The sequence below is a fragment of the Duganella sp. Root336D2 genome (assembly GCF_001425005.1).
In the GTDB taxonomy this organism is placed as follows: domain Bacteria; phylum Pseudomonadota; class Gammaproteobacteria; order Burkholderiales; family Burkholderiaceae_D; genus Rugamonas.
The window spans coordinates 565,160-679,412 of sequence record NZ_LMDB01000012.1 but is presented as its reverse complement, the minus strand read 5'-3'; the positions used below and the strand labels follow the sequence as shown (position 1 = coordinate 679,412).

Sequence of the window (114,253 nt, the reverse complement as noted above, 5' to 3'; positions counted from 1 at the left end):
TCTTCCAGGAGCAGTCGGAAACCCTGCTGGACATGCTGGTGCTGCACGAATTCAGCTTCCTGCGTTGCGGCGCGCTGGCCAGGGTAGTGCAGCAGCTGTACCAGGAGCACGGCTTCGTCGAACATTACCCATTCCCCAGCCCGAGCGGCATCCTGTTCTTCAAGGCTGACGGCTCGGCGCAGCTGATGGTGGTGGAGACGGCGCGCGGTTACGAATCCCAGGTGGAAATGGCTCGCGACAGCGGCGCCCCGCAATCGCTGGTGGAGGCACTGGAAGAAAAGCGCATGCTGCCCTTCTTTCCGCCCGATGGCATGTATTCGGACGAAGTGGGCCAGCATTGGCACCGCTACTGCAAGGCGCCGCAGGTGTGCAAGGGGCTGGAAACCTATTACTGGGCCCTGTTCGAAATCGAGCCTGCCCTGCTCGATATCCAGCCTACCCCTTACGCAGAATTCCTGCGCCAGCATACGCCGCCGCTGGCGGCGTAATCCCCATCAAGCCTCCCGCAGCGTCTGCAGCGGGGGGTGATTCAGCACATTGCGCAGGCCAAGCCAGCCGCCGACCGCGGCGCACACTGCACCTGCCAGCAAGCCTGCCAGCCAGACCCAGGGACTGAAAGTCCAGGCGAACTTGAACTGGTAAGTCGCCAGGCCCCATCCCATCATCCCTGCCCCGGTGGCGGCCAGCAGGCCGCCCAGGCCCCCGACCAGCATGAACTCGATCAGTTGCGCTTGCGACAGCTGGCGGCGGGTGGCGCCAAGGGCGCGCAGCAGGCCGGCCTCGCGGCGCCGTTCGTCCTGCGAGCCCATCAAGGCGGCATACAGTACCAGCACGCCGGACAACAGGGTGAAGGCAAACAGGAATTCCACCGCCTGGATCACCTGGTCCAGCACCGATTGCACCTGGCGCAGGATGCCGCCCACGTCAATAATGGTCAGGTTGGGGAATTCACGCGACAGCGCATTGCCGGCCACCAGGGCTTCCTTCGGCAAGTGGTAGGACGTAATCCAGGTTTGCGGCGTGTCGGCCATTACGGCGGGATTGATGATGACGAAGAAGTTCACCCGCATCGAGCCCCATTCCAGCTTGCGCAGGCTGGTAACCTTTGCCTCCACCGGCGAGCCGGCGATATCGAAACGCATCGTGTCGCCCAGCTTCAGGCCCAGCGTCCTGGCGATGCCTTCCTCGACCGAAGCTTCGCCCGCGCTGCCGCGCATTTCCCATTTACCGGAGGTGACCCGGTTCTGGGACGGGAGCTCGGTCATGGTCGACAGGTTGAACTCGCGTTCGGCCAGCCCTTTCGCGCGCTCGTCGGTGTAGCTCTCGCTGGTGATAGCCTTGCCATTCACCGCCACCAGGCGGCCGCGTATCATCGGGAACAGCGGCACGTCCTTCACCCCGGCTCCTTTCAGGCGCGCAGCGATGGCGTCCTTCTGCTCCGGCTGGATGTTGATGATGAAGCGGTTCGGCGCATCCGGCGGCATGGTATTGCGCCAGGCCGACATCAAATCGCCGCGCACCACGGTCAGCAGCAGCAACGCCATCAGGCCGAGCGACAGCGACACCACCTGCACCACGGTGGCGCCGGGACGGCGGCGCAGCGAGGTGACAGCGAAGCGCCACGAGTGGTGCGAAAACGCGTTGCGCAGCGGACGCAAGGCCTGCAGTCCAAGCCAGCCCACCAGCGCGAACACGGCGCAGCCAAGCAGGAAGCCGCCGCCGGTCATGCCGGCCAGCTTGACGTCATTCGATTGCCACAGCAGCAGCGCGCCGAAAGCTGCGATGCCAAGGCCATAAGTCGCCAGTGCAGCCGGCTTGGGGGCGGCCGCTTCGCGGCGGATGACGCGGTTGTGCGGCACGTTGCGCAATTGCAGGATCGGCGGCAGCGCGAAGCCGGCCAGCAGGATCATGCCGGTAGCCAGGCCTTGCAGCGCCGGCAGGAAGCTCGGCGCCGGAATATCGGCGGCCACCAGGCTGCCAAGCAGTTGCAGCAGCACGTAGTGGGCGCCAAAGCCGAGCAGTACGCCGAGCAGGCTGCCGGCCAGGCCGACCAGCAGGAATTCAACGAGGTAGATCACCGTCACCTGGTTTTGCGTCAGCCCCAGGCAGCGCAGCATGGCGCAGGAATCGAGATGGCGCTGCATGAAGCGGCGTGCCGCCATCGCCACCGCCACGGCAGCCAGCATGGCCGACAGCAGGCCGACCAGCGACAGGAAACGGTCCGCGCGGTCGAGCGTGGCGCTCATTTCAGGGCGCCCTTCTTCCAGCGATTCAAGGCGCACGCCGCGCACGTTATCCTTTTTGAGCAGGGCTTTGAGCCATTCGCCGTATTCCTGCGTCGGCTTGGAGCTGGCGCCGGGTCCTGCCACCAGCAGCCGGTAGCCGACGCGCGAACCTTCCTGCACCAGATTCGTGGCGGGCATATCGGACAGGGCAAGGAAAACGCGCGGCGCGAAGTTGATGAAGCCACCGCCCCGATCCGGTTCCGCGGCAATCAGCTGCGTCACGCGGAACTGCTGGTCGCCCAGCTGCACCGTGCCGCCCACGGCGACGTCCAGCGCAGCCGCCAGCGCCGGGTCGATCCAGATCGTGCCCGGTTGCGGCGCGGCAGGCGCCGGGCTGCCGATGCTTTCATTGGCCTGCGCAATATCGGTATTGACCTTGACGCGGCCGCGCAGCGGATAGCCCGGGCTGACGGCTTTCAGCGTTACCAGCACGGAGCGGGCGGTATCGCCCTGCCCGGCCTGTGCCATGCTGGGAAAGGCCAGCGTATCGGCCACCAGCAGGCCGCGCTTCCGTGCTTCGTCGCGCCAGGCCGCAGGCACCGGATTATCGGCCACCACCACCAGGTCGGCGCCCAGCAACTGGTGCGCATCGCGGTTCAGCCCGCTGCGCAGGCGATCGATGAAGAAGCCGGCGGCCGCGAGCGCCGCCACCGCCACCACCAGCGCAACCAGCAGGAAGCGCAATTGCCCGGCGCGCCAGTCGCGCACCGTCATCCTCAGGGCTTGTCGAAACATTGATTGTCAGGCCATGTTAAACCACGTTGAAGGCAGAGAAGTAGCTATCCACCTCATCCAGCAACTTCTGCTTTTCGTCCGCCGGCAGGAAAGCCGCTTCGAAACTGTTGCGCGCCAGCTGGTGCGCATGCGCCAGGCCGAGCGGCAGGGCGTCGAACAGGGCGACGAAGTTGTCGTTCATATAGCCGCCGAAGTAGGCCGGATCGTCTGAATTCACCATCGCCACCAGGCCCGCGTCAAGCAGGTCCAGCAGGTTATGGTCCTTCATCTGGTCGAACACGCGCAGCTTGGTGTTGGACAGCGGGCAGACGGTCAGCGGCATGCGCAGCGCGGCCAGGCGGCGCGTCAGCGCCGGATCTTCCAGGCAGCGCACGCCGTGGTCGATGCGTTCCACCTTGAGCAGGTCGAGCGCGGTTTCGATATAGGCTGGCGGGCCTTCTTCGCCGGCATGCGCCACCAGATGCAGCCCCAGGTCGCGGGCGCGCGCAAACACGCGCGCAAATTTTTCCGGCGGGTGGCCGACTTCCGAAGAATCGAGGCCGACGCCAATAAATTGATCGCGGTATGGCAGCGCAGCGTCCAGCGTGGCCAGCGCATCTTCCTCGCTCAGGTGGCGCAGGAAGCACAGGATCAGCTTGGCGCTGATCGGGCCTTCTTCGCAGGCGCGGTGGATACCATGAATTACATCGCCAATCGGCACCCCGCGCGCGGTGTGGGTCTGCGGGTCAAAAAAAATCTCCGCATGGCGCACATGGTCGGCTTTGGCGCGCTGCAGGTAGGCCATGGTCATGTCGTAGAAGTCCTGCTCTTTCAGCAGCACGCTGGCGCCGGCGTAGTAGATGTCGAGGAAGGATTGCAGGTTGGTGAAGGCATACGCGGCGCGCAGCGCCTCAACCGAGGGATAGGCCAATTTGACGCCATTGCGCTCGGCCAGCGCGAAGATCAGTTCCGGCTCCAGCGAGCCTTCGATGTGGATGTGCAGTTCGGCCTTCGGCATGTTTTGCACGATGGAGCGCATTTGGGTGGTCATGTCTGTTCTCTCTCGCTTTGGACGTGTTGTGCATCATACTTCACATGTGCTGCAGAGTCGGGCCAGCCGTGCTACTGTGGTGCCAACGCGCGAGGGGACGAGCACCGGCTTTACTTCTAGATCCATTAGAGCAATAATAAATTTCATCAACGTAAGATGCGTTTCGAGCCCGGCAACCATCCCTCCCGCCGGCTAATAATGATCCAGCTCTGAGCCTCGGGCAATCCCTGGCACCTCAAGCAAGCTGGCAAAGCATTGAGCAGGCCTGCAGCCCATAGCTTCGACTGCCGACCATGTGACTAGTAGATTTTTCATTAAAGGACATTCACATGACCATTTTTGACAACTACGCAGCACGCTACGAGCGCACCAAGGAAGAGGAAATGTCCCTCTCCGAATATCTCGCGCTTTGCAAAAAGGACCGCCTGACCTACGCTTCGGCGGCGGAACGCATGCTGGCTGCGATTGGCGAACCGACCCTGGTTGATACGCGCAACGATACGCGCCTGTCCCGCATCTTCGCCAACAAGGTCATCAAGATTTATCCCGCCTTCCGCGAGTTCTACGGCATGGAAGACGTCATCGAACAGGTGGTCGCCTACTTCCGCCATGCCGCGCAGGGGCTGGAAGAGCGCAAGCAGATCCTCTACCTGCTGGGCCCGGTCGGCGGCGGCAAGTCTTCGATTGCGGAAAAGCTCAAGCAATTGATGGAAGAAGTGCCGTTCTACTGCCTGAAAGGCTCGCCGGTGAACGAATCGCCGCTCGGCCTGTTCAGCGAGGGGGAAGACGGCACCATCCTGGAGGAAGACTACGGCATTCCGCGCCGCTACCTGCGCAACATCCCTTCGCCATGGGCGGTCAAGCGGCTGCATGAATTCAATGGCGATATCAACCAGTTCCGCGTGGTCAAGCGCTACCCTTCGGTGCTGAAACAGACCGCCATTTCCAAGACCGAGCCGGGCGACGAGAACAACCAGGACATTTCCTCCCTGGTCGGCAAGGTCGATATCCGCAAGCTGGAAGACTATGCCCAGGACGATCCGGACGCTTACAGCTATTCCGGCGGCCTGTGCCTGGCCAACCAGGGCCTGATGGAATTCGTCGAGATGTTCAAGGCGCCGATCAAGGTGCTGCACCCTTTGCTGACCGCCACCCAGGAAGGCAATTACAAGGGCACGGAAGGCTTTGGCGCGATTCCGTTCGAAGGCATCATCCTGGCGCACTCGAACGAGTCCGAATGGAAGAGCTTCAAGAACAACCGCAATAACGAGGCATTCCTCGACCGTATCTATATAGTGAAGGTGCCGTACTGCCTGCGCGTCACCGACGAAATCAAGATTTACGAGAAGCTGCTGCACAATTCTTCGCTCGACAAGGCGCCTTGCGCCCCGGGCACGCTGCGCATGATGTCGCAGTTCGCCATCCTGTCGCGCCTGAAAGAGCCGGAAAACTCGAGTATTTTCAGCAAAATGCTGGTGTACGACGGCGAAAACCTCAAGGATACCGACCCGAAAGCCAAGTCGATCCACGAGTACGTGGACTACGCCGGGGTGGACGAGGGCATGAACGGGCTGTCGACGCGCTTCGCCTTCAAGATCCTGTCCAAGGTCTTCAATTTCGACTCGACCGAGGTGGCGGCCAATCCGGTGCACCTGCTCTACGTGCTGGAACAGCAGGTCGAACGCGAGCAGTTCCCGCCGGAGACCGAACAAAAGTACTTCTCCTATATCAAAGAGCACCTGGCCCAGCGCTACGTCGAATTCATCGGCAAGGAAATCCAGACTGCCTACCTCGAGAGCTACTCCGAATACGGCCAGAATATCTTCGACCGCTATGTGACCTTTGCCGACTTCTGGATCCAGGACCAGGAATACCGCGACCCGGATACCGGCGAGAGCTTCGACCGCGAATCGCTGAACAACGAACTGGAGAAAATCGAGAAGCCGGCCGGCATTTCGAACCCGAAAGACTTCCGGAATGAGATCGTCAACTTCGGGCTGCGCGCGCGCGCCAATAACGGCGGCAAGAATCCGGCCTGGACCAGTTACGAGAAATTCCGCACCGTGATCGAAAAGAAAATGTTCTCCAACACCGAAGAACTGCTGCCGGTGATTTCCTTCAACGCCAAGGCCAGCGCCGAGGACGCCAACAAGCATGCCGACTTCGTGGCGCGCATGGTGGAAAAGGGTTACACGGCCAAGCAGGTGCGGCTGCTGTGCGAATGGTATCTGCGCGTGAGGAAGTCGTCCTGATAGAGAAGTGGGATAATCAGGACGCGCCAATCAAGCAGGCAGGAGGAACATGACTTACCTCATCGACCGTCGTTTGCAGGGCAAGAACAAGTCCGCGGTCAACCGCGAACGATTTTTGCGGCGTTACAAAGGCCAGATCAAGGATGCCGTCGGGCGCGCCATCAAGGGGCGCTCGATCACCGACATCGAGAATGGCGAAAAAGTATCCATTCCCGTCAAGGACGTGAACGAGCCCTCGTTCGGCCACGCCCATGGCGGCGTCTGGGAAGTAGTCAACCCCGGCAATGAGGAATACCAGAAAGGCGACTTGATCAACCGCCCCAAAGGCGGCGGGGGCAGCGGCCGCGGCCGCGCAGGCAACAGCGACCAGACCAGCGAAGATGATTTCATCTTCGAATTGTCGCGCGAAGAATTCATGAACTACTTCTTCGAAGACCTGGAACTGCCGCACATGATCAAGACCCAGCTCACGGCAACCACCGAGTTCAAGCCGCAGCGCGCCGGTTACACGGTGTCCGGCACGCCGTCCAATATCCACGTGCTGCGCTCGCTGCGCGGCGCCCTCGGCCGCCGCATCGCCGTGGGCGGCAATTCGCGCAAGCGCCTGATCGAGGCCGAACGCGAACTGGAGGAATTGCTGGTGGCCGGCGCCCCGCTCGACGATCCGCAAGTGATCGAGCTGAAAAAGCTGATCCACCACCTGCACACGCGGCTGCTGGCCATCCCCTTCATCGACCCCTTCGACCTGCGCTATTCCAACCGCATCAAGGTGCCGAAACCGATGACCCAGGCCGTGATGTTCTGCATCATGGACGTGTCGGGCTCGATGGACGAGCAGCGCAAGGATACCGCCAAGCGCTTCTTCATCCTGCTCTACCTCTTCCTCAAGCGCGTGTACGACAAGATCGAGGTGGTGTTCATCCGCCACCATACGGCAGCGTCGGAAGTGGACGAGAACGAGTTCTTCCATTCGCGCGAATCGGGCGGCACCGTGGTCTCCTCCGCCCTGCACCTGCTGAACAAGGTGATCGACGAGCGCTTTGGCGGCGGCAGCTGGAACGCCTATGTGGCGCAAGCGTCCGACGGCGACAACTGGGACAACGATTCCGTGCTGTGCCGGCAACTGCTGGTCAATACCATCATGCCCAAGGTGCAGTACTACACCTATGTCGAGATCACCGACGGCCCGCCGCAGAACCTGTGGGAGCAATACGCCCAGATTCCCGAATACCACCAGCACTTCGCCATGCAGAAGATAGTCACGCCGGCCGATATTTACCCGGTGTTCCGCGAACTGTTCAAGAAGCAGCCAAAATGAACCAGATGAGCAAGCGCCCCCCGCATCCACGGGCCCTGCCGGAGCAATCCGAATGGACGTTTGAATTGATCGAGCAGGCGCACGGGGAAATCCGCCGCGTGGCGCAAAACTTCGGGCTGGACACTTATCCGAACCAGCTGGAGATCATTACTGCCGAGCAAATGATGGATGCCTACACCTCGGTCGGCATGCCAGTTTCATATGCACATTGGTCTTTCGGCAAGCACTTTCTTGCCACGGAAAAAGGCTACAAGCGCGGGCAGATGGGGCTGGCCTATGAGATTGTGATCAACTCCAATCCCTGTATCGCCTATCTGATGGAGGAGAACAGCCTGACCATGCAGGCGCTGGTGATTGCCCATGCTGCCTACGGCCACAATTCTTTCTTCAAGGGCAACTACCTGTTCAAGACCTGGACCGACGCGGACGCGATTATCGATTACATGGTGTTTGCCAAGAATTACATTACCGAGTGCGAACAGCGGCATGGCATCGATGCCATTGAATTGCTGCTCGACTCTTGCCACGCGATCCAGAATTACGGCGTCGACCGCTACAAGCGGCCGGCCAAGCTCTCGCTGGCGCAGGAAGCGATGAAACAGAAGGAGCGCGAAGCCTACCTGCAATCGCAGATCAACGAGCTGTGGCGCACCGTGCCGCGCCGCGAAGAAGAAGCGGTCGACAAGCCGGCGCCGCGCTTCCCGCCCGAGCCGGAAGAAAACCTGCTGTACTTTATAGAGAAGTACGCCCCGCTGCTGGAGCCATGGCAGCGCGAGATCGTGCGCATCGTGCGCAAGATCAGCCAGTATTTCTACCCGCAGCGCCAGACCCAGGTCATGAATGAGGGCTGGGCCACGTTCTGGCATTACACCATCCTCAACCAGCTGTACGACGAGGGCGTGGTCAGCGATGGCTTCATGATGGAATTCCTGAAGAGCCATACCAATGTGGTGTACCAGCCGCCGGTGCATAGCCCCTATTACAACGGCATCAATCCGTATGCGCTGGGGTTCGCGATGATGTCTGACATCCGCCGCATCTGCGAGAACCCCAGCACGGAAGACCGCGAATGGTTCCCCGATATCGCCGGCAGCGACTGGAAGAAGACGCTTGACTTCGCGATGCGCAACTTCAAGGATGAAAGCTTCATTGCGCAATATCTTTCGCCGCGCCTGATCCGCGAGTTCCACTTCTTTGCTGTATTGGATGACGACAAGAACGACAAACTGGCTGTCTCGGCCATCCATGATGAACTGGGCTACCGCTACGTGCGGCAAATGCTGGCCGACCAGTACAACCTGGGCAACCGCGAGCCTAATATACAGGTGTGGTCGGTGAATACCCGCGACGACCGCGCCCTGACACTGCGCCACACGCAGTACAACCGCCGTCCCCTCAACCAGCAGGCCAACGAGGTACTGAAGCACGTGGCCCGCCTGTGGGGATTTGACGTTCACCTGGATACGGTCTCCCCGGATGGCCAGGTGATCAGCACCATCGAGTGCAAGCGCGAGAAGCGCAACCGGGTGATCTGACCGCCGCTTTTGACAGAGTTAAGTCGAAGCAACACACTTCGCCAAATTTCCTTAGCCTCGCCAGCATTGTTGGTGAGCTTTCTTTCGTCTTACGGAAAAAATGATGAAGATCAATCGCAAGGGCGAAAGATTGGTCAATTTTCTCTTGCTTTTTCTGCCAGACCGCTTTGCAATAGTCTGGTAACAGCCTGCCAATATGGGGCTAAGGGCATGAAATTTAAACGGTTTTCAAGACAAAATTCTATGCAAAAATCCAAAATTCGTATGTATAATTCGCCGACGTCCCGGATGCGGCTGTAGCTTTGTGTCGCCATTTTGGGGGTTTAAAAGGTAGCAACACAAGAGTTGGTATTGGAGAAAGCAGGCATGAATTTCAGTGATAACGAGAAAATTGCCGGGAAGAAGAACTATACGGGCATCGCGTTCGTCGTAGTCCTGCACCTGTTAGCTGGTTACGGCATCGTATCTGGCCTGGGCAAGAAAATGATTAGCAAGATGATCGAACCGGTGGAGACCAAGATCATCGAGGAGGTAGCCCCGCCTCCGCCAAAAGAACTGCCGCCACCGCCACCTCCACCAGAGATGAAGGCACCACCACCGCCATTCATTCCTCCGGTTGAAGTGAACGTGCAGCAACCGCCGCCAGCGCAGAACGTGATCGCCAACGCGACCAGCGTGAAGCCAACCACCACCGATATTCGCCCAGCCCCTCCAGCGGCACCGGCACCGACCGCCCCTCCGGCAACCGGTGTGCGTACCCCGGCTGTGGTCGACTTTGGTACCTGCGCCAAGCCAGAATGGCCGAAGTCGTCGCTGCGTAACGAAGAAACCGGTACCGTGACCCTGTCGTTCCTGATCAGTGCGGACGGCCGTGTCGGCGATTCGAAAGTAGTGAAATCTAGTGGTTTCCGTGATTTGGACAAGGCTGCCATCGTCGGCATCGCCAAGTGCAAGTTCAAGCCAGCCACCGTGGATGGCCATCCACAAGAAACCTGGCAACAGATGCAATACGTCTGGACGCTGGAATAAACCTGAGACAAAGCACCGTCTCGCAACTAAGTAAGTCCGTTGTCGTTTAAGCCAGCGAACTGATTATTTTTCAAATTTGGAGGAAGCATGTTTAAGAATACCCGTTTGTCCGCTGTACTGGCCGCTGTGCTGTTCTCGGTGACCGCAGCTACCGCCCTGGTAAGCGCCCCAGCGATGGCTGACGCGCCTGCCTCGGCAGCCGCTACGGCTCCAGCCGCTGACGCGCCTGCAGCTCCAGCAGCCGACGCGGCAGCAGCTCCAGCAGCAGAAGCAGCCGCTCCAGCTGCCGCCCCTGCTGCTCCAGCCGCTAAAGAAGAAGTCGAAAACCCATTCGGTATCGCCGCTGTGTGGGAAGCCGGCTTCGTTGCTCGTGCTACCCTGATCATCCTGTCGATCATGTCGGTCGGTTCCTGGTACATCATCGTGACCAAGATCATCGACCAGCAGAAGATCTTCAAACAGCAGAAAGAAACCGCTGCCAAGTTCTGGAAAGCATCGTCGATCGCTGCCGGTACCGCGACCCTGACCGAAGGTTCCCCATTCCGCTTCATCGCTGAATCCGGCACCAAGGCAACCGCTCACCACGACGGCGCCCTGCTGGAACAAATCGACCTGTCGACCTGGGTGACCATGTCGATCCAGCGCGCTGTTGACAAAGTGCAGTCCCGTCTGTCCGATGGCCTGTCCTTCCTGGCAACCGTTGGTTCGACCGCTCCGTTCATCGGCCTGTTCGGTACCGTGTGGGGTATTTACGGCGCGCTGACCAACATCGGTATGACCGGTAACGCATCGATCGACAAAGTTGCAGGCCCAGTGGGTGAAGCACTGATCATGACCGCTTTCGGTCTGCTGGTGGCAGTTCCTGCAGTTCTGGGTTACAACTGGCTGCTGCGTCGTAACAAGACCGCAATGGAAGATGTACGTTCCTTCTCCGCAGACGTGCACTCCGTGCTGATCTCCGGCGCAATGTCCACTTCGAACGCCGCTTCGTCGAAAAAAGTAGGTTAATACCATGTCGATGTCTGTAGGCTCCGATACCGGGGGAGAAGAGCAGCTTAACAGTGAGATCAACACGACTCCGCTCGTGGACATCATGCTGGTTCTGCTGATCATCTTCCTGATCACGAGCCCGGTCGTTCTCAAACTGCAGAAGATCAACCTGCCGGAAGAGATCAACCAGGCAATCCAGACCAAACCAGAGAACGTCAACATCGTTGTTAACAAAGATGGCGACATCTACTGGAACCAGAAGAAAATGCGCGACGCGAATGAGCTGTTCGATTTTCTGAAAGAGGAAGCTGTGAAGGTGCCTCAGCCTGAAGTTCATGTCCGCGGCGACAAAGACGCGAAATATGAATCGATTGGCCGTGTGATCTACACCACCCAGCGCGCTGGCATCCAGAAGGTCGGTTTCATCACCGAACCGCCTGATAAGATGTAAGAACAAGCCGCCCCCGGCCGTATCGGGGGCGGCCTTCTGAAAAGGAACACAATTCATGAGTATGAGCGTAGGCAGTTCCGGCGGTGAGTCGGAACCGATGATGGAAATGAACATGACGCCGATGATCGACGTCATGCTGGTTCTGATCATTCTGCTGATCATCACCATTCCAAAAGCGAACCACTCGGTTAACTTGAACATGCCGGTCGGCACCCCGCCACCGCCAACCAAGGAACCAGTGGTCGTGACCATCGACGTTGACTTCGACGGCACCATCCTGTGGGACAATGTGGTCGTACCCGACCGCCCTGCCCTGGAAAACAAGCTGATCGCCGTAGCGGCACAGGCTGACCAGCCTGAAGTGCACCTGCGTCCGAACAAGCTGGTTAACTACAGCGTGGTTGCAGGCGTAATGGCTTCGGCACAGCGTCTGGGCGTCACCAAGATTGGTCTGGTCGGCAACGAGCAGTTCCAGTAAATAATTGGGCCAAAACACCCTTTATTTTCCCAAATAGGCAGGTTATCCTGCCTATTTCGCATTTTGAAGAAAGAAAATCACCCCATGATTAAGTTTCGTCTCGCACATCTCGGCCTGGTAATGGCCGCTATCGGTTTCACCGCTGCCGTTCCAATGATGGGCGTATCGTCCATCGCTTATGCCGATACCGTGCGCGCTGAAGTGGGCAAGCCACTGCAGGAAGCGCAGAAGCTGGCCTCTTCCGGCAAATACAAGGAAGCCCTGGCGAAACTGAGGGAAGCTGATGCAGTCGGCGGCAAGTCCGAACTGGAAAAGTTCCAGATCGAATACACCCGTGGCTCGGCCGCGACCGCTGCAGGCGAGAATGAAACCGCTGCCCGCGCATTCGAGCAAGTCCTCGCTTCCCCTAAGCTGTCGTCGGCCCAGGCACCAAAGATCACCGAAGCGCTGGCCAGCATCTACCTGCGCGCCCGCGATTATCCAAAAGCCATCACCTACATCCAGAAGGTGCTGAAGGATAATCCGAACAACGCCCAGATGCGCGAGCAACTGATCCAGACCTACTACCAGAGCGGCAAGCTGAATGAAGCGGCCAAGGAACTGCAAGGCGCCAAGTCCGAAGGCAACCTGCAAATGCTGGCCAACATCCAGCTCAAGCAGAACGACAAGGCCGGCTATGTGCAGACCCTGGAAAAGCTGGCGGCTGCCTATCCCAAGGCATCCTACTGGGCCGACCTGCTGAACCGCGTGGTGGGCAAGCCTGGTTTCTCCTCGACCCTGAACCTGGACGTGATGCGCCTCAAGCTGGCCCTGAAGCAGATCACCAAACCATCGGAGTTCATGGAAATGGGCCAGTTGGCCCTGCAGGCAGGCAATGCTGCTGAAGCCTTGAAGATCGTCGACGAAGGCTACAAGAAGGGTGCCCTGGGCACCGGCGCCGACGCCGGCCGCCACCAGCGCCTGAAAGACCTGGCCGCCAAGACCCTGGCTGACCAGCAGAAGAACGCTGCCACCCAGGAAGCCAACTTCCGCAAGGAAAAGGATGCTGACGGCCTGGCCAACCTGGGCTATGCCATGGTTTCCGACGGCAAGGCCGATGGCCTGAAGCTGATGGAAGAAGCGATCAAGCTGGGCAGCGGCCGCAAGCCTGAAGAAATGAAGCTGCACTACGGCGTGGCGCAGTATGTTGCTGGCAAGAAGTCTGCTGCCATCAGCACCCTGAAGTCGGTCAAAGGCACCGCTGGCGAGCCTGAACTGGCCCGTTACTGGACCATGTACATTAACAACCCGGTCTGAAGCAAGCCGGGCTGAGCCAAGAAAAGCGCTGCCTGCACCCGCAGGCAGCGCTTTTTTACTTTCAACACGTATAATCAAGCATTTGAGCCTGACAGCAACTTAAATGAAGGTATTTCGCGGACTTCCCAATGCAGCGGCGCGTGCGCCCTGCGCCCTGACGATCGGCAACTTCGATGGTGTCCACCGCGGCCACCAGGCGTTGCTGGCGCGCGTGCGCGCGGCTGCCGATCAGCTCGGGCTGGAATCGGCCGTGATGACCTTTGAACCGCATCCGCGCGAATTCTTCGCCCGCAAGATGGGCGATATGTCGAAAGCGCCGCCGCGCATCGCCAACCTGCGCGACAAGCTGCAGGCGCTGGAAAACAATGGCGTCGACCGCGTCATCGTCGAGCATTTCTGCGACGCCTTTGCCGGCCAGTCGCCGCAGGCCTTCGTCGAGAAGGTGCTGGTGGAAGGCCTGCACGTGAAATGGCTGATGGTGGGCGACGATTTCTGCTACGGCGCCAAGCGCGCCGGCAATGTCGCCTTGCTGGCCGAAGCGGGCAGGCAGTACGGCTTTGAAGTCGCAGTGCTGGCGACCGTGCGCAACGGCGAGACCCGCATTTCCTCTTCGGCCGTGCGCACTGCGCTCGCCGAAGGCGATTTCCCGCATGCGCAGGCGCTGCTGGGCCATCCTTACTCGATTTCCGGCCATGTGATCCATGGCGCCAAGCTAGGACGCGATATCGGCTTCCCGACGCTGAACCTGCGCGTGCCGCACCGCCCTGCCCTGGCCGGCATCTTCATCGTGCAAGTGCACGGCCTGGGCGACAAGCCGCTGCCGGCAGTCGCCAGCCTCGGCGTGCGCCCGACGGTGGAAGACGCCGGCCGCGTGCTGCTGGAAGTCCATGTCTTCGACTTCGCCCGGAACTGCTACGGCAAGGTGGTGCGTGTCGAATTCCTGCAAAAGATACGCGACGAAGAAAAGTTCATTGACCTGCCTACCCTGGTCAAAGCCATTGAGCGCGATGCCGACCAAGCGCGCGCCTTCTTCGCCGCCAACTCCGTCACCGACCGAATTTAGACGCTGCCCGACTCCGCAAGCGCCTACCGAAATACAAACTTAAAGCATTCATCATGTCTGACAACAAAGCGAACAAGAGCAAGTACCCGGTCAATATGACCGAAACCCCATTCCCGATGCGCGGCGACCTGGCCAAGCGCGAGCCGGGCTGGGTCAAGCAATGGCAGGACAAGAAAATCTACGAACGCGTGCGCAAGGCATCGGCCGGCCGCCCGAAATTCGTGCTGCATGACGGTCCGCCATACGCCAACGGCGACATCCACATCGGCCACGCCGTCAACAAGATCCTGAAGGACATCGTGGTCAAGTCGCGCACCCTGTCCGGCTTCGACGCGCCTTACGTGCCGGGCTGGGACTGCCACGGCATGCCGATCGAAATCCAGATAGAAAAACTGCACGGCAAAAACCTGCCGACCGCCGACGTGCTGACCAAAGCCCGCGCCTACGCGCACGAGCAGGTCGAACGCCAGAAGAAGGATTTCATCCGCCTGGGCGTCCTGGGTGAATGGGACAACCCGTACCTGACCATGAATTACGGTAACGAGGCCGACGAACTGCGCGCCCTCGGCAAGCTGCTGGAAAAAGGCTATGTCTACCGCGGCCTGAAGCCTGTCAACTGGTGCTTCGATTGCGGCTCCGCGCTGGCGGAAGCGGAAGTGGAATACCAGAACAAGCGCGACCCGGCAATCGACGTCGGCTTCGCCTTCCACGAGCACGCCAAGCTGGCGAGCGCCTTCGGCCTGCCTGCCCTGCCTGCCGGCGACGGCTTCGTGGTGATCTGGACCACCACCCCATGGACCATCCCGTCCAACCAGGCCCTGAACATGCACCACGAGGTGACCTATGCGCTGGTGCAGACCGCGCGCGAAGGCAAGCCGCTGCTGCTGATCCTGGCCAAGGACCTGGTGGCATCCTGCCTCGAGCGCTACAAGCTGGAAGGCACGGTCATCGCCACCGCCACCGGCGACAAGCTGGCAGGCATCGCCTTCAAGCACCCGCTGCACGCCCGCGACGCCTTCTACGACCGCCTGTCGCCGGTATACATCGCCGACTACGTGACCACCGAAAGCGGTACCGGCGTGGTGCACTCGGCGCCAGCCTATGGCCAGGACGACTTTATCTCCTGCAAATCGCACGGCATGAAGGACGACGACATCCTGAAGCCGGTGATGGGCGACGGCAAATACATCCCTTCCCTGCCGCTGTTCGGCGGCATGGGTATCTGGGAAGCTTCCAAGCCGATCTGCGAAGCGCTGCGCGAAGCGGGCGCCCTGTTCGAACTGAAGATGTTCGACCACAGCTACATGCACTGCTGGCGCCACAAGACCCCGATCGTCTACCGCGCCACCTCGCAGTGGTTTGCCGGCATGGACATCCAGCCGCTGGACGGCGGCTCCACCCTGCGCGAAACCGCGCTGGAAGGCATCGAGGCGACCGAATTCTTCCCTGACTGGGGCAAGGCGCGCCTGCACGGCATGATCGCCAACCGCCCGGACTGGACCCTGTCGCGCCAGCGCCAGTGGGGCGTGCCGATGGCCGTGTTCGTGCACAAAGAGACGGGCGAACTGCACCCGCGCACCGCCGAGCTGCTGGAGCAGGTGGCCAAGCTGATCGAGCAGGGCGGCATCGACGCCTGGCAGGCGCTGGATCCGGCCACCCTGCTGGGCGCGGAAGCCGAGCACTATGTGAAAAACAAGGACACGCTGGACGTGTGGTTCGACTCCGGCTGTACGCACCAGACCGTGCTGCGCGGCTCGCACCCCGAACAGTCGCACTTCCCGGCCGACCTGTACCTGGAAGGCTCGGACCAGCACCGCGGCTGGTTCCACTCCTCGCTGCTGACTTCCTCGATGCTGAACGGCCGTCCGCCGTACAAGGCGCTGCTGACCCACGGCTTCGTGGTCGATGGCGAAGGCAAGAAGATGTCCAAGTCGATCGGCAACACCGTCGCGCCGCAGAAGGTGTCCGACACCCTGGGCGCCGACATCCTGCGCCTGTGGGTTGCAGCGACCGACTACACCTCCGAGCTGTCGATCTCCGACGAGATCCTGAAGCGCGTGACCGAATCGTACCGCCGCATCCGCAACACCCTGCGCTTCCTGCTGGCCAATACCTCGGACTTCGATCCGAAGGCGAACGCCGTGCCGGTGGCCGAGCTGCTGGAAATCGACCGTTATGCACTGGCCAATATGGCCGCGCTGCAGAAAGAACTGTCGGCTCACTATGAGCGCTACGAGTTCCACCCGGTCGTGTCCAAGCTGCAGAACTTCTGCTCCGAAGACCTGGGCGGCTTCTACCTCGACATCCTGAAGGACCGCCTGTACACCACCGCGGTGGATTCCCAGGCGCGCCGCTCGGCGCAGAGCGCACTGTGGCACATCACCCAGTCGTTGCTGCGCCTGATGGCCCCGATCCTGTGCTTCACCGCCGAAGAAGCATGGGCCTCGTTCGCCGGCGCAGAATGTTTCAAAGCCAGCGACGAGACCATCTACACCCAGACCTGGTGGCAGCTGCCGGAACTGGCTGATGGCGAAGCCCTGATGGCCAAATACGCGACCCTCATCGCCGTGCGCGCCGACGTCACCAAGCAGCTCGAAGAACTGCGCGGCTCCGGCGCAATCGGCTCGTCGCTGCAGGCGGAGCTGGAGATCAAGGCCGCCGGCGACAAGTTCAAGGTATTGTCCTCGCTGGACGACGACCTGAAGTTCATCTTCATCACCTCGCTGGCCAAGGCAGTCGAAGTGGCGGCAGAAGAGGATGAGGCGGTGAACGTCGCAGCATCGACCGCGCAAAAGTGCGAGCGCTGCTGGCACTACCGCGCCGACGTTGGTTCGCACGCCGACCACCCGGGCCTGTGCGGCCGTTGCCACTCCAACCTGTTCGGCGCCGGCGAATCCCGCAAGTTCGCTTAAACCGGTAGGGCGATGTCTGACCCGCAGGGTCAGACACCTGACACGCGACAGCCGCGCATCGGTGCCTGACCCAGCGGGTCGGGCACCGGGTTACCGGTTCTGGCACGCATAGAGAAAAAGCTACTTATGGCCACCAAAAAGACCAACACCTTCAGCAGCAAACCCGCTTCCGGCAGCCTTGCTCCCTGGCTGGGAATCGCCTTCATCATCATCCTGCTCGACCAGCTGTCCAAGATCACGATCAGCAAGCTGTTCGTGTATGGCGAAGAAAAGGTCATCACCGGCTTCTTCAACCTGGTGCTGGCCTATAACAAGGGCGCCGCATTCAGCTTCCTGGCCAACGAAGGCGGCTGGCAGCGCCACCTGTTCACCGCCATCGGCGTGTTCGCGGCGCTGTACATCATCTACCTGCTGATGCGCCACAGCGGCCAGCGCATGTTCTGCTGGGCCCTGTCGCTGATCCTGGGCGGCGCAGTGGGCAACGTGATCGACCGTATCTGGCATGGCCACGTGATCGACTTCCTCGATTTCCACTGGGCGTCCTTCGGCCACTTCCCGGCCTTCAACATCGCCGACACCGCTATCTGCATCGGCGCCGCACTGTTCGTACTGGACGAACTGCGCCGCGTGAACAAGTAGGAGCAGCATCATGGAACTGACTGGCAAAAAAATCGTCCTCGGCCTGTCCGGCGGCGTGGCTTGCTACAAAGCCGCTGAACTGTGCCGCGCGCTGGCCAGGGAAGGCGCCTCGGTGCAGGTTGTGATGACCGACGCCGCCACCCACTTCATCACCCCGGTGACGATGCAGGCGCTGTCCGGCAAGCCGGTGTTCAGCAGCCAGTGGGATCCACGCGTGAACAACAATATGGCGCACATCGACGTCACCCGCGACGCCGACGCCATCCTGATCGCGCCCTGCTCCGCTGACTTTATTTACAAGCTGTCGCATGGCGTGTGCGACGACCTGCTGTCGACCATGTGCCTGGCCCGCTCGCGCAATGTGCCGCTGCTGATCGCGCCTGCCATGAACGTGGAAATGTGGTCCAACCCGGCCACCCAGCGCAATGTGGACCAGGTGCGTGAAGACGGCATCACCGTTTTCGGTCCGGCCGCCGGCGACCAGGCCTGCGGCGAAACAGGCCTGGGCCGCATGCTGGAACCGGAACAGCTGCTGGCGGAAATGATCGCCGCCTTCCAGCCGAAAGTCCTGGCAGGCAAACGCATCCTGGTTACCGCCGGCCCGACCTTCGAAGCCATCGACCCGGTGCGCGGCATCACCAATCTCTCTTCCGGCAAGATGGGCTATGCCGTGGCGCGTGCCGCGCGTGAAGCCGGCGCCGAGGTGACCCTGGTGTCCGGCCCGACCGCGCTGGCAACGCCGTTCGGCGTGGAGCGCCACGACGTCAAGAGCGCACAGCAGATGTATGACGCCGTGATGGACCAGATCGGCGGCCAGCACGTATTCATCTCCGTGGCGGCGGTAGCCGACTGGAAGGTGGTGAATCCGAGCGCGCAGAAGGTCAAGAAAACCGGCGACGGCAGCGTGCCGGAACTGAAGTTCGAACAGAACCCGGACATCCTGGCCAGCGTGGCCACCCGCACCAGCCTGGCCGGCTGGCCTTACTGCGTAGGCTTCGCCGCCGAATCGGAAAACCTGATCGAATACGGCGCCAGCAAACGCGAACGCAAAGGAATCCCGCTCCTGGTCGGCAACATCGGCCACAACACCTTCGGCCAGGACGACAACACCATCATCCTGTTTGACGAACACGGACATACCATTTTGCCGCGCGCCGACAAGCTCACGCTGGCGCGCCAGCTGATTTCCGAAATCGCCAAACGCATCGACAAGAACTCGCTATTCCAATGAAAACTGTAGACGTCAAAATCCTCGACCCGCGCATGAAAGAACAGATGCCGGCCTATGCAACCCCTGGCAGCGCCGGCCTCGACCTGCGTGCCTGCATCGATGCGCCGCTGGTGATCGAGCCGGGCCAGACCGTGCTGGTGCCGACCGGCCTGGCAATCCACATCGCCGACCCGGGCTACGCTGCCATGATCCTGCCGCGTTCCGGCATGGGCCACAAGAACGGCATTGTTTTAGGGAATCTGGTAGGCTTGATTGACTCCGATTACCAGGGACAGTTGATGGTGTCTACCTGGAACCGGGGCTTAAACACGTTTACGCTGAATCCAATGGAGCGCCTGGCGCAATTGATCATCGTGCCCGTGCTGCAAGTTGGCTTCAATGTTGTCGAAGACTTCGAGGCCAGCGACCGCGGCGCCGGAGGTTTCGGCAGCACTGGCAAGCACTAAGGAAATATATATGGCAGTAGAGCAACGCAATCACATTTCTTCGCCGGCCCGCCGGCTGACCTGGCCCGCGATTGCGGCCACGCTTTTGCTCTCTGCCTGTTCCACCATCCAGCCCGGCAGCGAGCCTGCCGCACCGGCACAGCCGATCCCGCCGTCGGCGCCAGCCGCCCCGGTAGTCACGCCGCAAATGCAGGCCGCACGCGACAACCTGAAAGTCATCGCCGGCCAGCAGGAGCGCCTGTACCGCATCGCCGCCCCGCTGCTGATCAATAACGCCGACCTGTGCAAGGCGCAAGCGCGCAACATGCTCGGCTTCACGGCCAAGAACAAGTACTCCTATCCGGGCGAATACGCCGACGCCTCGAGCGCCGTGCTGGGTTACGACGACGTGCTGCAGGTGTCCGGCGTGCTGGCCGGCAGCGGTGCCGCCAAGGCCGGCCTGCGCAAGGGAGACGACCTGATCGCCGCCGGCGGCAAAGCGCTGCCGAAAGGCCACGATGCCGAAAGCAAGGCCGCTGCCGTCTTCGGTCCATTGACCGCCAGCAGTGCTACGCTGAGCATGACCATTGCCCGCAACGGCAGCAACCAGACGCTGAATGTACCGGTGACCCGCGCCTGCGCCTTCCGCGTCGACCTGGGCAACTCGGACAATGTGAACGCCTACAACGACGGCAGCCGCGTCATGCTCACGCGCGGCATGATCAACTTCGCGCAGAACGATGAAGCAGTAGCCTACGTGATGGCAAAAGAACTGGCGCATAACATCCTGGGCCACGCCGGCTCGATGCGCAGCACCGCCACCATGGCCAGCATCATCGACAACCTGGCGTCCGTGCGGCCTGACCTGACCATGCTGGTCGGGACAGCCGGCGTGCGCCCAATGCCAGCCGATTACGACGTGGCGGCCGACAACCTGGCGCTGTACATGCTGGCGCGCGCCGGCTATAACATCGGCAACGCGCATAGCTTCTGGCAACGCCTGTCCGGCCAGTATCCCGCCACGGCGCTGAATGGCTACACCGCGATCCATCCCAACGTCACCGCGCGCCTGGCCGCGATGGACCGCAGCGTGTCCGAAATCAAGGCCAAGCAGGCCGCCAAACGTCCGCTGCTGCCATGAAAACGGTGGTCCTGCTGCTCGCCATGGCGCCCTGCATCGCGCTGGCGAGCCCCTGGACCACCGTCTCCAGAGATAAGGACAGCACCCTGATGCTGGACAGTAAATCGGTGCGCAGCGCAGCCGAAGGCCGCAAGGCCTGGACCATGGAAACTTTCCGCAAGCCGCAGACTGCGCCCGACGGCAAGATGTACCTCTCGGTGCGCTCGCTGCACCTGTATGCCTGCGACGCCGGCACCCGGACCCTGCTCAGCCAGACCTTCCACGCCGATGTACTGGGCAAGGGCGAGCCGGTCGGCACCTTCAAATACGAAGCCTACGATCCCGAAACGGCCGCCCCCGACAGCCTGCCCGGCAAGGCCCTCGAGGCCGTCTGCAAAAAGCGCTGACCCTTGCTATAGTTCGGTGCATGGACAGCATCGACCTCGAAGTACTCAAGACTTGCTCCGCCTGGCTGGCAGCAGGACACCGCTGCCAACTGGTCACGGTCATCCGCACCTGGGGCTCCAGCCCGCGCCCGATCGGCGCCACCCTCGCCATCTGCGACGATGGCCGCGTGGTCGGCTCGGTCTCCGGCGGCTGTATCGAGGACGACCTGATCGAGCGCGTGCGCAAGGAGGGCATCGTACGCGAGTTGCCCGAGGTCGTCAGCTACGGCATCACCGCCGATGAAGCCCACCGCTTCGGCCTGCCCTGCGGCGGCACCATCGAACTGGCGCTGGAACCGCTTGGCCCGCACAGTCGCATCGACCAGCTGCTGCAGCGCCTGGCCGCACACGAACTGGTGGCGCGCACGCTCAATTTAAGCGACGGCTCAGTCATGCTCGAGCGCGCCCGTCCCGGCGCCGTGCTGGAGCGCAGCGGCGACCTGCTGGTCACCCAGCACGGCCCGCGCTGGCGGCTGCTGATCATCGGCGCCGGACAGCTCTCGCGCATGCTGGCGCAGATTGCCACTGCCATGGATTACCACGTCACCGTGTGCGACCCGCGCGAGGAATACCGCGCCGGCTGGGCCCTGCCCGAGGTGCCGCTGGTGCACGCCATGCCGGACGACCTGGTGCTGGAGATGCAGCTCGACTCGCGTAGCGCGGTAGTGGCGCTGACGCACGACCCCAAGCTGGACGACATGGCGCTGATGGAAGCGCTCAAGTCCAACGCCTTCTATATTGGCGCCATCGGCTCGCGCGCCAATAACAGCAAGCGGCGCGAACGGCTGCTGCAGTTCGACCTCACGGAAGAACAGATTGCCCGCCTGCACGGGCCGATCGGCCTGTACATCGGCAGCAAGACGCCGCCGGAGATCGCCATCTCCATCCTGGCCGAAATGACGGCGATAAAGAACGGCGTCCCCGAAGTGCTGCAGATCAACCACGCCGCCGCCCTCGCAACAGCCCCCGGCCCCGCCTGCCCGACATGAATTCAATCGCAAGAACCAGCTTGCTACAGCCCAGCCCGTGTTCCACCATGGGGTCACGCCCGAAATGGGACACGGGTGTGACCCCACGGTGTGACACGAACTGAACAGTATGAATACTTCGAACCTTCTCAAATTGATTTTGCTGGCTGCCATCTGGGGCGGCTCTTTCCTGTTCATGCGGATTGCGGCGCCGGTGCTGGGGCCGGGCGTGCTGATCGAGTATCGCGTGACATTTGCGGCAATCTTCCTGGCCTTAGTGGCGCTGGTGCTGCGCAAGCGGCTGGACCTGGGCAAGCATTGGAAACATTACCTGGTGCTGGGCTTCTTTAATTCTGCCCTGCCCTTCCTGTTGTTTGCCTTTGCGGCCAAGACGCTGACAGCTTCCGTGCTGTCGGTCTTGAATGCGACAGCGCCGATCTGGGGCGCCATCGTTGGCGCCGTGTGGCATCGCCATATGGTTTCCAGGCGCGTGATGCTTGGCCTGGCCTTGGGCACAACTGGCGTTGCGATGCTGGTCGGGTTCGATCATGCCAGCAGCAAGGAAGGCGCCGGGCTGGCCATCGCTGCCGCGACCCTGGCGGCCTTCAGCTATAGCATTGCGACCACCTACACCAAGGTGGCCAAATCGGCACAGGGCGTCGAGCCTTTCGCCAACGCCCACGGCAGCATGTGGGCGGCGGCCTTGCTGACCATTCCTTCCCTGGCGATCTTCCCGCAGCCCGGGGAGCCGACCGTCGGCATCATGGCCGCTGCATTGGCGCTGGGTGTACTGTGCAGCGGCATCGCTTACCTGCTGTACTTCGGCCTGGTGCGCGATGTGGGGCCGACTTCGGCACTGACCGTCACTTTCCTGAATCCCTTGTTCGGTATTTTGTGGGGTGCGCTTTTCCTGCATGAGGTGGTGGGCTGGTACACGATTGCCGGTGCGGCCATCGTCATCACCGGCACCATGCTGGTCACCGGCTACAAGGTCAAGCTGCCCTGGATGCGAAAGTCCGAGGCCGTATGAAGCATACGTTTTCACTGTCCCTGCCTGCCGCCTATCGCGTGCAGGATGTCCTGGCCTTTCACGGCCGCGATGCCGAAAGCGTCGCGGAACAAGTGAATGACGAGGCGATCCGCAAGGGCGTGCTGTTCGATGGCGTGCCGGTGCTGCTCGCGGTCGCGCTGCCGAAGGGGCGCGCGCGCTCCATCGCCTGTGAGGCCGACATTGACTTGCCGCGGGCGCGCAAGGTTCCGCCTGCGCTGGCGGCGCAAGTCGAGGCCGCGACCCGCAATATCCTCGGCCTGCACATTGATCCGGCGCCCTTCGTTGCGTTCGCCCGCGACGATGAGCTGCTGGGGCCTCTGGTCGCTCGCCAGCCGGGGCTGCGGATCGTGCAGTCGGCAACTGTATTCGAAGCCCTGACCTGGGCCATCATCGGCCAGCAAATCAACCTGTCCTTTGCCATCGCCTTGCGCCGCACCTTCATCCTGCAGGCGGGACGCCAGCATAAGAACGGTTTGTGGTGCTATCCGGAAGCGGTCGACGTGGCCAGGCTTACCGTCGAAGACCTGACCACCCGCAAATTCTCGCGTGCCAAAGCGGAAACCCTGATCCGCTTCGCGCAGCTTGTCGCCGACGGTGACCTCGATATCGAGGAGCGCGAGGACAACCCGATCCCGGCGATCTGCCGCAACCTGCTGGCGGTCAAGGGCATCGGTCCCTGGACGATCAACTATGCCCTGCTGCGCGGCTACGGCTACGCCGATTGCTCATTGCATGGCGACGTCGCCATCCGCGCAGCGCTGCAGCGCTTGCTGGGCGAGGAGAGCAAGCCGGACATGGTGCGCACCGAAGCCCTGCTGCAGCGCTATTCCCCGCACCGCACGATGGCGGCGGCCCACCTGTGGGCCAGCCTGGCATTCGAGCCCTGAACTCAATAGTAGTATTTGGTTTTTTTGGCCCAGTCGCTGCTCGGGTACAGCTTGTGCAGCATGGCGAAGGCTTGCTTCGAATACTTGTTGCGCAACTCCCATTGCGCTGGCGTTGGTCTCTCCGCAGTCGGCGCCCACGCGCACTCGTTGCGCATCGATGCTAGCAGGAGATGCAAGGCTTTCGGTGCTTCGACGTCATTCGGCTTGGCCGAAGCCCATGCCATCAGCGTCGGGGCCAGGAACATCGAGCGCAGTGACAGCTGGCGCAATCCTTGCTGCTCCCGCTCGCCTTCCGCGCGCTGCTCCTTGCCCAGGAAGCGCGGCGCCGGCGCCGGCCGCTCGCCGATATTGACAGGCCGGCAGGACCCATCGTTACCAAGGCCTGCCTGGGTGAATACGTGCGGCCTCAGTTCCGGAGTATTCACCAGTATCAGTGCAGCGGCCAGCTTGCGGTCCGCCCCGCTGGCAGCCTTGCGATAGCGCGCGTACAAATGTGCGGTCGTGTTGCGCCCCTCGGCAACGCTATCCAGCAATGAGAGCGCGCTCGCCTCATCATTCGCAACCAGCGCGCGCGTGAAGATGGCCTCCCGCAGCTCCACTTTCCAGGCTGGCAGCAAATCGGGGTTGGCGTACAGCGTCTTCAGGCTGGCCAATGGCAAGTGGCGGTACACCGCCACGCGAAAATCGTCGTCGGTTCCTTCCGGATCTTTTGCCCCATCATCGATCGGTGCGCCGCGCTCCACTGGGTCCTGTACGCGCCGTCCGGCCTTGACAAAGCCCTCCAGCGAGCCTGTCGTCAGCATCTTCAGCGCCAGGAAGCGGTTGGTGGTGGCGACCGACATGGCTTTGCCTTGGCTTGCCAGCAGGCGGTCGATGTCCTTGTCGGCCTGCGCCAATTGGTTTTCCGAAACGGCCAGCCGAACCAGGTTGTATTGCATGGTCTGGTAGAGCGGATGGCCGGCCGGCACTGCGGCAGCTGCTTTCTTTTCGGCTTCGCTAAGCTCGCCAGGCCTGGCGAATGTAAGCAGGGGCGCCAGCCATAGGGCGTCGCCATGCTTCTGCCAATGCTGGCGCGTCGCATCCAGTGCCAATTTGCGGCGTTCTATCACTTCGGGATTGTCGCTGCCGTCATACCAATCGAACGAATTGCCCTGCATGGTGCCGATCCATGCCGTCAGCGGCTCCTTGGCGCCGATCATTTCGTTGCGAGGCAGCTTATCAAGCAGCAGCAGGTAATCGCTCAGCATGCCTGGTGTATCGGCAGTGAAAGGTTCCTGCTCCAGGCGGCGTGCCAACTGCTTGACCTGCGCGGCGGGGTCGAGGCGTGCATCGACCAGCAACATCATCTGCCTCGCTGGGGCGTAGGATGGCGCCAGCGCCGCAAGTTCCTCGCGCGCCTGCTTGAATTTGGCGACGCGGCTGTCGCTCGCGCCTTCTCCTTGCAGCGTAGCGCTGCGGATCAGGCATCGCGCTGCCAGGTAGGCGCCCAGCGGCTGCCAGGGCGAATTCGTATCCTGCGCCACGGCGAGGAATTGGCGGCGCGCGGCGTCGAGATTGCCCGAATAGAAATTGGCCGCCGCTTCCTGGTAGGCGCGGTCTGCCTTCAGCCAGGCGGGGGCATCATCAGGTATTGCTGGCGGCAGCACCGCTTGCGACGGTGCCGATTGCGCGCCGCAATTGGCGAACACCGCGTCCTGCCCTTCCAGCCAGGCCTTGAACCACTGGTCAGGCTTGCCGCCGGGCCCAAGTTGCGCACGCGCCTTGGCGCTAACGGCGGCCCGCCGGAAGGCATCGGCGTGGCAGTTCACATAATTGCTCCAGTCCTCACTGCCCGTGATCACGACCTTGGCCTCAGCCGGCAACCCTGCTTGCACTGCGAGCGGCGCGCGCGCCTTGAACCAGTCTGCGCTGCCATTTCTCTCGGCATTGCCCACATAGTCCCAGGCCCTGTAGTGATCCCCCAAGTGCCAACCCGACACTTTGAGCGAGGCCGCTTGCGCCGGTGTGATGGCGCGCCCTTTGGCAGCCTGGTAAGCCAGGTAGAGGTAGACCCGCCAATAGCTGCTCGATAGCACGCCCAGGTTGCCGGCGGCATACTTGGGCAGCGCGCCTGGCGCCACCATGAGTTCATTGGCGTAGAGGTTGTAGGTGAAGCCATCGAAGCCGCTGGAAAACGCATATTGCGGCAGGGCGATGAGCGCGGCGACAGCTGCGAGCTTGCGCAGCTTGGGGAAGCATTTCATGGAGCGTGTACCTTGCTTGGGGAATGGAGGGCCTGCCATTGGGCCGCGGTCCAGGATCGGGGCGAAAAATAATAGCTGCGCGGGGCAAGCCGGCGCAGCCGCGGTTCGTCGGTTGCGTAGCCAACCGCCTGGCGGCAATAGGGCTGGCTGAAACCTTGCCAGCGCAGGCGCTGGCGCAGCGCATGCTGTTGCTGACCCATGCGGAAAGCCATGGGCACAACTTCATCGGCCATGCCCTCGGCCAGCCACGCATCGTCGAGGCACCAAGATGCGAGCGCCGTCACCGATAGCGCCACTTCGGGCGGCAAGGCGCGCCGAATGGCAGCGACAGTACGCGCCAGGAATGGGCGCTGCGAGCGCCTCACTTCGAAATCGAGTTGCACCACCTGCCGGTTGGCCCCCGGCGCAATGCGCAGCAGCTCCTGAACGATGGCCTGCATCTGCGCATCGTTGAATGCCGGCGGCTCGCGCCCCGATAAGTCGACGTGCAGCACCGGCACGCGCGCGGTAGCCGGGTCCACCAACAGGCGCGCGGTACGCGGACGCACCAGCGCTTGCTCGCCTTGCAGCATGATGCTGGAGGCGACGAATGCGACGCCGGCATCGCCAGGCAGCCAGCGCAGGTCTTCCGCACGCTCCCAGGCCCACGCCATCTGCAGCGGCAGCAACGCCAGCGCCGGATGCGCATTCGGCACACGACTGCTGTCCGCGCGGGCCAGCAGCAGGATGACTATAAGTAAAAGCAAACGTTGCATGCCCAACATCATAAGGGATGGATGCCGTACCATCACGTTTTTGCACGCAGCGCTTGACCCTCACCCAGCGTCAGGCTCCAGCATGCTGGTAACGTAACGAACAAAAGGAGCACTGCATGATGTTGAAAGTAGGTGAACTGGCGCGCCGTTCAGGCCTGACCGTCCGCGCCTTGCACCATTACGACAGCATTGGCTTGCTCAAGCCTTCGGGACGTTCCGATGCCGGCTACCGCCTGTATAACCGCGACGACGTGGCCCGCCTGCACCAGGTGCAGGCGCTGCGCCGCTTCGGTATGGCGCTGTCCGACATTGGTCAATTCCTGGCCAAGCCCGGCACTTCCCTGCCCGACCTGATTGCGCGCCAGATCGATTCGCTCGACCAGCAAATCGCCGAAGCCGCCAAGCTGCGCGAGCAGCTCGTGGCCCTGCGCGGGCAATTACTGGCAGGCGAAGAACCGGAATTGGCTACCTGGCTAACCACACTGGAGCAAATGACCGTGTACGACAAATACTTTAGCAAGGAAGAACTGGCACAACTGCCGATGTACAGCGATCCGGCCGCGCCCGAAGAATGGGCCAAGCTGATCGAAGCCGTGGGACAGAAAATGGCGGCAGGCGTGGCGCCGTCCGATCCAGCGGTGCAAGAATTGGCGCAGAAATGGATGGCAACATTCAGCCGCCAGGCTGGCCACAGTTTCGACATGATGCGGCGACTCGACCATATGTGGTCAAGTGAAGAGGAATACCGCAAATCAAGTGGCATCACGGTCGAGATGCGCGACTACGTCGCGGCAGCGGGCGGCCTGAGCAAACTGGCAATCTACGGCAAATACATGCTGCCCGAGGAAATCGAGACCATGCACAAGCATTTCAGCACCCGGGCGCAGGAATGGCCGGGGCTGATCAGCGAAATCCGCGACCAGATGGCCGCCAACCCCTCGCCCCTGGCGCCGGAAGCGCGTGCCCTGGCGCATCGCTGGTACGCACTGTTCACCGATATGGTCGGCAATGCACCGGGCGTTCGCGAGCGCTTCCGTAAAGCACTTGAAAACGAACCCGCGCTCAATGCCGGCCGCATGATGAGCGACGATTTGCTGGATTTCCTGCGCCAGGCCCACGCCGCGGAATAAAACGGCGAAAAAAAACCGTCATCGCAAGCTGCCGATGACGGTTTCTTCTGAATTCTGGTTGCGGGGACAGGATTTGAACCTGTGACCTTCGGGTTATGAGCCCGACGAGCTGCCAGACTGCTCCACCCCGCGTCTGATGCAAGTATTATAGGGCCTCCCGCCAATTTAGGCAATATTTATCCCACATCTTCTTACGATAGCTCGAATATATTTCGCTCAATTCCGGCAATCGGCAGTTCGGTGTAAAGTAGACAGTATGAAATTTTGTTCAGAATGCGCCCACCCTGTTGAGTTGATGGTGCCGGCCGGTGACAACCGGCCGCGCTATGTTTGCGTCAACTGCTCCGCAATCCATTATCAAAATCCCAAGATGGTGGTGGGAACGGTCCCGGTCTGGGAGTGCGGCGGGGAATTGCAGGTTTTGCTTTGCAAGCGAGCGATCGAGCCGCGCCGCGGTTTCTGGACCTTGCCGGCAGGTTTCATGGAAAACAATGAGACCACGGCCGAGGCAGCCCAGCGCGAAACCGAAGAAGAGGCCGGCGCCAATATCGACCTGGGCAAGCTGTACACCCTGCTCAACGTGCCGCGCGTGCACCAGGTGCATATGTTCTACCTGGCCACCCTGCGCGACCTCGACTTTGCACCGGGAGAAGAGAGCCTCGACGTCCAAATGTTCACGGAAGCGGAAATCCCCTGGGATGACCTGGCCTTCCCGACCATCCGCACCACGCTGGAGTTGTTCTTTGCCGACCGCGCCAATATGCGCGAGGGCGGCGGCTACGGTTTCCACACCCAGGACATCACCCAGCCAATGCGCCAGCCGTCCGACACATGATTCCCTGGCTCGACGCCAACACGCCCTTTCCCGACGTCTCCGAAGCCCTGAGCACGGACGCGCCGGGCCTGCTGGCGGCAGGCGCTGATTTATCGCCGCAACGGCTGCTGGCAGCATACCAGCGCGGCATCTTCCCGTGGTTTTCCGAGGGCCAGCCCATCCTCTGGTGGAGCACCGACCCGCGCATGGTGCTGCGCACCGCCGACTTCAAGATTTCCGACAGCCTGCGCAAGACGCTGAAGAAGATTGCGCGCGACGGCCAGCACTGGGAAGTGCGTTTCGACAGCGCTTTCGAACAGGTGATGCGCGCCTGCGCCGCACCACGGCGCGACGGTCCCGGCACCTGGATTTCAGAAGACATCATCGCCGGCTACAGCGGCCTGCACCAGCAGGGATTCGCCCACTCCTCCGAATTGTGGCTGGACGGCGAACTTGTCGGCGGCGCTTACGGCGTTTCCATCGGCACCATGTTTTACGGCGAGTCGATGTTCGCGCGCATCACCGATGGCTCCAAGGTCGCCCTGGCCTACCTCGTGCATTTTTTGCGACAGCACGGCGTCGAGCTGATCGATTGCCAGCAAGAGACCGGCCACCTGGCTTCGCTCGGCGCGCGCCCCATACCGCGCCAGGACTTCATTGCCCACTTGCAGAAAAATATTGTGATGCCACAGATACGCGATTGGTGCCCTATCGCACCGTTTTAAGCCGCGGACGCGTTATGATATGAATCATGACGCAGCTTAACGACCTTCCATTCGCAACGTTGCAGTTTTATACAACGGCGCCTTATCCGTGCAGCTATCTTGATGCACGACAGGCCCGCTCACAGGTAGCGACGCCGTCCCACCTGATCAACGCCGATGTGTATTCGGAGCTGGTGAAGAACGGCTTTCGCCGCAGCGGCATCTTTACTTATCGTCCATATTGCGATGGATGCCAGGCCTGCATCCCGGTGCGCGTGGTGGCCGCAGGGTTCTCGCCGACACGCGGCCAACGCCGGGCATGGGCGCGCCACGGCAATCTGGAAGCCGGCGTCGCCAGCCTGTCGTTCTCGGACGAACATTACGATCTTTACCTGCGCTACCAAAGTACGCGCCACGCGGGCGGCGGCATGGACCAGGATTCACGCGACCAGTACGCGCAGTTCCTGCTGCAAAGCCGGGTCAACACGCGCCTGGTGGAGTTCCGCGAACCGGACGGCACGCTGCGCATGGTCTCCATCATCGACGTGCTGTCGGACGGGCTGTCGTCGGTCTACACCTTCTTCGACCCGGACGTACCCGGCGCCTCCTTCGGCACTTATAACGTGATGTGGCAGATCGCGCAGGCGCATGAACTGGGGCTGGAATTCGTCTACCTGGGCTACTGGATCGAAGACAGCCCGAAGATGAACTACAAGATCAAATTCCAGCCGCTGCAGGCACGCATCAAAGGCGTGTGGGGCCCGCTTACTTCTTCATCAGGTCCAGCAGCGCAACCGTAGTGGCCAGCACCCCGGTCTGGATCGACTTCTCCGCATCGGCGCGGAACAGCGGGCTATGGTTGTACGCAATTGAGGCTTTGCCGGCGCGCGCCGCTTCCACCAGCGCCGGCGGGGTGCCGCCGATCATGAAATACACGCTCGGGATGCCCTGGCCATAAATGAAGTGGGCATAGTCTTCGCCGACCATGCTGCCACGCTGGTAGCCCTTGTCGAAGATTCCCTCACCCAGCTTGCTTGACCATACGCTGCGCAGGCGCTGCAGCATGGCCTTGTCGTTCAGCGTTGGCGGCACCGGACGGTCGGTATGGCGGATCTCCGGCAGCTTGTCTTCCGGTACGCCGGCAGCGCGTGCGGTGTGCTCGGCCACCCGCTTGATACCCTCCAGCAGCTTGGCGCGCGTCTCGTCGCTTTCCGAACGCACCGTCAACTCCAGGCGCGCGGTATCGCTGATCACATTACCCTTGGTGCCGGCATGGAAGGAGCCCACGGTAATCAAGGCGGCTTCGCGCGGTGCGATGTCGCGCGTGACGACCGTTTGCAGCGCCAGCACAATCTGCGAGGCGATAACGACCGGGTCCTTGCCGGTATGCGGGCTGGCGCCGTGGGTGCCGATGCCGTGCACCACGATTTCCATCAGGTCGGCTCCGGAGAACGGCGCTTCGCCGGCTTCAATCCTGCCGGCTTCGATATCGGCGCCAACGTGCAGCGACAGCGCGTAATCGGGTTTGCCGAAACGCTTGTAGATACCGTCGGCCATCATATCGAGCGCGCCGCCGGTACGTTCCTCGGCTGGCTGTCCAACCAGCATCAGGGTGCCCTTCCAGTCGCCCTGGCGGGCCGCCATCTGGTGCGCGGTGCCGACCAGACTGGTCATGTGGACGTCGTGGCCGCAGGCATGCATCACCGGCACCAAGTTGCCGCTCAAATCCTTCACCTTGACCCTGGAGGCGTGCGGCGCGTCCGACTTCTCTTCCACCGGCAGCGCGTCCATGTCGGCGCGCACCATCACAGTCGGGCCTTTGCCATTGCGCAGGATGGCCACCAGGCCGGTCTTGCCGACGCCTTCCGTCACCTCGAAACCGGCTGCACGCAATTCCCTGGCCATGCGCGCGGCCGTCTGCACCTCCATATAGGACAGCTCCGGATTGGCATGCAAGTGGTTGAACAAGGGCTCCAGGCTGGTTTTATAGTCGCGCGCAATGGCGGCGGAAAGCTGGTTTTCGGCGGCGACGGCAGGCAGGGAAAGGCAGGCCAGCAAGGCAAGTCCAGGCTTGATCACGGAAGGTCCTCCAGGGGGCGCAGTGTAAAATGCTACAAAAATACACCAAAGCTCCCCACAATGTCCGATAAATTCCTGTACTCCCTGGCCCGCCCCATCCTGTTCTCGATGGATGCCGAATCCGCCCACCATTTCACCCTGCCGGCACTGAAGCGCCTGTCTGCCCTGGGCCTGACGCGCGTCATGGTGCGCCGCCCGAAGGACGACCCGCGCACCGTCATGGGCCTGACATTCCGCAACCCGGTCGGCCTGGCTGCTGGCCTGGACAAGGATGGCGCCTTCATCGATGCGTTGGCCGACCTGGGCTTCGGCTCGATCGAAGTGGGCACGGTGACCCCGCGCGCACAAGCGGGCAACCCGAAGCCGCGCATGTTCCGCCTGCCTGCGGCGCACGGCATCATCAACCGTATGGGCTTCAATAACGGCGGCGTCGACGCCTTCGTGGCCAATGTGCAGTCGTCGCGCTTCTACCAGAACCGCGAGGGCGTGCTGGGCCTGAATATCGGCAAGAACGCCGATACGCCAATCGAGCGCGCCGTCGACGACTACCTGCACTGCCTGGACAAGGTCTACCCGTACGCCAGCTACGTGACCGTCAACATCTCCTCGCCCAACACCAAGAACCTGCGCCAGCTCCAGGGCGCATCGGAGGTGGATGGCCTGCTGTCGCAACTGAAGCAAGCGCAGCTGCGCTTGGCCGACCAGCACAAGCGCTACGTGCCGATGACCCTGAAGATCGCGCCGGACATGGATGGCGACCAGGTGAAGAACATTGCCGACGCCCTGCTGCGCCACAAAATCGACGGCGTGATCGCCACCAACACCACCCTGAGCCGCACCGCGGTGGAAGGCATGCAGCACGGCGCCGAAGCCGGCGGCCTGTCGGGTGCGCCCGTATTCGAACTGTCGAACAATGTGATTCGCCTGCTCAAAGCGGAACTGGGCGATGCGCTGCCGATCATCGGCGTCGGCGGCATCATGCAGGGCAAGGATGCCAAGGCCAAGATCGAAGCCGGCGCACAGCTGGTGCAGCTCTACTCCGGCCTGATTTACGCCGGCCCGGCGCTGGTGCGCGATTGCGCCGACGCGCTGCGGGGCTAAGCATGCAGAAGATCACCCTCGGCCGCAGCGACCTGAAGGTCAGCAAGATCTGCCTCGGCACGATGACTTTCGGCCAGCAGAACACCGAAGCCGATGCGCACGCCCAGCTCGATTATGCGCTGGAGCGCGGCATCAATTTCATCGACACCGCCGAGCTGTATCCGGTGATGCCGTCCGCTGCAACCCAGGGTGATACCGAACGCTTCATCGGCACGTGGCTGAAAAAGTCCGGCCGCCGCGCCGACGTGGTGCTGGCAACCAAGGTCGCCGGACCCAATCCGTATATGCACTGGATCCGCAAAGGCAAGAGCAACCACAATGCGGCCAATATCCGCGCTGCGGTGGAGACCAGCCTGCAACGATTGCAGACGGAATACATCGACCTGTACCAGTTGCATTGGCCGAGCCGCAATGTGCCGATCTTCGGCGCCAGCCAGTTCGATCCTGAGAAGGAACGCCACAGCATCGCCATCGAAGAATCGCTGGCCGTGCTGGGCGACTTGATCAGGGAAGGCAAGATCCGCCACATCGGCGTATCGAACGAAAGCAGCTGGGGCGTGGCCGAATTCGTCAAGCAGGCCGAAATGAAGGGCCTGCCGCGCATAGCCACCATCCAGAACCTGTACAACCTGACGGCGCGCCATTTCGAAACCAGCTTCCTGGACGAGACCTGCTTCCGCGAGCAAGTAAGCCTGATGGCATATAGCCCGCTGGCGTTCGGCCAGCTCACGGCCAAGTATCACGACGATCCCAAGGCGCACGGCCGCCTGACGATCTTCCCGCCAACCTGGAGCCCGCGCTACCTGCGTCCGGGCGTACTGGATGCGGTGGCGCAGTACGCCAAACTGGCGCGCGACAACGGGATGACGCCAACCCAGCTCGCACTGGCCTGGTGCTATTCTCGCTGGTTCATCGCCTCCACCATCATCGGCGCCACCACGCTGGCGCAGCTCAAACAGAACATCGATGCCTTCGATGTGCGCCTGTCGCCGGAGGTTGTGGCAGCAGTCGACGCAATTCACGCCAAACTGCCCAACCCCGGGCAGTAACCGATAAGGTCAGGTGCGCGCCTGACCATCTATCCAATTGCTGTATGGGAACGTTGTTGATACTATTCCCCACTCAGGTTGCCCGCTCTCACGGGCCATGTCTTTCCTGATTCTTCGCCGCCACCTCCCCGCGGCCTTGGCAATCTTCCTCGAAAAACCGACATGCTCAAAAACCTGACCATCAGGGCGCGGCTTATTGCCGTCCTGACCATGCTATCCGTGCTGCTGCTTGCAGTAGGCTGCGTTGGCCTGGCAAGCCTTGGCCAAACCCACAATACCTTGCGCACCGTCTACCAGGAGCGCCTGCTGGCACTCGGTCACCTCGACGGGATGATGCGCCTCATGCTACGCAACCAGCTCGTCATTGTTCGCGCCGCGAATGCCGATCTACCGGATTTGCCCGCAATGATCGATCAAGTCGAACAGGACCGGGACCATGCCAGCAAACTGTGGCAGGAATACAGCGAAACCTTCGTCACGGAGCAAGAAAGGGAAATGGCGGAACGCTTCGAGGCCGCCCGCAGGCACTTCATGCTCGACGCCCTGGCGCCTGCACTGGCCGCCGCCAAAGCAGGCGATATCGACGCCATGCGCATCCTGGTGGATGGTCCGGTAGAGCATATGTTCCCCAAGCTTCGCATCGAAATGGAAAAGCTGATCGCCTATCAGCTCGAACGCGGCAGAATGCAGTACTTCGCATCGGAAGACAAATACGCCAGCCAGCACCAGCTGGTCATTGGATTGCTGGCGGCCGGCCTCATTCTCGCCACCATCATCGGCTGGTGGCTGGTGCGCAGCATCACGCAGCCGCTCAATCGTGCGGTCGCCATTGCCCAGGCCGTCGCCCGAGGTGACCTGACGCAGCAGATTGAAATCACTGCGAACGATGAGACCGGCCAGTTGCTGGCGGCGCTGAAGGAAATGAACTCGAGCCTGGCCGGCATGGTCGGCAACGTTAGGCAGGCTACCGAAACCCTGCATGCCGCATCCGCGCACATTGCCGACGATGACCTTGACCTGTCGCACCGTATCGAGAAACAGGCCAGCGCACTGGAGGAAACCGCCTTGTCGATGGAGGAGCTGACCTGCACTGTGCGCCGGAATGCCGACAATGCCCGCCAGGTGAACCTGCTGGCGCAAGGTGCAGCGAACCTGGCGACACGCGGCGGCGCCGCAGTGTTCCAGGCGGTGGAAAAGATGGATGCCATCAACGCCTCCTCGCTCAGGATGGCCGACATCATCGGCGTGATCGACGGCATAGCCACCCAGACCGGTCGCCTGGCGATGGATGCCTCTGCCGAAGCCCAGCGCGCCGGCGGTGCAAGCCCTGAAGGTTGCGCCATGGTCGCGAGCGAGGTACGCGGCCTGGCGCAGCGCGCCGCGGCAGCCGCGCAGGAAATCAGGCAATTGATCGATCACTCGATGCAGCAGGTCAATGCTGGCAGCACCCTGGTGCACCAGGCCGGCACGACCATGAATGAGGTGGTGCAGGCGGTGCATCGCGTCAGCGGCATTATCAATGAGATCACTGCCGCCAGCCACGAACAAAGCATGGGCATCGGCCAGGTCAGCGAAGCAATGCTGCAAATGGATGCGGCCACGCAGCATAACGCCGCGCTGGTCGAGCAGGCCGCCGCCGCTGCCGCATCGATGCAGCAGCAGGCTTGTGCCCTTGCCAAGGCAGTGCGCGTATTCCGCCTGGCACCCCAATGCGGCGGAGCGGTGCAGGCGGCGAATAAACCACAATCTCACCAATTCTCACTTGCTTCGTTAAAACCTTATTGCTAGCATCGGGTTTCCAGGGTGTCCGCCTCGCCGGCCCCAGCCAGCCCTGTCCAAACGCCGCCCCACCCTCGCGGCCTCCTATCCCACCAAAGCCGTTTGCTTGCGCGTACGCGCGGGCTGGAGCCGTACATGCTGAACAACCTGACTATCAAAACCCGCCTGGTCACTGTCCTGGCCATCCTGTCCCTCATGATGACGGTGATTGGCATTGCCGGCATTACCAGCTTGTCGAATTCGAATGCCTCCCTGCAGACGGTATACGAGGACCGCCTGGTGGCGCTGGGGCAGTTGCAGGACATGATCCGCTCGATGAATCGCAACCAGCTGGCAATGGCCAATGCGGCACTCGGTGATGCCGCCGCCCTGCCGGATATGGTCAAGGGCGTGGAGCAGGATCACGCCCAGGCCAACACGATCTGGAAAGCCTACATCGCCACGCAGATGACCGTGGAAGAAAAGGCATTGGTGGAGCGCTTCAGCGCAGCCCACTCCGCCTATCTCGAACAGGGACTGGAACCTGCGCTGGCAGCCGCCCGCGCCGGTGACATGGAGAAGATGAAATCCATAATGCATGGACGAATGAGCGAACGCTTCGTGCCGGTACGCGACGTGATCAACCAGCTGGTCAATTTGCAGAAGGATATCGGCAAGCAGGTGTACGAAACATCCCAGGCCAGCTTCTCCAGCTTCCGCCTGATGGTGATCGGCATCCTGGCAGGAGGCTTGTCCCTCGCAGCAGGCATCGGCTGGTGGCTGGTGCGCAGCATTACCATCCCGCTCAATCGCGCGATACGGATCGCTGAGAGCGTGGCAGCCGGTGACCTGACGCAGCAGATCGAGGTGTATACGCAAGATGAAACCGGCAAGCTGCTGGCTGCCTTGCGCGAGATGAGCATCAGCCTGGTCGGCATCGTCGGCAATGTGCGTCAGGCTACCGACTCCATCAACACCGCTTCGTCCGAAATCGCCAGCGGCAATGTGGACTTGTCGGCACGCACCGAGCGGCAAGCAGGCTCGCTGGAAGAAACTGCATCCTCATTGGAAGAACTGACTTCCACCGTGCGCCAGAATGCCGACAATGCAAGGCAGGCCAACCAGTTGGCCGGCAATGCATCGCAAGTGGCGCGGCGCGGCGGTGCCGTGGTGTCGCAAGTGGTCGATAAGATGAGCGCGATCAACGAGTCGGCCTACAAGATCGTGGAAATCATTTCGGTCATCGACGGCATCGCATTCCAGACCAACATCCTGGCCTTGAACGCAGCGGTGGAAGCTGCACGCGCCGGAGAACAGGGGCGTGGCTTCGCAGTCGTCGCATCGGAAGTACGCAACCTGGCCCAGCGAGCAGGCGCCGCCGCCAAGGAGATCAAACAGTTGATCGACAACTCGGTGGCACAAGTGGAAGAAGGCAGCCGCCTGGTCGACCAGGCCGGCAGCACCATGACCGAGGTGGTGCTCAGCGTGCAGCAGGTGACGGACATTATCGGCGAGATTTCAGCTGCCAGCGGCGAGCAAAGCGCGGGCCTGCAACAGATCAACCAGGCTGTGGTACAGATGGACAGCGCAACCCAGCAAAATGCCGCACTGGTGGAACAAGCTGCCGCTGCTGCCGGCGCATTGCAAGAGCAGGCGGGCTCGCTATCGCAAGCAGTCAGCGTGTTCCGGCTGTCGGCAGCGGGCGCCGCTGAACCGGCTCGCCGCAGTGCCGTCGTCACCCGCCTGGCTGCGCGTGCCGCGATGCAGCCTGCTCCGGCAACCGCGGCCCGTCGCACCGCGCTGGCTGCCAACAGCACCCGCGACGGCTGGTAAGAATTCCAAGCCGCGCCGCTTCAGAACTCTTCCCACTCATTGTCCGCACGGGCCGTTTTTGCGGCCACTGCAGGCTTGCCGAGCCGCGGGGCGGCAGTTGCAGCCGGTCGCGTGGCCGCCTTCACCACTGCCCGCACGGCCAGCCGTTTCGCATCGGCCTGGTGGTCGGCCAGGCGGAACACACTGACCGCCTCGGCCAGCATTTCCGCCTGGTCACGCATCGATTGCGCAGCCGCCGCGGCTTCTTCGACCAGCGCCGCATTCTGCTGCGTCACATCGTCAATCGAGACGATGGCCTGATTGACCTGCGCGATGCCGCTGCTCTGCTCCTGGCTGGCGGCGCTGATCTGCTGCATGATGTCACTGACTTGCTGCACCGCCTTGACGATGCCATCCATCGTTTCCCCCGCCTGGTCGACGAGGCGCGCGCCTTCATCGACTGTGTCGACCGAGTGCCCGATCAGCTCCTTGATTTCTTTCGCCGCTGCGGCGGAGCGCTGCGCCAGGTTGCGCACTTCCGACGCCACCACGGCAAAGCCCCTTCCCTGCTCGCCCGCGCGTGCCGCTTCGACGGCGGCATTCAGCGCCAGGATATTGGTCTGGAACGCGATGCCATCGATCACGCCGATGATATCGACGATCTTGTTCGACGACTCCTTGATCGCCCCCATGGTGTTGACCACCTGCCCCACAACAGCGCCACCGCGCGTGGCAAAGTCGGAAGCAGTCACCACAAGCTGCGTGGCCTGGCGTGCATTCTCTGCGTTCTGCTGGACGGTGGAAGTCAGTTCCTCCATCGATGAAGCGGTTTCCTCCAGCGAGCTGGCTTGCTGCTCGGTGCGCGAGGACAGGTCCAGGTTGCCGGTGGCGATTTCGTTGGAAGCGGTGGTGATAGTGTCCGAGCCGGAGCGCACCTTGCCAACGGTGCGCGCCAGGCTGTCGTTCATATTCGCCAGCGCCTGCAAAAGCTGGCCGGTTTCATCGCGGCTGGTAACGTCGATGCGTTGCGTCAGGTCGCCGCCGGCCACGGCCTCCGCCACATCAACGGCGCGGTTCAGCGGCTGGGTGATGCTGCGCGTGACCCACCATGCAACCCATGCCGCCAGCGCGGCCGCCGCTGCGGTCAGTATGATCATCACGTCGCGGGAATTGCTGTAGGCCTTGCCTGCGACATCGCTGGCGGCGTTCACGGCGGCCGCCTGGTAGTTCACCAGTTCGCCCAGCGCGGCCAGGTAAGCGGTCTGCTCCTTGCGCACTGCGGTCAGCAGGTATTTGACGTTCGCTTCGCGCTGGCTGTCGTCGGCGGACTTTTGCAGGAAAGTCGACTGAACGACCAGGTAGCGATCGCGCGCCTCCTGCACCGCCTTGAGTTTGGCCTTGCTTTCTGCGTCCACATCATCTGAAATCAATTTGGCAAGCTTATCGAGATTGCCATCAATCTCGGCTTTCCTGTCCTCGACGCGTCTCAACTCCTTCTTTACCGTTTCCGGGTCAGTTGAGAGCATTGCATTGCGCATGGCGCGCGCGATGTCGTTGACGCCGCCGATCGCCTCGTAAGCCAGGATTACTTTCGGCACCTTGTCGCTGGCGATATCTTCGGTGCCGTCGTTCAGCTTACCCAGGTTGACGATGCCGGTAACGGCAATGCCAACCATGAAGGCCAATGCAAGACCCAATCCGGCGGCCAGGCGCACGCCGATCTTCCAGTTACCGATACCCATACAACCTCCTTCAAGGTTACAGGGGGTCGCCTCCCTGCAAGGCCTGCTCGATGTCGCTGCGCGTCAAATCCGGGGCGAACTGCGTGATGAATTCGTAGGCATACGAGCGCAAGTATGCTCCTTTGCGCAGGGCCAGTCTTGTTGTATTTGCAGCGAACAGGTGCGACGCCTCGATGGCGCGCAAGCCCTTGTCGCGGCCATGGTCGAAGGCCATGGAAGCCACCAGCCCAACGCCCAGGCCCAGCGTCACGTATTGCTTGATCACGTCCGAATCCATGGCAGTCAGCACGATGTCGGGGCGCACGCCAGCCTTGTCGAAGGCGGCGTCGATGTGGCCGCGGCCGGTGAAGCCGACGTCGTAGGTGATCAGCGGATATTCGGCCAGGTCTTCCAGGCGGATCGGGGAGCGCGTCAGCAGCGGGTGGCCATCCGGCACCACCACCAGGTGGCTCCAGCGGTAGCACGGGAAGGACACCAGGTCCGGGAATTGCGACAGGCCTTCGGTAGCGATGCCGATATCGGCCTTGCCCGACAAGACCCATTCCGCGATATGGTCGGGGGCGCTTTGCTGCAGCGCGATGCGCACGTCCGGGAACTCATTGCGGAAATGCGAAACCGCCTTCGGCAGCGCATAGCGCGCCTGGGTGTGGGTGGCCGCGATGGTCAGCGTGCCGCTTTTCTGGCCGGTGAACTCCAGGCTGGCCTGCTGCAGGTTTTCCGCTTCCACCAGCAAACGGTCGACGATTTTCAGGATGCCCTTGCCAGGCTCGGTCAGGCCGGTCAGGCGCTTGCCGTTACGTTCAAAAATGATGACGCCAAGTTCGTCTTCCAGCTCTCGAATCTGGCGGCTTACGCCCGGCTGGGAGGTGAACAGCGCGTTCGCCACTTCGGTCAGGTTGTAGTTGCGGCGCGCAGCTTCGCGCACGGAGCGTAATTGCTGGAAGTTCATGCGTGTGCCCCTTCATCGACGAAGACGCGCAGGCGCTTGGGACGCACCACCAGGGTTTCGCCGTCTTGCAGGTTAAGTTGGATATAGCGTTCGTTGGAAATGGTCGCCTCGATGATCTGGGCATTGTCAGCGCGCTCCAGGTCGAGATGTGCCAGCGGGCCGATCGCATGCGCGCGGCGCAGCTTGACCACGATGCCTTCCGCGCCCTGCACATAGCGCTCAACTTCCAGGTCATGCGGGCGGATGTAAGCCGTGCCCTTGCCGCTGCCCTGGCCTTCCACATCGAATTCGACGCCGTCGCTGGCCAGCACGCCTTCATGCACGCGGCCGTGGAACACGTTGACGTTGCCGAGGAAGCCGTACACGAAAGGCGAGGCAGGACGGTTGTACACCTCATCCGGCGAACCCAGTTGCTCGACATGGCCTTTGTTCATCAGCACCACGCGGTCGGCTACTTCCAGCGCTTCTTCCTGGTCGTGGGTCACGAAGATCGAAGTGACGTGCAGCTCGTCGTGCAGGCGGCGCAGCCAGCGGCGCAGTTCCTTGCGTACCTTGGCGTCCAGCGCACCGAACGGTTCGTCCAGCAGCAGCACGCGTGGTTCAACAGCCAGCGCGCGCGCCAGGGCGATACGCTGGCGTTGGCCGCCGGAGAGCTGCGGCGGATATCGGTCGGCCAGCCAGTCCAGCTGCACCAGTTCCAGCAGCTCTTTCACCTTGCGGCGGATCTGCTCCTCCGACGGTCGCTCCTTGCGCGGCTTGACACGCAGGCCGAAGGCCACGTTCTCGAACACGGTCATGTGCTTGAACAGCGCATAGTGCTGGAACACGAAGCCCACCTGGCGCTCGCGCACGTGGCGGTCGGAGGCATCCTGGCCCTCCAGCAGCACCTGGCCGGAATCGGGATGCTCCAGGCCGGCGATGCAGCGCAGCAGCGTGGTCTTGCCGCAGCCCGATGGGCCGAGCAGCGCGGTCAGCTCGCCCTGCGGGAAATCGAGCGATACATTGTCCAGTGCGACGAAGTCGCCGAAACGCTTGTTGATGTTCTTGACTGCGATCGTCATATCAATGCTCCTTGGCGTCGTCGCCGTAGTTTTCGTGCAGGCGCCATTCGATAAAGGTCTTCACTGCCAGGGTCACCAGCGCCAGCAGGGCCAGCAGCGAGGCCACGGCAAAGGCGGCGGCAAAGTTGTATTCGTTGTAGAGGATCTCGACCTGCAGCGGCATGGTGTTGGTCTCGCCGCGGATATGGCCCGACACCACCGACACCGCGCCGAACTCGCCCATGGCGCGCGCGTTGCACAGGATCACGCCGTACAGCAGGCCCCACTTGATGTTCGGCAGCGTCACGCGGAAAAAGGTCTGCCAGCCGTTTGCACCCAGCACCACGGCCGCCTCCTCTTCTTCGCTGCCCTGCGCCTGCATCAGCGGGATCAGTTCACGCGCCACGAACGGGAAGGTGATGAACACGGTGGCCAGAACGATGCCCGGAACGGCAAACAGGATCTTGATGTCGTGCTCCGCCAGCCATGGGCCGAACCAGCCCTGGGCGCCAAACAGCAGCACGTAGATCAGGCCCGAGATCACCGGCGACACGGAAAACGGCAGGTCGATCAGCGTGAGCAGCAGGCTCTTGCCGAGGAACTCGAACTTGGTGATGGCCCAGGACGCTGCCACGCCGAACACCAGGTTGAACGGCACTGCGATGGCGGCGGTCAGCAGGGTAAGCTTGATGGCGGCAATCGAATCGTCGTCCAGGATGGCGTTGGCATACACGTCCCAGCCCTTTTTCAGTGCCTCGGTGAACACGGCCACCAGCGGCACGAACAGGAACAGTGTCAGGAAAGTCAGAGCCACCGTGACCAGGGCGTAGCGCACCCAGCGCGGTTCCAGCGCATCATGGCGTTGCGGCAGTTCGCCGCGGCGTTTTTGCGTTGCAGATGCACTCATTTTGCATTCCTCCCGCGCGACCAGGCCTGCAGCAGGTTAATCGCCAGCAGCATCAGGAAAGAGGCCACCAGCATGACTACCGCGATGGCGGTAGCGCCGGCATAGTCGTACTGTTCCAGCTTGGTGATGATGAACAGCGGCGTAATCTCGGAAACCAGCGGCATATTGCCGGCGATGAAAATCACCGAGCCGAATTCGCCGGTGGCGCGGGCAAAGGCCAGCGCAAAACCGGTCAGCAGCGAAGGCAAGATGGTCGGAAAGACGACGCGGCGGAAGGTCTGGAAGGCCGAGGCGCCCAGGCTGGCAGCGGCTTCTTCCAGTTCGCGCTCGGCGTCTTCCAACACCGGCTGCACGGTACGCACCACAAAAGGCAGGCCGATGAAGGTCAGTGCCACCACCACGCCCAGCGGGGTGAAGGCGACCTTGATGCCCAGGGTGCCTTCAATAAAGCGGCCGAACCAGCCGTTGGAGGAATACAGGGCGGTCAGGGTGATGCCGGCGACTGCGGTCGGCAAGGCGAACGGCAGGTCGACCAGCGCGTCCACAATGCGCTTGCCGGGGAAATTGTAACGCACCAGCACCCACGCCACGATGCCGCCAAAGAAAACGTTCAATGCGGCGCCGATAAAGGAGGCGCCGAACGTCAGCTTGTAGGAGGCAACCACGCGCTCCGAGGTGACCGCGCTCCAGAAGCCTTCCCAGGTCATGGTGAAGGTCTTGAGGAAGATTGCCGACAGCGGGATCAGGACGATCAGCGTCAGGTACAGGATGGTGAAGCCAAGGGACAGGTTAAAGCCGGGCATCACGCGGTATGGCGCTTTGCGGGCTTTGACCTCTCCTCCCGGCGTTGCCGCCGGGGTGGGCACTGATGCAGCAACTGCAGACATGCTTGCTCCCTTATTACATTTTCGACTAACAGGAGCGCATGTTCGCATTCATGCGTTATAAACCAAACTACGCTTTTTTCATTTGCTTAGATGCCAAAACGGCAGTGGCGAGGTGTTCAGGCCACCAGTTTGGCCGCCACGGATACCAGGACGGTAGCCAGCACGCCGCGCAGGAAGCGCTCCGGCATGGAGCGTGCAAACCAGGAGCCAAGGGTAATGCCAGGCACTGAGCCCATCAGCAAGGTCAGGAGCAGCGTCCAGTCGATGGAGCCCAGCCACCAATGCCCGATAGCGGCAATCGCGGTCAGCGGCACGGCATAGGCGATGTCGGTGCCGGCTACTTCTGCCGGCGTGAGGCGGGGATACATCAGCACCAGCAGCGTAGCGCCCACGGCGCCGGCGCCGATGGAGGAAATGGTCACCAGCGTGCCGAGTACGGCACCGGCAACGATGGTGGACACTGCCAGCGCCCTGCCCTGCAGCTGCCGCTCAGGGTGGGCCAGCATCCAGGCCAGCATCTTGCCTCGGAACAGGATCGCCACCACGGTGAGCATGACGGAACCGGCGATGCAGAGGCGGATCATATGGCCAATCTGCTTGTCCAGCGCGCCGAAATACTTCAGGCCAACGGTCGCGACAACGGCCGCCGGCAAGGCGCCGAAGCAAAGCAGGCGTACGATGTCCCAGCGCACGGTGCCGCGCAAGCGATGCGCGAATGTGCCGGCGCTCTTGGTCACCGAGGCAAAGGCCAGGTCGGTGCCCACTGCCACCGAGGGTGAAACGCCGAACATCAGGGTCAGGATAGGCGTCATGAGCGAACCGCCCCCCACACCGGTCAAACCAACGAGCGCGCCTACGACAAAACCAGAAACGATGAACGACAGATCCATGCGAAATCCTTCCAAGACCCGCTAGGGTATCCAGATGCGCATGAGTTCTCAACAACGAATTCCTTATTTGCTTATAAAAAAAGCGCCCGGAGGCGCTTTCAAGAAGGAAGTAATCGTTCAGAAGGCGGTATCGAACTTCAGGTACATCGAACGGCCATTCACGCCAAACGGGCAGGTTTCCCAGCAGTACTTGAAGCCCAGTTTCGGGAAATCGCCGCCATTGGTCCACTCCGACGGGTAAGTGTCGAACAGGTTGTTGAAGCCCAAGGCCACGGTGGTTTTCTTGCTGAAGCTATAACGAATGCTCGCGTCGACGATCCACTTTGCATCCCAGGTCTGCAGCGGGCTGAAGCCCTCGCCCTGCACTTCGCCATAGTAGTTGGCGCGGGCATTCACGTTCCACTGGCCGATGGTGTAGTCAGCCGCCACAACGTGGTGCTTGCGTGGCTGGCCGCGTTCGATCAGGGTCACCTGCGCCTGGTTGAACAACTGGTCGCCGGTCAGCAGGCTGGATGGCGAATGGCGCTTGGTCACTTCGGTCTTGTTGAAGCCCAACTGGCCGGACAGCACCAGAGTCGACGAGGTGAACTTGGTGGTATGGTCGGCAACAATGTCCAGGCCCTTGGTCTTGGTATCGACCGCGTTGGTGAAGAACTGCGCCTGGCCTACGCCCAGCGGATTCAACACGTTGGCGATCGGGCCGCCACCGGCTTCCGGCGAAATCTCGCTCGAGAACACGATGCGGTCCTTGATCTTGATCTGGTACAGGTCGGCGGTCAGCGACATGTTCTTGGCTGGACGCAGCACCATGCCGATCGAGGCGTTGCGCGAAGTTTCTTCCTTCAGCGGCTTGATGCCAAGCGCGGTGGTCACGGCGCTGCCCTCGCGCGCGGTCAGGGTCTCGGTCAGCTGGCCAGCCTGGTTCAGGTTGGTCGATACCGAACTGTAGAACTTCTGCTGCACGCCCGGTGCGCGGAAGCCGGACGACACGCTGCCGCGCAGGCCGAATTCCTTGGTCGGGTCCCAGCGCGCGCTGAGCTTGCCGGTCGTCGTGTTGCCAAAGTCGGAGTACTTCTCGTAGCGCACTGCAGCAGCCAGCAGCAGGTCCTTGACCGGGTGGTATTCGGTATCCAGGAACAGGGCGATATTGTGGCGGCCCTCGTCCACCGCGGTGGCCGGGGTGTAGCCGGGGAAGCCCTGGGTGCCGGATGCAGCGACGCCGCCGGTCTGGTTGGTGATCGCGATCGCCGGGTTGTTGGTGCGGCCGTACTGGTAGGACACGGGATCGCCAGCGACGATCTGGTAGTTGTCGCGGCGGTACTCGAAGCCGGTGGCCACGAACACCTCTTCGCTGCCGAATTTGACCGGGCCCTTGATGTCGGCGTTGAAGGTGGTCTGGTTGAATTTCAGCTTGCCGGTATCGGCCTCGAACGGCGACTCGGCGTAGATGCCGCCGCCCGGTTTCGGCTCGTACCAGTAGGAGACGTTGATGGTCTGCTTCTCATGGAAATCGAGCTCGCTGCGGCCATGGTTGATGCTGATGTCGGCCTTCCAGTCGTTCGGCAGGTCGCGGCGGTAGCCGAAGGCGAACGAAGCGTCTTTCACGGTGGTGCGGATATTCGGCAGGAAGCCTTCCGGATACACGGCAGGCACGTTGCGGCCATCGCCCTTGGAGCGGAAGAAGCCCGACGAATCGCCCTTGCGCTTGGAAACGCCGCCGAAGGTGTAGAACTCACCGGCTTTGTCGACCGGCAGCGCCGCATTCCACCACAGGAAGGCATCCTTGGCATCGCTGTCGCCGATGCGCTGGGTCACGCGCGGCGGATCGACGCGCAGCGAGTCAGGGCCGGCACGGTTGGTCTCGTCGCGCTTGCGGCCTTCCAGCGACAGGTTGATGTAGCCGCCGTCTTCGCCCAGCGCCCAGCCGCGGTTCACGCTGCCGGAGATCATGTCGCCGTCGCCTTCCTTGGTGGTGCCAACCTGGCCGCTGATGGCGGTCTCGTTCACGTTCGACTTCAGCACGATGTTGATCACGCCGGCAATCGCGTCCGAGCCGTACTGGGCCGCCGCGCCATCGCGCAGCACTTCGATGTGATGGATGGCCGACAGCGGAATGGCATTGATGTCGGTACCGGCCGAACCGCGGCCGATGGTTTGCTGCACGTTAACCAGCGCCTGCTGGTGGCGGCGCTTGCCGTTCACCAGCACCAGCAGCTGGTCCGGGCCAAGCGAGCGCAGGGTCGCAGGGCGAATGATGTCGGTGCCGTCGCTGATGAAGGTGGTGGAGAAGTTGAACGACGGATCCAGCGTTTGCAGCAGCTTGCCCAGTTCCAGCGGGCCGGCCGTCTGCAGGTCCTTGGAATTGATCAGGCCGACCGGCGCGGCAGTATCGAGCGCGGTTTTGGCGGTTGCGCGCGAGCCCAGCACGACCACGGTCTGCTGTTCTTCAGCGCCGGGTTGGGCGGCGGTTTGTGCGTAAGCTTGCGAGGTGGCCAGCAAAACAGCACTGGCGATGAGGGTGCGTTTCATAGGTATTCCGATCTCTCTAACGATTTTTATTTGGTGCCGCGAAAAAATACTAACCTCGCACAATTGAACTCACAAAGAAATAATTCATTTCTGATAAGTGAATCACCTGCCAACGTTGCATGAATGGAACAGATCCAAGGCTATTGGCTTGTATTCAACCAAGTGCTACATTGTCTGCAAGCGATTCATGGGAGGAAGTGTGATGACTGATGCTCTGTTGCTGACCGACCGTTTGTGCGACCTGACCGAAATGGCCTTGCAGGCCTATACCAAGTTCGAAAAGGCCACTGTCTACTGCACCGCCAAGCACCTGGTGGCCGATTTCGAAGATGCCGGGCTGCCCCTGGCTGCATTCGATAAACTGTCGACGATCCAGGCGGCCATCCTGGCAGCCGTCGAATTCGCCCCGCCCGGCGGCAAGAACAATCCCCAATGCATCGTCGCAGCGCGCAACGAGATCGCGGCGCTGCGCGAAATGCTGAAAGAAAAAAAGCGCCCCGAGGGGCGCCTGCAAGAACATCTGCACTAGCCATTCCGGAGACCTGGTGATCTTCTCCCCTTCCTGACCGGCATAGGCGCATGCGCCGTTCCCAAAACAGTTACTTGTTCGGTTGCGGCGTAATGCGCAGGTAAGGACGCGGGGCTTTGAAGCCTGCCGGGTACTTCTGCTTGATCACTTCCGGATCCTGCACGGTGAGCGGGATGATCACGTCATCGCCATCCTTCCAATTGCCAGGGGTAGCGACGGTGTGCTTGTCCGTCAGCTGCAGGGCGTCGATTACGCGCAGCACTTCATCGAAGTTGCGGCCGGTGCTCAGCGGGTAGGTGATCTGCAGGCGCAGTTTTTTGGCCGGATCGATCACGAACAGGGAACGCACGGTAGCCGTGGCCGACTGGTTCGGGTGGATCATGTCGTACAGCTCGGCGACCTTGCGGTCGGCGTCTGCGATGATCGGGAAGCCCACCACGGTTTGCTGGGTTTCTTCGATATCCTTGATCCACTCCTTGTGCTTGTCGGCCGGGTCGACCGACAGCGCGATCGCCTTGACGTTGCGCTTGTCGAACTCCGGTTTCAGCTTGGCGGTCAGTCCAAGTTCCGTGGTGCAGACCGGCGTAAAGTCGGCCGGGTGCGAGAACAGCACGACCCAGGAATCACCTGCCCATTCATGAAACCTGATGCTGCCAATGCTGGAATCCTGCTCGAAGTCCGGCCCGGTATCGCCAAGGCGTAAACTCATTCTTTTTCTCCAATGTTAAATGTGATGCGCGCTGCGCCAGGACTTGCAGCAGGCGCTGGCCAAAACGCCAGTCGCCCAAGCCTGATTCGGCGTTGATATGTCCCAGCGCTCCGGCGTTGACGAAGTCGCTGCCCCAGCGCTGCGCCCAGGTTTCTGCGCTTTTTGCAGTCATCCATGGGTCGTTGGTACTGGCCACCATGATCGATGGGCAAGGCAGTTCCCCGTGCGGCAGCAGGGAGCTGACCTGGAACTTATCGGGATCGGCAGGCCCCACCAGCAATACCCCCGCCACGTGGGGGGAGGTTGAACGTGACAGGCTTAATGCCGTGGTGAGGCAGCCGAAACTGTGTGCAACGATGAGGGTCGGACGGCGCTCTTCATCCAGTACTTCATCCAGGCGGTCGGCCCAGCGCAGCAGGACCGGATCGCTCCAGCGCTTCTGCTCCACCCGCTCAAAGCGCGGGTACAGGCGCTGCCAGCGGGACTGCCAGTGATCGGGCCCGCTGTTATGCAGGCCTGGCGCGACCAGGACGCGGAATTGGTTCAGTTGTTGGATCGCCATGCGGCCCTCCGTTGCGTGTATTTCTCGAATTATTGGCCGGCGACTTTCGCGCCAGGCTGGTAGATCTGGTCGAACACGCCGCCGTCGGCAAAGTGCGTTTTCTGCGCGGTAGTCCAGTCGCCGGCGACGTCGGTGATCTTGAACAGCTTCACATTCGGGAATTGGGCGGCGTACTTCTTCGCTTCCTTCTCGATGCCTGGGCGGTAGTAGTTCTTGGCGATGATGGCCTGGGCCTGGTCGGTGTACAGGAAGTTCAGGTAAGCCTCGGCCACCTTGCGGGTGCCGCGCTTGTCGACCACCTTGTCGACCACGGCCACAGGCGGTTCGGCCAGGATCGAGACCGAAGGCGCTACGATTTCAACCTTGTCCGGGCCCAGCTCCTTGATCGCCAGCAGGGCTTCGTTTTCCCAGGCGACCAGCACGTCGCCGATGCCGCGCTCCACGAAGGTGGTGGTGGCGCCGCGCGCGCCGGAATCCAGCACTGGCACGTTCTTGTACAGCTTCTTCAGGAAATCGCGCGCGCTGGCATCGTTGCCGCCCGGCTGGCGCAGGGCATAGCCGTATGCGGCCAGGTGGTTCCAGCGGGCGCCGCCGGAGGTTTTGGGATTCGGGGTAATCACCGCCACGCCTGGCTTGACCAGGTCGCTCCAGTCCTTGATGCCTTTCGGGTTGCCCTTGCGGACCAGGAAGACGATGGTGGAACTGTAGGGGGTGGCGTTATGGGGCAGGCGTTTTTGCCAATCCTTGTTGACCAGGCCGCGCTCGGCGACTGCGTCGATATCGTAGGCCAGTCCCAGGGTCACCACGTCGGCTTCCAGGCCGTCGATCACGGCGCGCGCCTGCTTGCCCGAGCCGCCGTGCGACTGCTTGATCTTCACGTTGTCGCCGGTCTTGGCCTTCCATTCCTTGGCAAAGGCGGCGTTGACGTCCTGGTACAGCTCGCGGGTCGGGTCGTAGGAGACGTTGAGCAAGCTCACGTCGGCTGCTTGCGCCACTGCGGCAGTGGCGAACAAGGCAGCGGCAATCAGTTTCCTGGACAGCATCTGGTTTCCCCTTTTTTGTTTGGAGATGCCAGATTAACCGCCCCTTATATAAATACGAACGAATACTTTCGACGTTCGTTATACCGGAAAGTAATTAAAAGAAGCGATTGACCAGTACGACCAGCCAGGTCGCACCCGAAAGAAGGGAGGCGAGCAGCACGGCGGCGCTGCCAAAATCCTTGGCGTTCTTGGACAGCGGGTGGCGCTCCAGCGAGACACGGTCCACCACTGCTTCAATTGCAGAGTTGATCAGTTCGACGATCAGTACGATCACCATGCTGCCGATCAGCACCAGCTTCTGGAAAGCAGAAACCGGCAGCAGGAGGGCAGCGATGGTGCCAATGACGAATACGACCAGTTCCTGGCGGAAGGCATGCTCGGAACGGATGGCGGTCTGCAAGCCTGCGAGGGAGTAAAAAAAGGCCGAGTAAATACGCTTCAGGCCGCTCTTGCTTTTAAATTCACTAGTAGGTTCCATGGACACGGATTATAGCGACAGAATTCCCATTTTTTTCACATCATGGTATAAATAAGTCTGCCTATACTGCACTGCACCAACCACATCATGAAAAGCGAAACCCTGCCCCCGCAGGAGCCGAAAACGACGATCCAGGTCATCGACCGTATGACGGCCCTGCTTGACGCCCTGGCGAATTATCCGGATCCGGTCAGCCTGAAGGAACTGTCGAAAGTCTCGGGCCTGCATCCCTCCACTGCCCACCGCATCCTGAACGACTTGGTGGTGACGCGCTTTGTCGACCGCGTTGAGCCTGGCACCTACCGCCTCGGCATGCGCCTGCTGGAACTGGGCAATGTGGTGAAAAGCCGCCTGTCCGTGCGCGAAGCTGCGCTCGATTCGATGCGCGCCCTGCACAAGAAGACGCAGCAAACCATCAACCTGTCGGTGCGCCAGGGCGACGAGATCGTCTACATTGACCGCGCCTACTCCGAGCGTTCGGGCATGCAGGTGGTGCGCGCCATCGGCGCCCGCGGCCCTCTGCACCTGACATCGACCGGCAAACTGTTCCTGTCGGTGGACGAACCGAAGGCCATCCGCGCCTATGCCACCCGCACCGGCCTGGCCGGCCACAACAAGAATTCGATTACCGACCTGGCGCGCCTGGAACGCGAGCTGAGCCTGGTACGTGCACGCGGCTATGCGCGCGATAATGAGGAACTGGAACTGGGAGTGCGCTGCATGGCAGCCGGCATCCGTGACGATTCCGGCAAACTGGTGGCAGGCTTGTCGATTTCCGCGCCGGCGGACCGGCTGCAGGATGACTGGCTGGAAGACCTGGTCAATACCGCCAACCAGATCTCCGCAACCCTGGGTTACATACCCGAGTAAGACTGGGCGCTGGTGCTGGCGCCGCTGACATTTTCACCGAAGGTTGGCTTGAGCGCGGCCAGCCACTTCTTCATGCGGGTCGCGTCGGCAACGCGCGCCGCGGAACCCTTGGCATCCAGCAGCACCATGATCACAGCGCGCCCTTCCACCATTGCCTGCATGATCATGCAACGGCCAGCTTCATTGATGAAGCCGGTTTTCTGCAGGCCGATTTCCCAGCCCGAGTTCGGCGCCACCAGGCGGTTGGTGGTGCCAAAGGTGACAGGACGTCCGCTGTTTTCCACCACGGCTTTCGGGTCGGTCGAGAATTCGCGCAGGATCGGGTGTTCGTAGGCAGCCTGCACCAGCTTGGCCAGGTCGCGTGCGCTGGCCACATTCATCTTGGACAGGCCGCTCGAATCGACATAGTGCGTATCGTTCATGCCCAGCGATTGCGCTTTCTCGTTCATCGCCTGCACGAAAGCCGGCAAGCCGCCCGGATAGTTGCGGCCCAGGGCCGACGCGGCGCGGTTTTCCGAGCTCATGAGGGCAATGTGCAGCATATTGCGACGGGTCAGGTGGTCGCCCACCTTCAGGCGCGAGGAACTGAATTTCTCGCGGTCGACGTCTTCGTCGGTAACGGTCAGCACTTCATCGAGGTCCTGGTTGGCTTCCACCACCACCAGGCCGGTCATCATCTTGGTGATCGATGCGATCGGCAAAGCCACGCCAGCGTTCTTTTCGAACAGGATTTCAGAATTGGCCTGGTCGAGGACCAGGGCCACATTGGATTTCAGGTCGAGCGGATCACGCACCAGGTTCAGCCCGGCGAGGTCGCCCATGGTCGGACGGCTGACGTCAGGCACCTTGGTCACGCGCTGGTAAACGATCTTGTTGCGGCCACGCACACTGATCGTGCGCTTGACCATCTGGGATTTCGTTACCGGGGCGGCGTAACGGGTACCAGCTTTCTTGACGGCCGCTTGTGCAGATCCCATTGACGCCGATGCGCAAAGCAAGGACACAAGCACGCTGATAGCAAGTTTGTTCATTCGTCATTCCCCGGTGTGAAACAGCTGAATCGCTAGTTGCAGTGTAGCAAAACCAGATTCCTGCGCAAGCTAAATCAAACTTTTCTTCACCAATGTTTTCAGCCTCGCAATACACAATTCCCATAGTGACGCGACGCTGCAACGAAAGCTTGTTCACTCCATAAATTTAACAAATTTGGCAATCGGCTCGCGCTCGGTTACCAGCGTATTTTCAATTTTGCCACTATCGGCGAATCCAAGCGACATCCCGCATACAACAGTTTCGCTGGCCGGCAGGCCCAGCACCTCGCTGATGATGCGGTGATACTGGGTGAAGGCAGCCTGCGGGCAGGTATCGAGGCCGCGGCCACGCGCCGCGACCATGATATTTTGCAAAAACATCCCGTAATCGAGCCAGGAGCCCTGCTCCATGATGCGCTCGATGGTGAAGATCATGCCCACCGGCGCATCGAAGAATTCAAAATTGCGCCCATGCTGGGCGGCCATGCCGGCCTTGTTTTCACGAGTCAGGCCCAGCAGGGAGTACAGGTCCCAGCCCACTTTGCGGCGGCGGTCGATGTAAGGCGACACCCATTCGCGCGGGTAGTAAGCGTATTCCTCGCGATGCAGCTTGTTCTGCTCCGGATCGGCATAGGCGGCCAGGATTCTGGAGGACAAGGCTTCCTTCATGGCGCCGGTCAGCACATAGACATTCCAGGGCTGGGTGTTGGTGCCGGAAGGCGCGCGCGACGCCACTTCCAGGATGGCTTCGACATCCTCGCGCGGCACCGGGGTGGGCTGGAAAGCGCGGATCGAACGGCGCGAGGTAATGGCCGCGTCGACGGCCTGCTGTGCTGGGGAGCTGATCATGATTGTGGCCTATTTGGGTTGCTTAATCACAAATATTACTCCAATCACCGCCAGCGCCATACCGGCAATGCCCATCCCGTTCAGGACTTCGCCAAACATTGCCCAGGCCATCAGCGCGGTGGTTGGCGGCGTAAGATAGAGCAGGCTTGTGACCTGGGTCGCGTCGCTGCGACGAATCAGCGCAAACAGGAGGAAGATTGCACCGATGGACAAGGCGAGCACCGACCAGGCCCAGGCGCCAAAGAATTGCGGCACCCATTGGACCGAGCCCATATCTTCCAGCAGCAGGGCAAACGGCAACACGGCGGCAAAGGATGCGGCGAACTGGATCACGGTACCCGTCCGCAGGTCGAATTGAGGGCAGAAACGCTTTTGATAAAGCGTTCCCGCAGTAATCGACAGGAGTGCGAACACTGCCAACGCGATCGCCTGCCAACTGAGGCCAAGCAAGGTGATCTTCGCGTACACCACCAGGGCCACGCCGCTGATGCCAAACAGCAGGCCCAGCCATTGGCGCGGGCGTACCCGCTCGCCGACCAATGGCGCCGCAAAGGCGGTCAGGATCGGCTGCATGCCGACCACCAGGGCCGACAAGCCGGCCGGCATGCCTATCTTGATGGCGCACCAGACGCCGCTCAGGTAGCCCGCTTGCAGCAGCAGGCCGGCCAGCGCCACATGGCCCACCTTCCCTTTTGGCCATGGCGCGCGCAGCAGCAGCACGGCGGGCAACAGGATCGCCAGCACGCCAAGGAAACGCAGCAGCAGGAAGGTCAGCGGCGGAGCATACGGCAGGCCGTAGCGGGCCACGATAAAGCCGGTACTCCAGAGGAAAACGAAGAACAGCGGGATGGGGGAAAAGAGCGAGCGCATGCGGCGATTCTAGCATCGGGCGCCAATACCCTGCTTGGCAGCAATACCTATGATTTTTCTAGCCAGAAACCCTTTACTGACAATAAGTTAGTTAGTTTGTGCAACGCACAAAAACTGCTTGACTTTGATTCCTGAACCCGGATAATCGTCTTTGTTGCGTTGCACAATGCGTTGTTTTCCGTTGCAGAAACATCAAGTTCCAACGACTAAATTCACTTATTTGGAGAGTCCAATGTTTGCGATTCCTGAGCAGTTTTCTAATGCCACCAAGGCAAACTTCGAAAGCCAATTCGCACTCTTTTCTTCGCTGACCAACAAAGCCTTCGAAGGCGTTGAGAAGTTCGTCGACCTGAACATCACCGCTGCCAAGGCATCGCTGGAAGAATCGTCGGCCGCAACCCGTCAGTTGCTGTCGGCCAAGGACCCGCAAGAGTTCTTCACGCTGTCCGCTGCCCAGGCCCAGCCAGTCGCCGAAAAAGCCATCGCTTACAGCCGTCACCTGGCATCGATCGCTTCCGGCACCGGCGCTGAATTCAGCAAGGCCGCCGAATCCCAGATCGCCGAGACCAACCGCAAGGTAATCTCGCTGGTTGACGAAGTGAGCAAAAACGCCCCGGCCGGCAGCGAAAGCGCCGTCGCCCTGTTCAAGTCTGCCCTGAACAATGCCAATGCCGGTTACGAGCAATTCACCAAGAGCGCCAAGGCTGCTGCTGAAACCTTCGAAGCCAATGTGAATGCTGCAGTGAACCAATTCAGCACTGTTGCCGCCAACGGCAAGAAGCAGTAATTGATCCCCCCGCCGGTCCCAGTGGCCGGCAGAAGCAACGCTGTACGCAGGTCTCCTCGGCATCCGTGGTTTCCTCTCAGCGGGTGTCCTTCCCGAGCCCCGGCATTGTCCGGGGCTTTTTTTGAGGTCTAGTTTACATTTCATCTAAAACGAGATAATCTGTCTTGATGATGAAACGAACTTCCGAGCAGCAGCACCTGCTGGAGCAGATGAAACAGGTGGCCGACGGGCTTGGCCGTACGCTGGCGCCCTTCACTGAAGTGGTGCTGCATGACCTGCTCGATCCTGGCCATGCCGTGCTGGCGATCCATAACAACCTCTCCGGCCGCGCGGTCGGCGCGCCGGCGACGGAGCTGGGATTGGCGCGAATTGCCGATCCGGGCTTCCCGCAAGTGCTGGCCAACTACCCGAACACCTTTCCAGACGGCCGTCCCGCCAAGAGCACCTCGGTCGGCATCAAGGACAGCGAAGGCCAGTACATCGCCGCGCTCTGCATGAACGTCGACCTGAACCTGTTCCGCAGCCTGCAAGCGATGCTGGGCCAGTTCAGCAATGTCGACCCTGCCGCCGCAGTGATCGAGTCGCTTGCCCCGGCCGCCGGCGCCGACGCGATCCGCGCACATATCGAACAATTCGCTGCACGCCTGTCCACCACGCCGCGCGCGCTGAAAGCGGATGACCGCCGCGCCCTGGTGCGCGAACTGGGCGACGCCGGTTTGCTGGAGATGCGCCGCTCGATGGAAATCATCGCCGCCCATCTGGGCGTGTCCCGCGCCACGGTCTACAACTATGCAAAATAACGACGCCCGCCTGCTGCTGCTGGACCGCGATGCGGTCGCCGCGCTGCTACAGCCCGACGAGGTGCACGCTGCCGTACGCGAAGCCTTTTCCTTGCACGCTGCGCGCGCCGCACGCGTCTTCCCGTTGGTGCGTGAAGAGCTGCCGGGCAGCGCGGTATTCGGCATCAAATCAGGCGACGTGCCTTCGCAGGAACTGCTTGGCTTCAAGGCCGCCGGCTTCTGGCCCGCAAATCGCGAAGCGGGAGGCGAAGCGCATCAGGCCACCATCATGCTGATCGACCCGCGCAGCGGGCGCCCATTGTGCATCGCCGACGGCAACGCAGTGACGACCGCGCGCACAGCTGCCGCCGGCGCGCTCGGGCTGCAACTGCTGGCGCGCGCCGATAGCGAGCAGCTGTGCATATTTGGCACCGGCGTGCAGGCACGCGGGCACGTGGAATACGCGCTGCATGCCCTGCCCTCGCTCAAACGCGTGCGTTACGTGACTTCGGATGGCCTGCAGGCGCCCGCGTTCGAGGCGCTGTTCAACGGCCGCTGCGATACAGCGCTTGCGGGAGGCGCTGGTACCGCTGGCGCCGATGCAGCGGTTGCAGCGTCGGATGTGATCATCACCGCAACGCCAGGCCACAGCGTGTTGTTCAGCGCCGATGCGGTACGCGCAGGGACGCACATCAACGCCGTAGGCGCGGACACGCAAGGCAAGCGCGAACTACCTGCGGGCCTGCTGGAGCGCGCGCGCGTATGGGCCGACGACCTGCCACAGGCGCGCCATATCGGCGAACTGCAATGGGCCAATGAACTGCCTGCAGCGGAACTTGGCGAACTGCTTGCCGCCAGCGCGGGCGCAACGCCGCGCGCGGCCGGCGACATCACGATTTTTGATATGACGGGCATCGCCCTGCAGGACCTCACCACGGTGCGCATGCTGTACCAGCGCGCCCTCGCCAACAACATCGGCCAGGATATCGCCTGGCCCTGGTAAGCAAGGAGAACCATGAGTATCACTTTCGAAGACATCGTCGCAGCAGCCGCCCGCATCGAGGGCCACGCCCACCGCACGCCGGTGCTCACCTCCCGCACCGCCAATGAGGAACTGGGCGCGGAGATTTTCTTCAAGGCCGAGAACATGCAGCGCATGGGCGCCTTCAAGTTCCGCGGCGGCTTCAATGCCCTTTCGCGTTTCAATGAGGCGCAGCGCAAGGCCGGCGTGGTGGCTTTCTCGTCCGGCAACCACGCGCAGGCCATTGCGCTGTCGGCCAAGCTGCTTGGCATCCCTGCCACGATCATCATGCCGGAGGACGCGCCAGCATCGAAGATAGCGGCCACGCGCGGCTACGGCGGCAATGTCGTGACGTATGACCGCTACAAGGAAGACCGCGAAGCCATCGGCCGCAGGCTCGCCGAGGAAAAGGGCATGACCCTGATCCCGCCTTATGATCATGCCGACGTGATCGCAGGCCAGGGCACGGCCGCCAAAGAGCTGTTCGAGGAAGTGGGTGAACTGGATTATTTCTTCGTCTGCCTGGGCGGCGGCGGCCTGCTGTCTGGCTCTGCGCTGGCGACACGCGCGCTGTCGCCAAGGTGCAAGCTGTACGGCGTGGAGCCGGAGGCCGGTAACGACGGCCAGCAATCGTTCCGCAGCGGCGCGATCGTGCATATCGATACGCCAAAGACGATTGCCGACGGCGCACAGACGCAGCACCTTGGCTCGCTCACCTTCCCCATCATCAAGCGCGACGTCGACGACATCCTGACCGTCAGCGATGCGGAACTGGTGGACGCCATGCGCTTCTTTGCTTCGCGCATGAAGATCGTAGTCGAACCGACCGGCTGCCTGGGCTTCGCAGCCGCGCGCAAGATGAAGGAAGCATTGCGCGGCAAGCGCGTCGGTGTGTTGATCAGCGGCGGCAACATCGATATCGAGCGCTTCGCCGCCCTGCTCGCGTAATCCGGCCCGGCAGTACTACTCTCCCAGGTAGGCTGCCTTGACGCGCGGGTCGTGCAGCATGTCCTGCGCGTTGCCGGTCATGGTGACCGCGCCGGACTCCATCACATAGCCGCGGTTGGCAGCCTGCAGCGCCAGCTTGGCGTTCTGCTCCACCAGCAGGACGGTGATGCCTTGCTGGTGCACGTCGCGGATCACTTCGAAAATTTTCTCGACCATGATAGGCGACAGGCCCATCGACGGCTCGTCCAGCAGCAGCAGGTGCGGATGGCACATCAGCGCACGCGCCATGGCCAGCATCTGCTGTTCGCCGCCGGACAGGGTGCCCGCCAGCTGCGCGGCACGTTCTTTCAGGCGCGGGAATACGCCAAACCATTTCTCGATGTCGGCTGCAATCGCCGCCTTGTCGTTCATGGTGTAGGCGCCCATCATCAGGTTCTCGGTGATGGTCATGCGGGTGAATACGCCGCGGCCTTCAGGCACCATGGCCAGCTTCTTCTCCACCAGGTGGAAGGACTGCGAGCCTTTCAGCGACTGGCCCATATACGACACGGTGCCCTCCACTTTGCATGGAGGCAGGGTGCCGGTGATGGCCTTCAGCGTGGTGGTCTTGCCAGCGCCGTTGGCGCCGATCAGCGTTACCAGTTCGCCCTGGTTGACTTCCAGGTCGATGCCCTTGACTGCCTTGATGCCGCCATACGCGACCTTCAGGCCCGAAATTTTCAGAACATTGGCGCCCATCAGTGCGCTCCTCCCAGATAGGCTTCAATCACTGCTTTATTGCTTTGGATCTCGGCTGGCAAGCCTTCGGCAATCAGCTTGCCGTATTCCAGCACGCTGATGCGGTCGCACAGGCCCATCATCAGCTTCACATCGTGCTCGATCAGCAGCACGGTCTTGCCTTCGTTCTTGATCTTGACCAGCAGCTCGCGCAGGGCCAGCTTTTCGGTCGCGTTCATGCCGGCAGCCGGTTCGTCCAGCGCCAGCAGCTGCGGATCGGTGGCCAGGGCGCGGGCGATTTCCAGGCGGCGCTGGTCGCCGTACGACAGGTATTTGGAAGTGCGGCTGGCAAACTGGCCGATGCCGACGAAGTCCAGCAGTTCCTGCGCGCGCTTGCGGATTGCCGCCTCCTCTTCACGTGCAGCCTTGTGGCGGAAGATGGCGCCGAACACCCCCTGGTGCGAGCGCACGTGGCGGCCCACCATCACGTTTTCCAGGGCGGTCATTTCGCCGAACAGGCGGATATTCTGGAAGGTGCGGGCTATGCCAGCCCTGGCCACGGCGTGCGGGGCCGAGGGAGAATACGGCTTGCCAGCCAGTTCGAAGGTACCGGTGTCCGGCTGGTACAAGCCGGTGATCACGTTGAAGAAGGTGGTCTTGCCGGCGCCGTTCGGACCGATCAAGCCGTAGATCTGGCCTTGGTTGATCTTGATGCGCACATCGGTCAGCGCCTGCAGGCCGCCGAAACGTTTGTTGACGCCTTCGATATTCAGGATTACTTGTTCGCTCATCTCTACTAACCTCATGCCGCCATTACGCCGGTCGACTGGCCTTTGGAGTCCGAGTCCGCATCCGGACGCTCTTCATGCTTGGGCGAAGGCCACAGGCCGGCCGGACGGCTCAGCATGGTCCCCACCAGCGCAATACCGAACAGGCCTTGGCGCAGCACTTCCGCTTCAAGGATCACCTGGCCGAACAGCTTTTGCTGCAACGGCTCCACCGTGTGACGCAGCACTTCGGGCAGGGCCGCCAGCAGTACGCCGCCGAGCACGACGCCGGGGATATGTCCAATGCCACCCACCACGACCATCGCCAGGACCACGATCGATTCCATCAGCGAGAACGATTCAGGCGATACGAAGCCCTGGAACGATGCAAACATGGCGCCCGAGACGCCGCCGAAAGTCGCGCCCATCGAGAATGCGAGCAGCTTTACGTTGCGGGTATTGATGCCCATCGCCTTGGCCGCAATTTCGTCTTCACGGATCGCCACCCAGGCGCGCCCCAGGCGGGAGTGCTGCAGGCGCGACGTGATGAACACGGTCGCAATGGTCAGCAGCAGGAACAGGAAATAGTAGGCATTCACCGAAGGCATCGAGAAGCTGCCGATGAACACCGTGGCGCGCGAGCCCGGTTCGCCCGCCAGGTTCACGCCAAATACGCGGATCGGGTCGATCATGTTGATGCCCTGCGGACCGTTGGTGATGTTGACCGGATCGTTCAGGTTGTTCATGAAGATGCGGATGATCTCGCCAAAGCCGAGCGTGACGATCGCCAGGTAGTCGCCGCGCAGCTTCAGGGTCGGCGCCCCCAGTAGCGCGCCGAAAACGCCTGCCAGTGCGGCGGCCAGCGGCACGATTACCCATACCGACAGGTGGATGCCGTTGCTGCGGATATCCTCGCCCAGCATGGCCGCCAGCGCTTCGCCGAATGCGGGATTCATGTTGATCACGGATTCCAGCACGGTGGCAAATTGCGGCGATGCCAGCAAGGCGGTCAGGTAGGCGCCGATCGCGTAAAACGCGATATAGCCCAGGTCCAGCAGTCCGGCAAAGCCCACCACGATGTTCAGGCCAACGGCCAGCATGATGTAGAGCAGCGCCAGGTCAGCGATGCGCACCCACGAATTACCGAAAGGCGCGGCGGCAAACGGGAAGACAATCAGCACCGCCAGCAGCAGCGCCATGCTGATGTAGGCCTGCTTCGGATTATTTCGTACGTCGAATTTCAGCATTGTCAGCTCCTCATCAGGCGCGGTCGGCCACGCGTTCACCCATGATGCCGGACGGACGCACCGTCAGGACCAGGATCAGCACCACGAAGGCGAAGATGTCCTGGTAGTGCGAACCGAGCAAGCCGCCGGTCCAGTCGCCAATGTAGCCGGCGCCCATCGATTCAATAATTCCCAGCACAAGGCCGCCGATCATGGCGCCATAGATATTGCCGATCCCTCCCAGCACCGCTGCGCAAAACGCTTTCAGGCCCGGCATGAAGCCCATGGCGAAACCGATGGAAGCATAGTTGGCGCCCCACATCACGCCTGCAACGGCGGCCAGCCCGGCACCGATGGCAAAGGTCGACACAATCACGCGATTGGAATCGACGCCCATCAAGCCGGCAACCCGCGGGTTTTCCGCGACAGCACGCATGGCGCGGCCCATCCGGGTCTTTTCGACCAGCATGACCAGGCCAAACATCGACAAGGCAGCCAGCACCAGCAGCAATACCTGGGTCACCGTGATGACAGCGCCGCTGATCATGATCGGCTCGGTTGGCAGCAGCTGCGGGAATGCCAGCGGGTTGCGGCCCCAGTATTTCATCGCGAAGGTTTGCAGCAGGATCGAAACACCAATGGCGGTAATCAGGGGCGCCAGGCGCGGAGCATTGCGCAGGCGGCGATAGGCGACGCGTTCGATCAGCATGTTCACCAGCATGCAGGCCGGGATTGCCCCGATGATGGCAATGCCCAGTTGCAGGTAGCCTGGCAGCTCCGGCGCGTGCACGCCCAGCAAATTCAGGATGGAGAGGCCGATCATCGCGCCAATCATCAGCACGTCGCCGTGGGCGAAGTTAATCAGGTTCAGCACGCCGTACACCATCGTATAACCGAGGGCCACCAGCGCATACATACTGCCCAGCACCAGGCCGTTAAGAATTTGTTGGATAAAGGTATCCATCGTATGCCCTTAATAACTATAAAAAACGGCACCCAAGGTTGCCCTCGTGGTGCCGCCGTTTGGAAGCGTTCGCCATAATAGCGAGGTTTCCGGAAAACTAATCGTGGAAAATCCACGTTTTACCGAATTATCACTCGATGCCGTTGTTTTTCCCGCCATCCAGGCCTTTTGGCAGGGGGAAAGTGACCGCCTCTTCCACGCCGTCCAGGGTGCGCACGCTCTTCGCGCCCAGCTCTTTCAGGCGGTTGATGACCGCATCGACCAGCACTTCCGGCGCCGAAGCGCCAGCCGTCACACCCACGCGCAGCTTGCCTGCCAGCCAGGCCGGATCGATCTGGGCCGCATTGTCCACCATATAGGCCGGGGTGCCCTTCTTCTCGGCCACTTCGCGCAGGCGGTTCGAATTGGAGCTGTTCGGCGAGCCGACCACGATCACCACTTCCACCTGCGGCGCCATGAATTTCACGGCTTCCTGGCGGTTGGTGGTGGCGTAGCAGATGTCGCCTTTTTTCGGCTCAATAATATTCGGGTATTTTGCCTTAAGGGCTTCGATGATTTGTGCCGTATCATCCACGGAAAGTGTCGTTTGCGACACATAGGCCACCTGGTCCGGGTTTTGGACCTGCAGGCCGGCCACGTCTTCCACCGTTTCGACCAGGTACATGCCCTCATCGGTCTGGCCCATGGTGCCTTCGACTTCCGGATGGCCGTCATGGCCGATCATGATGATCTCGCAGCCCTGCTTGCGCATCTTGGCCACTTCCACGTGAACCTTGGTCACCAGCGGGCAGGTCGCATCGAAGATCGACAGACCGCGCGCTTCCGCTTCGGCGCGCACGGCTTTCGATACGCCGTGGGCGGAGAACACCAGGGTATTGCCGGACGGGACATCATCCAGCTCTTCAATGAAGATGGCGCCCTTGGCGCGCAAGTCTTCCACCACATAGGCGTTGTGCACGATTTCGTGGCGCACATAGATCGGCGCGCCGAACTGCTGCAGCGCGCGTTCGACGATCTCGATGGCGCGGTCCACGCCGGCGCAGAAGCCGCGCGGCTGGGCGAGGAGGATTTCTTTGTCCATGTTCTTTTACAGCACAGAGATAAGGTTCACTTCAAACTTCACCGGCTGGCCGGCCAGCGGGTGGTTGAAGTCGAAGATGGCGACGTCGTCGCGCAGTTCGCGCAGCACGCCGGCAAAGCGGCCGCCTTTCGGCGCGTTGAAGTCGACCAGGTCGCCGATCTTGTATTCATTGTCAGGATCGGAGTTTTCTTCCAGCGTAGCGCGGGACACGGCTTGCACCAGGTCCGGGTTGCGCGGGCCGAAGCCTTCGCCCGGGGCCAGTTCAAACACCTTGTGCGTGCCTTCCGGCAGGCCGATCAGCAGCGCTTCCAGGTTCGGCGCCAACTGGCCCTGGCCCAGCATCAAGGTGGCCGGGTTGCCTTCGAAGGTGGAAACGATATTGATGCCATCCATGGAGGCAAGGCGGTAATGCAGGGTGAGGTAGGCCGAAGCGGTGACAACGTTAGACATGGAAACAACTCTGGTGACAGGCAAAACGCTATTGTAAGCCATCGGGAGGCGTGCGGCGCAGCGCCGCCCCGCCCCACCTGCGCAAAACCTGAGCCAACGCAAATTGACCTTCCCTGCCGGGCCGGATAATGGGCGACGGAGGTGACCATGGCGATTTCAGACTGGCCAGAACAACTGCGCCCACGCGAACGATTGTTAAAAGCCGGGCCGCAAGCCCTGTCCGATGCCGAACTGCTGGCGGTTTTCCTGCGGGTGGGCATCCCCGGCAAGGATGCGGTAGCGCTGGCGACCGAGCTGCTGGGCCGCTTCGGCTCGCTGCGCACCCTGATCCACGCCAGCCGTGCCGATTTCACGGCCGTACCCGGCCTGGGCGCGGCCAAATACGCCCAGCTGCAGGCTGTTGTCGAACTGGCACGCCGCGCGATTGCGGAGGAATTGAGCTCCGGCGAGGCATTGTCCTCGCCGCACGCGGTGAAAGACTTCCTGCGCCTGTCGCTGGCGGGCCAACCCTATGAATCCTTCCACGTCCTGTTCCTGGACGTAAAAAACCGTTTGATCGAAGCCTGCGAATTGTTTCGCGGCACCCTGACCCATACCAGCGTGTATCCGCGCGAAGTGGTGCGGGAAGCGCTGGCGCGTAACGCCGCTGCCGTCATGCTGGCCCATAACCACCCGTCCGGATCACCCGCCCCGAGCGAATCGGATGTCCTCCTGACGAGGGCACTGGTGCAGGCGCTGGCCCTGGTGGATATACGGATCCTTGACCACTTCGTGGTAGCGGGCCACCAGGTGCATTCCTTCGCCGAACATGGGCAAATCTAATTGTTAAATTTTGAGTTAATGTATGACACAATTGTTTTTCGCAAGTGCTTGAAAAACTTGGGAAATTTCCATATACTCTTGTTTTTCCAATTTCGGAAGTAATTCAAGGAGTGTGCCATGGCACGTGTTTGCCAAGTAACTGGGAAGAAGCCGATGGTCGGCAACAATGTTTCCCACGCAAACAACAAAACCAAGCGTCGTTTCCTGCCTAACCTGCAGAACCGTCGTATTTTTGTTGAATCTGAAAACCGCTGGGTCTCCCTGCGTCTGTCCAACGCCGGTCTGCGCGTAATCGACAAGGTCGGCATCGACGCCGTCCTGGCCGACATGCGTGCACGTGGCGAGAAAGTTTAATAGGGAGCTGAATCATGGCAAAAACTGGCCGCGACAAGATCAAGCTGGAATCGACCGCAGGTACTGGTCACTTCTACACCACTACCAAAAACAAGCGCACCATGCCTTCCAAAATGGAAATCATGAAGTTCGATCCTAAAGCACGCAAGCACGTGATGTACAAGGAAACCAAGATCAAGTAATTGATCCTGGCTCGAACAAAAAACCGCCCCTCGGGGCTAATGCCGTTCAGTTAAGACTGAACGGCATTTTTCGTTTTGGGGTGTTGTAAACGTCATCACATGCTGTTAACCTCGGTTGCACATGCTCGACGACACCCTTCATTTTCTGGCCAATGCAATCGAGGCGCCCAACTGGCGGCGCCTGGGGGAACACCTTCCCTACGAGTGGGTGGCCGAAGCTGTCGAGTATACGGGCAAAGCCAGTGTCCGGCATCGGCGCTTGCCGGCAGAGCAAGTGGTGTGGCTAGTGATCGCGCTGGCACTTTATCGGCATCAATCGATAGGCGAAGTGGTCGATGAACTTGATTTGGCGTTGCTGGATGCCGACACGCCGTTCGTTTGCAAGAGTGCGGTTGCGCAGGCGCGTCAGAGACTTGGTGCAGAGCCTTTGCATTGGCTCTTCATCACAGCAGCTCACGCTTGGAGCGCACAAGATGCCAAGCACTGTCTATTCAAAGGGCTGAGTCTTTTCGCCATGGATGGCACCACGTTGCGTACAGCGGATAACCCCGACACCCGCGCGCATTTTGGCGCTCAGGGTTATGCCAGTGGCGCCGTGGCAAGCTATCCTCAGGTACGCGGTGTGACGCTTACTTCGATCCCGTCACATATCATCGCTGATGCCGCCTTCGGGCCTTATGGAATCAATGAAATGCTCTATGCGAAGACTTTGCTCGAGCAGGTTCCGGATGATTCGTTGACGGTGTTTGATAAGGGCTTTCTGGCAGCGGAGATTTTGTGCCAATTGACCGCCAAGGGAAGCAATCGGCATTTCCTTATTCCAGCAAAAAGCAACAGCAAGTGGGAGGTCTTAAGCGGCACTGCGGACGATGCCATCGTCCAGATGCGCGTATCGCAACAAGCGCGGGCCAAGTGCCCAGAGCTCCCTCCATTCTGGCAGGCGCGCGCCGTCACCGTCATCGACAGCAACGCGCGCAAGAGAATTCTATTGACGTCGCTCACCGATCGTCGCCGCTTCAAGGCAGCCGATATCGCAGCCTGTTACGCGCGCCGCTGGCAAGTCGAAACTAGCTACCGGGAGCTAAAGCAAACAATGCTGGGGACAGCATTGACCTTGCGCAGCCGTACCATTGAAGGCGTCTACCAAGAGATATGGGGGGCGCTTATCGCGTACAACCTGATTCGGCTGGAAATGAGCAAGGCAGCTTTGGCGGCCAACAGCGAACCCACCGCTATCAGCTTTGTACGCGCTTTCCACGCTATTCAATATGAGCTGCATTGGGCCGCGGTCACCAAAGCACAAGGCAAATTGCCGGCCTTACTGCAACGACTACGCCAGCGCTTAATAGACCTGCACAATGAACAACGGCCCGGTGGTTCGCACGACCGGGCCGTTAAAGCCCTACCTCAACGCTATGCAGTCAAAGTTCTCAAAAGAGATCTTAACTGAACGGCATTAGCCCCTCCGGGCGGTTTTTTTATTGGCAGCCGTCTTCTGTTTGCAGCTGTATGCGCTTGCCGGCGTGAATTTCCTTGACTTTTCCGTCAACCATTACGTAGCGGATGGCCAGTTCGCGGTCGCCCGTTTCCACCATCAGCCAGTCGGCATGCTGGGGATGCGGCTTTACCGCGTCGCCATACACGCGCTGCAGCTTGGATGCCGGATCCCCGATCCGCACGCCGCGTTCGGTGCCATAGCCACTCGACACGTCGACACGCGCCACCACCTTTTTCACGAAGGTCACTTCAACGTTCGGGTAACGCTTGGAGCGCGCCACGCGACACACCTTGTTTTCAGTGATCATCGAGTCCGGTTCCAGGCCGCCAAAGGTCTTGCCCAGGTTCTCGTATTGGGCGCCCACCTTGTACGGACCCAGACCATCCGGTTTAATGACCCAGTTCGGCCCGGCCTGGGCACTTCCCGCCAGCGTCATTGCCAACGACAAAATCCACCACTTCACAGCAGCCTCCTTAAAATATTTACTCATGGAAACAGCATACTCTTAAGAGTGAAGTCACGCCAACACGAATTGCGGGCCATCCCATCCATACGGGCCATCCGCCGCGCCGGATGCGCGACACTGGCGGTCTCGCCGCGCGTGACCTGCACCGCCTCGGCCTTCCAGGCCGTAGCCGACAGGATAGCCGTAGCGTAAAAGTCGCGGCAGGCATTGCAATGGCAATGCGCGTGCGCCGCAGGCTCGCCCCGAAGTTAGAACGCGGCAACGCCGCACATGCATTCGGCCGTCGAGGTTCCAGTCATTCGTCCTCCCAAAAACAAAACGGCCCCGAAGGGCCGTCTTATTGAAAGGTCGATCCGGCTTACGCGTAGCTGCGCAGGCGCATCGAGAACTCTTGCAGGGACTTGATGCCGGACGCTTCAGCGCGCTCGCACCAGTCTTGCAGCCTCTGCACCAGCTCTTCGCGGGACAGTTGCGAACGCTCCCACAGCACGCCAAGTTCCACGCGCATATTGTGCATGGTTTCCAGCGCCTTCGAGTGCTGGAACAGTTCCACCAGCTGCTGCTTCTGCGGGGCTTCCAGCTTGCCTGGTTCGCGCTGCAGCAGCTTGCGCGAAGACTTCAGGAAGCGCGTTTCGAGCTGCGGCTTGTCCTTCAGCTGCGCCAGTTCTTCTTTCCAGGCGTGCTTGACGGACTTGGCATACTTGGCCATGACGTCGTAGCGGTTGGCGATCACCGATTGCAGGGTTTCGAAATCAGCCTTCACCTTGGCCGGGTCAAACTTGGGCTTCGGAGGCATCTTCTTCACTTTGGCCAGGCCGATCATTTCCATGGCGCGGATATAGCCCCAGCCGATATCGAACTCATACCACTTGGACGACAGCTTGGCCGAAGTCGCATAGGTGTGGTGGTTGTTGTGCAGTTCTTCGCCGCCGATGATGATGCCCCAAGGGATGATGTTGGTCGCCGCATCGGAGCAGTCGTAGTTGCGGTAGCCCCACCAGTGGCCGATGCCGTTGATGATGCCGGCGGCGGTTACTGGGATCCACAGCATCTGCACGGCCCACACGGTAATGCCCTTGGCGCCGAACAGGATGAAGTCGAGGATCAGCAACAGCGCCACGCCCTGCCAGGAGAAGCGGGTGTACAGGTTCTTTTCGATCCAGTCGTCAGGCGTGCCATGGCCGTACTTCTCCATGGTTTCCTTGTTCTTCGATTCAGCGCGGTACAGCTCGGCGCCTTCCCAGAACACTTTCTTGATGCCCTTGGTAACCGGGCTATGCGGATCTTCTTCGGTATCGCACTTGGCGTGGTGCTTGCGGTGGATGGCAGCCCATTCCTTGGTCACCTGGCCGGTGGTCAGCCACAGCCAGAAACGGAAGAAATGCGAAGGGATCGCGTGCAGTTCCAAAGCACGGTGCGCCTGGTGGCGGTGCAGGAAGATCGTCACGCTGGCGATGGTGATGTGGGTCAGGATCAGCGTCACGCCAACCGTTGCCCAGGCACTGATGCCGGTCACGCCATTGCTGATGAAATCGAGAACTGCGCTTAAATCCATTACAACTCCATTTGAGGTACTCCGAATAGGCGCAATTGTACGCGCATTCGCAGGTAATTAGAGGAAGGTTTTCCCGTAGGCACTGATTATTTTTTAGGCAGACTGCTCCGGCAGAGAACCGATCAGGCGGATCTCGCGTTGCGGGAACGGTACAGAAATCCCGTTTTCTTTCAAGGACTTCCAGATTGCCCGATTGACATCCGAGGTCACGCCGCCACGGCCGTTTTCCGGATCGGCGATCCAGAAAGCCAGCGCCAGTTCCAGGCCGTCGGCGCCGAAGGCTTGCAGCATGCCCGATGGCGGTTTGTCCTTCATGACACGCTCGATGGTGAGCGCAGCGTCTTCCATCAGCTTGAGCACGGCGTCGACATCGCTTTCGTAGCCGACTGTCACACGCGTGACGATCACCACGGCAGGATTGGTCAGCGAAGAGTTCTGCACCGCACCCGACACCAGCATTTCGTTCGGCACGATGGATTCCACGCCATCGGTCCCCTGCAGCACGGTATAGCGGGTATTGATCTGCGTGACCTGGCCGCTGTACTTGTCGACCGTGATCACATTGCCGATGGTCAGGCTGCGATCCAGCAAGATGATGAAGCCCGACACGTAATTGCTGGCGATCTTCTGCAAACCCAGACCCAGGCCGACACCCAGCGCGCCGCCGAACACCGACAGCACGGTCAGGTCGATGCCCACCAGCGACAGGCTGACCAGCACCGCAACCAGGATCAGCACCGCACGCCCCATGCGCGCGATCACCACGCGCAGGTTGGAGTGCATGGTGTGCAAATTCATCAAGCGCTCTTCGAGCGCCGCCCCGGCCCACATCGCCAGCAACAGCAGCACCACGACCGACACCGCCGCCTGCAAGATGGTGGCAATCGACACCTTGTGCTTGCCAAGCGGGACCAGCGTGTCGTCGAGGAAGTCAAAGAGGTCGACGTAGAAGCCGGTGATATACAGCACGAAGGCCAGCCACACCAGCAGCTGGAAAGCCTTCTCGAAATTCTGCATGCCCTCGCCCACTACCCCGCCGCGCGCAAACACGCGGCGCAGCAGGTAGAAGCCGAAGCGGATGACCGCCAGCGAACTGAAGATCGGCAGCGCCAGGTTGAACAGGTTCGTGTGCAGGTGGAAGCGGCCCAGCATTTTCTGCGAAGCCCACAACAGCACGACGACGGCCAGCGGGCCGACCACGCGGCCGAAGCTCTCCACGCCGAAGCGCGCCACATGATTGTTTGCAGTACGCGCCTTGACGCCGCGCCACAGCAGGCGCGACAAGCTCCAGCCCAGCAAAACAGACAGCACGATCGCGCCCAACTGCCACATCAGGCCCGGATCGCGCAGATCCCCCAGAAGATCATTCAGCAAATTCGCCAACGGCATCGTTCGACCTACTCCTTATGGTTCAGCCCGTGTCACACCATGGGGTCACACCCTAAGTGTGACACGGACCCAGCATTACTAAGGCTGCGCTCGTGTCACTCTCGGGGTGTGACCCCAAGGTGTGACACGGGCTGGGCTGTTACTCTTCGTCGGCCTTGGCCGGCTTGGCCATCGGCTTGCGTTCGAACACGGCGGCGAAGAAGCCGTCGGTCTGGTGTTTGTGCGGCAGCAGCTTGAGGTAGTCGCCCATTTCGAGGTTGGCGATCTTTTGCTCGGCCAGCACTTGGGACATCGGCACCAGCTCGAAATCCGGATGGGTTTCGATGAACTGCCTGGCGACAGCGTCGTTCTCTTCTTCCAGCAGCGAGCAAGTGGCGTATACCAGGCGGCCGCCGCCTTTGACCAGGCGCGCGGCGCCGTCCAGGATCGAGACCTGCTTCTCGTGCAATTCGCCGATCGCGCTTTCATCCTGGCGCCATTTGACGTCCGGATTGCGGCGCAGCGTGCCCATGCCCGAGCATGGCGCGTCCACCAGCACGCGGTCGATCTTGCCCGCCAGGCGCTTGACCTTGGCATCGCGTTCATGGGCAATGGCAACCGGGTGCACGTTCGACAGGCCGGAGCGCGCCAGGCGCGGCTTCAGCTTGGCCAAACGCTTTTCGGAGACGTCGAAGGCATACAGGCGGCCCGTGTTGCGCATCTGCGCCCCCAGCGCCAGCGTCTTGCCGCCGGCACCGGCGCAGAAGTCCACCACCATCTCGCCGCGCTTGGCGCCGAGGATCTGGGCCAGCAGCTGGCTGCCTTCGTCCTGCACTTCAATGGCGCCGGATTTGAACAGCGGCAGGTTTTGCAGCGCTGGCTTTTTCCGCAGGCGCAGGCCCAGTGGGGCGAACGGAGTCGGCTCGGCGACGATCGGCGCGGTGGCCAGTTCGGCCACCACGGCATCGCGGTCGGCCTTCATGGCGTTGACGCGCAGGTCCAGCGGCGCCGGGGTGTTCAGCGCATCGGCCATGACCAGGGTTTCCTCTTCGCCGTACTGCTTGACCAGCTTGTCGAACAGCCATTTCGGCATATTCGCGCGCATCGATTTGTGCAGCAGCGAGCGGTCGATTTCCAGCTGGCGCTTGAGCCATTCGGATTCGTCGTCCGACAGGCCCGGCAGCGCGTCGATACCGACCGCATCGGCCATGCCCAGCAGTACCAGGCGGCGCATGGTGGCGCCGCCGGAAACACCGGCTTCCGCGCGGTCGCTGAAGAAGGCTTTGTTACGCAGTACCGCGTACACCGCTTCCGCAATCGCGCCGCGTTCGCGGCCGCCCAGTTTCGGGTGCGCTTTGAAGAAGAACGACAAAGTGGTGTCGGCTGGCGCGCTGAAGCGCATGATTTCACGCAGAACGTTTTCGGCGCTGGTGAGGACGTATGGTGGCAAACGCATGATGTTCTTTCTTAATTAGTTGCGGTCAATATTGACCTTGCCATCCTCGACGCTCAAACGGCCTTCGACGAACCAGCGGATAGCACGCGGGTACATGACCCATTCCTGTTCCAGCACGCGCGCCGCCAATACGTCAGCGGTATCGCCCGGCAGGACAGGCACGGAGACCTGGTCCACCAGCGGGCCATGGTCCAGCTGCGCAGTCACGAAGTGCACGGTGGCGCCGTGCGTGGCTGCGCCCGATGCCAGGGCCTGCTCGTGCGTATGCAATCCTGGAAACAGCGGCAGCAGCGATGGGTGGATATTCAGCATGCGGTTTTCGTAGTGGCTGACAAAGCCCGGCGTGAGGATGCGCATGAAACCGGCCAGCACGACCAGGTCGGGGCTGAAGCCGTCAATGACTTCCTGCAGCGCAGCATCGAATGCTTCGCGGCTAGGGTAATCCTTGTTGCTGACTACTGCGGTCGGGATGCCGTGTTGGGCCGCAAATTCGAGGCCTTTGGCATCCGCCTTGTTGCTGATGACGGCGGCTATGCGGGCGGGCCATTGTTCGGCCTGGGCTGCACGGACCACCGCTTCCATATTGCTTCCGCGTCCGGAAATGAGGATGACGATGTTTTTCATGGCCGCCATTGTACCTGCTCAGGCGAGCCAACGCGACATTATGCTGCCCTGCAGCAAACTATGCAAGCGGGGAATGAAGGCTACTCGAACGAGTAAAAAACGCGGAATGGGACTTTCTTTTCGGCCCAGAAATCGGCCGCATCACGGAACACATCGAGCAGGCACTCGCGTGCTTCACGGTCAAATTTTTGCGTGTTTGGCAACTGTTCAAGCACCGTCAGGAAGCCAGGCTGCTCGCCTGCCTTGGCCATGGTTTCAGTCAGGGTTTCGCGCAGGGCGTCGAAATTCTTGGCGTGCGGTTTGGGGATATGGAAAGACTCGGCAATAATGCCCAGGACTTGCTGTTTGGTCAGGCCGGCATGGCAATGCGCGTACAAGAAATGCTGCCCCAGGCGCGCTGCCTCGTCCTGCAGCTCTGCCACGCGGAAGGCGCGAATAGACTGGACTAAATTAGGCGGCACAGTTATCAACAAACTCATCTTTCCCTCAAATCGACCTATCAAGTACGAGCCGCAGGCGGGTCAATGCGCCGGGGCCGGAGCTTTCGTTTCTCCCTGTCAATCTGATCCACGCCATAAGGGTAACGTGTTGTACTCTATGAATCAACCCGAAAGTGAGTCCTAACGCAAGTTTTGTTAAAAACTTACCATATTAACCCAAAAGCATGGGGTTACATTTTGTTGCCTTACTTCCCCCAAGGATACAAGCCTTGGCGTTACTATTTAGGCGTGCAATTCCCATTAAACCAAAGTGAACTGCCAAAAAGACAGAAACGAGGTATACAAAATGAAAACCAAAACTAAATTGTTTTTCGCAGCACTGAGCCTCGGCACCCTGCCGCTGGCGCACGCCCAGGCCATTGATTTCGAGGACTACGGCCGCGTCACCCGCGTCACGCCGGTGACCGAGCAGATCAACCGTCCACGCCAGGAATGCCGTACCGAATATGTCCAGGTGCAGCAGCCGCAGGAACGCGGCGTCGGGGGCAGCATCCTGGGCGGCATCCTGGGTGCGGCGGTGGGTAGCCAGGTGGGCGGCGGCCACGGCAAGACGGCCGCCACGGCGGCCGGCGCGATTGCCGGCGCCGTGATCGGCGACCGTACCCAAAACTCGAACGTGCAGCCAGGCGCGGTGCAGGAGCAGGCCGTGAAACAGTGCCGCATGGTCGATGCGTATGAAACCCGCACCACCGGTTATAACGTAGAGTACGATTATCGCGGTCGTACTTACACCAATTTCATGAGCCACGACCCGGGTCAGCGCATTCGCCTGCGCGTAAATGTTGAACCGATGAATAATTAAGTCCCGGGCCATCTCGGCCACCCGGACTGCCGGCCAGTAATGGCCGGCAGTTTTTATTTGTACGCTTGCTTGTGAGCAAGATAACGCGGGATAATGCCGCCATGCTGATTAAACGTAAATCCATCGAAAAAGAAGAGTCTTCGCGTCCGGCCACGCGAAAACCCAAGTTTGCGCCGGTCACGCTCTCCGAGCTGGATGGCGTGCGCTACCTGCATTTCGGCACCGAATGGGTGCAGGGGGCCATGCGCATCCGCAAGCCGGACTGGCCGGAACTGGAATACGCCCAGCAGATGATGGCCTGGATGCTGTGGCACGATGCGCCCGCCCATATTGCCCAACTGGGCCTGGGTACCGGCGCGCTGACCAAGTTCAGCTACAAGCACTTCCCTGCCGCGCAAGTCACCGCGGTGGAGCTGAACCCTTCGGTGATCAGCATCTGCTATTCCATGTTCAAGCTGCCCGACAATGACGGCCGCCTGAACGTGCTCGAAATGGATGCGATGGATTACGTCACCAACCCGGACCACCACGGCATGCTGGACGCGCTGCAGGTCGACCTGTACGACGCCACCGCGCGCGGCCCGGTGCTCGACACGGCCGAGTTCTACCAGGCTTGTGCCGCCTGCCTGAATGACGATGGCATCATGACCGTCAACCTGTTCGGCGACCATCCAAGCTACGCCAAAAACCTGAAAGCCATGAAGTTCGCCTTCCCGCAGGTGGTGTCGCTGCCGGAAGTCCATGACGGGAACGTGGTGGCGATCGCCTTCAAGACTCGCCGCAATATCGACGTGGCAGCGCTGGCCGATCGCGCCGCGCAAATCGTCGCCGAAACTAAATTGCCCGCAAAGTCCTGGCTCAAAGGACTGAAAGCCGCACTCGCATAAGGTCACACATGGCAAAAGCACTCGATCTTCAAATTATCTTCACCTGGCTGCTGGCTGATGGAATGGTCGAGAAAGCCGAAGTCAAAGGACTTTACGCGCAGGCGCAGGGCATCCTGCGCAACACGCCCGGCGCCATGCATCCCCTGAGCGCCGTCGCACACTGCAAACTGGTATCGGCCAAGAGCGGAAAGCTGCTGACGCTGGACGTGCTGACCGAATGGCTGGCACAGCGCGCCAAGCTGTCCTTCTACCGCATCGACCCGCTGAAGATCGACTTCACCAAGGTGGCGGACGTGATGTCGGCCAGCTATGCAGCACGCTTCAATATCCTGCCGGTGGAAATTACCCCGGACACGCTGACGGTGGCCACCGCCGATCCGTTCGCGCTTGAGTGGGAAGCGGAAATCGCCAAGGTCTCGCGCCGCATCATCAAGCGCGTGATCTCGAACCCGCTCGACATTTCCCAGTACACCTCGCAGTTCTTCTCGCTGGCCAAGTCGATCAAGCACGCCAACAAGAACACCGGCCAGGACGTCGCGCTGCGCAACAACTTCGAGCAGTTGGTCGAACTGGGCAAGATGAACAAGACGGTCGACGCCAACGACCAGCACGTAATCAACATCGTCGACTGGCTGTGGCAATACGCCTTCGAACAGCGCGCCTCGGATATCCACCTGGAGCCGAAGCGCGACCTCGGCACCATCCGCTTCCGCATCGACGGCGTGCTGCACCAGGTCTACCAGGTTCCCGCCGTGGTGATGATTGCGATGACCGCGCGTATCAAACTGCTGGGCCGCATGGACGTGATCGAGAAGCGCCGCCCGCAGGACGGCCGCATCAAGACACGCACCGCCGGCGGCCAGGAAATCGAGCTGCGCCTCTCGACCCTGCCGACCGCCTTCGGCGAAAAGCTGGTGATGCGTATCTTCGACCCGGAAGTGGTAGTGAAGACCTTGCCGGAACTGGGCTTCCCGGTCGACGATGCGAAACGCTGGGACTCGCTGACCAACCGCCCGCACGGCATCATCCTGGTCACCGGCCCGACCGGTTCGGGCAAAACCACTACGCTGTACACCACGCTGAAAACGCTGGCGACGCCGGAGGTCAATGTCTGTACGGTGGAAGACCCGATCGAGATGGTGGAAGCTTCGTTCAACCAGATGCAGGTGCAGCCCGGCATCGACCTCACCTTCGCCGACGGCGTACGCGCCCTGATGCGGCAAGACCCGGACATCATCATGGTCGGCGAGATCCGCGACCTGGAGACCGCGGAGATGGCAATCCAGGCCGCGCTGACCGGCCACCTTGTGCTGTCGACCCTGCACACCAACGACGCGCCCTCGGCCGTGATGCGCTTGCTGGAACTGGGCGTGCCCTACTACATGCTGGAGGCGACGCTGATCGGCATCATGGCGCAGCGCCTGGTGCGTACGCTGTGCGTGGACTGCAAGGAAGCAGGCGGCGAGCTGGCCGACGACCTCTGGCAAGGCCTGAGCGGCGGCTGGGACATCGGCAAGCCGGAGAAAGTGTACCGCCCGGTCGGCTGTCCGGAGTGCCGCCAGACCGGCTTCCGCGGCCGTACCGGCATTTACGAGCTGCTGACCACCAGCGAATCGTTCAACTCCATGTTGGAAGAGGAAACCGACATCACCGCCCTGCGCAAGCAAGCGGTAGCCGAAGGCATGGTCCCGCTGCGCATTGCCGGCGCCTACAAGGTGCTTGAAGGCGTGACCACCGCGGAGGAAGTACTTAAAGTGACCGCCATGCGCTAACGCAGAAAAAAGGGGCTTTGCAAACGCCAAAATCCTCGTATATAATACGGCCTCTTCGGGTCGTTAGCTCAGTTGGTAGAGCAGCGGACTTTTAATCCGTTGGTCGCAGGTTCGAGCCCCGCACGGCCTACCAGAATGAACAGGAAAGCCTCGTCTTAGGACGAGGCTTTTTTGTTTCCGCGCCGCGCCCTGTAGCTGTCGGCCGACTGATACAGCATGAGCCCATCGCCCCGCCCTTGTGCCTTGCCCAACCTGGGCCGCGTTCCTAGACTTGTGCCATTCCTCCACTGCGAATTGCACACCATGACTGAACTCCTGCCGCTGGCCACCTATTGCCTCGTCATGTCGGCCACGCCCGGTCCGAATAATTTCATGCTCGCCATTACCGGTGCAAACTTCGGCGGTCGCGGTGCCGTACCTGTCATTCTTGGCATCCAGGCCGGCGTGTTCCTGCAAACCATGCTGATGTGCGTAGGACTGGGAAGTGTCTTCGTAAGCTACCCATTGGCGCAACAGGTGCTGCGCATCGCAGGTGCGTTGTATCTCCTCTACCTGGCATGGAAGCTCAGCGGAGCATCCGTTGATGGAACCCAAGCCCCGAAAGCGGTGTCGTTCATCCAGGCTGCCATCTTCCAGGCGCTGAATCCCAAAAGCTGGCTGAAAGCCATCACCGTGGCATCGGTCTTCATGCCCGCGGGACAGGACACGGTTGCCAATGCGCTGCAAGCCTCCCTGATCGGTGCGCTGGTGGGAGCTCCATGCAATGCCACCTGGGCCCTGTTCGGCATGTCAATTCGCCGCTTGTTGAAAGAGCCGCGCATGCAGCGCGCCTTCAACTTATCCATGGGCGCCATCCTGTTCGTCCTGGCCCTGACGTTTTTGCGCTAGACTCCAAGGATGTTCTCCCTCGACCGCACCTCTCCCGTCGCCCTGTCCAAGCAGATTGAAGACCAGTTGCGACAGCTGGTCGAGAGGCGCGCGCTGCCCGGAGGTTCCAAGCTCATGTCTATTCGCCAGCTGGCCACGCAACTGGCGGTGAGCACGAATACCGTCGTACTTGCGTATGACCGGCTGGTCGCAGCAGGCATCATCGATTCGCATGGCACGGCGGGATTCTATGTCCGGGCAAGGAGTGAGGACGGCAGGTCGGCACCTGACGATGCGGCACTGGAAGCGGGCGAGGAACAGGAACCCGTCTGGCTTGTGCAACAGGCAAACGACCAGCGTGCCGGGGTACTGCTGGCCAGTAGCGGCGCTTTGCCGCCGACCTGGCTGCAAGACGCGGTACCGGCTACCGCAGTGCAAAGGGCAATCGCAAACAGTAGCGCCGGCATGGCTTCGCGCTGCCCGCCCCAGGGACTACCTGAATTGCGCGAGCACATTGCGCTGCTCTTGCAAGGCATCGGTGCCCCCATTGATGCAGGCCAGATCCTCACTACCTTTGGCGGCACCCATGCGATCGACCTGATTTGCCGCAGTTTCCTGCAACCCGGCGATACGGTACTGGTGGAAGACCCTGGGTTCTTCCTGATGTTCGGCAGGTTGCGTCAGGAGGGCATACGCCTGGTACCAATCAAGCGGCGCCCCCAAGGCCTGGACCTGGACGCATTGGAGGCCGCCTGCCGCGAGCACCGTCCCCGCATGCTGTTTGTGCAAACGGCCTTGCACAACCCGACCGGCTGGAGCAGCAGCGCGGCCAACCTGCACAGGGTTTTGATGCTGGCGCAGCAGTATGGCTTCCTGATCGCCGAGGACGACGTGCACGGCCACTTCCAGCAAGCCCAAAGCACCCGGCTGGCGGCGCTTTCCGGCCTCGATGGCGTCATTTACTATTCCAGCTTCTGCAAGGCGCTCAGCCCTGCGCTGCGCATGGGCTATCTGGCCGCGGCCCCTGCCCTTCTCAAAGTACTGATGCGGACCAAGATTCATTCAGTCATGACGACACCGGCGCTGAATGAATATGTGCTGCTCGAAGTGCTCAGGGCCGGCAACCTGCGCAAACACCTGGATCGACTGCAGCGCAAGATCATGGCTGCACGCAGCGCCAGTACGCGCCAATTAAGCGCGGCCGGCGTTCAATTCGAGCAGCCTGGCGACGCCGGCATTTTCCTGTGGGGCACCATGCCGGACGGCCTGGATGTTGACCTGCTGGTGCAAGACGCCTACCGCAACAAGATCCTGCTGACGCGCGGCGCCGCATTCTCGGCCAACGACGTTCCGGACCAGCACGTCCGCTTCAACGTGGCATTCAGCCAGCACCCGCGTCTTGGCAATTACCTGCAAGAGCGCCTGCAGGCTGTGGCGGCGGTGCAGGTCCGCTTCGCGCGGGCTTAACGGAAACGCTTCGGCTGGCGGCGGCGGTTGACGGCGTTCTGGTCCTGCAGGATGCTGTCCACCCGCGCCGAAGCGGAACGCGAGAGTTCCAGCGCCTGCGCCACGTCGGGGAAGAACTCCGGCAAGCGGTAACCGAGCCAGGCGTAGGCCGAGTAAAGGCGGCAGGCATCTTCCGCTTCCTGCAGGTTCATCCACTGCAGCGGGTTCTGCTCCGGATGCAGGTGCGTCACCCGCTGGCGCGACAGCGACACGCACCAATGTTCCCAGGCCTTCTGCAGCGTCACCACTTTGGACGAAATCGGCACCAGCGACAAGGTGAACTTGTCCGCCACCGACAGCGGCAAAATGTCCAGCCATTCGGCGCGTTCGAACTGCTCTTCCGTGATGCGCGGGAAGAAGAAGCCATCCGGCACGTCGATATTGTGGACGAAGCGCTTGAGCAGGCGCGCCAGCGAATCCTCGCCGGTGACGGAGGCGATGCGGTGCAGGTGCTCCAGCGTCGGCGCCACGGCGAAGCCGGTGGCTTTCAGCGGCGGCAGCTTTTCCTTCAGCAGCGAGCGCATCACGCCATGGGTCTCGTCGTCGTAGCCGGCCACATGGCCTTCCTCGTGCACGCCGTAGCGTCCTGCCCGGCCGGCGATCTGGCGCGCCAGCGCGGCGGGGATCTCCTCTTCCTCGTAGCCGTTGTACTTGACGGTGGTGGTCATCACCACGCGCTGGATCGGCAGGTTCAGTCCCATGGCGATGGCGTCTGTGCCCACCACCACGTCGGCATGGCCGTCGCGGAAGCGTTGCGCCTGCGCGCGCCGCACTTCCGGCGACAGGTTGCCGTACACCGTGGCCACCGACAGGCCGGCCTCGGTCACCATATCACGCCACATCAATACCTCGCGGCGCGAGAAAGCAATAACGGCGTCGCCCTTGCGCAGTCCTTTCAGTTTGCGCACGGCGGACGGCTCCATCGTCAGCGGCGCCTTGCGCTTCAGGATGTGGACCTCGATCTCGCATTCCAGGCGCTCGGCCAGCGCTTCCACCGCACGGCGTGCTTCGGCTGCGCCGACCAGGTAGACCGTGCGTGCCGGCGCACCGCAGACGGCGGCCGTCCAGGCAGCGCCGCGGTCGCGGTCGGACAGCATCTGGATCTCGTCGATCACGGCCACTTCGACCTGGCTGCGGGTATCCAGCATTTCCACCGTGCTGGCGACATGGGTGGCGCCTTCCTCGATGCGGCGCTCTTCGCCGGTCACCAGGCTGACCTTCAGGTCTGGATCGGAGGCTTGCAGGCGTTCATAGTTCTCCAGCGCCAGCAGGCGCAGCGGGGCCAGGTAGACGCCGCTGCGCGCTTTCGCCAGGGCTTCCATCGCCTTGTGGGTCTTGCCGGAGTTGGTCGGTCCAAGCAGCGCGATGAATTTGCGCGGCAGGCGGCGCGCCACCTCAAAGGTATCGGGATACTCGGCCAGGTTGATGCTTTGCCGCGTGCGTTCGGCGTGGCGCTCTTCGCGATGGCGTTCCACCGCATGCTCCAGGCGCTGGCGGATACGGTCGAAGACCACGTCGGCGGGCTCGGAAGTCTGCATGTCTTCCAGCGCATGCAGGAAATCCATCGGCCGCATGCCGTAGTCGTCGCATTCCTCGCGCAAATCAGCGGCGAAGGCGACGACATCGCTATGCAGCGCAGACTGCGCCGCTTCACCGCCACGTTCCAGCAGCAGGGCTGCGCGCCCTTCGCGCTCCAGCTTGCGCCATTTGGATGGCTTGGCCAGCACGCCTTGCTGCGGCACCAGGTCGTAGGGAATGTGCAGGCCGTCCAGCTCCACAGAACCTGTGAAGCGCAGGAATACGCGGCCTTCCTGCTTTGCCAGTTCGATGCCGCGGGCCGCAAGACCCAGCTCAGTCACCAACTGTTCGTCGTCGTCAAAATCTGTCATGGCGGGACGATTATAGCGAATGGCGCAGCCACGCTAGTTCCAGATCCGGTAGACCCAGTAAGTTTCGTCTTCCAGGCCGCGGCGCAGGATTTCCGAAGGGCTAAGGCCGCTGATCTCGCGCGCTTCGCGGCTCATATGCGACTGGTCGGAATAGCCGCCAAGCTGCGCCATGTCGCCGAGTGAGACTTTGCCTTTCAACGAGGCATCGCGCGCGGCGATGAAGGTCTGCTCGGCGCGATAGGAGCGGCGCAGGCGGCGCAGCGGCTGGCCCGCCCATTCGCGGATGCGGCGTTCGGCCATGCGTACGCTGCGGCCGATGCCAGCCGCGGCAGCCTGTCCCTCCAGGCGGCGCACCCAATCGCCCACCGCGCCATCCAAGCTGCCCTCGCCTCGCACAGCGCGCCAGCGCGGCTCAAGGAACTCCTCCAGCAAAGCCACGCGCGTTTCGTCGTCGGGGGCAGTGAGCATTTGCGACGCAAGTTGCTGCCACCCGTTGTCAAGCAATACGCTGATCGGCTGGAACTGGTCGACGATGGTGCTCATATCGATTCCCGTCAGGCGATGCAGCGCTTCGGGAAAGAACAGCACGGTCATGAAATGCGTCGGCCCAGGATTGCTCGACACCGTTGGCCCGGTCCACGCGCCGGACAGTAGCACCCCGCCTTGCGGGCACTTCACGTCAGGCATCGGCGGCTCGACCATCACCGATTCGCCTACCAGCTGCAGGAACAGCACCGGGAAACCCGTCGCGGGATAGCGGTTCAGGCGCTGCTCATCGGGCAGCTCGCAGCCGACGGTGCTGCGCACGACGATCGCACGCAGGCAGGAAGCGAGCGAACGGCGCGGTGCAATGAATTTACTAATCGGCAACATGCGCAACATTGTAGCGCGATGTCGCAAATGTTCAAGACCGCACCGCACGGCCCGCGCATACTGGCCAACATGGATACCACGACCGCCCCAGCCTCCGGCGCCCTGCGCCAGCTCTCCGACCTGCCCGGCCCCAAAGGGCTGCCCTTCCTCGGCAATGCCTTGCAGCTGCGGCCGCGCAAGGTGCACGCTGACGTCGAGGCCCTGGCGCAGCAATACGGTTCCCTGTTCCGCCTGAGCATAGGCCGCACGCAGGCGCTGGTCGTTGCCGACGCGGCGCTGGTCAACGGCGTCCTGCGCGACCGGCCGGATGGCTTCAGGCGTCCCGACGTCACAGCCCAGGTTTCGGACGAAATGGGCGGCGAACGCGGTGTCTTCCTGGCGGAAGGCGCCGCCTGGCGCAACCAGCGCAAGATGGTGATGCAGGCGTTTGCGCCGCATGCGATCAAGGCCTACTTCCCATTGCTGGCACGGGTCGGCGCACGCCTGCAGGCACGCTGGGCAGGGGCGGCGCAGGAAGGCCACCCGGTCGCCCTGAATGCCGACCTGAAGCGCTACACGGTGGACGTGATCGCCGGCCTGGCTTTCGGCGAAGAGGTCAACACCATCGAACATGGCGACGACGTGGTGCAGCAGCAGCTTGAGCTGATCATGGACGGCACGGCGCGCCGTTCGCTGCTGCCGATTCCCTACTGGCGCTATATCAAACTGCCCTACGACCGCAAGCTGGAGGCTGCGGTGCTGGCCATGCGCGAGGCGACCAACGGCTTTATCGCCAAGGCGCGCCAGCGCATGCAGGATGATCCCGCGCGCGCCGAACGGCCGCAGAATATGCTGGAAGCGATGCTGGCGGCGGCCGACCAGGAAGGCAGCGCTATCGACCACGCCGCGGTGGTGGGCAATGTCAGCACCATGCTGCTGGCAGGCGAAGATACGACGTCCAGCGCCCTGTCGTGGCTGATATGGCTGCTGTCACGCCATCCGGCGGCGCTGCAGCGCGCGCAGGCCGAAGTGCGCCGCGTTGCGCCCGATCCTTCCGGCTTTACCATCGAGCAGATGGACCAGCTGGAATACATCGACGCCTGCGCCCACGAAGCCATGCGCCTCAAGCCGCCGGCGCCTTTCATTCCGCTGCAGGCAAACCGCGATTGCGTGGTGGGCGACGTGCAGGTGCCGAAAGACAGCGTGGTCTGGTGCGTGCTGCGGCACGACAGTGTGGCGGAAACGAAGCTACGCAATGCGGCGGCATTCGACCCGCTGCGCTGGCTCGATGGCAGCAACGCGCGCCAGTTGGCGATGCCGTTCGGTTCCGGGCCGCGCCTCTGTCCGGGGCGCTATCTGTCGCTGCTGGAAATCAAAGTAGCCATGGCTTGCCTGCTGGGGCGCTTCGACCTGGTCTCCGTCGAAGGCGACAGCGAGGAATACCACGGCTTCGTCATGTCGCCAGGCGCTTTGACGATGCGGCTTTCGCCAATAGCTGGATAGTCAGCGCGAACACAAAGGCGCAGAAGAAGGACACTGCAACGGCCTGCGCACGCAGCAGCAGCGAGATCGCGACGCAGAACGCAGCGAAGGCGAAGTAGCCCAGCATCGTACCGCGCAGCAGTTGCACAGCGCTGTCGCGGCCTGCCTGCACGTGGGTGAAACCGACCAGCACCGTCCCCATCACCGGAAACATGGCGAAGAAGCCGCTCAGGCGCGGGCCAAGGCCGGCAGCGGCCGCGCTGACCGACATGACCAGCACCGCACCGGCCAACATACGCCACGGCAGGTCGCTACGGCGGCGCACTGGCTGCGCGGCGGTCGGGGCGGCTGGTGCCGGCGCGCGCGGTGGAAACAAGCGCGGAGCGGCCAGCAACGCTGCAACAACCGCCAGCGCGGCAAACGGCAATGGCAGCCGAACCGACTGCAGGCCGGCCACCGCCAAGGCCCAGGCGCCCAGCGCGAGCGGCATCGCTCCCGCCACGCCCGTCCGGCCGGATGCCCACGCATACGCCAGGCTGAAGGTAATCATTGCCAGCACGGCCAGCAACGTCCCTTCCGCCGCGCTGGCGGCAAACCCGGGACCCTGTTCCAGCGAAATCGCCAGCAGTATCGGCCCGGCGACGATGGGGAAAGCGGAAAGCCAGCCCGCAACAGCAGGCCCCCAGCGCCGCCCAGCCAGCGTGACGGCATAAATCAGTGAAGGAACGAGGAATAGCTTCAAGGCGAGGATGGCGTTCATGGGGCGCGAGTCTAGCACGGGCGCCCTTTGTAACAGGCAAGTAACAGCACGTTGACATGGACCAGCCGATTCCTCACTATCCTCGCTCCATTGAATCAAAGAAGACCGTGCAATGATTGCAACCAAATTCCTTCCCAAGCTCACTTCCCTGCTGATCCTTGGCGCATGCGCCGGCCTGGCCCAGGCCGCTGCGGCCGAACCGGCCAGGCACGCCATCACCCACGAAGACGTGTGGCTGATGAAGCGCGTCGGCGCTCCGCAGCCCAGCCCGGACGGCAAGTGGGCCGTGTTCTCGGTCACCGATCCCGCCTACGACAGCAAGGAACAATGGTCCGACATCTGGATCAAGTCGCTGGTGGACGACAGCGCGCCGCGCCGCCTGACCTTCAGCAAGGGCGGCGAATCCGCACACGCATGGTCGCCGGATAGCCGCTTCCTGCTGTTCGTCGCCAAACGCGAAGGCGACGAAGTATCGCAGGTCTACCGCCTGGACGTTGCCGACGGCGGGGAAGCGCAGCGCATGACTACCCTGACGCTGGGCGCGCGCATGCCGAAATGGAGCCCGGACGGCAAACAGATCCTGTTCGTCAGTGAAATCTTCCCCGGCACCACTGATGAGGAAGCAGTGAAGAAAGTCGCCAAGGAACGCAAGGACCGCAAATACAGCGCCCGTGCCTACGAGTCATTCCCGCCGCGCTTCTTCGACAAATGGCTGGACGACAAGAAGGTGCGCCTGTTCGTGATGGATGCACAGCCTGAAGCCAAGCCGCGCGACATCCTGGCCGGCAGCAAGCTGGCCGACCTGCCGGGCTTTGGCGGCAGCCAGGGCGACGATGGCCAATCCGTGAACGCAATCTGGACGCCGGACGGCAAAGGCGTGGTCTTCGCTGTTTCCACCAACCGCGATGAAGCCGCACGCGCTTCGACCTTCACCCAGATCTACAGCGTACCGGCAAGCGGCGGCGAGCCGGCCCAATTGACCAGGGACATGCGCAGCTACCACGACCTGCGCTTCTCCCCCGACGGCAGAACCCTGCTTGCGCTGACCGAAGAAGAAGTGCCGAACAAGGTGTACGACCTGACCCGCGTGGCCAGCTTTGCCTGGCCCTTCACTGGCGCGCAGCCGAAGATCCTGACCCAGGACCTGGACCGTTCGATTTCGCGCATCGCCCTGCCAGGCGACGGCAAGCGCATCTACTTCTCCTTCGAGCATGCCGGCCTGGAAAAGGTCAATTCGATGAACTACGCCGGCGGCGACAAGCGCGAAGAACCGTCGCTGCCGAACGGCTCGATCAACGCGCTGAACGCCGGCGGCAAGGCACTGGTGGGCGTATGGGAATCGGCCATCAACCCGCCGGAGATCTACTCCTTCAACGGCACACCGAAGCGCCTGACCTCCTTCAACGTGGAGAAAGCCGCAGCCATCGACTGGCAGGCGCCCGAGCACTTCTGGTACAAAACCCCGGACGGCCGCCAGATCCACAACATGATCGTGAAACCGGCAGGCTTCGACCCGAACAGGAAATATCCGCTGTTCGCGGTCATCCACGGCGGGGCTGCGAATATGTGGCGCGACCAGTTCGTGCTGCGCTGGAACTACCACCTGCTGGCCAAGCCAGGCTATGTGGTGCTGCTGACCGACTACAAGGGCTCCACCGGCTACGGCGAAGAATTCGCCCGCTCCATCCAGCACGACCCGCTGAAGGGCCCGGGCGATGAGATCAATTGGGCGGTCGACGAAGCGATCCGGAAGTTCCCGTTCATCGACAGCGGCAAACTGGCAGCCGGCGGCGCAAGCTACGGCGGCCACCTGGCCAACTGGCTGCAGGCCACCACTACCCGCTACAAGGCCATCGTGTCGCATGCCGGAGAGATGGACCTGGTGATGCAATGGGGGACCAGCGACAGCATCTACGGCCGCGAAGTCAATGGCGGCGGCCCGGTGTGGAGCAACCTGCCGGTATGGCGCGAACAAAGTCCGATCATGCAGGGCGCGAACCACGAAAAAGGCACCGGCTTCAAGACGCCTATCCTGATTACCGTGGGCGAACTGGATTACCGTGTACCCGTCAACAACGCGCTGATGAACTTCGCAGCACAGCAGCGTTTGAATACTCCTAGCAAGCTGGTAGTATTCCCGGACGAAAACCACTGGATCCTGAAAGGCGAAAACAGCCGCTACTTCTATAACGAAGTGCACGGCTGGCTCGCCAAATACCTTAATTAGAAGGAGTAGTAAAAGATGACGGTTGCAAACTGGTGTATCGCCGCGGCCTGCGTGCTGCCAATGATGGTCGCGATGACGTCGAAAGTCGCGTCGGTCAAGGGCAAGGACCGCTACGACAATACCGAACCACGCGATTGGGCCAGCCGCCAGGCCGGCTGGATGAAGCGCGCCAATGCCGCACAGATGAACGGCTTCGAAGCACTGCCGCTGTTCATCGCAGCCGTTATCCTCGCGCAGCAAGCGCATGCGAACCAGGACCGCGTCGACATCCTCGCGATGTCCTTCGTCCTGATTCGCGTGACCTACAGCATCATCTACATCAGCAACCTGGCCACCTTGCGCACGGTGGTGTGGTTCGCCGGCATGGGCGTCAGCCTGGCGATCCTGGCCCAGTCCTGAGCGCGCTCACGCTCGATTACGCGGCGCTGGCTGCCACTGGCGCCGCTACGGCGGCAGGCCGCAGCCGGATCGCCAGCACCATCAAGCCGGCAACCAGGCAGGCCGCGCCCGCTGTGAACAGCGCCGGATTGTAGGTCAACAGCAGCGTACGCACCTGCCCTGCCCCGAACGCAGCCACCGCAGCGCCCAACTGGTGGGCTGCGAAAATCCAACCGAATACCATGCCGGCTTTCTCCTTGCCGAAAGTCGTCGCGACCAGGCGCACGGTCGGCGGCACGGTGGCAATCCAGTCCAGGCCATAGAACATGGCGAATACCGACAGGCCATACAGCGTGAATTCCGAGTAAGGGAGCCACAGCAGCGACAGGCCGCGCAAGCTGTAGTACCAGAACAGCAGCTTGCGGTTGTCATAGCGGTCCGACAGCCAGCCGGACAGGATGGTGCCAATCAAGTCGAAGGCGCCCATCATGGCCAGTACCGAAGCGGCAGGCACCGGCCCCAGGCCGGCGTCGCCGCACAGGGAAATGAAGTGGGTCTGGATCAGGCCATTGGTACTCAAGCCGCAGATGAAGAAGCTGCCGGCCAGCAGCCAGAACACCAGGCTGCGCGACGCTTCGCGCAAGATGCGGAACGGGGTGGCGAAACCGATCGCCATCGGCGCCGCTGCCGCGCCTGCGGGCTGGGTTGCACCAAACGGCAGCTGGCCTACATCCGCAGGACGATTACGCATCAGGAAAAACACGGCAACGGCGATCACGCCGCACGCCACCAGCACCGGCAGCACCGCCATGCGCCAGCCGAAATGCTCCACCAGCCACGCTCCGACCGGCAGGAAGATCAACTGCCCCGTTGCCGAGCTGGCCGTCAGTAAGCCGACCACCAGGCCACGGCGCGTTTCGAACCAGCGATTGGACACCACCGCGCTCAAGACCAGCGCCGTCATGCCGGAGCCTACGCCCAGCATCACGCCCCACAACAGCACCAGGTGCCAGAACTGGGTCATCCCCAGCGCCAGCAGAGAGCCGGCCGTAACCAGGCTAAGCGCCGTCACCACCACCTTGCGCAAGCCAAAGCGCTCCATCAGGATGGCTGAAAAAGGCCCCATCAAGCCAAACAGGGCAAAGCGCACCGCCAGCGCTGACGATATCTGGTCAACTCCCCAGCCGAATTCCTTGCTCAGCGGCTGCAGCAGCGCCCCCGGTAAGCCGAGTGCCGCCGACGAAGCCAGCCCGGTCAGGAAGGTCAAGGCAACGATGACCCACGCGTAGTGGATGCCGCGGCGTTGCAACCGCTGGGAGAGGGTATGTGCAATCATGCGACCCATGTTAGATTATGATCGTCATAAATGCAAGGAAAGAAAAGCCGGCACGCGGCCGGCCTTTCTTCGGCGCCAGGCGCCGGCTTATTTCTTGATTTGCAGGGAAGATTTCACTTCCTGCACGCCCTCGATCTTGCGAGCGAGTGCGATTGCTTTGTCAGCTTCCGCTTTCGATGGCACGAAGCCGCTCAGCATGACGATACCCTTCTGGGTTTCCACGTGAACGTCCATGGCCTTGACCAGCGGGTCGGCTGCGTATTCAGCCTTCACCTTGGTGGTGATCATGGTATCGGACATCGCGGTGCGGGTGTCGGCAGTGGCCTCGCGCGTTGCGGCACGTGTGTCGGCAGCTGCATCACGGGTGGTGTTGGCCAGGTTGGTGCCGGCTTCACGCGCGTCCTGGGCTACTACAGCCGTGGTACTGGTGGTGCCGGCATTTGCCAGCGCGGTTTTATGGGCAGATTTGGCATCCGACTTGCAGGCCGACTTGGCCGAACCGCTCATGTCATCGCAACGTTCCTTGGCCAGGTCATACTCGGCATCGGCCAGTTTGCGCTGGGCTTTATCGACGTCCTTGGCCGTGTTCTGGTGCTGCCTGGTCGCATCCAGGATCGCGCGAGCTTCGGCTACTTTGGCTTCATCTTTGCAGATGTCTTCGGCATTGCCTTTCAAGCTCTTGCAATTGTCCTTAGCAACCTTGTAGTCGGATTCAGCCTTGTCTTTCGCCGCTTTGTAGGCGTCGTTATCGGCAGCCTGCGCGACAGCGAACGAAGTACTGAACAGGGCAGCCAGCGAGATACACAGAATTTTCTTCATGGTTAGTCCCCTTTAGGATGGTTTGCATGGCGATTACACGCCTCCCGGGAACTATTTTCTGTGCGCGACCGAACACAGTCGGGTTATTGCTCGTCTTTAAGTAAGCCTTTGCCCCACAGCACGCGTGCCTGTTCGAAAGGATTATGTTCGCTCGAGAACACAGCGCCGTCGCTGGCAAGTTGCAGCCATGCGCGCGTGTTGTGTGAGCCATGCTCGACAGGCTGGCGCACCTGCATCAGCCAGGCATGGACTTGCTGGTATTGCGCGGCATTGGCGCGTTGCGTCCAGGCCAGCGCCACCAGGTCGGAAAGGGCCTCTTCACGGCGGGTATCGCGCATTGCTTTCGACATCGCTTGCAATTCCGGATTGTCGAGCTGCTCATGCGGGCCTTCGACAAAGCCGGCAGGCAATACATGCCAGTTGCCCTGCGCCTGGCGCCAGCAATGGCCGACCTCGTGCGCGGTAATGGCTTCGATCAGGAATTTCTGTTGTTCAGCAGGTACACCGGACAGGACTTCCTCCGCTTGCGGGTTGCCGCGCATGGAGAACACCAGTTTGCAGCGGCCATCGGCAAAGCCCATGGCGAGCGGAACATCGTTCGGGCCAGCTTGCGGCTGCACCATGATATCGATAGGGAGTTTAAGTTCCTGCCTGGCGTAGGCCAGCACGGGCGAGCCGGCTTGCAGCCAACGCGTTTCGGTTTCGGTCAGCTGGGCAGCCCCGGCAGAGGCAGCGAAGAAGGACAGCAGGATTGGCAGGCTCAGCTTCATAACAAAACTCCGGTAACTGGATTCAACTATACATGCCTTACGGCAAGCTGTTACCGGAGTTTCTGGGCTGTTACAAAATATTGGCTGAGCTAGTCGACAAGTTTATTTTGCCAGCAAGGAGTTGGCAGTCGGGAAAGATGGACGAATGTCATTCGGGACTTTCTTCATCTTGTCCAACGCCTTCTGCACATCGGGGCGGATCACCACATACTTCGCCATCATGTCCTTGGCGCGCGCGTAATCGCCTGTGGCTTCGATAGTGAGGAACTCACGGTCAAGATCGGTCACAGCCTGTTTGATCTTCTTGAAATCGACCGAGAAAGTGCCATCGCCGTACGACACGAAGCCGCCCTTATCCAGCAGGTAGTTGACCTGGATCGCCATGCCGCGCGCATGCGAGTCGGTCAGGCCGAAGTGCAGCGTACGGAAGGCCGATGCCAGGAAGGTGGTGTGCAGCTTGCGCTCCGCCGACTCGCCCTGCCCCAGCGTGTCGTTCAACTGTCCCTTCTCCATCATGTACATCAGGGCGTACAGGCCGGTGATGTCGGCTTTCGCCTCCTCGATGGTGGAATAGGCTTCTTTCAGGTCCTGGCGCGGGGTCGATTCGGTAGCGCCGGCCTTGGTGATGTGCGGGCCCAGGCCGTGCGTGATTTCATGCGCCAGGATATGGGTGAAGAAGGAATTGAAGTCCAGGTCCTTCTGGTCCGCTGCACGCAGCACCAGCTTGGCGATCGGGGTCAAAGTGGCCTTGAATTTTTCCTCCTGCACGTTCTTCAGCATCACGCGCTTGGAGCCCCGCCGGCTGATGATGCGTTCATCGTTCGGCAGGTTGTAGGCGGCCGTCTGCACGCCCATATTGCCATCGCCCGCACCGTAGACCTGGTTCACCACCACCATCGGCGCCACCGCGCCGACTTTCGGGTTGCGGTATTGCGGATCGAGCGGCAGGTTGTCTTCCAGCTCCTGCATATGCTTGGCGAAGAAGTCCAGCTTGCGCGTTTCCTTTTCGTCGCGGATGTTCACATAGGCTTCGAAGGCGGCCTTGTAGCCGAATAGCTCGTCGTTATAGGTTTCGTAAGGGCCGATGGTGACGTCGACCGGCGAATCCAGGTCCATCCAGGCGAAATCGGATGGCAGGTAGTCGTTGGACAGGAAGGCATCCGCGCGCAGGTCGAGGAATTTCTTCAGCGATGCGTTGCTGGTGGCGGCAGAGGCTTCCTTCAACAGTTTGGACAGTTTCTCCAGCTCCGGCTTGTATTCGTCCGAATATTTGACGGTCTTGAACTTGCCGTCATCGCCCTTGCGGATGGTGGTGAAGAACCACTGCGCTTCCTGCTTCTGTGCAGCAGGCAGGCCATTGATCCACGCTTCCACTTCCTCCTTGCTGGCGCCTTCCGGATAGAAGTTGGCGGCGGCAGGCTTCTGGCCAGGCACTTTGATCCCCGCTACTTCCTCAGGCAGGAAGGACTTGTGCTCGTCGAGGATGGACCATGGGCCTTTGTTCAGCCAGAAGTACTCGGCGCGCGCCTTGCCCAGCGCCGACTTATCCTTTTGCAGCGCAGCGTACAAGGCTTCGTTGCCGGACCAGCGCTGGCGCAGCTGCAAGGTGTCGACGATCTTCGCCGCTTCGATCAGCTTCTTGATCGCCTGGCGGTCGCCGGCCGAAAGCTTCGACGTATCGGCTTTCAGCTGCACCGGCGCGTAGCGCTTGGTCATCTTCTGCAGCTCGGCGACATCAGCGGGAGCAGCGGCAGCGCCAGCGCTGGCAAGCGCCAGCACCAAGGGGGTCAGGAGGTTTTTCATGTGGCCTTTTCTCTACAGTTAAAAGGAAGGCCACATTGTATGCCTGCGTCTACCAGGCGCGGTAGGTTTTTCCGGATTCTGCGCCATCCACGCAACGGCTGTAGGCACGGGCCACGCGACTGGCCTGAACCGGCTCGAAGCCATAAAACAGCGACTCGAATTTTTCCGCCGACTCCTCCAGCAGCGAAGGATTGACCACGTTGATGCGCAGCCCGCGCGGCAGCTCAATCGCCGCGCCGCGGGCAAAGCCCTCGATGCCATGGTTGACGGCGACCGTGTTGGCGCAGCCGCGCAGCGGGTTGTGCGCATCGACGCCGCTGGTCAAGGTGATCGAGCCGCCATCGTTCAGCGCGTGCTGCGCGACGAGCGCCACGTTCACCTGCCCCATCAACTTCGAAGCGAGGCCGATGCGGAACTGATCGTGCGTCATCTCCTGCAGTGGACCGACATGGAGCGCACCTGCCGCCACCACCACATCGTCCACCCTGCCCGCTTCCGCAAACAAGGCCCGAACCGAAGCGATGTCCTCGATCGCTACGCGATGATCGCCGCCGCTGCGGCCAGCAGTGATCACGCGATGCCGCTTGCCCAGCTCCCGCACCACGGCGCTGCCGATGGTGCCGCTGCCGCCAATTACCAGGACCGAACGCATTACCATACGCGGTAAGTCTTGCCGTTTTCCGCACCTTCCACGCTGCGGCTGTAAGCCAGCGCCACGCGCTTCACCGGCACGGTTTCGATGCCGTAGAAGTAAGGACCGTAAGCATCCACCGACTCATTGACCAGGGTCGGGCTGATGACGTTGATGCGCAGGCCGCGCGGCAGCTCGATGGCAGCGCCGAGCACGAAGCCTTCCACCGCAGCGTTGACCGCGCTGGCATTGGCGCCGTAGCGGATTGGCTGCTCGGACAGGATGCCGCTGGTCAGGGTGATCGAGCCGCCGTCATTCAGGTACTTCTGTGCAGCCAGCGCCACGTTCACCTGGCCCATCAACTTGGAATTCAGGCCGGTGTAGAACTGCTCCGCGGTCATTTCCTGCAGCGCGCCGAAGTGCACATCGCCGGCAGCCACCACCACCCCATCCACCTTGCCGACTTTTTCGAACAGTGCCTGCACCGAAGCCGGTTCCTCGATCTTCACCTGGTACTGGCCGCTGCTGCGGCCAACGCTGATCACTTCGTGGCGCAAGCCCAGTTGCTCCACAATGCCTTTGCCGATGGTGCCCGAAGCGCCGATAACGATGATCTTCTTCATGTTGAATCTCCTGTTGGGTTTCGAAGTGAAGCCAGTATGCGCTCCGTCACCACAGGAATAAATGAGCTATCATTTAGATGATTACAAACTCATGGTTAGCAATGGACAAACTTCGCAGCATGGAAGTATTCGTCGCCGCCGTCGACACCGGCAGTTTCACGGCGGCGGCAGAACGATTCGGCATATCCGCCGTCATGGTCGGCAAGCACGTGCGCGAGCTGGAACAAAAGCTTGGCGCCGCCCTGCTGACGCGCACCACGCGGCGCCAGTCGCTGACCGAGATCGGGCGCCAGTATGCTGAACAATGCCGCGCCATCCTGGCGCAGATCGGCGCCGCCGAAAGCCTGGCCGAAACCATGCGCGTGGCGCCGCGCGGGGTACTGAAGGTGACGGCGGCAGTCTCGTTCGGCATGGAATGGCTCAGCCCCATGATCCCCGACTTCCTCGCGATGTACCCCGAAGTCAGCGTGGACCTGAACCTGAACGACCGCATGATCGACATGGTGGAAGAAGGATTCGACATTGCCGTGCGCATCGGCACGCTGGAAGATTCGTCGCTGGTAGCGCGCCCGCTGCGGCCGTACGGCGTGGTGATTTGCGGTTCCCCCGACTACCTCGCAAAAAACGGGGTACCGCAAATACCGGCCGACCTCGCGCAGCACGAATGCCTGGAATTCAGCGGCTGGGTGCCGCAAGCACGCTGGCGCCTGAAAGGCGACAAGGACGGCCGCCACGTCGCCTTAAGCCGGCTGCGCGCCAACAACAGCTACGCGCTGAAGCAAGCCGCACTGAAGGGTTTCGGCCTGATCATGCAAGCCGAAACAGCGCTGGCGCAAGACATCGCCGCCGGCCGACTGGTACGCGTACTCGACGACTACCTGCCCACCCCGCGCCCCATGCACCTGCTCTACCCCCGCGACCGCCAGCCCACACCCAAGCTGACCAGCTTCGTCGACTTCATGCTCACCCGCCTCGGCCCTGGCAATTAAAAAGTCGGGGTCAGCTCCGGCAATCGGACATTTCGCGCAGCGAAATGTCCGATTGCCGGAGCTGACCCCGACTTTCGACTTCTAACCCTTAAGGGGCTTGCCAGCCGCCGCCGAGGGCGCGGGCGAAGCTGACGGTGGCCAGCATGCGCTGCGTGTTGATTTGCACCGCGGCGCGCTCCGCTGCCAGTGCGCTGCGCTGGGCGTCGGTGACGTCGAGGTAGGTGCTGATGCCGCGCTCGTAGCGGGCGCGGGCGACGTCGTAGGCGCGGGTGGCGGCTTCGCGGGAAGTCGCTTGGACCTTGCCTTGCTGCGTACGCTGCTGCACGTCGGACAGGGCATCCTCCACTTCACGCAGGGCGGTCAGCAGCCTGCCTTCGTGGTTGGCTACCGCTTCTTCGTAGCGGGCTTTGGCAACGGTCAGGTTGGACTGGTTGCGGCCACCGTCGAAGATCGGCAGCGACAGCGCCAGTGGGCCGAAGCTGAAGGCGCGCGAGCCGCCTTTGGCGATCTCGCTCAGGCTTTCCGATGCATAGCCGAAGTTGCCGGTCAGGCTGACCGATGGGTAGAACGCGCCTTCCGCGACGCCCACATTGGCGTTGGTGGCGCGCAGCGTGGCGACACTGGCTGCCAGGTCCGGACGATTGGCCAGCAGGTTGGCGGGCAGGCCGGTTGGAATGACCGGCGGCGCCGGCATCTCGGTGGCCGTTGCCGGCTCCAGTTGCATCGACGATGGCGATGCGCCTACCAGCACGGCCAGCGCGTGCTCCAGGGTGTTGCGCTGGCGTTGCACTTCTTCCAGGTCGGCTTCGGCGTTGGCGCGTTCGATGCGGGCGCGCGAGGTGTCCAGCTCATTCGACAGGCCGGCATTGAAGCGGGCATTCACCAGTTCCTCGGTTTCCTTGCGGGTGGCCAGCGCGCCGCGCAGGATCGCCATTTCGGCATCCAGGCCGCGCAACTGCCAGTAGGAGGTGGCGATCTGCGACGACAGCAGCAACAGCACGCCGTCGCGGTCATGGCTGGSGGCCAGCGCTTGCGCATCGGCCGATTCCACGGCGCGGCGCACGCGGCCGAACAGGTCCAGCTCGTACGAGAAGCCTGCGGCGACAGAATAGTTGTTGCCATGGATCGAGCGGTGGCCCAGCGCGATACCTTGCGAGGTATTGGCCGAGGTACGCGAATTCGAGACGCCGGTGCTGAGCGTCACGGACGGCAGCTGGCTGGCCTTGGTCAGCCCCAGTTGCGCTTCGGCCTGGAACAGGCGCTGCGCCGCCGCCTTGACGGTCGGGCTGTCGCGCAGGGCCTGGTGCTCAAGCCGGTTCAGCGTGTCGTCGCTGAACACGGTCCACCACTGCGCCGGCAATTGGGCTTCGCCGGATGCGCCTTGCGGCGCGTGGCGGAAGGCCTGTTCCTTCATCCCGGCAGGCGCTTTGAAGTCGCCGCCTACGGTGCCGCAGCCGGCCAATACCGCCGCTGCGCCAACTGCCATTGCAATCATTTTGATGTTCATAGTTCTTTCTCTCATTTAGTGCGCGCCGGAGCCGCCACCCGAGGGGGACTTCACCTTGTCGGACAGCCACAGGATCAGGATGCAGGACAGCAGGATCGCGCCCACGATCAGGAAACCGTCGTTGTATGCCATCACGAAGGACTCGCGCCGCACGATGCTGTCGACCGCCTTCAGCGCCTTGTCCGATGCGGTGACCGGGTCGAAGCCCTTGCCGATGAAATTCTGCGTCAGCTGGTCCAGGCGCAACTGGGTCGCGGCCGAGAAGCTGTTCACTGCCTCGCCCAGGCGGGCCGAGTGGAAGTGTTCGCGCTGCGTCAGCTGGGTCGCCAGCAGGGCAATGCCGATCGAGCCGCCCAGGTTACGGATCATGTTGAACAGGCTCGATGCCGATGCGGTGTCTTTCGGTGCAATGCCGTTCATCGCAAAGTTCGACAGCGTCAGCATGACAAACGGTTGGCCCAGCGCGCGCACCACCTGCGACAGCAGCAACTGGTCATAGCCGGTGGTCGCGTCCATATAGGCATTCATGATGCACGACACGCCGAACAGCCCGAGGCCGATCGAGCACAGGATGCGGTTGTCGACCTTCATCGACAGCTTGGCCGCGAACGGCATGATGAACAGCTGCGGCAAGCCGGCCCACATGATGACTTCACCGATCTGCATCGGCGAGTAACCGGCGATCTGGCCCAGGTACAGCGGCAGCAGGAAGGACGAGCCATACAGGCCCATGCCCATCACCGCTGCCAGCGCCGACGCCACCAGGAAGTTACGCTGCGCGAACAGCCCCAGGTTGACGAAGGGTTGCGGGCGCATCGCGCTGGTCAGCACCCAACCGAGCAAACCGACGATCGCCAGGCCTGCAAAGGCGATGATGAAACCGGATTCGAACCAGTCCTTGCTATTGCCCTCTTCCAGGAAGATGGTCAGGCAGCCCAGGCCCATCGCCATGAAGGCGATGCCCAGCCAGTCGGCGTTGAACAACTCGCTCAGTTTGCGTTCTTCATGATCGAGTCCGTATGCGACACCGGCGATCAGCAGGATGCCGGGCGCCCAGTTGATATAGAAGATCGATGGCCAGCCATACAGTTCGCTCAGGTAGCCGCCCAGGGTCGGGCCCATGGAAGGCGCGAGGGTTGCGGTCAGGCCGAAGATGGCCATGCCGACTGCGCGCTTGGAAGGAGGCAGCTTGGCCATCACCAGCGTCATCGCCATCGGAATCAGTGCGCCGCCGGTAAAGCCCTGCAGCATGCGGAACAGGATCATGCTTTGCAGGTTCCACGCCGCGCCGCACAGGGTCGAGAACATCAGGAACAGCGCGGTGGTACCCATCATGTAGCCGCGCATGCCGAAGGTGCGCGTCAGCAGCGCGGTCAGCGGGATGACAATGATTTCCGCCACCAGGTAGGCGGTCGAGATCCAGGAGCCCTCTTCCTGCGTGGCGTTCAGCGCGCCGAGGATGTCGCGCAGCGAGGAGTTGGTGATCTGGATGTCCAGCACCGCCATGAAGGCACCCAGCATGCCTGCAGCGACTGCGATCCAGGTGCGGCCGGATACCCGGCCTTCAGGCACCGTCATTGGGGCGCTCATTTTACGTTGGCTGCCTGAGTGTTCGATTTGATGCTGACTTCAGCGATGGCCGACATGCCCGGCACCAGGCGGCCTTCATACGCTTTCAGGTCTTCCGGCTTGAAGGTGATCTTGACCGGCACGCGCTGTACGATCTTGGTGAAATTGCCGGTGGCGTTATCGGCCGGCAGCAGCGCGAATTGCGCGCCGGAGGCTGGAGAGAACGAGTCCACGCGGCCAACCAGTTCCTTGCCAGGCAGCGCGTCGATGGACAGGCTCACTTCCTGGCCCACGCGCATGTCGGCGAGCTGGGTTTCCTTGAAGTTGGCGGTGATCCAGACATTGTCCTGCACCAGCGCCACCAGCTGCTGGCCTGGCTGCACGCGCTGGCCCACTTCCAGGCTGCGCTTGCCGACGCGGCCTTCGACCGGGGCGACGATGCGGTTGTATGCCAGTTGCTGCTGCGCGTCTTTCAGCTGCACTTGCAGCACCTTCACTTGCGCCTTCAGCACTTCGCGCGCGGAGGTCGCGGAACCGATCTGCGCTTTCGCCGCGACGGCGCTGTCCTTGCGTGCTGCCACGTCGGCAGTGGCGCTGGCGCGGGCCGCATTGGCGGCATCCAGTTCGGCTTTCGAGACAGCCTTCATCTGGCTGGTATACAGCTGGCCGTAGCGCTCGGCGTCCTGCGTGGCGCGCAGCTGGTTGGCCTGCGACTGCGCGACTTGGGCGGCGGCGGCGCTGGCTTGCGCGTTGACCTGGGCGATCTGGGCGTCGGCCTGCAGCACTTGCTGCTGCACGCTGGCGATCTGCGCCTGGATCTGCTCTACCTTCACCTGCTGGTCGAAGGGATCGAGTTCGGCGATCACATCGCCGGCTTTCACGAGCTGGTTGTCGTCCACCAGCACCTTGGTCACCACGCCGGAGATACGCGAAGACACGGGATGCACGTGGCCTGCCACATAGGCGTTTTCCGTTTCCACGTAGTGATGGCTGCGGTACCACATGCGGCCGCCGGCGCCCAGGGCTGCCAGGGCGATCAGGCCGGCGACCAGGAGCACGCGACGGTTAGGAGGGGTGGCGGCAGGCGCGGCTTCTGGCACGGCGCTGAGCACTTTTTGTTCGGCTGGGTTGTGCTGGGACATGGTGGGAAACTCCCTGAAAATGAAATGAGTCGTGTGCATTATTCGACAATCAATGACCAAAGTCAAGAAATGAAACGATTGCATTTCATTTTTATTTGACTTAAAGTAGGGGCTATCTGATAGCCTTCGGGCATTACGTACGGTATCCATCATGTCTGTTGAACAAGTTACTGAGCCAGTCAAAGCGGGCCGCCCGAAGGCAGCGGAGGCCGAATCACGCCTGAATGACCTGCTGGATACGGCTGCCCACCTGATCCTGGAAAAGGGATACGGCAAGGTCAGCCTGGAAGCCATTGCCAAGGAGGCAAGGGTTGCCGTGCGCACGATTTACGTGAAATTCGGCGGCAAGGCCGGCCTGCTGAAGGCCATCCTGCTGCGCTACCGCGCCGGCGCCTTCGACCCTGCCGGCATGGAAACCCTGCACCGCCCTATCCGCGACACCCTGCTGGAATTTGGCCTGCGTTTCCATCGCCTGGTCAGCACGCCCGAAGCCACCTCGCTGTACCAGATCGTGGTGGCGGAAGCCCACGCCAACCCCGACCTGGCGGAAGCCTTCTGGGATGCCGGCCCGCGCCAGACGCGCGAACTGCTGGCGCGCTATTTCGCCCGTCCGGATATCGCAGCCCAACTTGACACGAACTCGTCGCCGGAGCGGCTGGCGATCCACCTGATGAACTGCCTGATGGGCGACCAGTTGCGCCGCTTCCTGTTCGAATCGCGCTGCGGCGTAGCGACGACGCCGGAAGAAATCGAGCAGGGTATCGAGCTGTTCCTGCGCGGAGTCGTCAAGCGATAAGTGCCCTTTAAGCGTGCGCGGCAGCGTATGTGCGCTAGCGCACGGTGGCCCTTCGGGTAGCTGCCGGATACTGACCTTCTCAAGAACATAATTAAAGTGGGAGGTTGTATGAGCAAGGTCGATCGGCTCGAATGGAGCAGGAAAATCGCCACGATTAACGAGCGCATCAAAGGCTTCCAGGCAAACCCCAACAAGGAACACCTGGACGCCGCGATCAATGAACTGAAGGCCTATGCAGAAGCTGCCAATAGCGGCGGCATCGAAATCCCAGAGCGCTTCATAGCGAGCTAACAACAAACCGGGCAAAAGCCCGGTTTTTTATTGCAGCAACCCGCTTCATGTGTCACGATGCCCACCCCTAGTATCAACTTATTGGTAGTGAATCATGAGCGAACAAGCAACCCAACAGCAGCAAAACGACGACCAGAAATTCTTCGAGAACATCGACGCCTACATTGCACTGGCCAACGCCCACGAAAACAGCAATAAAGGCGCGCCACAGCTGGTTGGCGCCAGCCTGCTGTTCGCAGCCGCCCGCTACAACATCTTCCTGGTAGCCCGCGCCCAGGGCGACCTGGAAACCTACAACGCCAAGAAAGAAGAAGCCAAGGCTTACTTCATGGACCAATTCGGTAAAATGTTCGACGACAACTGGAACGACTACAGCCAGCACTACGAGCAATACCGCAACCAGAAGTAATGTCCACCTTGGGGCGGTCCGGCGATCCGGCAGGAACAAAAGTGGACATTTTTGTTCCTCCCCAGGTCTCCGCCCTCCCCTGATCTAGATCAGTTCACTTTATTGTCACGGTGCTATCGTCGGTGAATGAGCCGACCACCACGCCCCTGCTCCCAGATGCCTTCTACCACGTCACCGCACGTGGCAATCGCAAGGCCAATATCTATCTTGACGAGCGCGATTACCTGATCTGGCATGGCCTGGTCGCGCGCACCGCCGACCGCTTCGGATTCATCTGCCATGCGTATTGCCAGATGCCGAACCATTTCCATCTGCTGCGATATAACGACCATTCGAGCGCGCTCTCACGGTGCAAACGATACCGAACGCATCCGGGCGTATTGTGACTTCATATCCGCCGGGATTGGCGGACACAACCCATTGAAACCACCTCCCCTGCCCATCGTTACCGACAAAATGGACCGTCAGCAAGCCATCGCTGAAGCCTTGCGTGCAGGCGAGCACAGCCCCACTCAAATCGCAGAGCATTTCAAAGTTTCAACGAAGACGGTACAAAGAATGCGCGCAGCCGAAGCTGCGCGTTGAAGAAGAGAAAATGTCCACTTTCGTTCCTGACCCCTAGGTGGACATTTTGCTGGAGCAAGCTTAGCGCTTGCGCGGTGGCGGCAGGTCGGTGCAGACGCCTTCGTAGGCTTCGGCCGCCATGCCGATCGATTCGCCCAGGGTCGGGTGCGGGTGGATCGTCTTGCCGATGTCGATGCCGTCGGCGCCCATTTCGATCGCCAGGGCGATTTCACCGATCATGTCGCCGGCGTGCGTGCCGACGATGGTGCCGCCGATGATGCGGTGGGTCTCCGCATCGAACAGCAGCTTGGTGAAGCCTTCGTCGCGGCCGTTCGCCACGGCGCGGCCGCTGGCTGCCCATGGGAAGTGGCCCTTTTCAACCTTGATGCCTTTGGCTTTCGCTTCGTCTTCGGTGATGCCGGCCCATGCCACTTCCGGATCGGTGTAGGCTACCGATGGAATGATCTTGGCGTCGAAGTAGGCTTTCTCGCCATGGGCTGCTTCTGCTGCGACGTGCGCTTCGTGCACGGCTTTGTGGGCAAGCATTGGCTGGCCGACGATGTCGCCGATGGCGAAGATGTGCGGTACATTGGTGCGCATCTGGCTGTCGACGTTGATGAAGCCGCGGTCGGTGACCACCACGCCGGCCTTGTCGGCGGCGAGCTTCTTGCCGTTCGGGCTGCGGCCGACTGCTACCAGGACCATGTCGTACAGCTGCGGTTCCGGTGCGGTGGCGCCGGCTTCGGCTGCTTCGAAGGTGACCTTGATACCTTCCGGCAGCGCTTCCACGCCGACGGTCTTGGTCTTGGTCATGATGCGGTCGAAGCGCTTCTCGTTGTACTTCTGCCAGACCTTGACGGCTTCGCGGTCGGCGCCTTGCATCAGGCCGTCCATCATTTCGACCACGTCGATACGCGCGCCGAAAGTGCTGTAGACGGTGGCCATTTCCAGGCCGATGATGCCGCCGCCGATGACCAGCATCTTCTTCGGCATGAAGCGCAGTTCGAGTGCGCCGGTGCTGTCGACGATGCGCTTGTCTTCAGGGACGAATGGCAGCTTCACCACGCTGGAACCAGCGGCGATGATGGCTTGCTTGAACTGGACTACCTTCTTGCTGCCGTCTGCTGCGGTGACTTCGATATGGTTCGGGCTGAGGAACTGGCCGACGCCCTGCACTACGTTCACCTTGCGCATCTTGGCCATGCCGGCCAGGCCGGTGGTCATCTTCTTGATGACGCCGTCCTTGTAGCTGCGCACCTGGTCGATGTCAATCGTCGGCTTGGCGAAAGTGACGCCGTTCTTGGCCATGTGGCTGGTTTCGTCCACCACGGCGGCCAGGTGCAGCAGGGCTTTCGATGGGATGCAGCCGACGTTCAGGCATACGCCGCCCAGGGTCGCGTATTTCTCGACCAGCACGGTGTTCATGCCCAGGTCTGCGGAGCGGAAGGCGGCGGAATAGCCGCCCGGGCCGCCGCCCAGGACCATCATGTCGCAGGTGACGTCGACCTGGCCGGCGTAACCGCCGGCTTGCGGCGCGCTTGCAGGAGCTGCCGGTGCGGGTGCGGCGGCTGGTGCCGGGGCTGGGGCGGCGGCGGCCGGGGCTGCGGCTGCGCCGGAGGTCTCCTCGACCACCATCAGCGCCGAGCCTTCGCTCACCTTGTCGCCGACCTTGATCTTCAGCTCCTTGATCACGCCTGCGTGGGTCGATGGAATCTCCATCGATGCCTTGTCGGATTCCACGGTGGCCAGCGATTGGTCGACCTTGACGGTATCGCCAACCTTGACCAGCAGTTCGATCACTTCAACTTCCTTGAAGTCGCCGATGTTCGGTACTTTAACTTCGATCATCGCGGCCTCCTTACAGCAGGATCTTGCGCATATCGGCCAGTACTTCGGCCAGGTATGCAGCGAAGCGGGCACCGGACGCGCCGTCGACCACGCGGTGGTCGTATGACAGCGACAGCGGCAGCATCAGGCGCGGCACGAATTGCTTGCCGTCCCATACTGGCTTCATGGAGGACTTGGACAGGCCGAGGATCGCCACTTCCGGTGCGTTCACGATCGGGGTGAAGGCAGTACCGCCGATGCCGCCCAGCGACGAGATGGTGAAGCAGGCGCCCTGCATGTCGGTCGGTTTCAGCTTGCCTTCGCGCGCTGCCAGCGAAAGTTCGCCCATTTCCTTGGCGATCTGCGACACGGACTTCTGGTCGGCATTCTTCACCACCGGTACCACCAGGCCTTGCGGCGTGTCGGCGGCGAAGCCGATGTTGTAGTACTTCTTCAGGATAAGGTTCTCGCCCTTCTCGTCCAGCGAGGAATTGAAGGTCGGGTATTTCTTCAGCGCCGAGACGGAGGCCTTGATCACGAACGCCAGCATGGTGAGCTTGACGGCGTCCTTGTTCTTGGCATTGGCGTTGTTGCTGTCGACGCGGAACTGTTCCAGGTCGGTGATGTCGGCGTCTTCGAACTGCGTCACGTGCGGGATCATGACCCAGTTGCGATGCAGGTTCGGGCCGGAGATCTTCTTGATGCGCGGCAGCGGGGACAGTTCGGTTTCGCCGAATTTGCTGAAGTCCAGCGACGGCCACGGCAGCAGGTTCAGGCCTGCACCACCGCCAGCGGCGGCCGGCGCGGCGCCCGGCGATGCTACCGCGCCGGAGACGATGCCTTTGACGTAGTTCTGCACGTCCAGCTGGCTCACACGGCCTTTCGGACCGGTGCCGCCAACGCGGGTCACGTCCACGCCCAGTTCGCGCGCGAACTTGCGGACGGATGGGGAGGCGTGGGCGAGCTTGCCGTTCACCGCAGGGGTGGACGGCGCGGAAGATGCTGCGGGCGCTGGGGCAACGGCGCTGGCGGCTGGAGCGGCTGCAGGAGCTGCGGCCGGTGCAGTAGCTGGCGCGGATGCTGCGGCTGCAGGCGCGGCTGCCGGGGCGCCGCCGACCGCATCGACGATCAGCACCAGCGAGCCTTCAGCGACCTTGTCGCCTACCTTGACCTTGATCTCTTTCACCACGCCGGCGTGCGACGATGGAATTTCCATCGAGGCTTTGTCGGATTCGACGGTCACCAGCGACTGGTCTTTGGCGATGGTGTCGCCAACCTTGACCAGTACTTCGATGACTTCCACTTCCTTGAAGTCGCCGATGTCCGGCACCTTCACCTCGACCGGGCCGGCCGATGCAGCGGCCGGCGCTGGCGCGGCAGCTGCGGCGGGCGCTGGGGCTGGGGCCGGTGCCGGCGCAGCAGCCGCTGCGGGAGCTGCGGGAGCTGCTGCAGGTGCAGCGGCAGCGCCGGAAGCTTCAACGACCAGCAGCAGCGAGCCTTCGGCCACCTTGTCGCCCACCTTCACTTTGATTTCCTTGACGACACCAGCCTGCGACGAAGGGATCTCCATCGATGCCTTGTCCGATTCAACGGTCACCAGCGACTGGTCAACCTTGATCGTGTCGCCCACCTTGACCATCAGCTCGATGACTTCAACTTCCTTGAAGTCGCCGATATCCGGGACTTTCACTTCAACCATGCTCATAGTGTTTGCTCCGTCTTCTATTTATTGGGTCACCGGATTTGGCTTGTTCGGGTTGATGCCGTACTTCTTGATGGCGTCTTCCACCACCGACATCGCGATCTTGCCTTCGTCCGCCAGGGCGCGCAGGGAAGCGACGGTGATGTAGTAACGGTTCACCTCGAAGAACTCGCGCAGCTTGGCGCGGCTGTCCGAACGGCCAAAGCCATCGGTGCCCAGCACCTTGTAGGTGCGGCCGGCAGGGATGTATGGACGGATCTGGTCGGCAAATGCACGCATGTAGTCAGTGGTGGCAACGATCGGGCCGGTGCTGTCCTTCAGCAGGCCGGTCACGTAAGGCACGCGCTGCTCCTTGGTCGGGTTGACCATGTTCCAGCGGTCGCAATCCTGGCCATCGCGCGCCACCAGGGTCAGCGAAGGAGCGGACCACACGTCGGCGGCGATGTTCCAGTCGTTCTTCAGCAGTTCCGCGGCGAAGATGGATTCGCGCAGGATGGTGCCGGAGCCGACCAGCTGCACGCGCTGCTTGGCGGCTTTATCGCCTTCTTGCAGCAGGTACATGCCCTTCAGGATGCCCTCTTCCTGGCCTGGCTTCAAGCCTGGGTGGGCATAGTTCTCGTTCATGATGGTGATGTAGTAGAACACGTCTTCCTGCTCACCGACCATGCGGCGCAGGCCGTCCTGGATGATCACAGCCAGTTCATGGCCAAAAGTAGGGTCGTACGGCACGCAGTTCGGGATGGTCGCGGCAACGATGTGGCTGTGGCCATCTTCGTGCTGCAGGCCTTCGCCGTTCAGCGTGGTGCGGCCGGCGGTACCTGCCATCAGGAAGCCGCGTGCGCGCATATCGCCTGCCGCCCATGCCAGGTCGCCAACGCGCTGCAGGCCGAACATCGAGTAGTAGGTGAAGAACGGGATCATCACGCGGTTGTTGGTCGAGTACGAAGTCGCGGCGGCGATCCACGAGCTCATGCCGCCCGCTTCGTTGATACCTTCCTGCAGGATCTGGCCGGCCTTGTCTTCGCGGTAGTACATCACCTGGTCTTTGTCGACCGGCTCGTACAACTGGCCTTGCTGGTTGAAGATACCGATCTGGCGGAACAGGCCTTCCATACCGAAGGTACGGGACTCGTCAACCAGGATAGGCACCACACGCTGGCCCAGGGACTGGTCGCGCAGCAGTGCGGTGATGATACGCACATAAGCCTGGGTGGTGGAGATCTCGCGGCCTTCCGGAGTCGGGTCGGTCACGGCCTTGAAGGCGTCCAGGCCCGGTACTACCAGTTGCTCGTCGGCCTTGGTGCGGCGCGACGGCAGGTAGCCGCCCAGCGCTTTGCGGCGCTCGTGCAGGTACTTCATTTCAGGCGCGTCGTCGGACGGCTTGAAGAACGGGATGTCTTTCAGCTTGTCGTCCGGGATCGGGATGTTGAAGCGGTCGCGCATTTCGCGGATCGCTTCGTCGTCCAGCTTCTTGGTCTGGTGCGCGGTGTTGCGCGCTTCGCCGGACTTGCCCATGCCGAAGCCCTTGACGGTCTTCACCAGCAGCACGGTTGGCTTGCCGACGGATTCGTTGGCCTGCTTGAATGCGGCGTAGATCTTGTGCGGATCGTGGCCGCCGCGGGTCAGGCGCCAGATGTCGTCGTCGGACATGTTGGCGACCATTTCCAGCAGCTTCGGATGCTTGCCGAAGAAGTGCTTGCGCACGTAGGCGCCGTCCTTGGCCTTGTAGTTCTGGTATTCGCCGTCGACGGTTTCCATCATCACCTTCTGCAGGATGCCGTCCTTGTCCTGTGCCAGCAGGTTGTCCCAGCCCGGGCCCCAGATGACTTTGATGACGTTCCAGCCGGCGCCGCGGAAGTCCGCTTCCAGCTCCTGGATGATCTTGCCGTTGCCGCGCACCGGACCGTCCAGGCGCTGCAGGTTACAGTTGACTACGATGTTCAGGTTGTCCAGCTGTTCGCGGGCAGCCATGCCGATCGCGCCCATCGATTCCGGTTCGTCCATCTCGCCGTCGCCGCAGAAGGCCCAGACTTTACGGCCTTCGGTGTTGGCGATGCCGCGTGCGTGCAAGTACTTCAGGAAGCGTGCCTGGTAGATCGCCATCAGCGGGCCCAGTCCCATCGACACGGTCGGGAACTGCCAGAATTCCGGCATCAGTTTCGGGTGCGGATAGGAAGACAGGCCTTTGCCGTCCACTTCCTTGCGGAAGTTCAGCAGCTGTTCTTCGCTCAGGCGACCTTCCAGGAAGGCGCGCGCGTAGACGCCTGGGGAGGAGTGGCCCTGGATGTACAGCAGGTCGCCGCCGTGGGTCTCGCTCTCGGCTTTCCAGAAGTGGTTAAAGCCGATGCCCAGCATGTTCGCCAGCGAGGCGAACGAGGACAGGTGGCCACCCAGGTCGCCGTCGGCGCGGTTGGCCTTGACCACCATTGCCATCGCGTTCCAGCGCATCCACGAGCGCAGGCGCTCTTCGTATTCCAGGTTGCCTGGGCAGTGGGCTTCTTTATGGGCGGGGATGGTGTTGACGTAGGCGGTGTTGGCGGAGAACGGGATATCGGCGCCGCGGCGGCGCGCCAGGTCGACCAGTCGCTCCATCAGGTAGTGGGCACGCTCAGGGCCTTCGTTTTCCAGGACGGCTTCCAACGCCTCCAGCCATTCTTTGGTTTCCTGTGCATCAGGATCGTTGGCCGTTTGTGCCGTGACCTGGTCAAGTTGAGCTGACATGTAACTAGTCTCCTATCGATTGAAGGCGCCCCACCCTTTATGTCTCCGGACGGTGCAGGTGATTATTTACTAAGACTTTGGCTAAGTGTGAAGGATTCTATCAGCGAATCCTTTGTTTTTCAAATTGCGGAAGTTGATTTCATATTGCGAAATGCGTTGCGGATCTACAAATGGTTGTAATGGTTAATTGTCGGTGGGAAATCTCCTACGTATACTCAGGAACATGGAGAGCACGCCTGACCTCGTTTCGGCCCGAACCCTGCAGCGCGAACGCACTGCGCGCAAGGAGGCGGAGTCATTGCTGGAGCAAAAAAGCCGTGAGCTCTACGAGAAAAACCAGTTCCTGCAGGAAAGCGAACTGCGCTACCGCAACCTGGTGGAACTGGCACCCGACGCAATCTGGATTCACAGCGAGGGCCGCATCAGCTTCCTGAACCTGGCCGCCTTGCGCCTGTTCGGCGCCAGCTGTCCCGAGCAATTGCTTGGCACCCTGGCCATCGACCGGGTACCGGAGCAGTTCCATGCGGCCGTCGAAGCCTGGACCCCGATGGAACTCGATAAGGTGCACCAGCGCCCGCGCAGCGAACTGCGCCTGCTGCGGCTGGACGGCACGCCGGTGGACGTGGAATTCTTTGGATGTTCGATCCGCTTCAATAATCGCGATTCGGTGATGCATGCGGCGCACGATGTCACCGAGCGCCTGCAGCAGGTGGCAATTCGCCACCGCGCTACGCACGATGAGCTGACCGGCCTGGCCAACCGCGCCTACTTCCTGGAGCGCCTGGGCGAAGAAATCGAGAAGGCGCGCTGCGCCGGCACCTCGCTGGCGGTGGCCTTTGTCGACCTGGACAAATTCAAACAGATCAACGACACCCGCGGCCATGCGGTTGGCGATGAATTGCTGCGCATCGTCGCTTCGGTGCTGCGCTCCTGCGTACGCGACAGCGATACCGTGGCCCGCCTCGGCGGCGACGAGTTCGTCCTGTTGCTGGACAGCTCGCAAGGCCATCCGACGCCGGCCGTGCTGGCGCAGCGCATCAGCGACAAGTTGGCGGAGCCGGTCATGCTGTCCGGCCAGCAGCACGTCATCAGCGGCAGCATCGGCCTGAGTATCTATCCTGACGACGGCCTGCATGCGGAAGAAATGCTGCGCCATGCGGATATCGCCATGTACCACTGCAAAGGCCAGCGTTGCAGCAATGTGCAACTTTTCACACCGGACATGCAGCACAGGCTCGATGCGCGGGTGACGCTCGAACAAGGCCTGCTGCGCGCCTTGCAGCGCGACGAGTTCGTACTGCACTTCCAGCCGCAGATGGATTTGCGCAGCGGCGGCCTGACTGGCCTGGAAGCCTTGCTGCGCTGGCAGTCGCCGGAGCTGGGCCTGGTGCCGCCGATGGAATTCATCCCGCTGGCGGAGGAAAGCAACCTGATTGTCGATATCGGAAAATGGGTGCTGGAAAAGACTTGCGCCACGTTGCGCGAATGGCTCGATGCCGGCGTGCCCGTGGTGCCGGTGGCGGTCAATATCGCGGCCTCGCAATTCGCGCGGCAGGACTTCGACACTACGGTGGAAGATGCGCTGGGCAGGTACGCAATCGACCCGGGCTTGCTGGAACTGGAGCTGACCGAAAGCCTGTCGATGGGCGACCCGATGGGTTCCATCGCGCTGATGCAGCGCCTGCGCGCCATCGGCATCAATCTGGCGATCGACGACTTCGGCACCGGGTATTCCAACCTCAGTTACCTGAAACGCTTCCCGATCGACCGGCTGAAAATCGACAAAAGCTTTACTTCCGGGCTGGCGAGCAATACCGAAGATCATGCCATCGTCACCGCTGTTATCAGCCTGGCGCACAGTCTCGGGCTGAAAGCGATTGCGGAAGGCGTCGAGACCGAGGACCAGGTACGTTTGCTGCTCGCAGAGGGCTGCGACGAAATCCAGGGCTACTTCTTCAGCCGCCCTTTGCCGGAGCCTGCCGCCCGCGAGATCCTGCTGCGTCGGCCCACCCTGCCGCTGCCTTCGGACAAAAGCCGTGGCGCGGGTTGAACGGATCAAACCACAGCTCTTTCCTGGCCAGCACCGCCGGATCGATGTCCTTGTTCGGCAGGTCGATGCGGCGGCGATTGCATAGCCTGGCGCGCTGAAGGTAGCTGCGGTGGTGTTCAAGTACCAGGCGCTCCAGCGTGCCGTCCTTCAGCAGCGCTTCCATGCCGGCGCGGATGCGCTTATATAGCCGCGGATTCCCGGGCGAGACAAAAAACAATGACGGAATATTGTCGTGCAGGAGAATGCTGTCTTCAACCGCCAGTTGCGGGAAGGCTTGCTTGCGCTGGTCGTACTCCTGGAAAATCTCATTCACGCCGCGCGGGAAATAGTCGAAACGCCCGGCGATCAGCATATCGAACAGCCCGATGTAATTGCTGCCCGTGACGTAGCGGAAGCCGTTGTCCTGCAGCGACGCACGCGTGACCCAAACGGCGCCAACACCGGCGGTCATTTCCCTGAGGCCTTCAGGCAGTACAAGTTTGTGCATGCGGTCCTGGTTCTTGCTGTCGATCAGGGAGATTCGCCAGTTTTGCAGGCCCATATCGGTCGGCACCGGTACCGCACGCAGGGACTTGAGCCATTGGGCGTCCGCTGGATAGGCCGTCACGTTGATCAGCTTCCCGTCCTTGAGCGCCGCCAGCAGGCGTGGGCGCTCCATGTGGATGTCGGCATAGTCGATGGTATACGGCCCGAATTCGGGCACGGTGCGCTCCATCACCTGCTGCAGCAGGGCCTTTGAATATTCGCGCCGCAGGTCGGCGGCAGATGCGGCGCGGTCGAAGATCACGGCATCCACCGCCCGGGCATCGAGCGCGGCGCATGCGAACAGCAGCGCGGCCAGGCGGATGGTTGTCTCCGTTATATTCATTCGCCTATGATAGCGCGATATGACCAACGCTTACATTCACCCGACACCCGGCCTGCCCGGCCGCCTTCTCGCCCGTCTTGCAAATTCCCGCCGCCTGGCCGGCGTTCGCCGCGCCGTGTTTTCGCGCCTGCCATTCCTGACGCTGGAAAGCAACGTGCGCGATGTGGTCTACCTGACCTGGATGATGGACGCGGCGACCGCCCAGGCGATGGTGCCTGCCGGCCTGCGCTTGTGGCAGCACAATGGCCTGACGCCGTTCAGCATCCTGACCTATCGCCACGGCCATTTCGGCCCGGCGCTGGCGGGGCCTGCGCGCCGCCTGCTGCCATCGCCCTTGCAAAGCAATTGGCGCTTCTACCTCGAGGAGCCGGGTAAGGTGTATTTCGTGCGCAATATCATGGATAGCACGGTGCATGCGCTTGGCACACGCATCTTCAGCGATATCCTGCCGACCCACTTGCCCAAACGCTTCGTGCATGAGCGCGATGGCGAGGAATACACCACCGTCATCGACCCTGGCGCCGGCAGCGCGCCTCTGCTGAAGGCGCGTACCCGCGTGTCCGGCGGGCGCGAGCTGCCGCATGACCTGGCCTGCGCCTTCGGCAATTGGGAAGAGGCGGTCAGATTCCTGGCTTGCCAGCATACGGCCATGATCGAGGTTCCAGGATTGGGCCGCATGGCGGAATCCGAAATCAGCCTGCCGATTGCGCTCGATGAAGTACTGCCGCTGGACGAGACGTCCGTGGCCTGCCCGATGGCAGGCGCCAACGCCGGCACGCCTTTCTGCTTCGCCGTACCACGTGTTAGGTTCAGGGTTCTTTCGGAGTCTCTAGCAGCTTCCTGATCGCACCGCGCGGGTTGGCCATGAAATCGTGCATGACCTCATAGTGCTCGGTGTCTTCATAGGCGCGCTGCCGGATGCCTTCGGGCGAACAGACGAAAATGCTGGCTTCAGGGTAGGACATCAGGATCGGCGAATGGGTCGCAATCACGAATTGGGCGCCTTCCTGCACCAGCTCGTGGATACGTGCCAGTGCGGCCAGTTGCCGGCGTGGCGACAATGCGGCCTCCGGTTCGTCAAGGATGTACAGTCCTTTGCCGCGAAATCGGTTCTGGAGCAGGGCCATGAAAGATTCACCATGCGATTGCTCGTGCAACGAGCGATCGCTATACGCGCCACCAACGTCAAGATCCTCAATCGTGGTCGCAAGATTGAAAAAGCTCTCCGCACGCAGGAAATAGCCGTCCTTGGGCATACGCACACCGCGTGCAATCCGCAGGTATTCGTGCAGGCAGGAGTGCGATGCGCGGGTCGCGAAACCAAAATTCTTGCCGCCACCTTCTGCGTTATAGCCAAGCGCTACAGCCAGCGCCTCCAACAACGTCGATTTTCCCGAGCCATTTTCACCGACGATGAAGGTCACCGCCGGGTCGAATTCAAGGCGGCCGAGGTGGCGCACGGCGGGCAGGCAGAAAGGATAGGCCGAGAAATCGGGCTTCTTGTCGGGATGAAGCTGTGCGTCGATCAGGAACTGGTACGAGATCATGATTTCGGAGCCGCCAACACCTGCTTCAGCAGGCCACGCGGATTAGCCATGAATTCATGCATGACCTCATAGTGTTCGGTGTCCTCGTAGGCGCGTTGGCGCAGGCCGTCGGGCGTGCAAACGAAGATGGAGCTTTCCGGATAGGCCATCAGGATCGGCGAATGGGTCGCAATCACGAATTGCGAGCCGCCCTGCACCAACTCGTGGATGCGTTTCAGGGCGCGCAACTGGCGCTGCGGCGACAGCGCCGCTTCCGGTTCGTCGAGGATGTACAGGCCCTTACCGCCAAATCGCTTGTCCAGCAGGGCGAGAAAGGACTCGCCATGCGACTGCTCGTGCAGCGAAACGCCGCCATAGGAATCGATGATTGGCGGGCCTCCAGGTCCTTCGTCAAGCCTTTCAATCTCCGTCGCAACATTGAAATAACTTTCCGCGCGCAAGAAATACCCGTCGCGCGGCTTGCGCACGCCCCGTGCGACACGTAAGTACTCATGGAGGCGGGAATGCGAGGCACGGGTGTCAAAACTAAAATTCTTGCTCCCGCCTTCCGCGTTAAAGCCCAGCGACCGCCAGTCCCTCCAGCAAAGTCGACTTGCCCGAGCCGTTTTCGCCGACGATAAAGGTCACGGCCGGGTCGAATTCGAGCCGGCCGAGGTGGCGCACGGCGGGCAGGAAGAAGGGGTAGGCCGAGAAATCAGGCGTCTTGTCGGGACGCAGCTGGGCATCAATCAGGTACTGGTAAGAGATCATTTGTTGGCAAGCTTACAATCATGTGCAGTGCAGCACAAGGCCGCCACCATTTATAATGGCGACTTTCCATTCCACCAATCCAAGCAATCATGTCCGCACAACTGATCGACGGAGTAGCGCTCTCCCAAAAACTGCGCGCCGAAATCGCGTCCCGCGCCGCCGCCCTGACCGCCAAAGGCAAGCAGCCAGGCCTGGCCGTGATCCTGGTCGGCGACGACCCGGCCAGCCACGTCTACGTGCGCAACAAGGTCAAGGCTTGCGAGGACGCCGGCATCCGCTCGGTGAAAGAACAGTACGCCGCAGACATGACCGAGCAAGCGCTGCTCGAGCGCATCGCCACCCTGAACGCCGACCCGGCCATCCACGGCATCCTGGTGCAGATGCCGCTGCCAAAGCACATCGACCCGCACAAAGTGATCGAAGCCATCGCCACCACCAAGGACGTGGACGGCTACTCGGTGCTGAGCGCCGGTGAACTGATGACCGGCCTGGAAGGCTTCCTGCCATGCACGCCGTACGGCTGCATGAAGCTGATCGAATCGACCGGCGTCAGCCTGAAGGGCAAGCACGCCGTCGTGATCGGCCGCTCCAACACCGTCGGCAAGCCAATGGGCCTGCTGCTCTTGCAAGCCAATGCAACCGTCACCATCTGCCATAGCGGAACCTCGGACCTGGGCTACCACACCCGCCAGGCAGACATCGTGGTGGCAGCAACTGGCCGCCGCAATACCCTGACTGCTGATATGGTGAAGCCGGGCGCCATCGTGATCGACGTGGGCATCAACCGCGACGAGAACGGCAAGCTGTGCGGCGATGTGGACTTTGCAGGCATCAAGGAAGTCGCTTCGCATATCACGCCGGTGCCAGGTGGCGTAGGTCCGATGACGATTACCATGCTGCTGATGAACACCATTGAATCGGCAGAACGCGTTTAAAGGAAACCAAATGACTGACAATCCCCTGCTGGACTTTAGCGGCTTGCCGCGTTTCGATGCGATCAGGCCCGAACACGTCACCCCCGCAATCGAGCACCTGCTGGAGAAGAACCGCGCCGCCGTGGTGGAGCTGGAAGCGCCAAGCGACAATGTGACGTGGGATAACTTCGTCACCCCGCTGGAGAATTCCACCGAGCTGCTGGGCCGTGCCTGGGGCATCGTCAGTCACCTGAACAACGTGGTGGACACGCCCGAGCTGCGTGCCACCTACAACGAAAACCTGCCGAAAGTGACCGAGTTTTGGACTGCCCTGGCCCAGAACGAGGCGCTGTTCGCCAAATACAAGGCCCTGCGCGCCAGCGCGGAATTCGCCGCCCTGTCGCCGGCGCGCCAGCGCATCATCGACAACGCGATCCGCGACTTCCGCATGGGCGGCGCCGAGCTTGCGGCCGATAAGAAGGAGCGCTTCGCCGCGATCCAGGAAGAACACGCAGCGACCAGCACCCGCTTCAGCGAAAACGTGCTGGACGCCACCAACGACTGGAAACTGCTGGTCGAAGACGAAGCCGAGCTGCGCGGCCTGCCCGACGATTCCAAGGCCGCAGCCAAGGCGCTGGCCGAGAAAGACGGCAAGCAGGGCTGGCAATTCACCCTGCACTTCCCTTCCTACTACCCGATCCTGCAGTTCTGCGACAACCGCGCCCTGCGCGAAAAGGTCTACCGCGCCAACGCTACCAAGGCTTCGGACCTGGCCGACGCGTTCAGCAAGCGCGAAGACTGGGACAACACCGGCAATATCGCCACCCTGCTGAAACTGCGCGCGGAAGAAGCCGGCCTGCTGGGCTACAAAAACTTCGCCGAAGTCTCGCTGGTGCCGAAAATGGCCAAGTCGCCGGAACAGGTAATCGAATTCCTGGAAGACCTGGCCAGGCGCGCCCGCCCGTTCGCCGAGAAAGACCTGGCCGAACTGCAGGACTACGCCGCCAAGGAACTGGGCATCAATGACCTGCAATCGTGGGACCTGCCATACGCTTCCGAAAAACTGCAGCAGCACATGTACTCTTTCTCGGCGCAGGAAGTGAAGCAGTACTTCCCAGAGCATAAGGTGATCGACGGCCTGTTCAAGCTGGTGCAAACCCTGTTTGGCGTGAGCATCAGGCCCGACAGCGCGCCGGTCTGGCACAAGGACGTGCGCTTCTACAGCATCGAGCGCGACAGCGTGCTGGTGGGCCAGTTCTACCTTGACCTGTACGCCCGCGAAGGCAAGAGCGGCGGCGCCTGGATGGATGACGCGCGCGGCCGCCGCCTGAAAAACGGCGAGCTGCAAACCCCGGTCGCCTACCTGACCTGCAATTTCACCGAACCGCTGGAAGTGGACGGCGTGCCGCAGCCGTCGCTGTTCACCCACGATGAAGTGATCACCCTGTTCCACGAATTCGGTCACGGCCTGCACCACATGCTGACCCAGGTCGAGGAACTGGCGGTCTCGGGCATTTCCGGCGTCGAATGGGATGCGGTCGAGCTGCCGTCCCAGTTCATGGAAAACTTCTGCTGGGAGTGGGATGTGCTGAGCCATATGAGCGCCCACGTGAAGAGCGGCCTGCCGCTGCCGCGCGCCCTGTATGACCGCATGCTGGCGGCGAAAAACTTCCAGTCCGGCCTGCAGACCCTGCGCCAGGTTGAATTCGCCCTGCTCGACATGCTACTGCACTACGACTTCCAGCCATCCGGCGCCAAATCGGTGCAGGACCTGATCGACGAAGTACGCCGCAAGTTCGCCGTTATCATCCCGCCAAGTTTCAACCGTTTCCAACATTCCTTCGGCCATATCTTTGCCGGAGGCTACGCGGCGGGATACTATAGCTACAAGTGGGCGGAAGTACTGTCTGCCGACGCCTACGCTGCCTTCGAGGAAGCAGCGGCGCTGGACGGCGGCAAACTGTCCACCGATACTGGTAAGCGCTTCCAGCGAGAGATCCTGGCCGTCGGCGGTTCGCGCCCGGCCCTGGAGTCGTTTACCGCATTCCGCGGCCGTGAGCCGACCATCGACGCCCTGCTGCGCCACAGCGGCATGGCGGCATAAAGGAGATAGAGATTCAATGAAACGCGCTGCCCTGCTTTTGCTGCTGCTGACTGCCAGCGCGGCGCACGCCCAGATGTACAAGTGGAAGGACGAAAAAGGCGTCACCCACTTTACTGCGACGCCGCCGCCCGCCACTGCCCAGAAGGCTGAGGTGAAGAATTACAACACCGCCGGCGCCGGCGGTGTTGCCTTGCCATCGGAACTGGCGGAAGCTGTGCGCTCCCGTCCGGTGGTGCTGTACACCACGGCCAACTGCGGCGCCGGCTGCAACATGGCCCGCACCATGCTGGCCAACCGCGGTATTCCATACCGCGAAAAGACCGTTTCCTCCACCGATGACTTTGACGCCCTGAAAAAGGCCGGCAGCGACGGCCAGGTGCCGCTGCTGCTGGTGGGGCGTACGCGCCAGATCGGTTTCGAACAGAGTGCATGGGATAGCGCCCTGACCCAGGCCGGCTACCCTACCGAGAAGATGCTGCCACAGGGCTATTCGAACCCGCCGCCGGCACCGGCCGCACCGCCGCGCGGTCCGAGCGCCGAAGAAGCAGCCGCCGCCAAGGCGGATGCCGAGCGCGCTGCAGCCGCGGCGGAGAAGGCGCGCCAACGCGACGAGCAGAAAAACGCATCGCCAAACTTCCGCTTCTAAGACGCTTCAAAGAAATAATGACGCAGATTGATTTCCACAGCGGCGTGCCGGACAAGGTTGCATATGCCTGCCGCCTGCTGCGTAAAGCCTACGCCAGCACGCCCCGCATCGTCGTCATGACTGAAGATGCGGCGCAACTGGCGGAGCTGGACAAGGCCCTGTGGACCTTCTCCGCCACCGACTTCCTGCCCCACGCCCACGCCGACGATCCGCTGGCGCCTGATTCCGCCATCGTGCTGGCCGACAGCGGCACCGCCGAACTGCCGCAAGCGGGCCTGCTGGTGAACCTGGCGCGCCGCGCACCGGCCCAGTTCGAGGCTTTTCCTCGTTTGATCGAAGTCATCTCTTCCGACGAGGAAGATGCCGCGGCTGGCCGCCTGCGCTATGCTGCCTACAAGCGCCAGGATTTCCCGCTCAAACACCTCACTGTAGGCAAGTAGTCAATGAACCAGCCTTTCGACGCCAGCATCCCGGTCCTGACCGAAATCATGAAGGACGAGGTGCCGGCAGCGGTCGCACAAACACCGTTCACCGAGGAAAACGCCTTGGAATGGCAGGCGCTGGAACGCCGCGTCGCCGAACAGGTGCTGCAGCAACTGTCGAACCGAGTCGATTTCGTACTCGAACAACGCATCAAGAACAGCTTGGCCGAAGTCCTTGAGCACGCGCTGCACGCCCTGACGGCGGAAATCCGCGCAGGCCTGCACGACACCATCGGCAAGATCGTTACCCGCGCTGTGCAACAGGAAATCACCCAGCTGCAGGCCGGTTCCAGCCGCCGCGATTAATTCCCTCTTTGCCATTCGGGGTTTTTGTTGTATTTTCTCTGGCAAATATGACTTTTTGACTGGAGCCCCCGATGCAGTTCAAGATCAAGTTCACCCCTGTTGCCCTCGCACTGGCCTTTGCCGGCAGCGCCTACGCCCAGGACACCATCAAGATTGGCCACGTCGCCCCTGTATCGGGTCCCAACTCCCACCTGGGCAAGGACATGGAAAACGGCGCCCGCATGGCCGTCGAAGACCTTGGCGCCAAGGGCGTCAAGATCGGCGGCAAGGCGGTCAAGTTCGTCGTCCAGTTCGAGGACGATGCCGGCGACCCGAAACAGGGCACCACCGCCGCGCAGAAACTGGTGGACGCCAAGGTACTGGGCGTGATCGGCCACCTGAATTCCGGCACCACCATCCCGGCCTCCAAGATCTACTTCGACGCCGGCATTCCGCAGATTTCCCCGGCCGCTACGTCGCCGGTGTACACCAAGCAGAAATTCAACACCGCCTTCCGCGTGGTCGCCAACGACAATAAGCTGGGCGGCACCCTCGGCGCCTACGCCGTGCAGAAGCTGGGCGTCAAGAAGATCGCCGTGATCGACGACCGCACCGCTTACGGCCAGGGCGTGGCCGACGAATTCGTCAAA

106 protein-coding genes, 2 tRNA genes and 2 pseudogenes (2 of these 110 cut by a window edge) are annotated in these 114,253 nt (G+C 61.7%); 59 read left to right on the top strand and 51 right to left on the bottom strand.

The features are described from left to right. On the top strand, positions 1–488 hold the 3' portion of the coding sequence (locus ASD07_RS13230; RefSeq protein ID WP_055930590.1) for a response regulator. 508 nt of this gene lie to the left of the window's left edge; the window shows 488 of its 996 coding nt (coding positions 509–996); the start codon falls outside the window, past its left edge; the stop codon is at positions 486–488. Positions 489–494: 6 nt separating this feature from the next. On the opposite strand, the gene ASD07_RS13225 is transcribed toward ASD07_RS13230, so the two are convergent. Both ASD07_RS13225 and ASD07_RS13220 read right to left on the bottom strand, forming a co-directional pair. Further along, on the bottom strand, positions 495–3,020 hold the full coding sequence (locus ASD07_RS13225) for an ABC transporter permease (protein ID WP_055930587.1): 2,526 nt from the start codon (positions 3,018–3,020) through the stop codon (positions 495–497). A 16-nt stretch (positions 3,021–3,036) separates the two neighbouring features. After that, complete coding sequence (locus ASD07_RS13220; protein WP_055930584.1) at positions 3,037–4,050, bottom strand: adenosine deaminase; 1,014 nt, start codon at positions 4,048–4,050, stop codon at positions 3,037–3,039. 329 nt (positions 4,051–4,379) lie between these two features. Between ASD07_RS13220 and ASD07_RS13215 the strand changes: the two genes are divergently transcribed. From ASD07_RS13215 to ASD07_RS13130, 18 genes are all read left to right on the top strand, one after another. Beyond that, positions 4,380–6,302, top strand: coding sequence for a PrkA family serine protein kinase (locus tag ASD07_RS13215; RefSeq protein ID WP_055930581.1), 1,923 nt, complete (start codon positions 4,380–4,382; stop codon positions 6,300–6,302). 49 nt (positions 6,303–6,351) lie between these two features. Beyond that, positions 6,352–7,620: a YeaH/YhbH family protein gene (locus ASD07_RS13210; protein ID WP_055930578.1), complete on the top strand. Its 1,269-nt coding sequence runs from the start codon at positions 6,352–6,354 to the stop codon at positions 7,618–7,620. Between the two features lie 5 nt (positions 7,621–7,625). After that, positions 7,626–9,155, top strand: a complete 1,530-nt coding sequence (locus ASD07_RS13205) for a SpoVR family protein (protein ID WP_156398010.1) — start codon at positions 7,626–7,628, stop codon at positions 9,153–9,155. A gap of 366 nt (positions 9,156–9,521) precedes the next feature. Continuing rightward, positions 9,522–10,184 (top strand): energy transducer TonB, encoded by a 663-nt coding sequence (locus ASD07_RS13200; protein WP_055930572.1) that lies wholly within the window; start codon positions 9,522–9,524, stop codon positions 10,182–10,184. An 87-nt stretch (positions 10,185–10,271) separates the two neighbouring features. After that, on the top strand, positions 10,272–11,192 hold the full coding sequence (locus ASD07_RS13195) for a MotA/TolQ/ExbB proton channel family protein (RefSeq protein ID WP_082507291.1): 921 nt from the start codon (positions 10,272–10,274) through the stop codon (positions 11,190–11,192). A 4-nt stretch (positions 11,193–11,196) separates the two neighbouring features. Next, positions 11,197–11,625 (top strand): biopolymer transporter ExbD, encoded by a 429-nt coding sequence (locus ASD07_RS13190; protein WP_028101866.1) that lies wholly within the window; start codon positions 11,197–11,199, stop codon positions 11,623–11,625. A 55-nt stretch (positions 11,626–11,680) separates the two neighbouring features. Then, entirely contained in the window at positions 11,681–12,103 is a 423-nt protein-coding gene (locus ASD07_RS13185; protein WP_200953793.1) for a biopolymer transporter ExbD, read from the top strand. A gap of 84 nt (positions 12,104–12,187) precedes the next feature. After that, entirely contained in the window at positions 12,188–13,399 is a 1,212-nt protein-coding gene (locus ASD07_RS13180) for a lipopolysaccharide assembly protein LapB (RefSeq protein ID WP_055930566.1), read from the top strand. A gap of 103 nt (positions 13,400–13,502) precedes the next feature. Continuing rightward, on the top strand, positions 13,503–14,462 hold the full coding sequence (locus ASD07_RS13175) for a bifunctional riboflavin kinase/FAD synthetase (RefSeq protein WP_055930563.1): 960 nt from the start codon (positions 13,503–13,505) through the stop codon (positions 14,460–14,462). Positions 14,463–14,515: 53 nt separating this feature from the next. Then, a complete protein-coding gene (gene ileS / locus ASD07_RS13170) occupies positions 14,516–17,374 on the top strand; it encodes an isoleucine--tRNA ligase (protein ID WP_055930560.1) in 2,859 nt (952 codons plus the stop codon). Positions 17,375–17,500: 126 nt separating this feature from the next. Continuing rightward, positions 17,501–18,013 carry a signal peptidase II gene (gene lspA, locus ASD07_RS13165; protein ID WP_055930557.1) on the top strand — a complete coding sequence of 171 codons (513 nt, stop codon included), beginning with the start codon at positions 17,501–17,503 and terminating at the stop codon, positions 18,011–18,013. Positions 18,014–18,023: 10 nt separating this feature from the next. Next, positions 18,024–19,244: a bifunctional phosphopantothenoylcysteine decarboxylase/phosphopantothenate--cysteine ligase CoaBC gene (gene coaBC / locus ASD07_RS13160; RefSeq protein ID WP_200953792.1), complete on the top strand. Its 1,221-nt coding sequence runs from the start codon at positions 18,024–18,026 to the stop codon at positions 19,242–19,244. After that, positions 19,241–19,690 carry a dUTP diphosphatase gene (gene dut, locus ASD07_RS13155; protein ID WP_055930551.1) on the top strand — a complete coding sequence of 150 codons (450 nt, stop codon included), beginning with the start codon at positions 19,241–19,243 and terminating at the stop codon, positions 19,688–19,690. The genes coaBC and dut overlap by 4 nt, the downstream gene beginning before the upstream one ends. A gap of 10 nt (positions 19,691–19,700) precedes the next feature. Further along, positions 19,701–20,810, top strand: coding sequence for a M48 family metallopeptidase (locus tag ASD07_RS13150; RefSeq protein WP_055930548.1), 1,110 nt, complete (start codon positions 19,701–19,703; stop codon positions 20,808–20,810). Next, a complete protein-coding gene (locus tag ASD07_RS13145) occupies positions 20,807–21,196 on the top strand; it encodes a surface-adhesin E family protein (RefSeq protein WP_055930545.1) in 390 nt (129 codons plus the stop codon). Before ASD07_RS13150 ends, ASD07_RS13145 begins: the two co-directional genes overlap by 4 nt. 20 nt (positions 21,197–21,216) lie before the next feature. Continuing rightward, positions 21,217–22,224: an XdhC family protein gene (locus ASD07_RS13140; RefSeq protein ID WP_055930542.1), complete on the top strand. Its 1,008-nt coding sequence runs from the start codon at positions 21,217–21,219 to the stop codon at positions 22,222–22,224. Positions 22,225–22,333: 109 nt separating this feature from the next. Next, complete coding sequence (locus ASD07_RS13135; RefSeq protein ID WP_055930538.1) at positions 22,334–23,233, top strand: DMT family transporter; 900 nt, start codon at positions 22,334–22,336, stop codon at positions 23,231–23,233. Continuing rightward, entirely contained in the window at positions 23,230–24,141 is a 912-nt protein-coding gene (locus ASD07_RS13130) for a DNA-3-methyladenine glycosylase 2 (protein WP_055930534.1), read from the top strand. Before ASD07_RS13135 ends, ASD07_RS13130 begins: the two co-directional genes overlap by 4 nt. Positions 24,142–24,143: 2 nt before the next feature. Here ASD07_RS13130 and ASD07_RS13125 read toward each other — a convergent pair whose 3' ends face one another. Beyond that, positions 24,144–26,384 carry a hypothetical protein gene (locus ASD07_RS13125; protein ID WP_055930532.1) on the bottom strand — a complete coding sequence of 747 codons (2,241 nt, stop codon included), beginning with the start codon at positions 26,382–26,384 and terminating at the stop codon, positions 24,144–24,146. Continuing rightward, entirely contained in the window at positions 26,381–27,139 is a 759-nt protein-coding gene (locus tag ASD07_RS13120) for a hypothetical protein (RefSeq protein WP_156397988.1), read from the bottom strand. The genes ASD07_RS13125 and ASD07_RS13120 overlap by 4 nt, the downstream gene beginning before the upstream one ends. Positions 27,140–27,255: 116 nt before the next feature. Between ASD07_RS13120 and ASD07_RS13115 the strand changes: the two genes are divergently transcribed. Beyond that, a complete protein-coding gene (locus ASD07_RS13115) occupies positions 27,256–28,269 on the top strand; it encodes a MerR family transcriptional regulator (protein WP_055930525.1) in 1,014 nt (337 codons plus the stop codon). 55 nt (positions 28,270–28,324) lie between these two features. On the opposite strand, the gene ASD07_RS13110 is transcribed toward ASD07_RS13115, so the two are convergent. After that, a tRNA-Met gene (locus tag ASD07_RS13110) sits at positions 28,325–28,401 on the bottom strand. Positions 28,402–28,525: 124 nt separating this feature from the next. Between ASD07_RS13110 and ASD07_RS13105 the strand changes: the two genes are divergently transcribed. Genes ASD07_RS13105 through ASD07_RS13095 form a run of 3 tightly spaced genes read left to right on the top strand, consistent with a single transcriptional unit; the run spans position 28,526 to position 30,587 of the window. Next, positions 28,526–29,104 (top strand): NUDIX hydrolase, encoded by a 579-nt coding sequence (locus tag ASD07_RS13105; protein WP_055930521.1) that lies wholly within the window; start codon positions 28,526–28,528, stop codon positions 29,102–29,104. Next, entirely contained in the window at positions 29,101–29,808 is a 708-nt protein-coding gene (gene aat / locus ASD07_RS13100; RefSeq protein ID WP_055930519.1) for a leucyl/phenylalanyl-tRNA--protein transferase, read from the top strand. Before ASD07_RS13105 ends, aat begins: the two co-directional genes overlap by 4 nt. 26 nt (positions 29,809–29,834) lie before the next feature. Beyond that, complete coding sequence (locus ASD07_RS13095; protein WP_055930515.1) at positions 29,835–30,587, top strand: arginyltransferase; 753 nt, start codon at positions 29,835–29,837, stop codon at positions 30,585–30,587. On the opposite strand, the gene ASD07_RS13090 is transcribed toward ASD07_RS13095, so the two are convergent. After that, complete coding sequence (locus tag ASD07_RS13090; protein WP_055930512.1) at positions 30,553–31,866, bottom strand: amidohydrolase; 1,314 nt, start codon at positions 31,864–31,866, stop codon at positions 30,553–30,555. The genes ASD07_RS13095 and ASD07_RS13090 overlap by 35 nt on opposite strands. Before the next feature lie 60 nt (positions 31,867–31,926). Between ASD07_RS13090 and ASD07_RS13085 the strand changes: the two genes are divergently transcribed. The 4 genes from ASD07_RS13085 (at position 31,927) to ASD07_RS31680 (ending at position 37,607) form a co-directional block, all read left to right on the top strand. Then, positions 31,927–32,967 (top strand): quinone-dependent dihydroorotate dehydrogenase, encoded by a 1,041-nt coding sequence (locus ASD07_RS13085; protein ID WP_055930509.1) that lies wholly within the window; start codon positions 31,927–31,929, stop codon positions 32,965–32,967. A 2-nt stretch (positions 32,968–32,969) separates the two neighbouring features. Then, positions 32,970–34,016 (top strand): aldo/keto reductase, encoded by a 1,047-nt coding sequence (locus tag ASD07_RS13080; protein ID WP_055930506.1) that lies wholly within the window; start codon positions 32,970–32,972, stop codon positions 34,014–34,016. Positions 34,017–34,178: 162 nt separating this feature from the next. Further along, a complete protein-coding gene (locus tag ASD07_RS13075; protein ID WP_055930504.1) occupies positions 34,179–35,804 on the top strand; it encodes a methyl-accepting chemotaxis protein in 1,626 nt (541 codons plus the stop codon). 126 nt (positions 35,805–35,930) lie between these two features. Then, positions 35,931–37,607: a methyl-accepting chemotaxis protein gene (locus ASD07_RS31680; protein WP_055930500.1), complete on the top strand. Its 1,677-nt coding sequence runs from the start codon at positions 35,931–35,933 to the stop codon at positions 37,605–37,607. A gap of 20 nt (positions 37,608–37,627) precedes the next feature. Here the strand turns inward: ASD07_RS31680 and ASD07_RS13065 are convergent, their stop codons facing one another. From ASD07_RS13065 to ASD07_RS13035, 7 genes are all read right to left on the bottom strand, one after another. Next, entirely contained in the window at positions 37,628–39,328 is a 1,701-nt protein-coding gene (locus tag ASD07_RS13065; protein ID WP_055930497.1) for a methyl-accepting chemotaxis protein, read from the bottom strand. A 16-nt stretch (positions 39,329–39,344) separates the two neighbouring features. Continuing rightward, positions 39,345–40,277, bottom strand: coding sequence for a CysB family HTH-type transcriptional regulator (locus tag ASD07_RS13060; RefSeq protein ID WP_055930495.1), 933 nt, complete (start codon positions 40,275–40,277; stop codon positions 39,345–39,347). After that, positions 40,274–41,338 carry a sulfate/molybdate ABC transporter ATP-binding protein gene (locus tag ASD07_RS13055; RefSeq protein WP_055930492.1) on the bottom strand — a complete coding sequence of 355 codons (1,065 nt, stop codon included), beginning with the start codon at positions 41,336–41,338 and terminating at the stop codon, positions 40,274–40,276. Before ASD07_RS13055 ends, ASD07_RS13060 begins: the two co-directional genes overlap by 4 nt. A gap of 1 nt (position 41,339) precedes the next feature. Further along, complete coding sequence (gene cysW / locus ASD07_RS13050; RefSeq protein ID WP_055930489.1) at positions 41,340–42,224, bottom strand: sulfate ABC transporter permease subunit CysW; 885 nt, start codon at positions 42,222–42,224, stop codon at positions 41,340–41,342. Continuing rightward, on the bottom strand, positions 42,221–43,111 hold the full coding sequence (gene cysT, locus ASD07_RS13045) for a sulfate ABC transporter permease subunit CysT (protein ID WP_082507289.1): 891 nt from the start codon (positions 43,109–43,111) through the stop codon (positions 42,221–42,223). The genes cysW and cysT overlap by 4 nt, the downstream gene beginning before the upstream one ends. 116 nt (positions 43,112–43,227) lie before the next feature. Beyond that, on the bottom strand, positions 43,228–44,001 hold the full coding sequence (locus tag ASD07_RS13040) for a sulfite exporter TauE/SafE family protein (protein WP_055930484.1): 774 nt from the start codon (positions 43,999–44,001) through the stop codon (positions 43,228–43,230). Between the two features lie 117 nt (positions 44,002–44,118). Continuing rightward, positions 44,119–46,530, bottom strand: coding sequence for a TonB-dependent siderophore receptor (locus tag ASD07_RS13035; protein WP_055930482.1), 2,412 nt, complete (start codon positions 46,528–46,530; stop codon positions 44,119–44,121). A gap of 202 nt (positions 46,531–46,732) precedes the next feature. On the opposite strand from ASD07_RS13035, the gene ASD07_RS13030 reads away from it, so the two are divergent. After that, positions 46,733–47,059, top strand: a complete 327-nt coding sequence (locus ASD07_RS13030) for a hypothetical protein (RefSeq protein ID WP_055930479.1) — start codon at positions 46,733–46,735, stop codon at positions 47,057–47,059. A 70-nt stretch (positions 47,060–47,129) separates the two neighbouring features. On the opposite strand, the gene ASD07_RS13025 is transcribed toward ASD07_RS13030, so the two are convergent. From ASD07_RS13025 to ASD07_RS13010, 4 genes are all read right to left on the bottom strand, one after another. After that, entirely contained in the window at positions 47,130–47,768 is a 639-nt protein-coding gene (locus tag ASD07_RS13025; protein WP_055930476.1) for a peroxiredoxin, read from the bottom strand. Then, positions 47,695–48,330, bottom strand: a complete 636-nt coding sequence (locus tag ASD07_RS13020; RefSeq protein ID WP_082507288.1) for an alpha/beta hydrolase — start codon at positions 48,328–48,330, stop codon at positions 47,695–47,697. Before ASD07_RS13020 ends, ASD07_RS13025 begins: the two co-directional genes overlap by 74 nt. A 29-nt stretch (positions 48,331–48,359) precedes the next feature. Further along, positions 48,360–49,373 (bottom strand): sulfate ABC transporter substrate-binding protein, encoded by a 1,014-nt coding sequence (locus ASD07_RS13015; RefSeq protein WP_055930473.1) that lies wholly within the window; start codon positions 49,371–49,373, stop codon positions 48,360–48,362. A gap of 94 nt (positions 49,374–49,467) precedes the next feature. Then, positions 49,468–49,851, bottom strand: a complete 384-nt coding sequence (locus tag ASD07_RS13010; RefSeq protein WP_055930470.1) for a diacylglycerol kinase — start codon at positions 49,849–49,851, stop codon at positions 49,468–49,470. An 87-nt stretch (positions 49,852–49,938) separates the two neighbouring features. Between ASD07_RS13010 and ASD07_RS13005 the strand changes: the two genes are divergently transcribed. Next, positions 49,939–50,721, top strand: coding sequence for an IclR family transcriptional regulator (locus ASD07_RS13005; RefSeq protein WP_055930467.1), 783 nt, complete (start codon positions 49,939–49,941; stop codon positions 50,719–50,721). Here ASD07_RS13005 and ASD07_RS13000 read toward each other — a convergent pair. The 3 genes from ASD07_RS13000 to ASD07_RS12990 form a co-directional block, all read right to left on the bottom strand. After that, positions 50,706–51,752: a serine hydrolase gene (locus tag ASD07_RS13000; protein WP_055930464.1), complete on the bottom strand. Its 1,047-nt coding sequence runs from the start codon at positions 51,750–51,752 to the stop codon at positions 50,706–50,708. The genes ASD07_RS13005 and ASD07_RS13000 overlap by 16 nt on opposite strands. 153 nt (positions 51,753–51,905) lie before the next feature. Then, positions 51,906–52,601, bottom strand: a complete 696-nt coding sequence (locus ASD07_RS12995) for a nitroreductase (protein WP_055930461.1) — start codon at positions 52,599–52,601, stop codon at positions 51,906–51,908. A 9-nt stretch (positions 52,602–52,610) separates the two neighbouring features. Next, entirely contained in the window at positions 52,611–53,471 is an 861-nt protein-coding gene (locus ASD07_RS12990; protein ID WP_055930458.1) for a DMT family transporter, read from the bottom strand. Positions 53,472–53,703: 232 nt separating this feature from the next. Between ASD07_RS12990 and ASD07_RS12985 the strand changes: the two genes are divergently transcribed. From ASD07_RS12985 to ASD07_RS12970, 4 genes are all read left to right on the top strand, one after another. Continuing rightward, positions 53,704–54,258: a phasin family protein gene (locus tag ASD07_RS12985; RefSeq protein ID WP_055930455.1), complete on the top strand. Its 555-nt coding sequence runs from the start codon at positions 53,704–53,706 to the stop codon at positions 54,256–54,258. A 167-nt stretch (positions 54,259–54,425) separates the two neighbouring features. Further along, positions 54,426–55,058: a transcriptional regulator gene (locus tag ASD07_RS12980; RefSeq protein ID WP_055930452.1), complete on the top strand. Its 633-nt coding sequence runs from the start codon at positions 54,426–54,428 to the stop codon at positions 55,056–55,058. After that, positions 55,048–56,040 (top strand): ornithine cyclodeaminase family protein, encoded by a 993-nt coding sequence (locus ASD07_RS12975; RefSeq protein ID WP_055930449.1) that lies wholly within the window; start codon positions 55,048–55,050, stop codon positions 56,038–56,040. Before ASD07_RS12980 ends, ASD07_RS12975 begins: the two co-directional genes overlap by 11 nt. Positions 56,041–56,052: 12 nt before the next feature. Beyond that, positions 56,053–57,006, top strand: coding sequence for a threo-3-hydroxy-L-aspartate ammonia-lyase (locus ASD07_RS12970; RefSeq protein WP_055930445.1), 954 nt, complete (start codon positions 56,053–56,055; stop codon positions 57,004–57,006). Positions 57,007–57,021: 15 nt separating this feature from the next. On the opposite strand, the gene ASD07_RS12965 is transcribed toward ASD07_RS12970, so the two are convergent. From ASD07_RS12965 to ASD07_RS12940, 6 genes are all read right to left on the bottom strand, one after another. Continuing rightward, positions 57,022–57,744: an ABC transporter ATP-binding protein gene (locus tag ASD07_RS12965; protein WP_055930442.1), complete on the bottom strand. Its 723-nt coding sequence runs from the start codon at positions 57,742–57,744 to the stop codon at positions 57,022–57,024. Then, entirely contained in the window at positions 57,744–58,514 is a 771-nt protein-coding gene (locus ASD07_RS12960; RefSeq protein WP_055930439.1) for an ABC transporter ATP-binding protein, read from the bottom strand. Before ASD07_RS12960 ends, ASD07_RS12965 begins: the two co-directional genes overlap by 1 nt. 11 nt (positions 58,515–58,525) lie before the next feature. Beyond that, positions 58,526–59,737 (bottom strand): ABC transporter ATP-binding protein, encoded by a 1,212-nt coding sequence (locus ASD07_RS12955; RefSeq protein WP_055930436.1) that lies wholly within the window; start codon positions 59,735–59,737, stop codon positions 58,526–58,528. 13 nt (positions 59,738–59,750) lie between these two features. Next, positions 59,751–60,680: a branched-chain amino acid ABC transporter permease gene (locus ASD07_RS12950; protein ID WP_055930433.1), complete on the bottom strand. Its 930-nt coding sequence runs from the start codon at positions 60,678–60,680 to the stop codon at positions 59,751–59,753. A gap of 130 nt (positions 60,681–60,810) precedes the next feature. Next, complete coding sequence (gene ispH / locus ASD07_RS12945; protein WP_055930430.1) at positions 60,811–61,761, bottom strand: 4-hydroxy-3-methylbut-2-enyl diphosphate reductase; 951 nt, start codon at positions 61,759–61,761, stop codon at positions 60,811–60,813. A gap of 6 nt (positions 61,762–61,767) precedes the next feature. Continuing rightward, positions 61,768–62,211 carry a peptidylprolyl isomerase gene (locus ASD07_RS12940; protein ID WP_055930427.1) on the bottom strand — a complete coding sequence of 148 codons (444 nt, stop codon included), beginning with the start codon at positions 62,209–62,211 and terminating at the stop codon, positions 61,768–61,770. A gap of 147 nt (positions 62,212–62,358) precedes the next feature. Between ASD07_RS12940 and radC the strand changes: the two genes are divergently transcribed. The 4 genes from radC to ASD07_RS12920 all read left to right on the top strand — a co-directional run bounded on the left by radC (position 62,359) and on the right by ASD07_RS12920 (position 65,019). Next, on the top strand, positions 62,359–63,033 hold the full coding sequence (gene radC, locus ASD07_RS12935; protein WP_055930424.1) for a DNA repair protein RadC: 675 nt from the start codon (positions 62,359–62,361) through the stop codon (positions 63,031–63,033). Positions 63,034–63,150: 117 nt separating this feature from the next. After that, positions 63,151–63,387, top strand: a complete 237-nt coding sequence (gene rpmB / locus ASD07_RS12930; RefSeq protein ID WP_008451488.1) for a 50S ribosomal protein L28 — start codon at positions 63,151–63,153, stop codon at positions 63,385–63,387. An 11-nt stretch (positions 63,388–63,398) separates the two neighbouring features. Continuing rightward, positions 63,399–63,569 carry a 50S ribosomal protein L33 gene (gene rpmG / locus ASD07_RS12925; RefSeq protein WP_028101815.1) on the top strand — a complete coding sequence of 57 codons (171 nt, stop codon included), beginning with the start codon at positions 63,399–63,401 and terminating at the stop codon, positions 63,567–63,569. A gap of 121 nt (positions 63,570–63,690) precedes the next feature. Further along, on the top strand, positions 63,691–65,019 hold the full coding sequence (locus ASD07_RS12920) for an IS4 family transposase (protein WP_055930420.1): 1,329 nt from the start codon (positions 63,691–63,693) through the stop codon (positions 65,017–65,019). 28 nt (positions 65,020–65,047) lie between these two features. Here the strand turns inward: ASD07_RS12920 and ASD07_RS12915 are convergent, their stop codons facing one another. From ASD07_RS12915 to ASD07_RS12890, 7 genes and pseudogenes are all read right to left on the bottom strand, one after another. Then, a complete protein-coding gene (locus ASD07_RS12915) occupies positions 65,048–65,530 on the bottom strand; it encodes a hypothetical protein (protein WP_156397987.1) in 483 nt (160 codons plus the stop codon). 23 nt (positions 65,531–65,553) lie between these two features. Beyond that, positions 65,554–65,742: pseudogene (locus tag ASD07_RS30140) on the bottom strand (hypothetical protein); the annotation flags it as partial. A gap of 149 nt (positions 65,743–65,891) precedes the next feature. After that, positions 65,892–67,088 carry a fatty acid desaturase gene (locus ASD07_RS12910; RefSeq protein ID WP_055930413.1) on the bottom strand — a complete coding sequence of 399 codons (1,197 nt, stop codon included), beginning with the start codon at positions 67,086–67,088 and terminating at the stop codon, positions 65,892–65,894. Between the two features lie 93 nt (positions 67,089–67,181). After that, positions 67,182–68,477 carry a mechanosensitive ion channel family protein gene (locus ASD07_RS12905; RefSeq protein ID WP_055930410.1) on the bottom strand — a complete coding sequence of 432 codons (1,296 nt, stop codon included), beginning with the start codon at positions 68,475–68,477 and terminating at the stop codon, positions 67,182–67,184. Between the two features lie 139 nt (positions 68,478–68,616). Continuing rightward, positions 68,617–69,912 carry an RsmB/NOP family class I SAM-dependent RNA methyltransferase gene (locus ASD07_RS12900; protein WP_055930407.1) on the bottom strand — a complete coding sequence of 432 codons (1,296 nt, stop codon included), beginning with the start codon at positions 69,910–69,912 and terminating at the stop codon, positions 68,617–68,619. A 15-nt stretch (positions 69,913–69,927) separates the two neighbouring features. Beyond that, positions 69,928–70,536, bottom strand: coding sequence for a phosphoribosylglycinamide formyltransferase (gene purN, locus ASD07_RS12895; RefSeq protein ID WP_055931830.1), 609 nt, complete (start codon positions 70,534–70,536; stop codon positions 69,928–69,930). 80 nt (positions 70,537–70,616) lie between these two features. Further along, on the bottom strand, positions 70,617–71,015 hold the full coding sequence (locus ASD07_RS12890; RefSeq protein WP_055930404.1) for a barstar family protein: 399 nt from the start codon (positions 71,013–71,015) through the stop codon (positions 70,617–70,619). A gap of 307 nt (positions 71,016–71,322) precedes the next feature. Between ASD07_RS12890 and ASD07_RS12885 the strand changes: the two genes are divergently transcribed. From ASD07_RS12885 to ASD07_RS12860, 6 genes are all read left to right on the top strand, one after another. Further along, positions 71,323–71,838 (top strand): glycine zipper 2TM domain-containing protein, encoded by a 516-nt coding sequence (locus tag ASD07_RS12885; RefSeq protein ID WP_055930401.1) that lies wholly within the window; start codon positions 71,323–71,325, stop codon positions 71,836–71,838. A 101-nt stretch (positions 71,839–71,939) separates the two neighbouring features. Then, positions 71,940–72,725, top strand: coding sequence for a spermidine synthase (locus tag ASD07_RS12880; RefSeq protein WP_055930398.1), 786 nt, complete (start codon positions 71,940–71,942; stop codon positions 72,723–72,725). 8 nt (positions 72,726–72,733) lie between these two features. Then, the gene (locus tag ASD07_RS12875; protein WP_055930395.1) at positions 72,734–74,497 is read left to right on the top strand and encodes a GspE/PulE family protein; all 1,764 of its coding nucleotides are present in this window, start codon (positions 72,734–72,736) and stop codon (positions 74,495–74,497) included. 57 nt (positions 74,498–74,554) lie between these two features. Next, positions 74,555–74,630 (top strand) — tRNA-Lys (locus ASD07_RS12870). A gap of 170 nt (positions 74,631–74,800) precedes the next feature. Then, positions 74,801–75,385, top strand: a complete 585-nt coding sequence (locus ASD07_RS12865) for a LysE family translocator (RefSeq protein WP_055930392.1) — start codon at positions 74,801–74,803, stop codon at positions 75,383–75,385. A 9-nt stretch (positions 75,386–75,394) separates the two neighbouring features. After that, positions 75,395–76,831 carry a PLP-dependent aminotransferase family protein gene (locus ASD07_RS12860; protein ID WP_055930389.1) on the top strand — a complete coding sequence of 479 codons (1,437 nt, stop codon included), beginning with the start codon at positions 75,395–75,397 and terminating at the stop codon, positions 76,829–76,831. Here the strand turns inward: ASD07_RS12860 and ASD07_RS12855 are convergent. Beyond that, positions 76,828–78,759, bottom strand: a complete 1,932-nt coding sequence (locus tag ASD07_RS12855; protein WP_055930385.1) for a helicase-related protein — start codon at positions 78,757–78,759, stop codon at positions 76,828–76,830. The genes ASD07_RS12860 and ASD07_RS12855 overlap by 4 nt on opposite strands. 33 nt (positions 78,760–78,792) lie before the next feature. Further along, entirely contained in the window at positions 78,793–79,632 is an 840-nt protein-coding gene (locus ASD07_RS12850) for a helix-turn-helix domain-containing protein (protein WP_229207135.1), read from the bottom strand. Positions 79,633–79,659: 27 nt separating this feature from the next. On the opposite strand from ASD07_RS12850, the gene ASD07_RS12845 reads away from it, so the two are divergent. Further along, the gene (locus ASD07_RS12845) at positions 79,660–81,114 is read left to right on the top strand and encodes a cytochrome P450 (RefSeq protein WP_229207134.1); all 1,455 of its coding nucleotides are present in this window, start codon (positions 79,660–79,662) and stop codon (positions 81,112–81,114) included. On the opposite strand, the gene ASD07_RS12840 is transcribed toward ASD07_RS12845, so the two are convergent. Next, complete coding sequence (locus ASD07_RS12840) at positions 81,065–81,853, bottom strand: hypothetical protein (RefSeq protein WP_055930382.1); 789 nt, start codon at positions 81,851–81,853, stop codon at positions 81,065–81,067. The genes ASD07_RS12845 and ASD07_RS12840 overlap by 50 nt on opposite strands. Before the next feature lie 112 nt (positions 81,854–81,965). Between ASD07_RS12840 and ASD07_RS12835 the strand changes: the two genes are divergently transcribed. Together ASD07_RS12835 and ASD07_RS12830 are read left to right on the top strand one after the other, a co-directional pair. Then, positions 81,966–84,080 (top strand): S9 family peptidase, encoded by a 2,115-nt coding sequence (locus ASD07_RS12835; RefSeq protein WP_055930379.1) that lies wholly within the window; start codon positions 81,966–81,968, stop codon positions 84,078–84,080. Between the two features lie 15 nt (positions 84,081–84,095). Next, a complete protein-coding gene (locus tag ASD07_RS12830; protein ID WP_055930376.1) occupies positions 84,096–84,479 on the top strand; it encodes an MAPEG family protein in 384 nt (127 codons plus the stop codon). Positions 84,480–84,495: 16 nt separating this feature from the next. Here the strand turns inward: ASD07_RS12830 and ASD07_RS12825 are convergent, their stop codons facing one another. The 6 genes from ASD07_RS12825 to ASD07_RS12800 all read right to left on the bottom strand — a co-directional run bounded on the left by ASD07_RS12825 (position 84,496) and on the right by ASD07_RS12800 (position 90,440). Beyond that, on the bottom strand, positions 84,496–85,794 hold the full coding sequence (locus ASD07_RS12825) for an MFS transporter (protein WP_055930373.1): 1,299 nt from the start codon (positions 85,792–85,794) through the stop codon (positions 84,496–84,498). A gap of 87 nt (positions 85,795–85,881) precedes the next feature. Beyond that, positions 85,882–86,613, bottom strand: coding sequence for a BON domain-containing protein (locus ASD07_RS12820; RefSeq protein ID WP_055930370.1), 732 nt, complete (start codon positions 86,611–86,613; stop codon positions 85,882–85,884). An 83-nt stretch (positions 86,614–86,696) separates the two neighbouring features. After that, positions 86,697–87,383 (bottom strand): hypothetical protein, encoded by a 687-nt coding sequence (locus tag ASD07_RS12815; protein ID WP_055930367.1) that lies wholly within the window; start codon positions 87,381–87,383, stop codon positions 86,697–86,699. 102 nt (positions 87,384–87,485) lie between these two features. After that, positions 87,486–89,186: a DNA mismatch repair protein MutT gene (locus ASD07_RS12810; protein ID WP_055930364.1), complete on the bottom strand. Its 1,701-nt coding sequence runs from the start codon at positions 89,184–89,186 to the stop codon at positions 87,486–87,488. A gap of 49 nt (positions 89,187–89,235) precedes the next feature. Continuing rightward, a complete protein-coding gene (locus ASD07_RS12805; protein ID WP_055930361.1) occupies positions 89,236–89,838 on the bottom strand; it encodes a short chain dehydrogenase in 603 nt (200 codons plus the stop codon). Then, positions 89,838–90,440: a short chain dehydrogenase gene (locus tag ASD07_RS12800; RefSeq protein ID WP_055930358.1), complete on the bottom strand. Its 603-nt coding sequence runs from the start codon at positions 90,438–90,440 to the stop codon at positions 89,838–89,840. The genes ASD07_RS12805 and ASD07_RS12800 overlap by 1 nt, the downstream gene beginning before the upstream one ends. 101 nt (positions 90,441–90,541) lie before the next feature. On the opposite strand from ASD07_RS12800, the gene ASD07_RS12795 reads away from it, so the two are divergent. After that, the gene (locus ASD07_RS12795; protein ID WP_055930355.1) at positions 90,542–91,429 is read left to right on the top strand and encodes a LysR family transcriptional regulator; all 888 of its coding nucleotides are present in this window, start codon (positions 90,542–90,544) and stop codon (positions 91,427–91,429) included. An 88-nt stretch (positions 91,430–91,517) separates the two neighbouring features. Here the strand turns inward: ASD07_RS12795 and ASD07_RS12790 are convergent, their stop codons facing one another. Genes ASD07_RS12790 through ASD07_RS12780 form a run of 3 tightly spaced genes read right to left on the bottom strand, consistent with a single transcriptional unit; the run spans position 91,518 to position 95,647 of the window. After that, a complete protein-coding gene (locus ASD07_RS12790; protein WP_055930352.1) occupies positions 91,518–92,936 on the bottom strand; it encodes an efflux transporter outer membrane subunit in 1,419 nt (472 codons plus the stop codon). Between the two features lie 15 nt (positions 92,937–92,951). After that, entirely contained in the window at positions 92,952–94,514 is a 1,563-nt protein-coding gene (locus ASD07_RS12785) for a DHA2 family efflux MFS transporter permease subunit (RefSeq protein WP_229207133.1), read from the bottom strand. Between the two features lie 8 nt (positions 94,515–94,522). Beyond that, positions 94,523–95,647, bottom strand: a complete 1,125-nt coding sequence (locus ASD07_RS12780) for an HlyD family secretion protein (RefSeq protein WP_055930346.1) — start codon at positions 95,645–95,647, stop codon at positions 94,523–94,525. Positions 95,648–95,798: 151 nt separating this feature from the next. Here ASD07_RS12780 and ASD07_RS12775 point away from each other — a divergent pair, with 151 nt between their 5' ends. From ASD07_RS12775 to ASD07_RS30820, 4 genes are all read left to right on the top strand, one after another. Next, complete coding sequence (locus ASD07_RS12775) at positions 95,799–96,443, top strand: TetR/AcrR family transcriptional regulator (RefSeq protein ID WP_055930343.1); 645 nt, start codon at positions 95,799–95,801, stop codon at positions 96,441–96,443. A gap of 108 nt (positions 96,444–96,551) precedes the next feature. After that, complete coding sequence (locus ASD07_RS12770; RefSeq protein ID WP_055930340.1) at positions 96,552–96,734, top strand: hypothetical protein; 183 nt, start codon at positions 96,552–96,554, stop codon at positions 96,732–96,734. Positions 96,735–96,828: 94 nt separating this feature from the next. Next, complete coding sequence (locus tag ASD07_RS12765; protein WP_055930337.1) at positions 96,829–97,143, top strand: DUF3144 domain-containing protein; 315 nt, start codon at positions 96,829–96,831, stop codon at positions 97,141–97,143. A 122-nt stretch (positions 97,144–97,265) separates the two neighbouring features. Further along, positions 97,266–97,529, top strand: a complete 264-nt coding sequence (locus ASD07_RS30820; protein ID WP_162246556.1) for a transposase — start codon at positions 97,266–97,268, stop codon at positions 97,527–97,529. Between the two features lie 259 nt (positions 97,530–97,788). Here the strand turns inward: ASD07_RS30820 and lpdA are convergent, their stop codons facing one another. The 3 genes from lpdA to aceE are packed head-to-tail and all read right to left on the bottom strand — an operon-like array spanning position 97,789 to position 103,957. Continuing rightward, entirely contained in the window at positions 97,789–99,555 is a 1,767-nt protein-coding gene (gene lpdA, locus ASD07_RS12755) for a dihydrolipoyl dehydrogenase (RefSeq protein ID WP_055930331.1), read from the bottom strand. A gap of 10 nt (positions 99,556–99,565) precedes the next feature. Beyond that, a complete protein-coding gene (aceF, locus tag ASD07_RS12750; protein WP_055930328.1) occupies positions 99,566–101,239 on the bottom strand; it encodes a dihydrolipoyllysine-residue acetyltransferase in 1,674 nt (557 codons plus the stop codon). A gap of 21 nt (positions 101,240–101,260) precedes the next feature. Next, positions 101,261–103,957, bottom strand: coding sequence for a pyruvate dehydrogenase (acetyl-transferring), homodimeric type (aceE, locus tag ASD07_RS12745; protein ID WP_055930327.1), 2,697 nt, complete (start codon positions 103,955–103,957; stop codon positions 101,261–101,263). A 223-nt stretch (positions 103,958–104,180) separates the two neighbouring features. Between aceE and ASD07_RS12740 the strand changes: the two genes are divergently transcribed. Beyond that, positions 104,181–106,007, top strand: coding sequence for a bifunctional diguanylate cyclase/phosphodiesterase (locus ASD07_RS12740; protein ID WP_055930325.1), 1,827 nt, complete (start codon positions 104,181–104,183; stop codon positions 106,005–106,007). On the opposite strand, the gene ASD07_RS30135 is transcribed toward ASD07_RS12740, so the two are convergent. Next, positions 105,913–106,875, bottom strand: coding sequence for a hypothetical protein (locus tag ASD07_RS30135; protein WP_057246526.1), 963 nt, complete (start codon positions 106,873–106,875; stop codon positions 105,913–105,915). The two genes, ASD07_RS12740 and ASD07_RS30135, sit on opposite strands and share 95 nt — an antisense overlap. A gap of 19 nt (positions 106,876–106,894) precedes the next feature. On the opposite strand from ASD07_RS30135, the gene ASD07_RS12730 reads away from it, so the two are divergent. Continuing rightward, positions 106,895–107,719: a DUF2071 domain-containing protein gene (locus tag ASD07_RS12730; RefSeq protein ID WP_055930319.1), complete on the top strand. Its 825-nt coding sequence runs from the start codon at positions 106,895–106,897 to the stop codon at positions 107,717–107,719. On the opposite strand, the gene ASD07_RS12725 is transcribed toward ASD07_RS12730, so the two are convergent. After that, positions 107,685–108,422 carry an AAA family ATPase gene (locus ASD07_RS12725; RefSeq protein ID WP_055930316.1) on the bottom strand — a complete coding sequence of 246 codons (738 nt, stop codon included), beginning with the start codon at positions 108,420–108,422 and terminating at the stop codon, positions 107,685–107,687. The two genes, ASD07_RS12730 and ASD07_RS12725, sit on opposite strands and share 35 nt — an antisense overlap. Continuing rightward, positions 108,419–109,172 (bottom strand): annotated as a pseudogene (locus ASD07_RS12720) (AAA family ATPase). The gene ASD07_RS12725 and the pseudogene ASD07_RS12720 overlap by 4 nt, the downstream one beginning before the upstream one ends. 89 nt (positions 109,173–109,261) lie before the next feature. Here ASD07_RS12720 and folD point away from each other — a divergent pair. From folD to ASD07_RS12690, 6 genes are all read left to right on the top strand, one after another. Next, positions 109,262–110,107 (top strand): bifunctional methylenetetrahydrofolate dehydrogenase/methenyltetrahydrofolate cyclohydrolase FolD, encoded by an 846-nt coding sequence (folD, locus tag ASD07_RS12715; RefSeq protein WP_055930313.1) that lies wholly within the window; start codon positions 109,262–109,264, stop codon positions 110,105–110,107. Positions 110,108–110,117: 10 nt separating this feature from the next. After that, the gene (locus ASD07_RS12710; RefSeq protein ID WP_055930310.1) at positions 110,118–112,190 is read left to right on the top strand and encodes a M3 family metallopeptidase; all 2,073 of its coding nucleotides are present in this window, start codon (positions 110,118–110,120) and stop codon (positions 112,188–112,190) included. Between the two features lie 16 nt (positions 112,191–112,206). Then, positions 112,207–112,836, top strand: coding sequence for a glutaredoxin family protein (locus tag ASD07_RS12705; protein WP_055930307.1), 630 nt, complete (start codon positions 112,207–112,209; stop codon positions 112,834–112,836). A gap of 17 nt (positions 112,837–112,853) precedes the next feature. Beyond that, positions 112,854–113,276 carry a DNA polymerase III subunit chi gene (locus ASD07_RS12700; RefSeq protein ID WP_055930303.1) on the top strand — a complete coding sequence of 141 codons (423 nt, stop codon included), beginning with the start codon at positions 112,854–112,856 and terminating at the stop codon, positions 113,274–113,276. 3 nt (positions 113,277–113,279) lie between these two features. After that, positions 113,280–113,624, top strand: a complete 345-nt coding sequence (locus ASD07_RS12695) for a hypothetical protein (RefSeq protein WP_055930300.1) — start codon at positions 113,280–113,282, stop codon at positions 113,622–113,624. A gap of 71 nt (positions 113,625–113,695) precedes the next feature. Further along, positions 113,696–114,253: the start of a branched-chain amino acid ABC transporter substrate-binding protein gene (locus ASD07_RS12690; RefSeq protein WP_055930297.1), read on the top strand. 585 nt of this gene lie beyond the right edge of the window; 558 of the gene's 1,143 nt are visible here — the first part of the coding sequence; it begins with the start codon at positions 113,696–113,698; its stop codon lies beyond the right edge, outside the window.

Coding starts and splice junctions, on each gene's coding strand:
- ASD07_RS12740 (WP_055930325.1), top strand. CDS start 104,181: ATGGAGAGCACGCCTGACCTCGTTTCGGCCCGAACCCTGCAGCGCGAA.
- radC (WP_055930424.1), top strand. CDS start 62,359: ATGGCGATTTCAGACTGGCCAGAACAACTGCGCCCACGCGAACGATTG.
- ASD07_RS12820 (WP_055930370.1), bottom strand. CDS start 86,613: ATGAAGAAAATTCTGTGTATCTCGCTGGCTGCCCTGTTCAGTACTTCG.
- ASD07_RS12710 (WP_055930310.1), top strand. CDS start 110,118: ATGACTGACAATCCCCTGCTGGACTTTAGCGGCTTGCCGCGTTTCGAT.
- ASD07_RS13125 (WP_055930532.1), bottom strand. CDS start 26,384: ATGAAATGCTTCCCCAAGCTGCGCAAGCTCGCAGCTGTCGCCGCGCTC.
- ASD07_RS12865 (WP_055930392.1), top strand. CDS start 74,801: ATGACTGAACTCCTGCCGCTGGCCACCTATTGCCTCGTCATGTCGGCC.
- ASD07_RS12770 (WP_055930340.1), top strand. CDS start 96,552: ATGAGCAAGGTCGATCGGCTCGAATGGAGCAGGAAAATCGCCACGATT.
- ASD07_RS13185 (WP_200953793.1), top strand. CDS start 11,681: ATGAGTATGAGCGTAGGCAGTTCCGGCGGTGAGTCGGAACCGATGATG.
- rpmB (WP_008451488.1), top strand. CDS start 63,151: ATGGCACGTGTTTGCCAAGTAACTGGGAAGAAGCCGATGGTCGGCAAC.
- ASD07_RS12970 (WP_055930445.1), top strand. CDS start 56,053: ATGAGTATCACTTTCGAAGACATCGTCGCAGCAGCCGCCCGCATCGAG.
- ASD07_RS12700 (WP_055930303.1), top strand. CDS start 112,854: ATGACGCAGATTGATTTCCACAGCGGCGTGCCGGACAAGGTTGCATAT.
- lpdA (WP_055930331.1), bottom strand. CDS start 99,555: ATGATCGAAGTTAAAGTACCGAACATCGGCGACTTCAAGGAAGTTGAA.
- ASD07_RS12975 (WP_055930449.1), top strand. CDS start 55,048: ATGCAAAATAACGACGCCCGCCTGCTGCTGCTGGACCGCGATGCGGTC.
- ASD07_RS12855 (WP_055930385.1), bottom strand. CDS start 78,759: ATGACAGATTTTGACGACGACGAACAGTTGGTGACTGAGCTGGGTCTT.
- ASD07_RS12880 (WP_055930398.1), top strand. CDS start 71,940: ATGCTGATTAAACGTAAATCCATCGAAAAAGAAGAGTCTTCGCGTCCG.
- ASD07_RS12765 (WP_055930337.1), top strand. CDS start 96,829: ATGAGCGAACAAGCAACCCAACAGCAGCAAAACGACGACCAGAAATTC.
- ASD07_RS12875 (WP_055930395.1), top strand. CDS start 72,734: ATGGCAAAAGCACTCGATCTTCAAATTATCTTCACCTGGCTGCTGGCT.
- aceF (WP_055930328.1), bottom strand. CDS start 101,239: ATGAGCATGGTTGAAGTGAAAGTCCCGGATATCGGCGACTTCAAGGAA.
- ASD07_RS13225 (WP_055930587.1), bottom strand. CDS start 3,020: ATGTTTCGACAAGCCCTGAGGATGACGGTGCGCGACTGGCGCGCCGGG.
- ASD07_RS12955 (WP_055930436.1), bottom strand. CDS start 59,737: ATGCTGAAATTCGACGTACGAAATAATCCGAAGCAGGCCTACATCAGC.
- ASD07_RS12775 (WP_055930343.1), top strand. CDS start 95,799: ATGTCTGTTGAACAAGTTACTGAGCCAGTCAAAGCGGGCCGCCCGAAG.
- ASD07_RS12850 (WP_229207135.1), bottom strand. CDS start 79,632: ATGTTGCCGATTAGTAAATTCATTGCACCGCGCCGTTCGCTCGCTTCC.
- cysT (WP_082507289.1), bottom strand. CDS start 43,111: ATGTCTGCAGTTGCTGCATCAGTGCCCACCCCGGCGGCAACGCCGGGA.
- ASD07_RS13020 (WP_082507288.1), bottom strand. CDS start 48,330: ATGGCGATCCAACAACTGAACCAATTCCGCGTCCTGGTCGCGCCAGGC.
- ASD07_RS13130 (WP_055930534.1), top strand. CDS start 23,230: ATGAAGCATACGTTTTCACTGTCCCTGCCTGCCGCCTATCGCGTGCAG.
- ASD07_RS13040 (WP_055930484.1), bottom strand. CDS start 44,001: ATGGATCTGTCGTTCATCGTTTCTGGTTTTGTCGTAGGCGCGCTCGTT.
- ASD07_RS12885 (WP_055930401.1), top strand. CDS start 71,323: ATGAAAACCAAAACTAAATTGTTTTTCGCAGCACTGAGCCTCGGCACC.
- ASD07_RS12905 (WP_055930410.1), bottom strand. CDS start 68,477: ATGCCGTTGGCGAATTTGCTGAATGATCTTCTGGGGGATCTGCGCGAT.
- ASD07_RS12890 (WP_055930404.1), bottom strand. CDS start 71,015: ATGAGTTTGTTGATAACTGTGCCGCCTAATTTAGTCCAGTCTATTCGC.
- ASD07_RS13120 (WP_156397988.1), bottom strand. CDS start 27,139: ATGCAACGTTTGCTTTTACTTATAGTCATCCTGCTGCTGGCCCGCGCG.
- purN (WP_055931830.1), bottom strand. CDS start 70,536: ATGAAAAACATCGTCATCCTCATTTCCGGACGCGGAAGCAATATGGAA.
- ASD07_RS13190 (WP_028101866.1), top strand. CDS start 11,197: ATGTCGATGTCTGTAGGCTCCGATACCGGGGGAGAAGAGCAGCTTAAC.
- ASD07_RS13010 (WP_055930470.1), bottom strand. CDS start 49,851: ATGGAACCTACTAGTGAATTTAAAAGCAAGAGCGGCCTGAAGCGTATT.
- ASD07_RS12990 (WP_055930458.1), bottom strand. CDS start 53,471: ATGCGCTCGCTCTTTTCCCCCATCCCGCTGTTCTTCGTTTTCCTCTGG.
- ASD07_RS13180 (WP_055930566.1), top strand. CDS start 12,188: ATGATTAAGTTTCGTCTCGCACATCTCGGCCTGGTAATGGCCGCTATC.
- dut (WP_055930551.1), top strand. CDS start 19,241: ATGAAAACTGTAGACGTCAAAATCCTCGACCCGCGCATGAAAGAACAG.
- ASD07_RS12835 (WP_055930379.1), top strand. CDS start 81,966: ATGATTGCAACCAAATTCCTTCCCAAGCTCACTTCCCTGCTGATCCTT.
- ASD07_RS30135 (WP_057246526.1), bottom strand. CDS start 106,875: ATGAATATAACGGAGACAACCATCCGCCTGGCCGCGCTGCTGTTCGCA.
- ASD07_RS12825 (WP_055930373.1), bottom strand. CDS start 85,794: ATGATTGCACATACCCTCTCCCAGCGGTTGCAACGCCGCGGCATCCAC.
- ASD07_RS12730 (WP_055930319.1), top strand. CDS start 106,895: ATGACCAACGCTTACATTCACCCGACACCCGGCCTGCCCGGCCGCCTT.
- ASD07_RS13195 (WP_082507291.1), top strand. CDS start 10,272: ATGTTTAAGAATACCCGTTTGTCCGCTGTACTGGCCGCTGTGCTGTTC.
- ASD07_RS13140 (WP_055930542.1), top strand. CDS start 21,217: ATGGACAGCATCGACCTCGAAGTACTCAAGACTTGCTCCGCCTGGCTG.
- ASD07_RS13145 (WP_055930545.1), top strand. CDS start 20,807: ATGAAAACGGTGGTCCTGCTGCTCGCCATGGCGCCCTGCATCGCGCTG.
- ASD07_RS13105 (WP_055930521.1), top strand. CDS start 28,526: ATGAAATTTTGTTCAGAATGCGCCCACCCTGTTGAGTTGATGGTGCCG.
- ASD07_RS13055 (WP_055930492.1), bottom strand. CDS start 41,338: ATGACGATCGCAGTCAAGAACATCAACAAGCGTTTCGGCGACTTCGTC.
- aat (WP_055930519.1), top strand. CDS start 29,101: ATGATTCCCTGGCTCGACGCCAACACGCCCTTTCCCGACGTCTCCGAA.
- ASD07_RS12800 (WP_055930358.1), bottom strand. CDS start 90,440: ATGAAGAAGATCATCGTTATCGGCGCTTCGGGCACCATCGGCAAAGGC.
- ASD07_RS13065 (WP_055930497.1), bottom strand. CDS start 39,328: ATGGGTATCGGTAACTGGAAGATCGGCGTGCGCCTGGCCGCCGGATTG.
- ASD07_RS12805 (WP_055930361.1), bottom strand. CDS start 89,838: ATGCGTTCGGTCCTGGTAATTGGCGGCAGCGGCACCATCGGCAGCGCC.
- ASD07_RS13085 (WP_055930509.1), top strand. CDS start 31,927: ATGTCCGATAAATTCCTGTACTCCCTGGCCCGCCCCATCCTGTTCTCG.
- ASD07_RS12830 (WP_055930376.1), top strand. CDS start 84,096: ATGACGGTTGCAAACTGGTGTATCGCCGCGGCCTGCGTGCTGCCAATG.
- ASD07_RS12995 (WP_055930461.1), bottom strand. CDS start 52,601: ATGATCAGCTCCCCAGCACAGCAGGCCGTCGACGCGGCCATTACCTCG.
- ASD07_RS13060 (WP_055930495.1), bottom strand. CDS start 40,277: ATGAACTTCCAGCAATTACGCTCCGTGCGCGAAGCTGCGCGCCGCAAC.
- ASD07_RS13220 (WP_055930584.1), bottom strand. CDS start 4,050: ATGACCACCCAAATGCGCTCCATCGTGCAAAACATGCCGAAGGCCGAA.
- ASD07_RS12810 (WP_055930364.1), bottom strand. CDS start 89,186: ATGAAAAACCTCCTGACCCCCTTGGTGCTGGCGCTTGCCAGCGCTGGC.
- ASD07_RS13175 (WP_055930563.1), top strand. CDS start 13,503: ATGAAGGTATTTCGCGGACTTCCCAATGCAGCGGCGCGTGCGCCCTGC.
- ASD07_RS13075 (WP_055930504.1), top strand. CDS start 34,179: ATGCTCAAAAACCTGACCATCAGGGCGCGGCTTATTGCCGTCCTGACC.
- ASD07_RS13025 (WP_055930476.1), bottom strand. CDS start 47,768: ATGAGTTTACGCCTTGGCGATACCGGGCCGGACTTCGAGCAGGATTCC.
- ASD07_RS12780 (WP_055930346.1), bottom strand. CDS start 95,647: ATGTCCCAGCACAACCCAGCCGAACAAAAAGTGCTCAGCGCCGTGCCA.
- ASD07_RS12950 (WP_055930433.1), bottom strand. CDS start 60,680: ATGGATACCTTTATCCAACAAATTCTTAACGGCCTGGTGCTGGGCAGT.
- ASD07_RS12785 (WP_229207133.1), bottom strand. CDS start 94,514: ATGACGGTGCCTGAAGGCCGGGTATCCGGCCGCACCTGGATCGCAGTC.
- ASD07_RS13000 (WP_055930464.1), bottom strand. CDS start 51,752: ATGAACAAACTTGCTATCAGCGTGCTTGTGTCCTTGCTTTGCGCATCG.
- ASD07_RS13135 (WP_055930538.1), top strand. CDS start 22,334: ATGAATACTTCGAACCTTCTCAAATTGATTTTGCTGGCTGCCATCTGG.
- ASD07_RS31680 (WP_055930500.1), top strand. CDS start 35,931: ATGCTGAACAACCTGACTATCAAAACCCGCCTGGTCACTGTCCTGGCC.
- ASD07_RS13205 (WP_156398010.1), top strand. CDS start 7,626: ATGAGCAAGCGCCCCCCGCATCCACGGGCCCTGCCGGAGCAATCCGAA.
- ASD07_RS13035 (WP_055930482.1), bottom strand. CDS start 46,530: ATGAAACGCACCCTCATCGCCAGTGCTGTTTTGCTGGCCACCTCGCAA.
- ASD07_RS12725 (WP_055930316.1), bottom strand. CDS start 108,422: ATGATCTCGTACCAGTTCCTGATCGACGCACAGCTTCATCCCGACAAG.
- ASD07_RS13200 (WP_055930572.1), top strand. CDS start 9,522: ATGAATTTCAGTGATAACGAGAAAATTGCCGGGAAGAAGAACTATACG.
- ASD07_RS13030 (WP_055930479.1), top strand. CDS start 46,733: ATGACTGATGCTCTGTTGCTGACCGACCGTTTGTGCGACCTGACCGAA.
- cysW (WP_055930489.1), bottom strand. CDS start 42,224: ATGAGTGCATCTGCAACGCAAAAACGCCGCGGCGAACTGCCGCAACGC.
- ASD07_RS12965 (WP_055930442.1), bottom strand. CDS start 57,744: ATGGGCGCCAATGTTCTGAAAATTTCGGGCCTGAAGGTCGCGTATGGC.
- ASD07_RS13215 (WP_055930581.1), top strand. CDS start 4,380: ATGACCATTTTTGACAACTACGCAGCACGCTACGAGCGCACCAAGGAA.
- lspA (WP_055930557.1), top strand. CDS start 17,501: ATGGCCACCAAAAAGACCAACACCTTCAGCAGCAAACCCGCTTCCGGC.
- ASD07_RS12840 (WP_055930382.1), bottom strand. CDS start 81,853: ATGAACGCCATCCTCGCCTTGAAGCTATTCCTCGTTCCTTCACTGATT.
- coaBC (WP_200953792.1), top strand. CDS start 18,024: ATGGAACTGACTGGCAAAAAAATCGTCCTCGGCCTGTCCGGCGGCGTG.
- ASD07_RS13150 (WP_055930548.1), top strand. CDS start 19,701: ATGGCAGTAGAGCAACGCAATCACATTTCTTCGCCGGCCCGCCGGCTG.
- ASD07_RS13115 (WP_055930525.1), top strand. CDS start 27,256: ATGATGTTGAAAGTAGGTGAACTGGCGCGCCGTTCAGGCCTGACCGTC.
- ASD07_RS12705 (WP_055930307.1), top strand. CDS start 112,207: ATGAAACGCGCTGCCCTGCTTTTGCTGCTGCTGACTGCCAGCGCGGCG.
- ASD07_RS12960 (WP_055930439.1), bottom strand. CDS start 58,514: ATGAGCGAACAAGTAATCCTGAATATCGAAGGCGTCAACAAACGTTTC.
- ASD07_RS13015 (WP_055930473.1), bottom strand. CDS start 49,373: ATGCTGTCCAGGAAACTGATTGCCGCTGCCTTGTTCGCCACTGCCGCA.
- ASD07_RS12695 (WP_055930300.1), top strand. CDS start 113,280: ATGAACCAGCCTTTCGACGCCAGCATCCCGGTCCTGACCGAAATCATG.
- ASD07_RS13005 (WP_055930467.1), top strand. CDS start 49,939: ATGAAAAGCGAAACCCTGCCCCCGCAGGAGCCGAAAACGACGATCCAG.
- ASD07_RS12910 (WP_055930413.1), bottom strand. CDS start 67,088: ATGGATTTAAGCGCAGTTCTCGATTTCATCAGCAATGGCGTGACCGGC.
- ASD07_RS12815 (WP_055930367.1), bottom strand. CDS start 87,383: ATGAAGCTGAGCCTGCCAATCCTGCTGTCCTTCTTCGCTGCCTCTGCC.
- ASD07_RS12860 (WP_055930389.1), top strand. CDS start 75,395: ATGTTCTCCCTCGACCGCACCTCTCCCGTCGCCCTGTCCAAGCAGATT.
- ASD07_RS12940 (WP_055930427.1), bottom strand. CDS start 62,211: ATGTCTAACGTTGTCACCGCTTCGGCCTACCTCACCCTGCATTACCGC.
- ASD07_RS12985 (WP_055930455.1), top strand. CDS start 53,704: ATGTTTGCGATTCCTGAGCAGTTTTCTAATGCCACCAAGGCAAACTTC.
- ASD07_RS13095 (WP_055930515.1), top strand. CDS start 29,835: ATGACGCAGCTTAACGACCTTCCATTCGCAACGTTGCAGTTTTATACA.
- aceE (WP_055930327.1), bottom strand. CDS start 103,957: ATGTCAGCTCAACTTGACCAGGTCACGGCACAAACGGCCAACGATCCT.
- ASD07_RS12980 (WP_055930452.1), top strand. CDS start 54,426: ATGATGAAACGAACTTCCGAGCAGCAGCACCTGCTGGAGCAGATGAAA.
- ASD07_RS12845 (WP_229207134.1), top strand. CDS start 79,660: ATGTTCAAGACCGCACCGCACGGCCCGCGCATACTGGCCAACATGGAT.
- ASD07_RS12900 (WP_055930407.1), bottom strand. CDS start 69,912: ATGCGTTTGCCACCATACGTCCTCACCAGCGCCGAAAACGTTCTGCGT.
- ASD07_RS13210 (WP_055930578.1), top strand. CDS start 6,352: ATGACTTACCTCATCGACCGTCGTTTGCAGGGCAAGAACAAGTCCGCG.
- ASD07_RS12920 (WP_055930420.1), top strand. CDS start 63,691: ATGCTCGACGACACCCTTCATTTTCTGGCCAATGCAATCGAGGCGCCC.
- ASD07_RS12795 (WP_055930355.1), top strand. CDS start 90,542: ATGGACAAACTTCGCAGCATGGAAGTATTCGTCGCCGCCGTCGACACC.
- folD (WP_055930313.1), top strand. CDS start 109,262: ATGTCCGCACAACTGATCGACGGAGTAGCGCTCTCCCAAAAACTGCGC.
- ASD07_RS13080 (WP_055930506.1), top strand. CDS start 32,970: ATGCAGAAGATCACCCTCGGCCGCAGCGACCTGAAGGTCAGCAAGATC.
- ispH (WP_055930430.1), bottom strand. CDS start 61,761: ATGGACAAAGAAATCCTCCTCGCCCAGCCGCGCGGCTTCTGCGCCGGC.
- ileS (WP_055930560.1), top strand. CDS start 14,516: ATGTCTGACAACAAAGCGAACAAGAGCAAGTACCCGGTCAATATGACC.